General features: G+C 72.2%; 102 protein-coding genes, 2 pseudogenes and 1 riboswitch (1 of these 105 cut by a window edge). Of the genes and pseudogenes, 62 read left to right on the forward strand and 42 right to left on the reverse strand.

All coding sequences use genetic code 11. From position 1 onward, the window contains the following. Window positions 1-13: 13 nt before the first annotated feature. Entirely contained in the window at window positions 14-163 is a 150-nt protein-coding gene (locus tag N5I75_RS31510) for a hypothetical protein (protein ID WP_476683157.1), read from the reverse strand. A gap of 30 nt (window positions 164-193) precedes the next feature. Here N5I75_RS31510 and hemC point away from each other — a divergent pair, with 30 nt between their 5' ends. After that, window positions 194-1,126, forward strand: a complete 933-nt coding sequence (gene hemC, locus N5I75_RS31515; RefSeq protein WP_476683159.1) for a hydroxymethylbilane synthase — start codon at window positions 194-196, stop codon at window positions 1,124-1,126. Window positions 1,127-1,149: 23 nt separating this feature from the next. Here the strand turns inward: hemC and N5I75_RS31520 are convergent, their stop codons facing one another. Next, window positions 1,150-2,583: an MFS transporter gene (locus N5I75_RS31520; protein ID WP_476683161.1), complete on the reverse strand. Its 1,434-nt coding sequence runs from the start codon at window positions 2,581-2,583 to the stop codon at window positions 1,150-1,152. Beyond that, complete coding sequence (locus tag N5I75_RS31525) at window positions 2,580-3,167, reverse strand: TetR/AcrR family transcriptional regulator (protein ID WP_476683163.1); 588 nt, start codon at window positions 3,165-3,167, stop codon at window positions 2,580-2,582. Before N5I75_RS31525 ends, N5I75_RS31520 begins: the two co-directional genes overlap by 4 nt. A 53-nt stretch (window positions 3,168-3,220) precedes the next feature. Here N5I75_RS31525 and N5I75_RS31530 point away from each other — a divergent pair, with 53 nt between their 5' ends. Then, complete coding sequence (locus N5I75_RS31530; protein WP_476683165.1) at window positions 3,221-4,060, forward strand: enoyl-CoA hydratase/isomerase family protein; 840 nt, start codon at window positions 3,221-3,223, stop codon at window positions 4,058-4,060. Between the two features lie 96 nt (window positions 4,061-4,156). Further along, window positions 4,157-4,588 (forward strand): PPOX class F420-dependent oxidoreductase, encoded by a 432-nt coding sequence (locus tag N5I75_RS31535; RefSeq protein WP_476683167.1) that lies wholly within the window; start codon window positions 4,157-4,159, stop codon window positions 4,586-4,588. Between the two features lie 10 nt (window positions 4,589-4,598). On the opposite strand, the gene N5I75_RS31540 is transcribed toward N5I75_RS31535, so the two are convergent. After that, window positions 4,599-5,513 carry an SDR family oxidoreductase gene (locus N5I75_RS31540; protein WP_476683169.1) on the reverse strand — a complete coding sequence of 305 codons (915 nt, stop codon included), beginning with the start codon at window positions 5,511-5,513 and terminating at the stop codon, window positions 4,599-4,601. A 125-nt stretch (window positions 5,514-5,638) separates the two neighbouring features. Continuing rightward, window positions 5,639-6,661, reverse strand: a complete 1,023-nt coding sequence (locus tag N5I75_RS31545; protein WP_476683171.1) for an NAD(P)/FAD-dependent oxidoreductase — start codon at window positions 6,659-6,661, stop codon at window positions 5,639-5,641. A gap of 104 nt (window positions 6,662-6,765) precedes the next feature. Here N5I75_RS31545 and N5I75_RS31550 point away from each other — a divergent pair, with 104 nt between their 5' ends. The 8 genes from N5I75_RS31550 (at window position 6,766) to N5I75_RS31585 (ending at window position 14,374) form a co-directional block, all read left to right on the forward strand. Continuing rightward, on the forward strand, window positions 6,766-7,392 hold the full coding sequence (locus tag N5I75_RS31550; protein ID WP_476683173.1) for a helix-turn-helix domain-containing protein: 627 nt from the start codon (window positions 6,766-6,768) through the stop codon (window positions 7,390-7,392). A 211-nt stretch (window positions 7,393-7,603) separates the two neighbouring features. After that, entirely contained in the window at window positions 7,604-8,590 is a 987-nt protein-coding gene (locus N5I75_RS31555) for an NADPH:quinone oxidoreductase family protein (protein WP_476683175.1), read from the forward strand. Then, the gene (locus tag N5I75_RS31560) at window positions 8,587-9,771 is read left to right on the forward strand and encodes an acyl-CoA dehydrogenase family protein (protein ID WP_476683177.1); all 1,185 of its coding nucleotides are present in this window, start codon (window positions 8,587-8,589) and stop codon (window positions 9,769-9,771) included. The genes N5I75_RS31555 and N5I75_RS31560 overlap by 4 nt, the downstream gene beginning before the upstream one ends. Then, the gene (locus N5I75_RS31565) at window positions 9,768-10,883 is read left to right on the forward strand and encodes an acyl-CoA dehydrogenase family protein (protein ID WP_476683179.1); all 1,116 of its coding nucleotides are present in this window, start codon (window positions 9,768-9,770) and stop codon (window positions 10,881-10,883) included. The genes N5I75_RS31560 and N5I75_RS31565 overlap by 4 nt, the downstream gene beginning before the upstream one ends. Before the next feature lie 107 nt (window positions 10,884-10,990). Continuing rightward, window positions 10,991-11,365, forward strand: a complete 375-nt coding sequence (locus N5I75_RS31570) for a VOC family protein (protein WP_476683181.1) — start codon at window positions 10,991-10,993, stop codon at window positions 11,363-11,365. Between the two features lie 162 nt (window positions 11,366-11,527). Beyond that, entirely contained in the window at window positions 11,528-12,385 is an 858-nt protein-coding gene (locus N5I75_RS31575) for a phosphatidylinositol-specific phospholipase C/glycerophosphodiester phosphodiesterase family protein (RefSeq protein ID WP_476683183.1), read from the forward strand. A gap of 111 nt (window positions 12,386-12,496) precedes the next feature. Further along, window positions 12,497-12,691 (forward strand): hypothetical protein, encoded by a 195-nt coding sequence (locus tag N5I75_RS31580; RefSeq protein WP_398202042.1) that lies wholly within the window; start codon window positions 12,497-12,499, stop codon window positions 12,689-12,691. Between the two features lie 90 nt (window positions 12,692-12,781). Then, the gene (locus N5I75_RS31585; RefSeq protein ID WP_476683185.1) at window positions 12,782-14,374 is read left to right on the forward strand and encodes a hypothetical protein; all 1,593 of its coding nucleotides are present in this window, start codon (window positions 12,782-12,784) and stop codon (window positions 14,372-14,374) included. On the opposite strand, the gene N5I75_RS31590 is transcribed toward N5I75_RS31585, so the two are convergent. Together N5I75_RS31590 and N5I75_RS31595 are read right to left on the reverse strand one after the other, a co-directional pair. After that, window positions 14,371-15,615: a phosphodiester glycosidase family protein gene (locus N5I75_RS31590; protein WP_476683187.1), complete on the reverse strand. Its 1,245-nt coding sequence runs from the start codon at window positions 15,613-15,615 to the stop codon at window positions 14,371-14,373. The genes N5I75_RS31585 and N5I75_RS31590 overlap by 4 nt on opposite strands. A 38-nt stretch (window positions 15,616-15,653) precedes the next feature. Next, window positions 15,654-16,025 carry a DUF779 domain-containing protein gene (locus N5I75_RS31595; protein ID WP_476683189.1) on the reverse strand — a complete coding sequence of 124 codons (372 nt, stop codon included), beginning with the start codon at window positions 16,023-16,025 and terminating at the stop codon, window positions 15,654-15,656. A gap of 75 nt (window positions 16,026-16,100) precedes the next feature. Here N5I75_RS31595 and N5I75_RS31600 point away from each other — a divergent pair, with 75 nt between their 5' ends. Then, complete coding sequence (locus tag N5I75_RS31600) at window positions 16,101-16,466, forward strand: hypothetical protein (protein ID WP_398202033.1); 366 nt, start codon at window positions 16,101-16,103, stop codon at window positions 16,464-16,466. A 21-nt stretch (window positions 16,467-16,487) separates the two neighbouring features. Here N5I75_RS31600 and N5I75_RS31605 read toward each other — a convergent pair whose 3' ends face one another. Further along, on the reverse strand, window positions 16,488-17,594 hold the full coding sequence (locus N5I75_RS31605) for a hypothetical protein (protein WP_476683191.1): 1,107 nt from the start codon (window positions 17,592-17,594) through the stop codon (window positions 16,488-16,490). Window positions 17,595-17,797: 203 nt separating this feature from the next. Here N5I75_RS31605 and N5I75_RS31610 point away from each other — a divergent pair, with 203 nt between their 5' ends. Beyond that, on the forward strand, window positions 17,798-18,418 hold the full coding sequence (locus N5I75_RS31610; RefSeq protein WP_476683193.1) for an L-threonylcarbamoyladenylate synthase: 621 nt from the start codon (window positions 17,798-17,800) through the stop codon (window positions 18,416-18,418). 2 nt (window positions 18,419-18,420) lie between these two features. Here N5I75_RS31610 and N5I75_RS31615 read toward each other — a convergent pair whose 3' ends face one another. The 3 genes from N5I75_RS31615 to N5I75_RS31625 are packed head-to-tail and all read right to left on the reverse strand — an operon-like array spanning window position 18,421 to window position 21,313. Further along, window positions 18,421-19,197 carry an ABC transporter ATP-binding protein gene (locus N5I75_RS31615; RefSeq protein ID WP_476683195.1) on the reverse strand — a complete coding sequence of 259 codons (777 nt, stop codon included), beginning with the start codon at window positions 19,195-19,197 and terminating at the stop codon, window positions 18,421-18,423. After that, window positions 19,194-20,258 (reverse strand): FecCD family ABC transporter permease, encoded by a 1,065-nt coding sequence (locus tag N5I75_RS31620; RefSeq protein WP_476683197.1) that lies wholly within the window; start codon window positions 20,256-20,258, stop codon window positions 19,194-19,196. Before N5I75_RS31620 ends, N5I75_RS31615 begins: the two co-directional genes overlap by 4 nt. After that, on the reverse strand, window positions 20,255-21,313 hold the full coding sequence (locus N5I75_RS31625; RefSeq protein WP_476683199.1) for an ABC transporter substrate-binding protein: 1,059 nt from the start codon (window positions 21,311-21,313) through the stop codon (window positions 20,255-20,257). Before N5I75_RS31625 ends, N5I75_RS31620 begins: the two co-directional genes overlap by 4 nt. A 37-nt stretch (window positions 21,314-21,350) precedes the next feature. Continuing rightward, window positions 21,351-21,543, reverse strand: a riboswitch (cobalamin riboswitch). Between the two features lie 78 nt (window positions 21,544-21,621). On the opposite strand from N5I75_RS31625, the gene N5I75_RS31630 reads away from it, so the two are divergent. After that, window positions 21,622-22,113: a nucleotidyltransferase domain-containing protein gene (locus tag N5I75_RS31630; protein ID WP_476684840.1), complete on the forward strand. Its 492-nt coding sequence runs from the start codon at window positions 21,622-21,624 to the stop codon at window positions 22,111-22,113. A 12-nt stretch (window positions 22,114-22,125) separates the two neighbouring features. Here N5I75_RS31630 and N5I75_RS31635 read toward each other — a convergent pair whose 3' ends face one another. Next, window positions 22,126-23,388: an arginine deiminase gene (locus N5I75_RS31635; protein ID WP_476683201.1), complete on the reverse strand. Its 1,263-nt coding sequence runs from the start codon at window positions 23,386-23,388 to the stop codon at window positions 22,126-22,128. 37 nt (window positions 23,389-23,425) lie between these two features. Then, window positions 23,426-24,877 (reverse strand): basic amino acid/polyamine antiporter, encoded by a 1,452-nt coding sequence (locus N5I75_RS31640; RefSeq protein WP_476683203.1) that lies wholly within the window; start codon window positions 24,875-24,877, stop codon window positions 23,426-23,428. Between the two features lie 158 nt (window positions 24,878-25,035). Here N5I75_RS31640 and N5I75_RS31645 point away from each other — a divergent pair, with 158 nt between their 5' ends. The 10 genes and pseudogenes from N5I75_RS31645 (at window position 25,036) to N5I75_RS31690 (ending at window position 32,989) form a co-directional block, all read left to right on the forward strand. Beyond that, complete coding sequence (locus N5I75_RS31645) at window positions 25,036-26,130, forward strand: baeRF3 domain-containing protein (RefSeq protein ID WP_476683205.1); 1,095 nt, start codon at window positions 25,036-25,038, stop codon at window positions 26,128-26,130. 47 nt (window positions 26,131-26,177) lie between these two features. Then, the gene (locus N5I75_RS31650; protein WP_476683207.1) at window positions 26,178-26,774 is read left to right on the forward strand and encodes an FxLYD domain-containing protein; all 597 of its coding nucleotides are present in this window, start codon (window positions 26,178-26,180) and stop codon (window positions 26,772-26,774) included. Window positions 26,775-26,812: 38 nt separating this feature from the next. Then, the gene (locus tag N5I75_RS31655; protein WP_476683209.1) at window positions 26,813-27,208 is read left to right on the forward strand and encodes a TOBE domain-containing protein; all 396 of its coding nucleotides are present in this window, start codon (window positions 26,813-26,815) and stop codon (window positions 27,206-27,208) included. A 218-nt stretch (window positions 27,209-27,426) separates the two neighbouring features. After that, complete coding sequence (modA, locus tag N5I75_RS31660; protein WP_476684842.1) at window positions 27,427-28,221, forward strand: molybdate ABC transporter substrate-binding protein; 795 nt, start codon at window positions 27,427-27,429, stop codon at window positions 28,219-28,221. Beyond that, on the forward strand, window positions 28,218-29,066 hold the full coding sequence (gene modB / locus N5I75_RS31665; protein ID WP_476683211.1) for a molybdate ABC transporter permease subunit: 849 nt from the start codon (window positions 28,218-28,220) through the stop codon (window positions 29,064-29,066). The genes modA and modB overlap by 4 nt, the downstream gene beginning before the upstream one ends. Then, on the forward strand, window positions 29,063-30,151 hold the full coding sequence (locus N5I75_RS31670; RefSeq protein ID WP_476683213.1) for an ABC transporter ATP-binding protein: 1,089 nt from the start codon (window positions 29,063-29,065) through the stop codon (window positions 30,149-30,151). The genes modB and N5I75_RS31670 overlap by 4 nt, the downstream gene beginning before the upstream one ends. Window positions 30,152-30,244: 93 nt before the next feature. Beyond that, a pseudogene (locus N5I75_RS31675) lies at window positions 30,245-30,445 on the forward strand (TOBE domain-containing protein); the annotation flags it as partial. 104 nt (window positions 30,446-30,549) lie between these two features. After that, on the forward strand, window positions 30,550-31,623 hold the full coding sequence (locus N5I75_RS31680; RefSeq protein ID WP_476683215.1) for an enoyl-CoA hydratase/isomerase family protein: 1,074 nt from the start codon (window positions 30,550-30,552) through the stop codon (window positions 31,621-31,623). A 348-nt stretch (window positions 31,624-31,971) separates the two neighbouring features. Then, on the forward strand, window positions 31,972-32,196 hold the full coding sequence (locus N5I75_RS31685; protein WP_398202002.1) for a CbtB domain-containing protein: 225 nt from the start codon (window positions 31,972-31,974) through the stop codon (window positions 32,194-32,196). A 22-nt stretch (window positions 32,197-32,218) separates the two neighbouring features. Then, a complete protein-coding gene (locus N5I75_RS31690) occupies window positions 32,219-32,989 on the forward strand; it encodes a CbtA family protein (protein ID WP_476683217.1) in 771 nt (256 codons plus the stop codon). A 164-nt stretch (window positions 32,990-33,153) separates the two neighbouring features. On the opposite strand, the pseudogene N5I75_RS31695 reads toward N5I75_RS31690, so the two are convergent. Then, a pseudogene (locus tag N5I75_RS31695) lies at window positions 33,154-33,739 on the reverse strand (histidine phosphatase family protein). Between the two features lie 267 nt (window positions 33,740-34,006). Here N5I75_RS31695 and N5I75_RS31700 point away from each other — a divergent pair. From N5I75_RS31700 to N5I75_RS31715, 4 genes are all read left to right on the forward strand, one after another. Continuing rightward, window positions 34,007-35,092 carry a DUF1996 domain-containing protein gene (locus tag N5I75_RS31700; RefSeq protein ID WP_476683219.1) on the forward strand — a complete coding sequence of 362 codons (1,086 nt, stop codon included), beginning with the start codon at window positions 34,007-34,009 and terminating at the stop codon, window positions 35,090-35,092. A 106-nt stretch (window positions 35,093-35,198) separates the two neighbouring features. Then, window positions 35,199-36,959 (forward strand): discoidin domain-containing protein, encoded by a 1,761-nt coding sequence (locus N5I75_RS31705; protein ID WP_476683221.1) that lies wholly within the window; start codon window positions 35,199-35,201, stop codon window positions 36,957-36,959. A gap of 79 nt (window positions 36,960-37,038) precedes the next feature. After that, a complete protein-coding gene (locus N5I75_RS31710) occupies window positions 37,039-39,504 on the forward strand; it encodes a glycoside hydrolase family 3 C-terminal domain-containing protein (RefSeq protein WP_476683223.1) in 2,466 nt (821 codons plus the stop codon). A gap of 9 nt (window positions 39,505-39,513) precedes the next feature. Beyond that, complete coding sequence (locus tag N5I75_RS31715) at window positions 39,514-40,554, forward strand: LacI family DNA-binding transcriptional regulator (protein WP_476683225.1); 1,041 nt, start codon at window positions 39,514-39,516, stop codon at window positions 40,552-40,554. Between the two features lie 18 nt (window positions 40,555-40,572). Here the strand turns inward: N5I75_RS31715 and N5I75_RS31720 are convergent, their stop codons facing one another. After that, complete coding sequence (locus tag N5I75_RS31720; protein ID WP_476683227.1) at window positions 40,573-41,799, reverse strand: MFS transporter; 1,227 nt, start codon at window positions 41,797-41,799, stop codon at window positions 40,573-40,575. A 122-nt stretch (window positions 41,800-41,921) separates the two neighbouring features. On the opposite strand from N5I75_RS31720, the gene N5I75_RS31725 reads away from it, so the two are divergent. Beyond that, window positions 41,922-42,812: a LysR family transcriptional regulator gene (locus N5I75_RS31725; RefSeq protein WP_476683229.1), complete on the forward strand. Its 891-nt coding sequence runs from the start codon at window positions 41,922-41,924 to the stop codon at window positions 42,810-42,812. A 29-nt stretch (window positions 42,813-42,841) separates the two neighbouring features. Here the strand turns inward: N5I75_RS31725 and N5I75_RS31730 are convergent, their stop codons facing one another. Both N5I75_RS31730 and N5I75_RS31735 read right to left on the reverse strand, forming a co-directional pair. Continuing rightward, the gene (locus tag N5I75_RS31730) at window positions 42,842-43,210 is read right to left on the reverse strand and encodes a DoxX family protein (protein WP_476683232.1); all 369 of its coding nucleotides are present in this window, start codon (window positions 43,208-43,210) and stop codon (window positions 42,842-42,844) included. Window positions 43,211-43,319: 109 nt separating this feature from the next. Beyond that, window positions 43,320-44,147 (reverse strand): DUF1206 domain-containing protein, encoded by an 828-nt coding sequence (locus tag N5I75_RS31735; RefSeq protein WP_476683234.1) that lies wholly within the window; start codon window positions 44,145-44,147, stop codon window positions 43,320-43,322. A gap of 304 nt (window positions 44,148-44,451) precedes the next feature. Between N5I75_RS31735 and N5I75_RS31740 the strand changes: the two genes are divergently transcribed. The 3 genes from N5I75_RS31740 to N5I75_RS31750 all read left to right on the forward strand — a co-directional run bounded on the left by N5I75_RS31740 (window position 44,452) and on the right by N5I75_RS31750 (window position 49,692). After that, entirely contained in the window at window positions 44,452-47,463 is a 3,012-nt protein-coding gene (locus tag N5I75_RS31740; RefSeq protein WP_476683236.1) for a 3-keto-alpha-glucoside-1,2-lyase-like domain-containing protein, read from the forward strand. A 169-nt stretch (window positions 47,464-47,632) separates the two neighbouring features. Then, window positions 47,633-49,144 carry an MFS transporter gene (locus N5I75_RS31745; protein ID WP_476683238.1) on the forward strand — a complete coding sequence of 504 codons (1,512 nt, stop codon included), beginning with the start codon at window positions 47,633-47,635 and terminating at the stop codon, window positions 49,142-49,144. After that, window positions 49,141-49,692, forward strand: coding sequence for a TetR/AcrR family transcriptional regulator (locus N5I75_RS31750; RefSeq protein ID WP_476683240.1), 552 nt, complete (start codon window positions 49,141-49,143; stop codon window positions 49,690-49,692). The genes N5I75_RS31745 and N5I75_RS31750 overlap by 4 nt, the downstream gene beginning before the upstream one ends. A gap of 17 nt (window positions 49,693-49,709) precedes the next feature. Here the strand turns inward: N5I75_RS31750 and N5I75_RS31755 are convergent, their stop codons facing one another. Continuing rightward, window positions 49,710-50,990, reverse strand: coding sequence for a YeeE/YedE family protein (locus tag N5I75_RS31755; RefSeq protein WP_476683242.1), 1,281 nt, complete (start codon window positions 50,988-50,990; stop codon window positions 49,710-49,712). Between the two features lie 381 nt (window positions 50,991-51,371). Here N5I75_RS31755 and N5I75_RS31760 point away from each other — a divergent pair, with 381 nt between their 5' ends. Further along, window positions 51,372-52,235, forward strand: coding sequence for a SigB/SigF/SigG family RNA polymerase sigma factor (locus N5I75_RS31760; RefSeq protein WP_476683244.1), 864 nt, complete (start codon window positions 51,372-51,374; stop codon window positions 52,233-52,235). A gap of 257 nt (window positions 52,236-52,492) precedes the next feature. After that, window positions 52,493-53,569 carry an FUSC family protein gene (locus tag N5I75_RS31765; RefSeq protein WP_476683246.1) on the forward strand — a complete coding sequence of 359 codons (1,077 nt, stop codon included), beginning with the start codon at window positions 52,493-52,495 and terminating at the stop codon, window positions 53,567-53,569. 25 nt (window positions 53,570-53,594) lie between these two features. On the opposite strand, the gene N5I75_RS31770 is transcribed toward N5I75_RS31765, so the two are convergent. Then, window positions 53,595-53,981, reverse strand: coding sequence for a hypothetical protein (locus N5I75_RS31770; protein WP_476683247.1), 387 nt, complete (start codon window positions 53,979-53,981; stop codon window positions 53,595-53,597). A gap of 232 nt (window positions 53,982-54,213) precedes the next feature. Between N5I75_RS31770 and N5I75_RS31775 the strand changes: the two genes are divergently transcribed. From N5I75_RS31775 to N5I75_RS31840, 14 genes are all read left to right on the forward strand, one after another. Then, the gene (locus N5I75_RS31775) at window positions 54,214-55,398 is read left to right on the forward strand and encodes an alcohol dehydrogenase catalytic domain-containing protein (protein ID WP_476683249.1); all 1,185 of its coding nucleotides are present in this window, start codon (window positions 54,214-54,216) and stop codon (window positions 55,396-55,398) included. Window positions 55,399-55,600: 202 nt separating this feature from the next. Then, window positions 55,601-56,299 (forward strand): HemK2/MTQ2 family protein methyltransferase, encoded by a 699-nt coding sequence (locus N5I75_RS31780; RefSeq protein ID WP_476683251.1) that lies wholly within the window; start codon window positions 55,601-55,603, stop codon window positions 56,297-56,299. Continuing rightward, window positions 56,283-56,552 carry a CDGSH iron-sulfur domain-containing protein gene (locus tag N5I75_RS31785; protein ID WP_476683253.1) on the forward strand — a complete coding sequence of 90 codons (270 nt, stop codon included), beginning with the start codon at window positions 56,283-56,285 and terminating at the stop codon, window positions 56,550-56,552. The genes N5I75_RS31780 and N5I75_RS31785 overlap by 17 nt, the downstream gene beginning before the upstream one ends. Then, window positions 56,549-57,628, forward strand: a complete 1,080-nt coding sequence (locus N5I75_RS31790) for an iron-containing redox enzyme family protein (RefSeq protein WP_476683255.1) — start codon at window positions 56,549-56,551, stop codon at window positions 57,626-57,628. The genes N5I75_RS31785 and N5I75_RS31790 overlap by 4 nt, the downstream gene beginning before the upstream one ends. Before the next feature lie 65 nt (window positions 57,629-57,693). Next, a complete protein-coding gene (locus N5I75_RS31795; protein WP_476683257.1) occupies window positions 57,694-58,260 on the forward strand; it encodes a type 1 glutamine amidotransferase domain-containing protein in 567 nt (188 codons plus the stop codon). 94 nt (window positions 58,261-58,354) lie between these two features. Further along, entirely contained in the window at window positions 58,355-59,020 is a 666-nt protein-coding gene (locus N5I75_RS31800; RefSeq protein WP_476683259.1) for an HAD family hydrolase, read from the forward strand. Between the two features lie 163 nt (window positions 59,021-59,183). Then, the gene (locus tag N5I75_RS31805; protein ID WP_476683261.1) at window positions 59,184-59,897 is read left to right on the forward strand and encodes a GAF and ANTAR domain-containing protein; all 714 of its coding nucleotides are present in this window, start codon (window positions 59,184-59,186) and stop codon (window positions 59,895-59,897) included. Between the two features lie 120 nt (window positions 59,898-60,017). Then, window positions 60,018-61,433, forward strand: coding sequence for an NAD-dependent succinate-semialdehyde dehydrogenase (locus N5I75_RS31810; protein WP_476683263.1), 1,416 nt, complete (start codon window positions 60,018-60,020; stop codon window positions 61,431-61,433). 59 nt (window positions 61,434-61,492) lie between these two features. Next, on the forward strand, window positions 61,493-62,320 hold the full coding sequence (locus N5I75_RS31815; RefSeq protein ID WP_476683265.1) for an aldo/keto reductase: 828 nt from the start codon (window positions 61,493-61,495) through the stop codon (window positions 62,318-62,320). A 302-nt stretch (window positions 62,321-62,622) separates the two neighbouring features. Beyond that, window positions 62,623-63,207: a transglycosylase SLT domain-containing protein gene (locus tag N5I75_RS31820; RefSeq protein ID WP_476683267.1), complete on the forward strand. Its 585-nt coding sequence runs from the start codon at window positions 62,623-62,625 to the stop codon at window positions 63,205-63,207. 50 nt (window positions 63,208-63,257) lie between these two features. Beyond that, on the forward strand, window positions 63,258-64,322 hold the full coding sequence (locus tag N5I75_RS31825) for an LCP family protein (protein WP_476683269.1): 1,065 nt from the start codon (window positions 63,258-63,260) through the stop codon (window positions 64,320-64,322). Between the two features lie 81 nt (window positions 64,323-64,403). Next, complete coding sequence (locus N5I75_RS31830) at window positions 64,404-65,501, forward strand: glutamate--cysteine ligase 2 (protein WP_476683271.1); 1,098 nt, start codon at window positions 64,404-64,406, stop codon at window positions 65,499-65,501. Between the two features lie 295 nt (window positions 65,502-65,796). Then, a complete protein-coding gene (locus N5I75_RS31835; RefSeq protein ID WP_476683272.1) occupies window positions 65,797-67,383 on the forward strand; it encodes an MFS transporter in 1,587 nt (528 codons plus the stop codon). A 193-nt stretch (window positions 67,384-67,576) separates the two neighbouring features. Continuing rightward, window positions 67,577-69,253 (forward strand): glycoside hydrolase family 99 protein, encoded by a 1,677-nt coding sequence (locus tag N5I75_RS31840; RefSeq protein WP_476683275.1) that lies wholly within the window; start codon window positions 67,577-67,579, stop codon window positions 69,251-69,253. Window positions 69,254-69,257: 4 nt separating this feature from the next. Here the strand turns inward: N5I75_RS31840 and N5I75_RS31845 are convergent, their stop codons facing one another. The 3 genes from N5I75_RS31845 to N5I75_RS31855 are packed head-to-tail and all read right to left on the reverse strand — an operon-like array spanning window position 69,258 to window position 70,465. Then, window positions 69,258-69,656 carry an ATP-binding protein gene (locus tag N5I75_RS31845; protein ID WP_476683277.1) on the reverse strand — a complete coding sequence of 133 codons (399 nt, stop codon included), beginning with the start codon at window positions 69,654-69,656 and terminating at the stop codon, window positions 69,258-69,260. A gap of 16 nt (window positions 69,657-69,672) precedes the next feature. Beyond that, on the reverse strand, window positions 69,673-70,101 hold the full coding sequence (locus N5I75_RS31850; RefSeq protein WP_476683279.1) for a response regulator: 429 nt from the start codon (window positions 70,099-70,101) through the stop codon (window positions 69,673-69,675). Between the two features lies 1 nt (window position 70,102). Continuing rightward, window positions 70,103-70,465 carry a hypothetical protein gene (locus N5I75_RS31855; protein ID WP_476683282.1) on the reverse strand — a complete coding sequence of 121 codons (363 nt, stop codon included), beginning with the start codon at window positions 70,463-70,465 and terminating at the stop codon, window positions 70,103-70,105. A gap of 118 nt (window positions 70,466-70,583) precedes the next feature. On the opposite strand from N5I75_RS31855, the gene N5I75_RS31860 reads away from it, so the two are divergent. The 3 genes from N5I75_RS31860 (at window position 70,584) to N5I75_RS31870 (ending at window position 74,800) form a co-directional block, all read left to right on the forward strand. Next, a complete protein-coding gene (locus N5I75_RS31860) occupies window positions 70,584-72,212 on the forward strand; it encodes a sensor histidine kinase (RefSeq protein ID WP_476683284.1) in 1,629 nt (542 codons plus the stop codon). Next, entirely contained in the window at window positions 72,209-73,426 is a 1,218-nt protein-coding gene (locus N5I75_RS31865; RefSeq protein ID WP_476683286.1) for a PP2C family protein-serine/threonine phosphatase, read from the forward strand. The genes N5I75_RS31860 and N5I75_RS31865 overlap by 4 nt, the downstream gene beginning before the upstream one ends. A 174-nt stretch (window positions 73,427-73,600) precedes the next feature. Next, window positions 73,601-74,800: an oxygenase MpaB family protein gene (locus tag N5I75_RS31870; protein ID WP_476683288.1), complete on the forward strand. Its 1,200-nt coding sequence runs from the start codon at window positions 73,601-73,603 to the stop codon at window positions 74,798-74,800. Window position 74,801: 1 nt separating this feature from the next. Here N5I75_RS31870 and N5I75_RS31875 read toward each other — a convergent pair whose 3' ends face one another. The 4 genes from N5I75_RS31875 to N5I75_RS31890 form a co-directional block, all read right to left on the reverse strand. Continuing rightward, window positions 74,802-75,998: a TetR/AcrR family transcriptional regulator gene (locus N5I75_RS31875; protein ID WP_476683292.1), complete on the reverse strand. Its 1,197-nt coding sequence runs from the start codon at window positions 75,996-75,998 to the stop codon at window positions 74,802-74,804. 32 nt (window positions 75,999-76,030) lie between these two features. Then, window positions 76,031-77,131, reverse strand: a complete 1,101-nt coding sequence (locus tag N5I75_RS31880; protein WP_476683296.1) for an NAD(P)-dependent alcohol dehydrogenase — start codon at window positions 77,129-77,131, stop codon at window positions 76,031-76,033. Continuing rightward, window positions 77,128-77,643 (reverse strand): DUF4334 domain-containing protein, encoded by a 516-nt coding sequence (locus N5I75_RS31885; protein WP_476683300.1) that lies wholly within the window; start codon window positions 77,641-77,643, stop codon window positions 77,128-77,130. The genes N5I75_RS31880 and N5I75_RS31885 overlap by 4 nt, the downstream gene beginning before the upstream one ends. Window positions 77,644-77,725: 82 nt before the next feature. Then, window positions 77,726-78,346, reverse strand: coding sequence for a TetR/AcrR family transcriptional regulator (locus N5I75_RS31890; RefSeq protein ID WP_476683302.1), 621 nt, complete (start codon window positions 78,344-78,346; stop codon window positions 77,726-77,728). A gap of 157 nt (window positions 78,347-78,503) precedes the next feature. Here N5I75_RS31890 and N5I75_RS31895 point away from each other — a divergent pair, with 157 nt between their 5' ends. Together N5I75_RS31895 and N5I75_RS31900 are read left to right on the forward strand one after the other, a co-directional pair. Continuing rightward, window positions 78,504-79,529, forward strand: a complete 1,026-nt coding sequence (locus N5I75_RS31895) for an LLM class F420-dependent oxidoreductase (RefSeq protein WP_476683304.1) — start codon at window positions 78,504-78,506, stop codon at window positions 79,527-79,529. 16 nt (window positions 79,530-79,545) lie between these two features. Further along, on the forward strand, window positions 79,546-81,378 hold the full coding sequence (locus tag N5I75_RS31900) for an AMP-dependent synthetase/ligase (protein WP_476683306.1): 1,833 nt from the start codon (window positions 79,546-79,548) through the stop codon (window positions 81,376-81,378). Window positions 81,379-81,451: 73 nt separating this feature from the next. Here the strand turns inward: N5I75_RS31900 and N5I75_RS31905 are convergent, their stop codons facing one another. Then, complete coding sequence (locus N5I75_RS31905) at window positions 81,452-82,591, reverse strand: acyl-CoA dehydrogenase family protein (protein WP_476683308.1); 1,140 nt, start codon at window positions 82,589-82,591, stop codon at window positions 81,452-81,454. A 128-nt stretch (window positions 82,592-82,719) separates the two neighbouring features. Between N5I75_RS31905 and N5I75_RS31910 the strand changes: the two genes are divergently transcribed. Next, a complete protein-coding gene (locus tag N5I75_RS31910) occupies window positions 82,720-83,346 on the forward strand; it encodes a TetR/AcrR family transcriptional regulator (protein ID WP_476683310.1) in 627 nt (208 codons plus the stop codon). 39 nt (window positions 83,347-83,385) lie between these two features. On the opposite strand, the gene N5I75_RS31915 is transcribed toward N5I75_RS31910, so the two are convergent. Together N5I75_RS31915 and N5I75_RS31920 are read right to left on the reverse strand one after the other, a co-directional pair. Next, window positions 83,386-84,882: an aldehyde dehydrogenase family protein gene (locus tag N5I75_RS31915; protein ID WP_476683312.1), complete on the reverse strand. Its 1,497-nt coding sequence runs from the start codon at window positions 84,880-84,882 to the stop codon at window positions 83,386-83,388. After that, window positions 84,879-85,766, reverse strand: a complete 888-nt coding sequence (locus tag N5I75_RS31920; protein ID WP_476683314.1) for an oxygenase MpaB family protein — start codon at window positions 85,764-85,766, stop codon at window positions 84,879-84,881. Before N5I75_RS31920 ends, N5I75_RS31915 begins: the two co-directional genes overlap by 4 nt. Window positions 85,767-86,011: 245 nt before the next feature. Here N5I75_RS31920 and N5I75_RS31925 point away from each other — a divergent pair, with 245 nt between their 5' ends. The 4 genes from N5I75_RS31925 to N5I75_RS31940 all read left to right on the forward strand — a co-directional run bounded on the left by N5I75_RS31925 (window position 86,012) and on the right by N5I75_RS31940 (window position 90,736). Continuing rightward, window positions 86,012-87,661, forward strand: coding sequence for a PP2C family protein-serine/threonine phosphatase (locus N5I75_RS31925; protein WP_476683317.1), 1,650 nt, complete (start codon window positions 86,012-86,014; stop codon window positions 87,659-87,661). Window positions 87,662-87,752: 91 nt separating this feature from the next. Then, entirely contained in the window at window positions 87,753-88,877 is a 1,125-nt protein-coding gene (locus N5I75_RS31930) for a cobalamin B12-binding domain-containing protein (RefSeq protein WP_476683319.1), read from the forward strand. A gap of 104 nt (window positions 88,878-88,981) precedes the next feature. Beyond that, window positions 88,982-89,869, forward strand: coding sequence for a glycoside hydrolase family 19 protein (locus N5I75_RS31935; RefSeq protein ID WP_476683322.1), 888 nt, complete (start codon window positions 88,982-88,984; stop codon window positions 89,867-89,869). Window positions 89,870-89,944: 75 nt separating this feature from the next. Beyond that, entirely contained in the window at window positions 89,945-90,736 is a 792-nt protein-coding gene (locus tag N5I75_RS31940; RefSeq protein ID WP_476683326.1) for an SDR family NAD(P)-dependent oxidoreductase, read from the forward strand. Between the two features lie 155 nt (window positions 90,737-90,891). Here the strand turns inward: N5I75_RS31940 and N5I75_RS31945 are convergent, their stop codons facing one another. The 6 genes from N5I75_RS31945 to N5I75_RS31970 all read right to left on the reverse strand — a co-directional run bounded on the left by N5I75_RS31945 (window position 90,892) and on the right by N5I75_RS31970 (window position 99,877). Continuing rightward, on the reverse strand, window positions 90,892-92,826 hold the full coding sequence (locus tag N5I75_RS31945) for an ArnT family glycosyltransferase (RefSeq protein ID WP_476683329.1): 1,935 nt from the start codon (window positions 92,824-92,826) through the stop codon (window positions 90,892-90,894). Between the two features lie 116 nt (window positions 92,827-92,942). Beyond that, complete coding sequence (locus N5I75_RS31950) at window positions 92,943-94,013, reverse strand: NlpC/P60 family protein (RefSeq protein ID WP_476683331.1); 1,071 nt, start codon at window positions 94,011-94,013, stop codon at window positions 92,943-92,945. A 41-nt stretch (window positions 94,014-94,054) separates the two neighbouring features. Continuing rightward, the gene (locus N5I75_RS31955) at window positions 94,055-94,537 is read right to left on the reverse strand and encodes a poly-gamma-glutamate biosynthesis protein PgsC/CapC (protein WP_476683333.1); all 483 of its coding nucleotides are present in this window, start codon (window positions 94,535-94,537) and stop codon (window positions 94,055-94,057) included. After that, on the reverse strand, window positions 94,534-95,997 hold the full coding sequence (pgsB, locus tag N5I75_RS31960; protein WP_476683334.1) for a poly-gamma-glutamate synthase PgsB: 1,464 nt from the start codon (window positions 95,995-95,997) through the stop codon (window positions 94,534-94,536). The genes N5I75_RS31955 and pgsB overlap by 4 nt, the downstream gene beginning before the upstream one ends. 16 nt (window positions 95,998-96,013) lie before the next feature. Further along, window positions 96,014-98,242: a HAMP domain-containing protein gene (locus N5I75_RS31965; RefSeq protein ID WP_476683336.1), complete on the reverse strand. Its 2,229-nt coding sequence runs from the start codon at window positions 98,240-98,242 to the stop codon at window positions 96,014-96,016. Window positions 98,243-98,560: 318 nt separating this feature from the next. Further along, window positions 98,561-99,877 (reverse strand): alpha/beta hydrolase family protein, encoded by a 1,317-nt coding sequence (locus N5I75_RS31970; protein WP_476683338.1) that lies wholly within the window; start codon window positions 99,875-99,877, stop codon window positions 98,561-98,563. A 561-nt stretch (window positions 99,878-100,438) separates the two neighbouring features. On the opposite strand from N5I75_RS31970, the gene N5I75_RS31975 reads away from it, so the two are divergent. Next, complete coding sequence (locus N5I75_RS31975) at window positions 100,439-100,873, forward strand: hypothetical protein (protein ID WP_476684844.1); 435 nt, start codon at window positions 100,439-100,441, stop codon at window positions 100,871-100,873. Here the strand turns inward: N5I75_RS31975 and N5I75_RS31980 are convergent. Together N5I75_RS31980 and N5I75_RS31985 are read right to left on the reverse strand one after the other, a co-directional pair. Continuing rightward, window positions 100,851-101,435, reverse strand: a complete 585-nt coding sequence (locus tag N5I75_RS31980; RefSeq protein WP_476683340.1) for a transposase — start codon at window positions 101,433-101,435, stop codon at window positions 100,851-100,853. The two genes, N5I75_RS31975 and N5I75_RS31980, sit on opposite strands and share 23 nt — an antisense overlap. After that, window positions 101,351-101,953, reverse strand: coding sequence for an IS110 family transposase (locus tag N5I75_RS31985; RefSeq protein ID WP_476684846.1), 603 nt, complete (start codon window positions 101,951-101,953; stop codon window positions 101,351-101,353). Before N5I75_RS31985 ends, N5I75_RS31980 begins: the two co-directional genes overlap by 85 nt. A gap of 317 nt (window positions 101,954-102,270) precedes the next feature. On the opposite strand from N5I75_RS31985, the gene N5I75_RS31990 reads away from it, so the two are divergent. After that, window positions 102,271-105,069 (forward strand): AAA family ATPase, encoded by a 2,799-nt coding sequence (locus N5I75_RS31990; RefSeq protein ID WP_476683342.1) that lies wholly within the window; start codon window positions 102,271-102,273, stop codon window positions 105,067-105,069. A 105-nt stretch (window positions 105,070-105,174) separates the two neighbouring features. On the opposite strand, the gene N5I75_RS31995 is transcribed toward N5I75_RS31990, so the two are convergent. The 4 genes from N5I75_RS31995 to N5I75_RS32010 all read right to left on the reverse strand — a co-directional run bounded on the left by N5I75_RS31995 (window position 105,175) and on the right by N5I75_RS32010 (window position 109,915). Next, window positions 105,175-106,395 carry a globin domain-containing protein gene (locus N5I75_RS31995; RefSeq protein WP_476683344.1) on the reverse strand — a complete coding sequence of 407 codons (1,221 nt, stop codon included), beginning with the start codon at window positions 106,393-106,395 and terminating at the stop codon, window positions 105,175-105,177. A 163-nt stretch (window positions 106,396-106,558) separates the two neighbouring features. Beyond that, window positions 106,559-107,515, reverse strand: coding sequence for an alpha/beta fold hydrolase (locus N5I75_RS32000; protein WP_476683346.1), 957 nt, complete (start codon window positions 107,513-107,515; stop codon window positions 106,559-106,561). A gap of 808 nt (window positions 107,516-108,323) precedes the next feature. Beyond that, window positions 108,324-108,827, reverse strand: a complete 504-nt coding sequence (locus tag N5I75_RS32005) for a hypothetical protein (protein ID WP_476683348.1) — start codon at window positions 108,825-108,827, stop codon at window positions 108,324-108,326. A 182-nt stretch (window positions 108,828-109,009) separates the two neighbouring features. After that, window positions 109,010-109,915 carry a sigma-70 family RNA polymerase sigma factor family protein gene (locus N5I75_RS32010; RefSeq protein ID WP_476683350.1) on the reverse strand — a complete coding sequence of 302 codons (906 nt, stop codon included), beginning with the start codon at window positions 109,913-109,915 and terminating at the stop codon, window positions 109,010-109,012. A gap of 233 nt (window positions 109,916-110,148) precedes the next feature. Here N5I75_RS32010 and N5I75_RS32015 point away from each other — a divergent pair, with 233 nt between their 5' ends. After that, complete coding sequence (locus tag N5I75_RS32015) at window positions 110,149-110,883, forward strand: alpha/beta fold hydrolase (RefSeq protein WP_476683352.1); 735 nt, start codon at window positions 110,149-110,151, stop codon at window positions 110,881-110,883. 96 nt (window positions 110,884-110,979) lie between these two features. After that, window positions 110,980-112,329 carry an NAD(P)/FAD-dependent oxidoreductase gene (locus tag N5I75_RS32020; RefSeq protein ID WP_476683354.1) on the forward strand — a complete coding sequence of 450 codons (1,350 nt, stop codon included), beginning with the start codon at window positions 110,980-110,982 and terminating at the stop codon, window positions 112,327-112,329. Window positions 112,330-112,372: 43 nt separating this feature from the next. Here the strand turns inward: N5I75_RS32020 and N5I75_RS32025 are convergent, their stop codons facing one another. Further along, window positions 112,373-112,810, reverse strand: partial view of a hypothetical protein gene (locus N5I75_RS32025; protein ID WP_476683356.1) — the 3' portion only. 111 nt of this gene lie beyond the right edge of the window; 438 of the gene's 549 nt are visible here — the last part of the coding sequence; the start codon falls outside the window, past its right edge; its stop codon occupies window positions 112,373-112,375.

Raw genomic sequence — 112,810 nt, forward strand, 5'->3', positions numbered from 1 at the left:
TCGGCACCGCCGTCTAGGACCCGCGCCCGGTCCAGCCCGTCGCGGCCACCACCTCGCGCGCGATGTCGGTGACCGACCTGCCATCCGTCGCCCCCCGCACCGTCGCCGGACGGGACCCCCGCTCCAGGAGCCGCGCTTCCGCCTCGTCCGCGATCTCGTTCATGCGGGGCGGCGCAAGCACTATGGTGTCCGAATGGTTCCCGAGCTGATCCGTATCGTCTCCCGTTCCTCGCCGATGGCCCTCGCCCAGGTCGAGCGGGTCCGCGCCGAACTCGCCGCGCTGCACCCGGGCGTGCGCACGGAGGTCGTCCCCGTCACCACGAGCGGCGACAAGTGGATGGGCGATCTCGCCGCGCTCGGCGGCAAGGGCGCCTTCACCAAGGAGGTCGACCAGGCGCTGCTCGACCACCGCGCCGACCTCGCCGTGCACTGCCTCAAGGACATCCCGGCGGACCGGCCGCTGCCGGAGGGGTGCACGTTCGGCGCGTACCTGAAGCGCGACGACGTGCGCGACGCGCTGATCGACCCGCGGGGCCGCACCCTGGACGAGCTGCCCGAGGGCACCCGCATCGGCACGTCCTCGGTCCGCCGCGTCGCCCAACTGGCCGCCAGCCATCCGCACTTGACCTGCGTCCCGATGCGCGGCAACGCCAACCGCAGGCTGGAGAAGCTCGCCGCGGGCGACGCGGACGCGCTGCTCCTCGCCGTGTCGGGGCTCGAACGGATCGGCCGCCCTGACCTCATGACCGACATCCTGTCGCCGGAGACCATGTGTCCGCCGATCGGCGCCGGCATCCTCGCCCTGCAGTGCCGCGCCGACGACGAGGCGACCCTGGAGGCGGTGAGCGGGCTCGGCCACCGGGAGACCTGGCGGGAGGCGACCGCCGAGCGCATGTTCCTGCACGTCCTGCAGGGGCACTGCAACTCGCCGGTCGCCGGCTACGCGCGCGCGGAGCGCAGCGGCGACCTGTCCCTGCGCGCCTGCGTGTTCACACCGGACGGGAAGCGCGTGCTCAACGCCCAGGAGTGGGCCGGGCCGCTGGACCCCGCGACGCTGGGCATGTCCGTGGCGGTGGCGCTGCTGCGGCAGGGCGCGCGCGAGCTGATCGACTCCATCGCGCACTGATGTACCGGGCCCTTCATCGGCCCTCATCGGCCCTCATCGGGCTTCATTCGGGCCCCTGACTCGACGCGTAGGGGGCCCGCGCCGGGCAGTCGCACCGCGGCGATCGCGCCCGCGCAGGTCAGGACCGCGAGGACGGTGAGCGTCGGGCCCATCGACGCGGTCAGGTCCCGGCCGGACACGAGCAGCGTCGTGGCGACGGCCGTCCCGAGCGTCGGGCCGACGTTCATCGCCGTCTGCTGCAGCCCGCCCGCCACCCCGGCCTCGTCGGGCGCGGCCCGGCGGACGAGGACCTCCGTCGCGGTGACCATGACGGTGCCGAAACCCGTGCCCATGGCGACCGCGCAGGCCCCCACCGGCAGCGCCGTGGCCGTCGCGTCGAGGCGCCCGAAGACGAAGACGCCGACCGTCATCAGGGCCATCCCCGCCCCGGTCGTCGCCCGCGCCCCGAGACGCCGCAGCAGCACCGCGCTCAGCGGCGCCGCGAGCACCATGCACAGCGCGGCGGGCAGCATGAACAGGGCCGTGTCGAACGCGCCGAGCCCCAGCACGTCCTGGAGGAAGTACGAGGCCACGAACAAAGCCCCCATCAGCGCGGCCGACGCGGCGAGCAGGATGCCGAGCGCCGCCACGACCACGGGTGACGCGACGGCCGACGGCGGCAGCAGCGGGTCCGGGGCGCGGCGCTCGTGCCGGACGAGGCAGACGGTCGCGGCGATCGCCCCGGCCGTCGTCAGGACCGTGACCGCCGAGCGGCCCGCGTCGGGCAAGGTGACCAGCGCCGTGACGAGACACGCGAGCGCCACCCCGAGCAGCGCCGCCCCGGCCGGGTCCAGACCCACCGGCCGCGACGCCGCCGACGCCCCTGACACCGGCGGCGTCTCCGGCACCGAGGGCATCCCGGGTTCCCGTGCGCGCAGGACGAGGACCGCGATCACCACCGCGGGCAGCACCCCCAGGAAGAACACCGACCGCCAGCCGAACTGCGCCGTCAGGACGCCGCCGATCAGCGGGCCCGCGGCGGCCGAGACGCCGATCGCGCTCGTGCGCAGGGCGATGGGCATGCCCAGCTCGTCCGGCGGGTACGCCGCCCGCAACATGCCGAGGGTCGCGGGCTGGAGCAGCGCGCCGCACACACCCTGCACGACACGGAGCGCGACGACCGATCCGATGCCGGGCGCGCACCCGATCGCCGCCGACGTGGCGGCGAAGCCGAGCATGCCGAGGGCGAAGAGCCGCCGGTGCCCGTACCGGTCGCCGAGCCGCCCCGCGAGGACCAGGAGCGACGCGACCGCGATCAGATAGCCCGTACTCGTCCACTGGGCCTCGGCGAGCGACGCTCCCAGGTCGCGTTGGAGTTCGGGACGGGCGACCGTCAGGACCGTACCGTCGAGGGCGACGAGCACCGCCCCGACGACGCTGCCGGCGAGCGTGACACGGCGGTACGACAGCACGCTCACGGCGCCACCGCCCCGAGATGGGCGTCGAGCACCGAGGTGAGGAGGGGCTCGATCGAGTCGCCGCCCACCGCGAGCTGCAGGCTTCCCCAGCGCCAGAGCTGGGCGAGGCCGTGCAGGTTCGCCCACAACGCGCCCGCCACGACCGCCGGTTCGGCGTCCGGGCGGACCTGCGCCACCAGAGTGGCCCACATGCGGAAGAGCGGCAGGCTCGTGTCGCGCAGCCCAAGACCGCCGCTCTCCAGGATGTCGTGGCGGAACATCAGCTCGTACATGCCCTGGTGGTGGCGGGCGAAGTCCAGGTAGACGCGGGCGAGGTCGGCGAGCCGGGCGCGCGGGTCGTCCGCGTCGCCGGCGCGCACGGTCTCCGTCGCCCGCGCGCCCAGCTCCTCGAAACCGCGTCGCGCGATCGCCGACAGCAGCTCCAGGTGGGTGGGGAAGTGGCGGCGGGGCGCGCCGTGCGAGACGCCCGCCCTGCGGGCGATCTCGCGCAGGGACAGCGCCGCCGCGCCCTCGGCGTCGACGAGCGCCACGCCGGTGTCGATGAGGCGGTCCCGCAGGCTGCCGCCGCTGCTCTCCTGTTGCATAGACACTGTCTACCGGAGTTTAGTAGACGCTGTCTACCGAAGAGGGAGGCTCCATGATCGACACCACCGACACCCGGATCCCGGACGGTGCGGAGCGGCGGCTGCGCCTGGACGTGGGGGAGGGGGGCGTCGGCGTGCTCACGCTCTGCCGTCCCGCCAAGCTGAACGCGTGGAGCTGGGAGTCGACCCGGCAGCTCGGCGTCATGGCCGACCGGATCCGGTTCGACGACCGGATCCGCGTCGTGCTGCTGCGCGCCGAGGGCCGCGCCTTCTGCGCGGGCATCGACGTGGGCGCGCCCGGCGGCGCCATCGACGGCGCGAGCGGCTCCGCGCGCAGCCGCGCCTACTACGAGGGTGTCCGCTGGGCGCACGAGCGGTTCGCCGCGTTCGCCCGGCTGCCGCAGCCCGTCGTCGCGGCCGTGCAGGGGTACTGCCTGGGCTTCGGGTTCGAGCTGGCGCTCCTGGCCGACGTACGGATCGCGGCCGACGACGCCGTGTTCGCGCTGCCCGAGGCGGGGTTGGGGGTCGCCGTCGACGCGGGCGGGGACCTGCGGATCGCGCGGGAGGCGGGGGCGGGCTGGGCGAAGTTCCTGGCGCTGACCGGGCGCCGGATCGACGCGGAGACCGCGTACCGGCTGCACCTGCTGCAACAGGTGGTACCTGTCGCGGATCTGGAGGACGCCGCCTCCGCGGTGGCCGCCGAGATCGCCGCGAACGCGCCGCTCGCCGTGCAGTCCGTCAAACGGGACATCGACGCGTACGCCGACCAGGGCCTCGACGCTGCCCTGGACCGGGTGGCCGCCAGCGCCGCGCTCACGCTCACGTCCGACGACGCGGCGGAAGGCTTCGCCGCGAAGGCGGACCGCAGGCCACCGGAGTTCAGGGGCGCGTGAGTCCGCCCCGCACGGGGTTCCCGCGTGGGTCAGGATGGGCACAGCACATCGCGTCGTATCCGCGGGGCCCGCGCCCCGCCCGCTGGAGAGGTGACCATGACCACCGCACCCTTCGACCCGCGCTCCCTGCTCGCCGAGAGCCGTCTCGGCGTCCTCGCCACGATCAAGTCCGACGGCCGCCCGCAACTGTCGCCCGTCACCCCGTTCTACGACCGCGCGACCGAGACTTTGTACGTGTCCATGACCGAGGGCCGCGCCAAGACGGCCAATCTGCGCCGCGATCCGCGCGCCGCGCTGGAGGTCACCGCCCCCGACGCCGGGGCCTGGGCCACCGCCGAGGGCGCGGTGAAGCTCACCGGGCCCGGCACCGACCCGCACGGGCCCGAGGTCGAGGCGCTGGTCGCCTACTACCGCAAGGCCGCGGGCGAGCACCCGGACTGGGACGAGTACCGGGCGGTGATGGTCTCCGACCGCCGGGTGCTGATGGAGATGGCGGTGGACCGCGTGTACGGGCAGCGGATCCGCTGAACCCCGCGCCTCACCCGGCCTCGAACGGGCCGCGCCCCAATTGCTCGCGCACCGGCGTCACGGGCGGGTTCACGAGGGTGCGCCGCTGCCAGTTGGCGCCGTCCACCACCAGCGTGTGCCCGCTGATGAAGCGCGCGTAGGGGGAGGCGAGGAAGGTCGCGGCCCAGCCCAGCTCGCGCGGCGCGCCCGTCCGGAGCGCGGGCTGCCGGGCGCCGAGGTCCCCGGCGTGGCCGGAACCGGCGTCGAGACCGGCCCGGATGTCGGGTGTCATGTCCCCGTGCGGCATGAGACCCGGCACCAGGCCGTTGACCTGGATGCCGTACGGGCCCCACTCCACGGCCAGTGTCTCCACGAGGCTCTTGACGCCCGCCTTCGCCGCCGCGCTGTGCGCGAAGCCGGGCCCGCCCGTCCACGCGTAGGAGGCGCCGACGGCGAGCACCGAGCCCGGGGTGCCCGCGGCGAGGTGGCGGCGGCCGAACTCGCGCGTCATCAGGAACGTCCCCGTGAGCGTGGTGTCGACGACGGCGCGCCAGCCGTTCGGCGACAGGTCCTCGGCCGGGACGGGGAAGTTGGCGGCGGCGTTGTTCACCAGCACGTCCGGGACGCGGCCGTGAGCCGCCACAGCCGCGTCAAAGACCTCGGCGACGCGGTCCGCGTCCCGGATGTCGCAGACCGCCGAAGTGACCGGGCCCGCGCCCTCGATGCCCGCCAACTCCGTTCGCGCGGGCGCCAGATGATCCGTTTCCCGGCTCGCGATCAGGACGGCGGCGCCGAGCCGGGCGAACTCCGTGGCGATCGCCCGGCCGAGCCCCGTGCCGCCACCGGTCACCAGGACGAGCCGGCCGTCGTAGGTCCCGGGCGGCAGCGCGGCGGCGCCGAGCGGGGGAGGAGCGGGCAGACCGCGCGGTACGCCGGGAGTCGTCATGCGGGCATGAATAGCGCCCAGGGGCGCAACTAGCCATGCCGGCGGACGACTTGTGCTGCCCGGCGCTCGGCTCGGCGCCCAGGCCGCTCAAGGCACCGTGTCCGCACGCGAACCGCTCGGAGACCTCACGCCCCGCGTGCCTCGCGGGCCCGCGCCACCGCGCGTTCGCCCTCCGGGGAGAAGACGCCGCCGCGGCGGCGCTCCGCCACGCGCTCCAGGTCGGTGTGGAGGAGTTCGGCGTTGAGGGTGGCCCCGGCCCGGTAGCCGGCGCTCGCCGCGTTGACCACCTGTTCGGCGGCGCCCGCCGCGTTGCCGACCGCGTAGACGCCGGGGACGCTGGTCTGCCCCGCCGGGTCCACGTCGACGAACGGTCCCGCCGGGGTCTCCTTGGTGCGGGCGCCGAGTGCGCGGAGCAGGGCGTCGCGCGGGACCATGCGCGGTGCCACGACGAACACCGAGCGCGCGAACTCCCGCCCGTCGGCGAGCCGGACCCCGCTCAGCGCGCCGTCGGTCACCACGAGCCCGTCGAGCTTGCCGGTGACCACACTGACGCCCGCCGCCGCGAGGAGCTGCCAGTCGGCGTCGGGCAGCTCGTCCTCGTCGGCGCCGTCCAGGAACAGGGTCACGTCGTCCGAGAGGCGGCTGAACATGAGGGCCTGGTGGATGCCGGACGCCTGCGCGTACAGGACGCCGATCGCCTCGTCCCGCACCTCCCAGCCGTGGCAGTACGGGCAGTGGATCACGTCGGCGCCCCACCGCTCGGCGACGCCGGGAAGGTCCGGCAGCTCGTCGGCGAGGCCGGTGGCGATCACGAGCCGGCGGGCGTGCACCCGGCCGCCGTCCTCCAGGTCGGCGTCGAACTCACCGGACCCGTCCGGCTCGGCGGCCACCACCCGGTCCCGGACGAGCTCCACCCCGTACGCGGAGACCTCGCGCCGCACCTCGGCCAGGAACTCGGCGGGCGCCATGCCGTCGCGCGAGGGGTAGCCGTGCATGTGGGCGGCGGGCGCGTTGCGCGGCTCGCCCGCGTCGACGACGAGGACCGAGCGGCGCGAACGGCCCAGGATCAGCGCGGCCGCGAGGCCCGCCGTCCCTCCGCCGACGACCACGACGTCGTACGCGTCCCGTGCGTGCTGCCGATTGCCCATGATGACCACCTCGTGCTGATTGTGAGCGTTGCGTCCTCGTGCCCCGACGGTGCACCCGCACGTCCGGTATTGACAAACAGACTTGCCGAAACTGCAATGGAAGAATGAAGCGGAACCTTCCTCAGCCCACGGACGAGGCGTCCGAACCCGGTATGGACGCGGTGCTCAGCGGCGTCGGACCGCGCCTGCGCGCCCTGCGCAAGGAGCGCGGCGCCACGCTCTCCGGGCTCTCCGAGACCACCGGCATCTCGGTCAGCACGCTCTCCCGCCTGGAGGCGGGGCTGCGCAAGCCCAGCCTGGAGCTGCTCCTGCCGATCGCCCGCGCCCACCAGGTGCCGCTGGACGAGCTGGTCGGGGCCCCGCCCGTCGGGGACCCGCGGGTGCGGGCGAAGCCGATCGTGCGGCACGGGCGGACGATGATCCCGCTCACCCGTCAGCCCGGGGGGCTCCAGGCGTACAAGGTCATCGAGCCGCCGCGGACGGACGAGCCCGATCCGCGGACGCACGAGGGGTACGAGTGGATCTACATGCTCTCGGGCAAGCTGCGGCTCGTGCTCGGCGAGCACGACGTGATCCTCGGTCCCGGGGAGGCGGCCGAGTTCGACACGCGGGTGCCGCACTGGTTCGGGGCGACGCCGGACGGGCCCGCGGAATTCCTGAGCCTGTTCGGGCCGCAGGGGGAGCGGATGCATGTGCGGGCGCGGCCCTCGCGGGGCGGGGCGGGTGACTGATCGCCGGGGCGTGCGGGGGTGGCGCGGATGCGTCTGCCCTGGGCTGTCGGGGCGCGGCTGCGGCGCCGTCGGGGCTGGGCGCGCCGTTCCCCGCGCCCCTGAGGGGCGCACTTCGTGCCCCCTCCCTCCGCGATCGGCATTCCCAAGCGGCAAGCGACCGCTTAGTATGCGGCTGAACGTGAACCTGGTAGCCAGTCCGTGGAGGCCCCGCATGCAGGCATGGCAAGTGCACGAGAACGGTGAGCCGAGCGAGGTGATGCGGCTCGAGGAGATCGAGCGCCCCGTGCCCGGCGACGGGCAGGTCCTGCTCAAGGTGCGTGCCGCCAACATCAACTTCCCGGACGCGCTGCTCTGCAAGGGCCAGTACCAGGTCAGGCCCCCGCTGCCGTTCACGCCCGGCGTGGAGATCTGCGGCGAGACCGAGGACGGGCGCCGCGTCATCGCCACCCCGGCGCTGCCGCACGGCGGCCTCGCCGAGTACGTCGTCGCCGACGCGCGCGCCCTGCTGCCCGCGCCCGACGCGCTCGACGACGCCGAGACCGCCGCGCTGCACATCGGCTACCAGACCGGCTGGTTCGGCCTGCACCAGCGCGCGCACCTCCAGGAGGGCGAGACGCTGCTCGTGCACGCCGCCGCGGGCGGGGTCGGCAGCGCCGCCGTCCAGCTCGGCAAGGCCGCGGGCGCCAAGGTCATCGGCGTCGTCGGAGGCCCCGACAAGGCGAAGGTCGCGCGCGAGCTGGGCTGCGACGTCATCGTGGACCGGCGGAGCGAGGACGTGATCGCCGCCGTGAAGGAGGCCACCGGCGGGCGCGGCGCCGACGTGATCTACGACCCCGTGGGCGGCGAGGCGTACACGCAGTCGGCCAAGACGGTCGCCTTCGAGGGCCGGATCGTCGTCGTCGGCTTCGCCAGCGGCACCATCCCGAGCCCCGCGCTCAACCACGCCCTGGTCAAGAACTACTCGATCATGGGCCTGCACTGGGGCCTGTACGCCACCAAGAACCCGAAGCTGATCCCGCACTGCCACGGGCAGCTCACCGAGCTGGCCGCGCGCGGCGCCATCAAGCCGCTGGTCAGCGAGCGCGTCGACCTGACGGAGGCGGCGTCCGCCGTCCAGCGCGTCGCCGACGGCGTCACGACCGGCCGCGTCGTCGTCGTCCCGGGCCTCCACGCGCGTACGGAAGGAGCCGCCGCATGAGCACCGACGCCGCGCGCCTGCGCACCCTCACCCAGGAGTTCCTGGCCGCCCACCCGCCCGCCACGACGCCCCGCGCGGACTTCCTCAGCGCCCGCTTCGACGCCGGGCTCGCCTGGGTGCACTACCCGGAGGGGCTCGGCGGGCTCGGCGTGCCGCGCGCGCTCCAGGCCGTCGTCGACGCGGAGCTGGAGGCGGCGGGCGCCCCCGACAACGCGCCCCGGCGCAACGGCATCGGCCTCGGCATGGCCGCCCCGACCATCCTCCACTACGGCACCGACGACCAGAAACGGCGCTTCCTCAAGCCGCTCTGGGTCGGCGACGAGATCTGGTGCCAGCTGTTCAGCGAGCCCGGGGCCGGTTCGGACCTGGCCGCGCTCGGCACCCGGGCCGTCCGCGACGGCGACGACTGGATCGTCAACGGGCAGAAGGTGTGGACGTCCGGCGCGCACAACGCCCGGTTCGCCATCCTCATCGCCCGCACCGACCCGGACGTGCCCAAGCACCGGGGCATCACGTACTTCGTCTGCGACATGACCGACCCGGGTGTCGAGGTCCGGCCGCTGCGCCAGATCACCGGCGAGGCCGAGTTCAACGAGGTGTTCCTCACCGACGTCCGGATCCCCGACGCCCACCGGCTCGGCGCGGTCGGCGACGGCTGGAAGGTCGCCCAGACCACCCTCAACAACGAGCGCGTCGCCATCGGCGGCATGCGCATCCCCCGCGAGGGCGGGCTCATCGGCATCGTCGCCAGGACGTGGCGCGAGCGCCCCGAGCTGCGCACGCCCGACCTGCACCAGCGCCTGGTGAAGCTGTGGGTCGACGCCGAGGTGGCGAGGCTCACCGGTGAGCGGTTGCGCCAGCAGCTCGTCGCGGGCCATCCCGGGCCCGAGGGTGCCGGGATGAAGCTCGGCTTCGCCCGCCTCAACCAGGAGATCAGCGGCCTGGAGGTCGAACTCCTGGGCGAGGAGGGCCTGTTGTACGACGACTGGACGCTGCGGCGCCCCGAGATCGTCGACTTCGCGGGCCGCGAGGCCGGATACCGCTACCTCCGCGCCAAGGGCAACAGCATCGAGGGCGGGACGAGCGAGGTCCTGCTGAACATCGTCGCCGAGCGCGTCCTGGGCCTGCCGCCCGAGCCGCGCACCGACAAGGACGTCGCCTGGAAGGACCTCGCCCGATGAGTACCCGGAGCACCCAGCCCGATCTGCTGTACTCCGAGGAGGAGGAGGCGCTGCGCTCGGCCGTCCGCGACCTCCTCGCCGACCACAGCGACGCCGCCACCGTCCTCGCCCGCGTCGAGACGGACGAGCCGCACGACCGCGCCCTGTGGAAGAACCTCGCCGAGTCCATGGGCCTCGCCGGCCTCCTCGTCCCCGAGGAGAACGGCGGCCAGGGCGCCACGCACCGCGAGGCCGCCGTCGTCCTGGAGGAGCTGGGCCGGGCCGTCACGCCCGTCCCGTACCTGACCAGCGCCGTCATCGCGACGGAGGCGCTGCTCGGCTGCGACACGGACGAAGCGCGGACGCTGCTCGCCTCCCTCGCGTCCGGCCGCACGGTGGGCGCCCTCGCGGTGCCCCTGTCGGCGGCGCCGGGCGCGGAGTTCAGTGACGTACGGGTGTCGGACGGGGCGCTCGCCGGACGCGTCACGGCGGTGGCGGACGCCACGGCCGCCGATGTGTTCCTGGTCCCGACGCCGGACGGGCTGTACGCGGTGGACGCCACGGCCGCCGGCGTCACGGTCGAGCCCCAGATCTCCTTCGACCGCACGCGTCCGCTCGCGGCGGTGACGTTCGAGGCCGTGCCGGGCCGCCTCCTCACCACGGACGCCGCCCCCGCCGTCCACCGGGCCCTGCGCGCCGGTGCCGGTCTGCTCGTCTCGGAACAACTCGGCCTCGCCGACTGGCTGCTGACGGAGACGGTGCGCTACACGCGGGACCGCAACCAGTTCAACCGGCCCGTCGGCTCCTTCCAGGCGCTCAAGCACCGGCTCGCGCAGCTCTGGCTGGAGGTCGTCAACACCCGCGCCGCCGCCCGCAACGCGGCCGACGCGCTGGCCACCGGCGCCGACGACGCCGATCTCGCGGTCGCCGTCGCCCAGGCGTACGCGGCGCCGGTCGCGGTCCGCGCCGCCGAGGAGGCGCTCCAGCTGCACGGCGGCATCGGCATGACCTGGGAGCACCCGATCCACCTGTACCTGAAGCGCGCCAAGGCGGATTCGATCGCCCTGGGCACGTCGGGCCACCACCGGGAGAACCTGGCCGAGCTGGTCGACCTCCGGCCCCGCGGAGCCTGAGGCGGCCGGGCACCGGCAGGGACAGCGGCCGCCGCTCCGGCGCCGGCCGCTGTCCGCTGTGCCCGCACCCTGGACAGCGGGTCGGGCCGCGTGATCCATTGGCCCGCATGACGTCCCTGATCAGACATGTGACCATCGACTGCGCCGACCCCTACGCCCTGGGCCGGTTCTGGGCCGAGGCGCTGGGCGGCAGCCTCGCCGACGACGACCACCCGGGCGACCCGGAGGCGCTGGTGGCGAGCCCCGCCGCCCACCTGCTGTTCATCCGGGTCGACGACCCCCGGACGGTCAAGAACCGCGTGCACCTGGACCTCCAGCCCCAGGACGTCACCCGCGACGAGGAGGTCGAGCGCCTGCTCGCCACTCGGCGCCACCCTGCACGAGGACCACCGCCGCCCGATGGCCGGGGCTGCGGCCACCTCCGCGACCCGGAGGGCAATGAATTCTGCGTCGAACGCAGCGCCGCCGAACGCACCGACTGAACCCGGCCCGGGCGCTCCGCAGCCCCACGCGCCGCATGTCCCGCCGATGAACCAAGGGCGGCAGTCCGGCCAACTCCCGCCTCAGCCCTGCCCCTTGGCGACACCCGCCCCCCATACTCGCCGTGTCCGCTCTTCCCCAGCCGATCGACATGGGAGGCACACATGGCCCCGACCACCCGTCGCAGAGCCCTCGGTACGTTCGTCGCCGCGCTTGCCGCAGGTGCTGCCACGCCGCAGCTTGCTCATGCCGGGGAGGGGAAGCGGGGGCCGCGGCCGTTGCTGCGGGCCCACGCGCACAACGACTACGACCACCCGCGGCCCCTCTTCGACGCGCTCGACCACCGGTTCAACAGCGTCGAGGCCGACATCTACCTCGTCGACGGCGATCTGCTGGTCGCGCACGACCCCGTCGACCTCGACCCGGGCCGCACGCTCGAATCGCTGTACCTCGCCCCGCTGGCCGCCCGTGTCAGGGCCCAGCACGGCTCGGTGTACCGCGGCTGGCGGATACCGTTCCAGCTGCTGATCGACATCAAGACCGAGGGCGCCGCCACCTACCTCGAACTCGATCGACAACTGCGGCGCCATCGCGGTCTCTTCACGACGTACGCCCACGGCCGCGTCCGCACCGGGCCCGTCACCGCCGTCGTCTCCGGGGACCGCGCCGCCCGCGCCCCGATGGAGGCCCAGCGCGCCCGCAGCGCCTTCTACGACGGCCGCCTCACCGACCTGGGCACGTCGGCCCCGGCGTCCCTCATTCCGCTCATCAGCGACAACTGGTCCACGAACTTCACCTGGCAGGGCGTCGGCCCGGTCCCCGCCGCCGAGCGCACCAAGCTGCGCTCCATCGTCGCCGCGGCCCACAAGCGCGGACAGCGCGTACGGTTCTGGGCCACGCCCGATCTGCCGGGCCCCGCGCGCGACGCCGTCTGGACCGAGCTGCTCGCCGCGCGCGTCGACCACCTGAACACCGACGACCTCGCGGGACTGGAGCGTTTCCTCGACGCCCATAACGGGTGAGCCAGATACAACACCCGATCGGGGGACAGGTCAGACACCGCCGAACGGCCTCCGCTGCGCCACACTTGCGGCCGCAAGCCACGGTGCCGGCGTGGCGGAGGAGGTTCGACGGTGTCTCTGTCCATTTCCATCGTGCTGCTGCTCCTGATCGTCGCGGTGATCTTCCTGCGCAACGGAGCCATGAAGTTCTCGCACGCCCTCGTGTGCGTCCTGCTCGGGTTCCTGCTCGCGGGCACGAACGTCGCGCCGACCATCAACGACGGCCTCAACGCCACCGCCGGACTGGTCAGCAGCCTCCAGCCATGACGCGCGGCACGGGCACGTGATCGTTTCGGGTTCGTGAACAACCACCGTGCGAGCATGGACACTTCAAGCGGCTGAACCTAGCTTCGGGCCATGCCGCAGCGAAGAAGCCTCGCCCGCGCCGCCCTGGCCGCGCCTGTGTTCCTTGCGACCCTCGTGGCCCTCGGCGCCGTCCAGTCGCCCGACGCCCGGGCCGACGAGATCCCCAAGGCGCCGGGCCACCGGCTCGTCACGCAGTACGAGGGCGCCCCCGCCACCCCGCAGCCGGTGCCGGGCAGAGCCCCCGCCCAGCACCCCTTCCTCGCCGCCAACGGGCGCAGCGGCATGCACGCCGACGCCGGAGGCAGCGGCACCTACCCCTGGGCCGGGCCCGCCGGGCGGGACCCCGCCGTCACCAGCGAGCAGATGGCCGCGCTCGGCGGCGAATGCGCCAACGTCACCTTCGACAAGGCGGGCCGCATCGTCACCGTCTGCGGCACCTTCACCGGCTTCCTCGTCAAACTCCTCGACCCGCACACCCTGGCCACCCTCGCCGAGTACAAGCTGCCGCAGCGCCCCTCCACCGTCGAGGCCCTCACCCGCCTCGACTTCTCCCGGATCTTCAAGGACACCTCGGGCGGCGCCTACTCCTACCTCGACGAACAGGACCGCCTCGTCCTCGCCGACTCCCGCCAGCACATCGTGCGCCTCGCCCACGAGCAAGCCGCGGACGGCACCTGGCGCTTCGTCGTCACCGACGACTGGGACCTGACGGCCCACGTCCCCCACGACTGCGTGAGCTGGACGAACCTGTACCCCAGCGGCACATGCGACCCCGTCACCTCCGTGGTGCCGGACTGGTCGGGCCGGATCTGGTGGGTGACCCGCCAGGGCCGCGTCGGCACGGTCGACCCCGCCACCCAGGACATCAAGTCGGTCCGGCTCGACGGCGAGGAGATCCAGAACTCGTTCTCCGTCGCCGAGGACGGCGTCTCCATCGTCACCGACCACGCCCTCTACAGCTTCGGCACCACCGCCGACGGCACCCCGCGCACCGTCTGGCGCCAGACCTACGACCGCGGCACCGGCACCAAACCCGGCTCGGTCAACCAGGGTTCGGGCACCACCCCCGACCTGTTCGGCACCGAGGACGACTACGTCGCCATCACCGACAACGCCGACGACCGCATGAACGTCCTCGTCTACCGGCGCGGCGCCGACGTCCCCGCCGACCGGCGCCTCGTCTGCAAGGTCCCGGTCTTCGGCTCGGGCGCCTCCACCACCGACAACAGCCTCATCTCGTACGGCGACAGCCTGATCGTCGAGAACAACTACGGCTACGAGAACATCACCTCGCTCACCTTCGGCCGCAGCGTCGTCGGAGGCGTCACCCGGATCGACGTACGCCCCGACGGCAGCGGCTGCGACACGGTCTGGGAGAGCGGCGTGCGCTCCCCGTCCACCGTGCCGAAGCTCTCGACCGCCAACGGGCTGCTGTACTTCTACACCAAGGAGCCCAACGCCCTCGGCATCGACGCCTGGTACCTCACCGCCGTCGACTTCCGCACCGGCGCGACCCGCTGGAAGCGCCTCGCCGGGACCGGTGTCGCCTACGACAACAACTGGGCGCCCGTCACCCTCGGCCCCGACGGCACGGCCTACGTCGGCGTCTTCAACGGCCTCCTGGCCGTACGGGACCAGGGCTAGCCGCGAGCCCACACCCCGATGCCGTTGGCGACCGCGCGCTCGGGGGCGTCCGTCGGGTGGTTGAGGATCGCCACGGACGCCGCCCCCGGCTCCCGGGCCACCAGCGTCGACGAACCGCCGCCGTCGAGCGAGAACGCGTCGTCCGCGCCGAGCGCACGCATCGCCTCGGCGACCTCCGCGATCGACAGGCCCGTGCGGTACGCGGGCGCCCCGTCCAGGGCGAGGAGGTAGAGCGTGCGGCCGTGGTCGCCGATGCCCGCCGCCGTACGGACCGCCGACGTGGTCGCGTCCAGACCGGGCAGCGGGGCACCGCCGCGCAGCACCGGATAGCCGCCGACCGCGAACCGGTACGGGACCCGTGACCGCGCGGCGACCAGGCGGTGGCGCACCTGGACGGGGTCGCCCGCCGACAGCTTGCGCAGCCACTGCGCGCCCGCCTCCCGGCCCACCAGGACGGTCGTGCCCTCCGCGATCGGCCCGGCGCCCGGCGTGTCCGCCGCCGCGACGACCCGGCCCCGCTCCACCGTCACCTCGTACGTGTCCGTGGAGCACGGCGCCGCCCGCTGGGTGTCCGTGCCGCACGTCGCCCGCACCCGCGAGACGCTGCCCCACTCCGGGGTGAACGCGCCGACCGAGCCGACGGGGAGCGCGTACTGGTTGAGCCCGCCGAGCGGCAGCCGGTCCGCGCCCGAGCGCACCGAGCCGTCCAGGGCCATGCTGTCGAGCCGCGCCCGCCGGTCGGTCCCGACGCCGAGCACGTCGCGGGTGGAGGTGCCGGGCGGCAGGGCCGGGCCGAACCGCTGCCCGTCCGGGACGGCCGCCTTCAGGGTGCGGCCGCTCGCGATCGCCGGGCCGACCGCGGCGCCCGTCGCCTCGACGCCGGGGTGCTGGGCCTCGCTGATGTTGAAGAAGTCCCCGTTGACGCCGCCGACGGCGCCGGTCGCGTCCGCCATCGCGGAGACGGTGGCGCGCGCCCCGACCGCGCCCGGGTGCAGCAGGTCGACGCGGACCCGCGGGTTGCGCAGATCGACGGTGAGGACGTGGGCGTGGGCCGTGCCCCTGGCGGCGGGCACGTCGAACTCGGCGTACGACACGCCCGGCGCGACCCGCCCGGCGGCAGCGGTGGCCGCGCCCGCCGGTGCCGCCCCCGTCAGACCGGCACCGGTCAGCGCGCCGACGAGCGCGAGGCTCGCCAAGGCCTTTCCGAAAGACGTGCGTCTCTTGTCAACTCTCGTCTGCATCAGGGGAGTTCAGCAGACGACAGGGGTCCCGTCGATGGCTACGCGCCGACAAGGCGGGAACGGATCAGGAAACGTACTCCTTCCGGCGCCTCCAGGGAGAACCCGCTGCCGCGCCCCTCGACGACGTCCACGATGAGGCGGGTGTGGCTCCACACCTCGTACTGGCTCTTGGAGATCCAGAACGGCACGGTCTCCGCCACCCCGTCGACGGCCAGCTCCCCGAGGAGCACGTCGGCGGCGCCGGTGCGGAACTCGCCCGCCGGGTAGCACATGGGCGCGCTGCCGTCGCAGCAGCCGCCGGACTGGTGGAACATCAGCGGCCCATGGTCCTCGCGCAGCCGCCGCAGCAGCTCCGCGGCGGCCGGGGACAGCTCCACACGGGGTGCGTCGTCACGGGCGTCGTCGCTCATAGGACAGAAGTGAAGGCGACAGGACGTTGCGACCACGTTGCACGCGCGGGCGGCTCGCCCGCATAGGCTCCGCACATGGAACAGAGGGAGATCGTTCTGCGGGCCATCGGTGTACTGACCGAGACGCAGGAGATGGTGCGCAGAATCAATGACGGGGCCGAGCTCGACAACGACCTCACCCAGCTCGGGCGGCTCGTGTCGGAGGTGTTCCCGACCATCGAGATCCCGGCCGGGGCCGACCCGGAGGAGGCCGCCGAGCTGGCCATCGCCGCGCTCATGCCGGCCAGCGTGTCGCTCGTCGAGGCGTTCGCGTTCCTCTTCACGCAGCTCGCGAAAGTGCACGACGAGGGAAGGACCGACGTCAACTCCACCGAGCTGCTGCGGGAGATCGCGCTGCGGATGTCCGACCCGGGCGGCCTGGAGGCGGAAGAGGAGGAGTGAGCCCCCGCACGGGCCCCGCGGCTACTTGTGCGGGTCGCGGAAGCGGCCGAACGCCTTCGTGAGCGCGCTCAGCGGCGAACCGTCCGCCCTGGTCTGGCCGGCCCCGGCCGGACCGGGCGGCGGAGCGGCCGCGCCGACCTCGGCGAGCGCCGCCTGAGCCGCCTCGGCCGCCTCCCGGTACAGGTCACGCGACTTCGTCATCGCGTCGAGCGCCTCCGCGTACCGGCCGACCATCGACTGGGCGTGGGCCAGCTCCTCCTCGGGCGTCAGCAGGTGCCAGCCGTGCCGCAGGCGGGTCAGGGCCCGCTCGGCGTCCGGGGTCAGCGGCTGCGGCAGCGCCGCGTACTCGTTGATCCGCTGGAGCAGCTCGACCGGCTCGGAGCCGTCCAGGAAGACATTGCGGACGGCGAAGCGCTCGGCGTCGTACCCCGGCTCCTGCGGGGCCGTCGGCAGGAGCACGGCGCCGCCGCGCGGCATCCTGAGCTTCAGCTCCCGCTTCATCGCGAAATCGGCGATCTGCGCCTGCTCGGGGGTGGCCCGGTGCTCTATCACCCGGTGGCGCAGGCTCGGCGGCAGGAAATCGATCACCGGCCGCTGCCCCCGCGCGTCCGGCGTCATCGCCTCGTGCACCACGACGTGCACGTACCAGCTCTCGCGGGTGCAGTCGCGCAGCCGGTGGCGCAGCTCGTCGTCGTCCTTGGGGAGATGGTTGACCGCGCGCAGGCGCACGCCCGGGATCATCGCGTGGTCCCACGGGATGATGTCGCTGTCCGGCCAGAACATCGTGGCCGGCGAGGGCCAGTTCGGCTCCCACGCCCGCTCGGCCTCGGCCGCCAGGACCCAGATCACGCCGTCGCCGTCCTTGCGGCGCCCCTCGGGCTCGTACGTCGTCAGCTGCGCGCGCACCGTGACGTCGTCGGCGACCCGCCAGCGCGCCTCGAACAGGCGCCGGGCGGTGGGCCCCGGGTCGGCGGACTCGTCGCGCGGGTGCAGGACGGTGGAGCGGGCCGCCTCGACGGGGTCGAGGTCCTGGAAGTCGTCGAGCACCCCGGCCGCCCTGAGGGCGATCAGGTTGCGCCGCACGTCCTGCTCGGGCTCGGGCCGAGGTGGCGTCCGTGACCGAGCCACGCGGTGTCGGGGACGGTGATCGGGGAGCTGCTGTTTTTGGCCATGGGGTTTTCTGTGAGTGGTCGGGGCAGGACCAGTATGGTCCGTGCCGCGCCCGTCGGAAGAGGGCAGGGTGGGCGGGTGTCGGGATTGTCGCGCGTGTACGCGGAATCCGCCGCCCCGCAACGCCGTGGCGTTCGCCACTGATCCCGTAGGGTCGACGGATGGCCCGCTACTTCGATGTGCACCCCGAGAACCCGCAGACGCGCACCATCGGCGCGATCGCCGACTCCGTCCGCGACAGCGCGCTGATCGCCTACCCCACGGACTCCTGCTACGCGCTCGGCTGCCGCCTCGGCAACCGCGAGGGCGTCGAGCGGATCCGCGCGATCCGGCATCTCGACGACAAACACCACTTCACCCTCATGTGCCAGGACTTCGCGCAGCTCGGCAGGTTCGTGCACATCGACAACGACGTGTTCCGCGCCATCAAGGCGGCGACGCCCGGCAGCTACACGTTCATCCTGCCCGCGACGCGCGAGGTGCCGCGCCAGTTGCAGCACCCGAAGAAGAAGACGGTCGGCGTCCGCATCCCCGACCACGTCGTGACCCAGGCGCTCCTCGCCGAGCTGGGCGAGCCGCTGCTCTCCAGCACCCTGCTGCTGCCCGGCGAGGACGAGCCGCTGACGCAGGGCTGGGAGATCAAGGAGCGGCTCGACCACGTCGTGGACGCCGTCCTCGACTCCGGCGACTGCGGCACCGAGCCGACGACCGTCGTCGACTTCTCCGACGGTGAGGCGACCGTCGTACGGCGCGGCGCGGGGGACCCCGACCGTTTCGAGTGAGTTCAGCGCAGAGTGCCGAGGAAGCGGATGTGCGGGCGCTCGCCCGGCCCCGGCCTGGTGATGTGCGCGCGGACGCCGTAGACGCCGGCGATCAGCTCCTCGGTGAGGACGGCGCCGGGCTCGCCCGCCGCGACGACCCGGCCTCCGCGCAGGACCACGACCTGGTCGCAGTAGGCGGCGGCCAGGTTGAGGTCGTGCAGGGCGACGACGCTGGTCAGCTCAAGACCTGAGATCAGGTCGAGCAGCTCCAACTGGTGCTGGATGTCCAGGTGGTTCGTCGGCTCGTCGAGCAGCAGCTCGCGGGGCTCCTGCGCGAGGGCGCGCGCGATCTGCGCCCGCTGCCGCTCGCCGCCCGACAGGGTGTGCCACAGGCGGTCCGCGTGGCCGGCGAGGCCGGTGCGCTCCAGCGCGTCGCGGACCGTCGCCTCGTCCGCCGCCGACGCGGGCGACCAGGCCCTGCGGTGCGGGGTGCGGCCGAGCCGGACGACGTCCGCGACCGTCAACTCGACCTGGGTGTCCGCCTGTTGGTGGACGAGCGCGATGCGCCGGGCGGCCGTCCTGCGCGGGACGGCACCGAGCGCGTCGCCGTCGAGCGTGACGACACCGGACGCCGGGGCGAGCACCCCGGCGAGCAGGCGCAGGAGCGTCGACTTGCCCGAGCCGTTCGGGCCGAGGACGCCGGTGACGGCGCCGGGCCGCGGCGTCAGGCTCACCCCGTCGAGCACGAGCGTGCCGCCCGCCGACCAGGAGACGCGGTCCGCCGCGAGGCCCGCGCTCACCGGGCGCCCCGGGCGCTGCGACCGCCCCGGCCGGCCCGGCCGCCCCGGCCGCTTCCGCGGAAGAGGACGAGCACGAACGCGGGCACGCCGATCAGCGACGTCACCACCCCCACCGGAACCTCCTGCGGTTCGAGGACCGTACGGGCCAGGGTGTCGACCCAGACCAGGAACACCGCCCCGGCGACCGCCGTGACCGGGAGCAGCCGGGTGTGCCCGGGGCCGACCAGGGCGCGCGCCGCGTGCGGGAGGACGAGCCCGACGAAGCCGATCGCCCCGGCCGCGCTGACCAGGGCCGCCGTGAGCAGCGCCGTCACGCAGAGCAGGACGATCCGGGTCCGCGCGACGTGGACGCCGAGCGCGGCGGCGGCCTCCTGCCCGAAGGCGAACGCGTCCAGGGTCCGCCCGTACCCGAGACACACCGCGAGCGCCACGATCAGCACGGCGAGGCACAGCCACACTTCGGTCCAGCCGACGCCGCCGAGCGAGCCGAGCAGCCAGAACAGGACGCCGCGGGTGGTCTCCGCGTCGGCGGCGGTCAGGATCACGAACGAGGTCAGCGCCGAGAAGAGCTGCATCGCGGCGACCCCGCACAGCACCACCCGGTCCGTCGAGCCGCCCAGCAGGTGGCTGAGCACGAGGACGAGCGCGAACGAGCAGAGCGCGCCGAGGAAGGCGCCGCCGGAGACGGAGAGCGCGCCGCCGCCGAGGCCCAGGACCACGACGAGGACCGCGCCGGTCGAGGCGCCCGAGGAGACGCCGAGCACGAACGGGTCGGCGAGGGGGTTGCGCAGCAGCGCCTGCAGCACCGTGCCGCAGACGGCGAGGCCCGCGCCGCAGACCGCCGCGAGCAGGGTGCGCGGAAGGCGCAGGTTCCACACGATGCCGTCGCGGATCGGGGAGAGGTCCGAGGTGCCCCAGCCGATCCTGGCGCCGACCGTCGACCACACGTCGGCGACGCGGATGTGCGCGGGCCCGATCGTGATGGCGACGGCGACCGATACGCAGAGCGCCGCGAGGGCCGCGGCCCAGTAGAGGGCGGGGCGGACCACCGTGGTCGTCACTTGTCGAGGCCGAACTCGCGCAGCGCGGCGGCCACCTTCTCCACGCCCTCGACGGTGCGGATGGTGGGGTTGAGGGCCTGCCCGCTGAGCAGCACGTACCGCTTCTCGCGCACGGCCGTCATGTTCTTGGTGACCGGGTCGGACTCCAGGAACCTGATCTTCTGCGCGGCGGACTCGGCGGACTGGGAGCGGCGGGTGAGGTCGCCGATGACGAGGACGTCCGGGTCGCGGTCCGCGACCGTCTCCCAGTTGATCTGCGGCCACTCCTCGTGGGTGTCGTCGAAGACGTTGCGCACGCCGAGTTCCTTGGTGACGATGCCGGGCGCGCCGCAACAGCCCGCCATGTAGGGCGAGTCGGAGTTGGCGAACCAGTACAGGACGCTCACGCCGTCGGCGTCGATCCCGGTCGTCGCCTTGTCGACCCGGGACGTGAGCTGAGCGACGAGCTTCTCGCCGCGCTCCTCGACGTCGAAGATCCGCGCCAGGTCACGTATCTCGCCGTAGACCGTGTCCATCGTCAGCGCGCTGGTGCGGACGCCGTCGCCGTCCCCGCTGTTGTCCTTGCCCGCGCAGTCGCTGGGGGAGAGGTAGGTGGGCACGCCGAGCTTCTCGAACTTGTCGCGCGGTGCCACGCCGCCCTTGCCGATCGTGTACTGGAAGGAGGCGGCGGCGAAGTCCGGTTCGGTGTCGAGGACCTTCTCGAAGGAGGGGTAGCGGTCGGCGAGGCGCGGCACCTTCGCGTTCGCCTTCTCCAGGCCCTTGAGGACAGGGTCGGTCCATGTCGCGGTGCCGACCATCCGGTCCGCGAGCCCGAGCGAGAGCAGGATCTCCGCCGAGCCCTGGTCGAGGGCGACGGCCCGGCGCGGGGTGTGCGCGACGCGGACCGTCGCGCCGCAGTTGTCGAGGGTGACGGCGGCGCCTGCACCCTGGGCGGCGTCGGCGGAGCCGTCGCCACCGCCGCACGCGGTCAGGAGAAGGGCGCCCGCCCACAGCGGTGCGAAGTGGCGGAGTCGACGTGCGAAGGGCACGGGGGTTCCTCTGCGTCCAGGGCCCATACGCGGAGCCGGCCTACGGTTCACCCCCGGCCGGGTCTCGGTCCGGAGGCCGCCAGCAGGTCTTCGGACTCGGGATCGTCCAGGCGGAGCGCCTTCCCGAACCGTCGACCGGCTCAGTGGCAGTGGCCCCGCCCGTCCCCCTCACCGCTGCGCGTCAGCTCCGGACTCTCACCGGATTCCCTGACCCGTACGCGCTCCCTACAGAACGCACAAAGGTACGACTGGCTCACGGAACGTATCACGGGCCCACCCACGCCCCCGAAATCCGTTCGCCGCCCGCGCCCCGCCCGCCTAGCCTGCCTCGCGTGATGACAGCGGACGACGTACGAGGCGTCCTCGCCCTGCTGCGGGAGGCCGGGGCGGACGTGTGGATCGGCGGCGGCTGGGGCATCGACGCCCTCGTCGGCGAAGAGACCAGGGACCACCGCGACCTCGATCTCATGCACCGGCACGAGCAGGAGCCCGCCGTGCTCGCCGCCCTCACCGGCGCAGGGTTCGCCGAGACCCTCGACTGGCGCCCCGCGCGCTTCGTCCTCGCCCACCCCGACGGCCGCGAACTCGACCTGCACCCCTTGCGCTTCGCCGCCGACGGGTCGGCCGAGCAGTCCTCGCTCGACCCGGAGCGGCCGTTCCGTTACCCGGCGGAGGTCTTCGTCACCGGCACGATCGCGGGGGAGCCGGTCCCGTGCCTCTCGGCCGAGCAGCAGGTGCGCTTCCACCAGGGCTACGAGCCCGCCGACCGCGACCGGCACGACATGGCGCAGCTGCGCCGGGTCTTCGGCATCGCCACGCACTTCTGACCGGGCGGCGCCTCAGTAGGAGACGGGGTCGCGGACGATCGGGCATGTCATGCAGTGGCCGCCGCCCCGGCCGCGGCCGAGTTCCGCGCCGACGATCGTGACGACCTCGACGCCCGCCTTGCGCAGCAGCGTGTTGGTCTGGGTGTTGCGGTCGTAGGTGACGACGACCCCGGGCTCCAGGGCGACCGCGTTGTTGCCGCTGTCCCACTGCTGGCGCTCGGAGGCGTACACGTCGCCGCCGGTCTCGATGACCCGTAGCCCCGGCAGGCCGAGCCCCCGCGCGACGACGTCGACGAACGGGGTCGTCCCCTCGTCGGTGATGTCGAGCCCCGGCGCCTTGTCGCTGGGGCGCAGCGAGAACGTGTGCACCGAGTCCATGATCCGCGGGTAGAGCGTGACGATGTCCCGGTCGGCGAAGGTGAAGACGGTGTCCAGATGCATCGCCGCGCGCAGCTTCGGCATCCCGGCGACGATGACGTGCTCGGCCGCGCCCTTCTCGAACAGGGCGGTCGCGACCTGCGTGATCGCCTGCCGCGAGGTGCGCTCGCTCATGCCCATCAGGACGACGCCGTTGCCGACCGGCATGATGTCGCCGCCCTCGAACGTGGCCTGACCCCAGCCCTGTTCGGGGTCGCCCCACCAGACGGTCGAGCCCGCGAACTCCGGGTGGAAGCGGTAGACCGCCTTCATCAGGAGGGTCTCGTCGTGGCGTGCGGGCCAGAACAGCGGGTTCAGCGTCAGGCCGCCGTAGAGCCAGCAGGTGGTGTCGCGCGTGTAGAGCGTGTTGGGCAGCGGCGGCATCAGGTACTCGCGCACTCCGCTGGACTCGCGCGCCATCGACACGTACGCGGAGCGGTACTCGTCCGGCAGATCGGTGGTGGCGAGCCCGCCGATGAGGAACTCGGCGAGCTTCTCCGGCCGCAGCGTCTCCAGGAAGGCGCGGGTGTCGTCGATGAGCCCGACCCCCACCTGATTGGCGACGATCTTGCGGTCGAGCAGCCAGTCCTTCGCCTCGGGCAGCGCCATCGTCTGCGCGAGCACCTCGTGCAGCTCGACGACCTCGATGCCGCGCTGCCGCATCTTGTTGACGAAGTCGGCGTGGTCGCGCTGCGCGTTCTCCACCCACATCACGTCGTCGAAGAGGAGGTCGTCGGAGTTGGTCGGGGTCAGCCTGCGGTGGGCGAGCCCCGGCGCGCAGACGAGGACCTTGCGGAGCCGGCCCACCTCGGAGTGGACGCCGTAGGCGGCGGACGCGGGTGTCTCGTGGTCGGTCACGGTGTGCCTCCGGGCTTCGGGAAGGGGGTCACGGGTCTCACAGGCTGATCCAGCCCGCCGCCAGGGCGACGACGCCGAGCACGGCACCGGCGACGGAGACGGCGATGACGACCAGCTCGCCCGGCGAGAACAGGCGCCGGCCCTGCTCCCTGCGGGCCATGACGAACAGGATCGTGGCCGGGGCGTAGAAGACGAAGGAGACCAGAAGGAACTTCAGCCCGGCGGCGTACAGCAGGAACGCCGTGTAGAGCGTGGCGACCGCCGCGATCACCAGTTCGCGCGACGAGGTGCGTCCGCCCTCGGTGAGCGGGTCCTCCCGCGCCCCGATCCGGACGGCGAAGGCGGCCGCGAAGAGGTACGGGATCAGGGACAGCGCGCTGGTCAGGTTGAGCGCGAAGTTGAACGCGTCGTCCGAGAACGCGGTGACGATCAGCACCAGCTGGGTGAGGACCGTCGTCATGAGCAGCGCGGGCACCGGCACGTCGGCCGGGGTCGAGCGGCGCAGGAAACGCGGCATGTCGTCGTCCTTGGCCGCCACGAAGAGCACCTCGGCGGCCATCAGCGTCCAGGCGAGATAGGCGCCGAGGACGGAGACGATCAGGCCGACGCTGATGAAGACCTTGCCCCAGGTGCCGACGGCGTCCTCGAGCACGCCCGCCATCGACGGCTGGCGCAGCTCCGCGATCTCACCCATCGGCAGGATCCCGTACGACACGATGACGACGGAGGCGAAGACGGCGAAGACGCTGAGGAAGCCGAGGACGGTGGCCCGGCCGACGTCCGAGCGCTTCTTCGCGTGCCGGGAGTACACGCTCGCGCCCTCGACGCCGAGGAAGACGAAGACGGTGGCCAGCATCGTGCCCCTGACCTGCCCGAAGAGGGAACCCGCGTAGTCCGCGCCGCCCCAGTTGTCCGCGAAGACCGACGGGTCGAAGTAGACCAGGGCGAGGACGATGAAGACGAGGATCGGCACGATCTTCGCCACGGTCACGATCCTGTTGATCGCCGCGGCCTCCTTCACACCGCGCCTGATCATCAGGTAGAACGCCCAGAGCCCGGCCGACGAGAGCAGGATCGCGAGCGCCGTGTCGCCCTCGCCGAGCGCGGGCCAGATCGCGCCCACCGTCGACATGATCAGCACCCAGTACGTCACATTGCCGACGCAGGCGCTGGCCCAGTAGCCGAACGCCGAGAAGAAGCCCAGGTACTCGCCGAAACCGGCCTTGGCGTACGCGTACACGCCCGCGTCCAGATCGGGCCTGCGCACGGCGAGGGACTGGAAGACGAAGGCGAGCATCAGCATGCCGGTCCCCGCGATGGCCCAGGCGATCAGCGCGCCCGCGACACCCGTCTCCTCGGCGAAGCGGCTGGGCAGCGAGAAGACCCCGGCACCGACCATCGAGCCGATGACCATGGTGGTCAGGGTGAAGAGAGGCAGCTTGGCGGCGGCCGCGTTCCGCTCGGCGGTCTGCTCCGCGGTCTGCTCCATGGGGCCCCCTGGGTCGGCTGCGGGTCGGGCACCAGTCTCGTACCGCTATGCCAGGTAGCGCACTTTTTGTCGCGTCAAAGGTGGCGGATATGTCCTCCTGTGCACAGCATGGAGGGGTTGCGGCATCCGTAGGCGTTGCGTCAGAAGGGCACTCAGGCATGCACTCCTCGTTGAACCCGGCGATCCTGCGAGACCTCCGCGCGCCGCGGCCCTACCCCGCCGTCTCGCTGGCGATGCCGACCCACCGGACGCAGCCGGCCAACGCGCAGGACCCCGTACGCCTCGACAACCTCGTCCGCGAGGCCGTGCGCCAGCTCGACGCCGACCCCGCCGTGACCAGGGAGCGCCGCGACGCCGTGGTCGCCGAGGTGGAGGCGGCGGTGGCCGAGCTCGACCTCGCCCACGTCAGGGACGGACTGGTGATCTTCGCCGCGCCCGGTGAGCACCAGGCGTGGGCCGTCGACCGGACCGTGCCCGAACGCGTCGTGCTCGCGGACACCTTCCTCACCCGCAACCTCGTCGCCGCCGACGCCGCGCAGCGCCCGTACTGGGTCCTGGCCGTCGCCGCCGACCGGGTCACCCTCTGGGACGGCCGGGGCGAGCGCGTCACGGAGCACACCGCGCACGGCTTCCCGCAGAGCCGCAGCCTGGAGCGCCCGGACTCCGAACGCAAGGAGCGCGTCGGGGACCTGCCCAGCACCTTCCACAGCGAGGAGACCCGGCAGTTCTTCCGCGACGCCGACACCGCCCTGGCCGCCGTCCTGCGCGCCGCACCGCGCGCGCTGTACCTCACCGGCGACCCGGCCGCGCTCGCCCTGTTCACCGACGCGGGGAGCACCGCCCGCGACGCCGTGCAGGTCCCTGTCGGCGGCCTCGCCCAGGCCACCCCGGAGACGGTCGCGCGAGCCATCGGCCCGGCCCGCACCGAGGAGGCCGAACGGAGGAACGCCGACGCGCTCGCCGCGCTCGACCGGGCGCGCGGCGGCAACACCTACGCCGCCGGTGTGGACGAGGTCTGGGAGAAGGCCTCGGACGGCCGGATCCACCGGCTCGTCGTGGAGGAGAACTGGCGCACCACCGTACGGGCCGGGGACGGGCACCTCCAGCCCGCGGCGGACGGCGACGTGGACGCCGTCCACGACATCGTCGACGAGATCGTGGAGTCCGCCCTGGAAACCGGCGCGCAGGTCGACTTCGTCCCGGACGGGACGCTGGCGGACGCGGGGCACGTGGCCGCCGTGCTCCGCTTCTGACCTTGTCGTCCGTGCCCCGTAGTCGTCACAGGAAAGGAACCCCTCCCATGCGTGCAGCCTCCCTCCTCGCCGCCTGCGCGGTCGCCGGTGCGCTCGCGCTCACCGCGTGCGGCGGTGACGACGGCAACGACAGCGGCGCGAGCGCCAGCCCCAGACCGTCGGCCCCCGAGTCGTCGCGGTTCTCCGGTGAACCGCCGTCCTCGATGGCCTCCAGCGCCGAGTCGAAGAAGGCCGAGGCGAAGAAGTCCGCGTCCGCCGCGGCCGAGTCGGCGTCCGAGAAGGCCCACGACTTCGAGGCGTCCGTCGCCGCCGACGTGGAGCGCAACCGGCAGGAGTACACGAAGCAGCTCGACGCCGTCGACGGCCGTGGCAACGCCGTCGACGACGTGTCGCTGACCGGCAAGCCGCTCGCCGAGACCGACAACGTGCGCGCCCTCGTCGTCACCATCACCAACAAGACCGACAAGACGGCGTCCTTCGCGGTCCAGGTCGATTTCAGCGATGCCGACGGCAAGGTCGTCGAGTCCAAGGTCGTCGGGGCGAAGGACCTGAAGGCGGGGGAGCGGGCCCAGCCGCTCGCCATCAGCTCCAAGCCGCCGGAGCCGCACCTCACCGCGAAGATCGCGAAGGCGCAGCGGTACTGAGGGAGGACGGCCCGCGGCCGCTCGCTATCTTGTGATCCATGCAGTCCTACACCATCGGCCAGGCAGCGCGGCTGCTCGGAGTCAGCCCGGACACCGCGCGGCGCTGGGCCGACGCGGGCCGGATCACCACGCACCGGGACGAGGCTGGGCGCCGGCTCGTCGAGGGCAAGGACCTGGCCGCGTTCTCCGTGGAACTGGCCAAGGGCGCGGGCGGCGACGAGGACGCCTCCTACACCTCGGTGCGCAACGCGTTCCCCGGCATCGTCACCGCCGTCAAACTCGGCGATGTGGCCGCGCAGGTCGAGATCCAGGCCGGACCGCACCGCCTCGTCTCCCTGCTGACCCGGGAGGCCGTGGAGGAACTGGGCCTGGAGGTCGGCATGGAGGCGACGGCCCGCGTGAAGTCGACGAACGTACATATCGACCGGGCCTGAGCCACTGCCCTCCGTCGGGCCCCGCCGGCCAGGTCCGCCGAGCCCGGGAGTCCCAGGGCGCACATGCGTAGGTCCAAGCCTCAAGTGACCGGCTCATGCGATGCGACAGGAGACCTACGGTTCGCAGATGCGGCAGTATGGTCCACGCAACCCGCTGGAGATGAGGGAGTGGACCAGTGACAACCCGTTCCGTGCGCAGGACCCGCCGGACCCGCCGCATGCTGTCCGCCGCGGGGCTCGGCACCGCCGCGCTGCTGACCCTGAGCGCCTGCGGCTCCGGCTCCGGCTCCGGCTCGGGCGGCGCCTCCTCCTCCGCGTCGGCGGACCAGAAGGTGTCCGGCACGGTCACCGTCTTCGCGGCCGCCTCGCTCAAGGAGAGCTTCACCACGCTCGGCGAGCGGTTCGAGAAGGCCCACCCCGGCACCAAGGTCACCTTCAACTTCGGCGGCAGCGACAGCCTCGCCGCCGGGATCACCGGCGGCGCCCCCGCCGACGTGTTCGCCGCCGCGAGCCCCAAGACGATGAAGACCGTCACCGACGCGGGCGACGCCTCCGGCGACCCGGTCACCTTCGTCCGCAACCAGCTGGAGATAGCCACCCTCCCGGGCAACCCGGACAAGGTGGCCTCCCTCAAGGACCTCACCACCAAGTCCGACCTCAAGGTCGTACTGTGCGACAAGACCGTGCCGTGCGGCGCCGCCGCCCAGAAGGCCCTCGACGCCAGCAAGCTCAAGCTGACCCCGGTCTCCTACGAGCAGGACGTCAAGAGCGCCCTGACCAAGGTCGAGCTGAAGGAGGCCGACGCGGCCGTCGTCTACAAGACCGATGTGCAGGCCGCGGGTGACAAGGTGGAGGGCGTGGACTTCCCCGAATCGGCCGACGCCATCAACGACTACCCGATCGCCCTGCTCAAGGACGCGCCCAACGGGGCCGCCGCGAAGGCGTTCATCGACCTCGTGCGCTCCGACGACGGCCAGAAGGTGCTGACCACCGCGGGCTTCCGCAAGCCGTGACCCAGCTCGACAAGCGCGCCGCGGCCGACACCCTCCAGGGCGGGCCGCGGCGGCGCCGCACCCGCGGCCGCGCGGCCCCGCTGCCGCTGCTCCTGCCCGCGCTCGTGGGCCTCGCGTTCCTCGTGGTGCCGCTGCTCGCCCTGCTGGTCCGCGCCCCGTGGCAGGACCTGCCGTCCCAGCTGACCAGCACCGAGGTCTGGCAGGCGCTGCAACTGTCCCTGCTCTGCGCCACGTTGGCGACGCTGGTCAGCCTCGTGCTCGGCGTGCCGCTCGCCTGGCTGCTCGCCCGCACGGAGTTCCGCGGGCGTGGTCTCGTACGGGCCCTGGTGACGCTGCCGCTCGTGCTGCCGCCGGTCGTCGGCGGTGTCGCCCTGCTGACCGCGCTCGGCCGCAACGGCATCGTCGGCCAGTACCTGGACCAGTGGTTCGGCCTGACCCTGCCCTTCACGACGACCGGTGTGGTCATCGCGGAGGCGTTCGTCGCCATGCCGTTCCTCGTCATCAGCGTCGAGGGCACGCTGCGCGCCGCCGACCCGCGCTACGAGGAGGCCGCCATGACGCTCGGCGCCTCCCGCTTCACCGCGTTCCGCCGCGTGACGCTGCCGCTCATCGCCCCCGGCATCGCCGCCGGATCGGTCCTCGCCTGGGCCCGCGCCCTCGGTGAGTTCGGCGCGACCATCACCTTCGCCGGCAACTTCCCCGGCCGCACCCAGACCATGCCGCTCGCCGTCTACCTCGCCATGCAGAGCGACCCGGCGGCGGCGATCGCCCTCAGCCTGGTCCTGCTCGCCGTGTCCATCACGGTGCTGGCGGGCCTGCGCGACCGATGGATGACCGCCTCATGACCACCTCCCTCACCGCACCGAGCAGGGACGACGGCGCCGGGCTCGACGCGCGGCTCGTCGTCGATCGCGGCGCCTTCCGCCTCGACGTCGCCCTCGCCGCCGCCCCCGGCGACGTCGTCGCCCTGCTCGGGCCGAACGGGGCCGGGAAGACCACCGCCCTGCGCGCCCTCGCCGGGCTCGTACCGCTGGACGACGGGCATCTGCGCCTCGACGGGGCCGAACTGGACGGCACACCGCCCGAGTCGCGCCCCGTCGGCGTCGTCTTCCAGGACTACCTCCTCTTCCCGCACCTGAGCGCCCTGGACAACGTCGCGTTCGGGCCGCGCTGCCAGGGCCGGACCAAGGCGGAGGCCCGCGCCGAGGCCGCCGCGTGGCTCGACCGGATGGGCCTCGCCCAGCACGCCGGGGCCAAGCCGCGCCGCCTCTCCGGCGGCCAGGCGCAGCGCGTCGCGCTCGCCCGCGCCCTGGCCACCCGCCCGCGCCTGCTCCTGCTCGACGAACCGCTCGCCGCGCTCGACGCCCGTACACGACTCGACGTACGGGCCCAACTCCGGCGCCACCTGGCGGAGTTCGAGGCCGTCGCCGTCCTGGTCACGCACGACCCGCTGGACGCCATGGTCCTCGCCGACCGGCTCGTGGTCGTGGAGAACGGGCACCTCGTGCAGGAGGGGGCGCCCGGCGACATCGCCCGCCGCCCGCGCACCGACTACATCGCCCAGCTCGTCGGCCTCAACCTCTACCGGGGCCGCGCCGAGGGCCACACCGTCCGCGTCCAGGCCGGCGCCGGCGACGGCCCCGCGATCACCACCACCGAGGAGTTGGCCGGACCGGTCTTCGTCGCCTTCCCGCCGAGCGCGGTGACCCTGCACGGCGAACGCCCCACCGGCTCCAGCGCCCGCAATCTGTGGCGCTGCGAGGTCACCGGCATGGAGACGCACGGCGACCAGATCCGCGCGGCCCTGACCGGCGAACTCCCGCTCGCCGCCGACCTCACGACCGTCGCCGCCGCCGAGCTGGATCTGCACCCCGGCGCCACGGTCTGGGCCACGGTCAAGGCGGCCCAGACCCACGCCTACCCCGCCTGAACCGGCCGGAGGAGACCCGGCGCGACTACGGTGAGCCGCAACAGGCCCCGTAACGGGCGAAACCACCTATGCGTGAGGCAGGCCGCCATGACCCTGTCCGTCCGCAACCAACTGCCCGGCACCGTCCCCGACGTCGTCACCGGCGGCGCCATGGCCTGCGTACGGATCTCCGTCGACGGCGGCGAGCTGACGGCCGCCGTCACCAAGGAGGCGGTCACCGACCTCGGACTCGGCGCGGGGTCCGCCGTCGTCGCGCTCATGAAGGCGACGGAGGTGTCGCTGGCCACGGTCTGACGGGCCGCCGCACGCCCCGCGGGGCCATCGGAGAGGATGGCAGCGAGCAGCAGGAAGATCGTCCGGACCCCGCGGGTCCGTGCCCCGAAAGGAACGACGAGAACATGCGCGTCCCCGTCCCCGCCCCCGGCGAAGTCCCCGTCCTCGTACGCAGGGAAGGGCGCGCCGCCCACCTCGTCCTCAACCGGCCGCGCGCCCTGAACGCGATCAACCACGAGATGGTGGGCCTCGTCGACCGCGCGCTGGCGGAGTGGGAGCACGACGCCACCGTGGAGACCGTCGTCATCAGCGGCGCGGGGGAGCGCGGCCTGTGCGCGGGCGGCGACATCCGCGCCGTGCACGACGACGCCCGCGACGGCGACGGCACCGCCTCCACCGCGTTCTGGCGCGACGAGTACCACCTCAACGCCCGCATCGCCCGCTACCCCAAGCCCTACGTCGCCCTGATGGACGGCATCGTGATGGGCGGCGGCGTCGGCATCTCCGCGCACGGCGACATCCGGATCGTCACCGAACGCTCCAAGGTCGCCATGCCGGAGACCGGTATCGGCTTCGTCCCCGACGTCGGCGGCACCCACCTCCTCGCGCACGCGCCCGGCGAACTCGGCACCCGCCTCGCCCTCACCGGGGAGCACATCGGCGCCGGTGACGCCCTGCTGTGCGGACTCGCCGACCACTACGTCCCCTCGGACGCCCTGCCCGCGCTCGTCGCCGACCTGGCGGAGCGGCCCGCGCGGGACGCCGTCGCACGCCACGCGCGGCCCGCGCCCGAAGGAGTGCTCGCGGCTCAACGCCCGTGGGTCGACGCCTGTTTCGCCGCCGACACCGTCGAGGAGATCGTCGACCGGCTCCTCGGCCACGGCGATCCCGCCGCCAAGGAGACGGCCGAGACGCTGCTCGCCAAGTCGCCGACCTCCGTGAAGGTCACGTTCGCCGCCGTGCGCCGGGCCCGCGCCCTCGCCTCCCTGGAAGAGGTGCTCGACCAGGAGTACCGCGTGTCCTGCGTCGCTTTGCACAACCCCGACTTCGTCGAGGGGGTCCGCGCCCAGGTCATCGACAAGGACCGCAGGCCCCGCTGGTCCCCGCGCACCCTCGCCGAGGTCACCGGCGCCGATGTGGAGCGGCACTTCGCGCCGCTGGGCGAGCGTGAACTGGGGCTCGGCGGCGCCCTTGGGTGATCCGGAGTCCGTGCGCCGGCGCCCTCCGAGCAAGATCACATCGCCGAGGGCTTCTTGGCCATGCACGCGACAGGCGGTACCTTCAGTGCGTATCGACGACAGCACGACGGAAGCCGGTGTGATCCCGGCACGGTCGCGCCACTGTGTGCGAAACGGCCCCCCTTCCCTCACGAGTTCCACGAGTTCTCAGGGTTCTACGAGTTCTAGGGTTCTACGAGTCCTACGACTTCTACGAGTTCTACGAGTTCTACGAGGGTGGGGCGGGCCCGTTCGTGAGTCAGACCCGTGGTTGTCGTCCTGTGCACCACCGAGTGGGGACGCGAACACATCCCCGAGGAGGCTCCTGCCATGGCACAGCACGTCGCCCAGCCGACTGCCACCACCCCTGTCACCGCCCCGGTCAAACTGCCGTTGAAGGCGATCGCCCCCTGGGCTGTCTTCTTCGGCGTCCTGATGCTGGTCCTGCTGTACTTCGTCGGCGCGGAACAGGGCGCCACGTCCGTGTTCAGCGGCGCCGGAGTCCATGAGTGGGTGCACGACGCCCGCCACCTGCTCGGCTTCCCCTGCCACTGACCAGAGGGACACCGCAGCGCTCATGAACTCGAGCACCGTACGCAATCTGCTCGTCCGGGGCATGCTCGCCGGTCTCGCCGCCGGCGTGCTCGCGCTGATCGTCGCCTACTTCCTCGGCGAGCCCGGCGTCGACAGCGCCATCGGCTTCGAGGAGTCCTCCCACGCCGGTCACGGCCACGGCGGTGAAGAGGCCGAACTGGTCTCCCGCTCCCTGCAGTCCACGGCAGGACTCGCCACCGGCGTCCTCGTCTACGGGGTCGCCTTCGGCGGTATCGCGGCGCTCGCCTACTGCTTCGCGCTCGGCCGGGTGGGCCGTCTCGGCCCGCGCCCGACGGCGCTGCTGCTCTCCGGCTGCGCCCTGCTCGCCGTCTACGTCGTCCCGTTCCTGAAGTACCCGGCGAACCCGCCCGCCGTCGGCAACCCCGACACCATCGGCAAGCGGACCACCCTGTACTTCCTGATGATCGTGCTGAGCGTGCTCCTCGCGGTCGGCGCGACGGTCCTGGGCAAGCGCCTCGCTTCCAGGACCGGCACCTGGTACGCCACCGTCCTGGCGGTGCTCGCCTACGTCGTCGTCACGGGCGTCGCGTTCGCGCTGCTGCCCGTCGTCAACGACGTGCCGGACCACTTCCCGGCCGCACTGCTCTGGCGCTTCCGGCTCTCCGCCCTGGCCATGCAGGTCGTGCTCTGGGGCGGGTTCGGCCTGCTCTTCGGCGAACTGGCCGACCGCCTGCTCCGCCCCAGGCCCGCCGCACCACCGACCCCGACCGGGGCGGTACAAGCCGGCCGATGACCGCCCCTCGAACGCGTCGCCGACCACAGCGGGAGTGCGGTCGGCGACGCAGGCCGCTCCGCGCTCCGAACGGCATCGGCCCCCTGGGTCACTGGGCCGCCGTATGACGGGGCCGTAGTGCGACCGGCCAGCCCTGCGACCGGCCCGCCCCGCGACCGCCAGGCTCAAGTCGCCGCCAGTGGGCGGCCGATACCCGCGTTCCAGCGGCCCAGGCGCCCCGTGAGCTCCGTGACGGTCAAGGGCGGTACGTCCAGTCGCCAGAAGGCCGTCGCGGGGGCCCCGAGCGCGTGGACGACCGCGGCCCGTACGGCATCGGGCTCGACGACGGCGACGAGGCGACCCGCGCCCGGCTCCGGCCCGTCCAGCCAGCGCCCGACCCGCGCGCACACCTGCGCCACCGACTCGCCCCCCGCCGGGCGCGGGCACGTCCGGGTCGGTGAGCCAGCGGCCCAGGGCCTCGGGCTCGGCCGCGCCCACCTCGTCCAGCGTCCTGCCGCGCCAGCTCCCCGCGCCAACTCCGGCCAGCGATGCGCTGGTTGATGTGGCCGTGAGGCCCAGCGCCTTCGCCGTCTCCGCGCAGCGGGCACTCGGCGACACCACGACGCGGGCGCCCGCGGGCAGCGCGCCCGCAGCCGCGCGGGCCTGCGCGACACCCGCCGGGTCGAGCGGGCCGTCGTCGTCGAAGGCGGCGCGGCGCTGCGCCACGCTGAGCGCGGGCGTCACGAAGAGAACGCGGCTGGTCTGCTGCACAGGGCGAGCCTAGCCGCCGCACAGCTGGGAGCGCTCTCTCGGGCCTCCCAACTGCCGCCCCAAATGCGGCACTTGTGGACTCGCGCGCTCGCCCGAGCGGAACATCCGCTCGCAACAAGCCGTTCACCCACCCTTGACACTGTCACGTCAGAGCGAGAACACTCCCCGGCGAGAGAGCGCTCTCTCAGCGTTCTCTCAGCTCTCCCAACTCTCTCAGCACTCCCAGCACGCCCCCACACGTCGTACCGACATGGCAGGAGGTCTCCCATGCCACGGAGATCGAAACTCGTCTCAGGGCTGCTCATATCCGGCGCACTCGTGCTGACCACGATGGGTGTCGGCGGCGTCGCCCTCACCGCGGGCGCCGCCGAGTCCCCCGCGCAGCAGCGGACGTCGCAGCACCAGGGCCACACGATGGCCGCGTCCACCAAGGCCGCCGCCGAGGACGCGGACGCCGACGGCTACATTCCGGCGAACCCGCCGGTCACCGGCGTGGAACCGTCCACGAAGGTGCCGCCGCACGCCTACTTCCACGAGTTCCAGGCGCACTGTTACGTCACCCACACCAAGCCCGACGACCCGATCGTCTACCCGGGCCAGCCGGGCAAGTCCCACGACCACACGTTCATGGGCAACACCACGACCGACGCGAACAGCACCACCGCCTCGCTCGACAAGGGTTCCACCCGGTGCCTCGCCCCCGGCGACAGGTCCGGCTACTGGATGCCGACCATGCTCAACGGCGACAAGCCGGTCCTCCCGGTCGGCGAGCAGACCATCTACTACAAGGCCGGGGTCACCGACTACACCAGCGTGCGGCCCTTCCCGAAGGGCCTGCGGTTCGTGGTCGGCAACCCGATGCAGACCGCCCAGGAGTTCCGCAACCACCGCGGCTTCGTGGAGGGCTGGGAGTGCGGCAACAGCTACTTCAACGTCGATTTCCCGGCGAGCTGCCCGACCTCTCAGGACACCCAGGTCAATATCCGTATGCAGGCGCCCAGTTGCTGGGACGGCAAGTACCTGGACACCCCGGACCACAAGAGCCACATGTCCTACCCGGTGGTGAAGCCGGGCACGAACGACAACATGTGCCCGGCCTCCCACCCCGTCGCGCTGCCGATGATCGAGTTCAAGATGGCGTTCCCGATCAACGGTGACATGTCGAAGGTCCGGCTCTCCAGCGGCCGCGGCTACTCGTTCCACTACGACTTCTTCAACGCCTGGGACGACCGGACGCTGAAGGCGATGGTGGACCACTGCGTCGTCGGCGGCCTGCAGTGCGACACCCGCGGCTACGACCAGAACCACCCGGAGAAGGGCGCGGTCCTGAACGACCGCTACGAACTGCCCTGATCCGCGTACCGCCGCACCCGGGGCGGCGGCCCTCCTGACCGGCCGCCGCCCCGTCCCCCCTCACCCCTCGCCCCCTCCTACCCCCGACCCCGCCGGAGGCACCCGCATGCGCCCCACCCGCACCGCCCACCGCAGAACGCACCGCCTCGCGACCCCCCTCACCGCCGGCGTGCTCGCGGCCGGTTTTCTCGCCCTGCCCTCGCAGGCCGCGCACGCCGCCGCCGACGTCGTCAAGGTGACCGGCTCGCAGGGCAACTGGCAGCTCCAGGTCAACGGTTCGCCGTACCAGATCAAGGGCCTGACCTGGGGACCCTCCGTCGCCGACGCCGACCGGTACCTGCCCGACCTGAAGTCCATGGGCGTCAACACCATCCGCACCTGGGGCACCGACGCCTCCAGCAAGCCCCTCCTCGACTCCGCCGCCGCGCACGGCGTCAAGGTCATCGCGGGGTTCTGGCTCCAGCCCGGCGGCGGCCCCGGCAGCGGCGGCTGCGTGAACTACCTGACGGACACCGCGTACAAGAACCAGATGCTCGCGGAGTTCCCCAAGTGGGCGCAGACCTACAAGGACAACCCGGGCGTCCTGATGTGGAACGTCGGCAACGAGTCCGTCCTCGGTCTGCAGAACTGCTACAGCGGCGACGAGCTGGAGAGGCAGCGCAACGCCTACACCACCTTCGTCAACGACATCACGAAGAAGATCCACGCGGTCGACCCGAACCACCCGGTCACCTCGACCGACGCCTGGGTCGGCGCCTGGCCCTACTACAAGCGCAACGCCCCCGACCTCGACCTGTACGCCGTGAACTCCTACAACGCCGTGTGCGACGTCAAGGCGGCCTGGCAGCAGGGGGGTTACACCAAGCCCTACATCGTCACCGAGACCGGACCCGCGGGGGAGTGGGAGGTGACCGACGACGCCAACGGCGTGCCGCAGGAACCCACCGACCAGGCCAAGGCCGAGGGCTACACCAAGGCGTGGGGCTGCATCACCGGCCACAAGGGCGTCGCGCTCGGCGCCACCATGTTCCACTACGGCACCGAGTACGACTTCGGCGGCATCTGGTTCAACCTGCTGCCCGCGGGCGAGAAGCGGCTCTCCTACTACGCCGTGAAGCGCGCCTACGGAGGCGACACCTCCCGCGACAACACCCCGCCGGTGATCTCGCGCATGGACATCGAGGGCGGCGCGACCAGCGTCCCCGCCGGGCGCGACCTCACCATCGCCACCACGGTGACCGACCCGAACGGCGACCCGCTCTCCTACCAGGTCCTCAGCAACAGCAACTACATCGACCAGAGCAAGCAGCTCACCCCGCTGCAGGTCACGAACCTCGGCTCCGGCCAGCTCAAGGTGACCGCCCCCGACAAGCCCGGTGTCTGGAAGATCTACGTCAAGGCCACCGACGGCCACGGCAACGTCGGCGTCGAGACCCGCTCCGTGCGCGTCGTCCCGCCGCCCGTCAGCGGCACCAACATTGCCCTGAACCGGCCCACCACCGCCTCCTCCCAGCAGACCAGCGACTACGGCGACTGCCCGTGCACCGCGTCGCAGGCCGTCGACGGCAAGAACGACACCCGCTGGGCCAGTGACTGGAGCGACCCGCAGTGGCTCCAGGTCGACCTCGGCTCGCGCCGCTCGTTCCGGCACGTGCAGCTCAACTGGGAGACCTCGTACGCGAAGGCGTACACGATCCAGACCTCGGACGACGGCCAGAACTGGACCACCGTCCGCCAGGTCACGGACGGCAACGGCGGCGTCGACGACTTCGACGTGAACGGCACCGGCCGCTACGTCCGTGTCAACGGCACCGCCCGCGGCACCGGATACGGCTACTCGCTCTACGAGTTCGGCGTCTACAGCTGACCGGAATCGGATGGAACGGCACGGTGAGAGAGCGCTCCACGACATGAGCGCTCCGGGGGCGGAACGAAGGGTGGGGACCATGGCCGACGAGGAGCCGGACCGGCTGACCGAAAAGCTGAGTCCGCGGCAGAAGGTACGGCTGCTCACGGGCGGGACCACCTGGCGCACCCGTGCCGAACCCGCCGTGGGTCTGGCCGAGGTCGTCACCTCGGACGGGCCCGCGGGGGTGCGGGGCGAGGCGTGGGACGAGCGCCTCACCTCGGTCCTGCTGCCCTCCGCGTCCGCCCTCGCGGCGAGCTGGGACGAGCAACTCGTCGAGCGGGTCGGCGGGTTGCTCGCCCAGGAGGCGCGCGGAAAGGGCGTGCACGTCGTTCTCGCCCCCAACCTCAACCTCCACCGCTCGCCCCTGGCGGGCCGCCACTTCGAGTGCTTCTCGGAGGACCCCTGGCTCGTGGGCCGGATCGGCGCCGCGCTGATCCGCGGCCTCCAGGCCGAAGGTGTCGCGGCGACGGCGAAGCACCTCGTCGCCAACGACTCGGAGACCGGCCGGCTGACGGTGGACGTCCGCGTCGACGAACGCACCCTGCGCGAGGTCTGCCTCGCCCCGTTCGAGGCCGCCGTCGACGCCGGGGTCTGGGCGGTGATGGCCGGGTACAACCGCGTCAACGGCATAACCATGACGGCCAGTTCGCTCCTCGACCGCCCGCTCAAGGGCGAGTGGGGCTTCGACGGCGTCGTGATGTCCGACTGGGGCGCCCTGCGCACGGCGGTCGACACGGCCAACGCGGCTCTCGACCTCGCGATGCCGGGTCCCGGCGGCCCCTGGGACGAGACACTCGCCGACGCCCTGGCCGCGGGCCACGTCCCGCAGGCCGTCATCGACGACAAGGTGCGCCGGCTGATCCTGCTCGCGCAACGGGTCGGCGCGCTGGACGGAGCGCCCGCTCCCCGACGCCGTACGGCCACGGACGCCCGCCGACTGCTCCGCCGCGCCGCCGCGTCCGGCACGGTCCTGCTGAGCAACAACGGCGTACTTCCGCTGGCCGAGCGGGACTTGAAGACGCTCGCCGTCATCGGAACGCACGCCGTGGCGCCCCGCGTCCAGGGCGGCGGCAGCGCGGGCGTCTTCCCCGAGCGGGTCGTCACCCCGCTGGACGGGATACGGGAGCGGCTGGGCGAGCGGACCCGCGTCGTCCACGTACCAGGACCGGATCTCGGCGCCCCGCCCGCACCGCTCGGTCCCCGCGACTGCGCCGACCCGCGCACCGGCGCCCCCGGCGTGCTCCTGCGCATGCTCGACGCGGACGGCGGCGAGCTGTACGCGGAGCACCGCGGCTCGGGCCGGCTGCTCGAACCCGACGTGCCCGACGGCGCGCACACGGTGGAGATCAGCGCCCTCCTGACACCGGGGACCGGCGGCAGGTGGGAGTTCGGGCTCGGCGGATTCGGCCGGATGTCCCTGACCGTGGACGGACGGTCACTGATCGACGGCACGTACCCGCGCCGCACCGACGACCCGGCCGTCGTCCACGTCACCCCGCCGGGGCCCACGGCCCGCCACACCCTCGCAGAAGGCGTGCCCGTCCTCGTCGTGGCGCGGCGCGAACTCGCCCCCGACACCGGCCGCGCCACCGTCCTGACCGCGGCCCCGCCCGCCCCGTCCGACGCGGACGCGCTCGCCGAGGCCGTCGCCGCGGCCCGGACCGCCGACGCCGCGATCGTCGTCGTCGGCACCACGGACGGCAGCGAGTCCGAAGGACACGACCGCACCACCCTCGCCCTGCCCGGCCGCCAGGACGACCTCGTACGCGCCGTCGCCGCCGCCAACCCGCGCACGGTCGTGGTGGTCAACTCCGGCGGCCCGGTCGAACTCCCCTGGCGCGACGAGGCGGGTGCCGTCCTGCTCACCTGGCTGCCGGGGCAGGAGGCGGGCGGCGCGCTCGCCGGCATCCTGTGCGGCGACACCGAGCCCGGCGGCAGACTCCCGACCACCTGGCCCGCGCGCCTCACCGACGCCCCGGTCACGACGGTCCGGCCCGTCGAGGGGAGGCTCCGTTACGACGAGGGCATCCACGTCGGGCACCGCGGCTGGCTGCGCACCGGGCGCGCCCCCGCCTACTGGTTCGGGCACGGGCTCGGCTACACGACGTGGGCGTACGAGCGTGTCGTCGCACCCCGAGTCGTGGACGGCGACGCCGGGTTCACCGTGACGGCGCTGGTGCGGAACACCGGTGCGCGGCACGGGCGCGAGGTCGTGCAGGTCTATCTGTCGCGGCCGGAGCCGGCGGTCGAGCGGCCCGTGCGCTGGCTCGCCGGGTACGCGGCCGTGCACGCCGGGCCCGGGGAGTCGGTGCGGGTCGACATCGCCGTGGCGGCGCGCTCGCTGCGGTACTGGGACGTCGGCCGGCAGGAGTGGGCGGGGGAGCCGGGGCCGTTCACCGTGCACGTGGGCCGCTCGGCGGGCGACCTGCCGCTCACCGCCAGGGTGCGGGTCGGAGGGCACCCGCGAGAGAGCGCTCTATGCGCGGTGCGTCGGCCCGATTAAGCTGCGCGCATGCAACGACAGTCCCTGACGCTCGAGGACGTCGCGCGGGAGGCGGGGGTCTCACGGGCCACCGTGTCCCGGGTGATCAACGAGGTCCCCAGCGTGGACCCCGCCATCCGGGAGACGGTGCGCGAGGCGATCAGGCGCACCGGCTACACCCCCAACAGGGCGGCGCGTTCCCTGGTCACCCGGCGGGCGGAGACCATCGCGCTCGTGGTGTCCGGGGCGGGCGAGGAGGACGAGGGCGCGCAGAACGCGTTCACGGCGCGGGTCTTCGCCGACCCCTTCTTCGGCCGCATCGTCAGCGGCGTCGTGGCCTTCCTGCGCACGCGGTCCATGCACCCGGTGCTGATGTTCGCCGAGTCGGCGACGGCCCGCGACGAGGTGATGGCCTACCTGCGCCAGGGCCGGGCCGACGGCGCGCTCGTCGTCTCCACGCACGCGGAGGACCCGCTGCCGCCCCTGCTGGCCCGCGAGCGGCTGCCCGCCGTGTGCTTCGCGCGGCCCGCCCTGCCCGCGCCCGTCAGTTACGTCGATCTGGCGCACGGGGAGGGCGGCAGGATGGCGGCGCGGCATCTGCTCGAACGCGGCCGGCGCCGCCTCGCGACGGTGTCGGGCCCGCTCGACCTCCCCGCCGGGCAGCAGCGGCTCGCCGGGTTCCGGGAGGCGGTGGAGCGGGCCGGGATGCCGTACGTGCCGATCGCCGAGGGCGGGTTCACGCTGGACAGCGGCGCGGCGGCGATGGCGCGGCTGCTCGACGACCATCCGCACCTGGACGGGGTGTTCGCCGCCAACGACCTGATGGCGCAGGGCGTCTGCCAGGTCCTGCGGGAGCGGGGGCGCCGCATCCCGCAGGACGTCGCGGTCGTCGGGTTCGACGACTCCAGCATCGCCATCACCTGCACGCCGCCGCTGACGACGGTGCGCCAGCCGGTGGAGGAGATGGCGATGGCCATGGCCCGCATCCTCCAGGAGCACATCGAGGGCGAACGCACGGAGCCGACGTCGCTGATCTTCGAGCCCGAGCTGGTGGTCCGCGCGTCGACCTGAGCTTCCCCCAGCGCGGGCTCAGCGGCGGTCGAGCACCGCGACCAGGGTGAGCAGCGCCAGGAGCACTCCGGCGAACCAGGTCATCGCGGCCGTGGCGCTGAGTGCCAGGGTGGCCACGCCGATGGCGACCGCCGGGACGCTCAGGCCCAGGTAGGCGACGAGGAACAGGCTCGCGAGGGCCTCGCTGCGCCGGGCGGGCGCGGCCATCGCCACGACTCTGCCGACCGCCGCCTTGAACAGCAGGCCCGCGCCGACACCCGCCACGACGCCGCCGGTCAGGAACGCGGCGAGGTGCGTGGTGTGCATCCCGACGACCAGCGTCAGGAACCCGGCGCCCTCGGCGAGCACGCCCGCCGTCATCTTGGTACGGGGTGCCAGGCGTTGGGTCAGGGTCTGGGCGAGGGCGGCGCCGCCGAACACGGCGAAGACGATGCCGCCCGCGAGGGCCCGTGACGGGTGGCCGAGCGTGTGCCCGACGAACCCGGCGGCGATGGACGTGAACAGGCCGAACACCGCGAAGGAGGCGAATCCGGCGGCGGCCGCGGCAAGGTATCCGGCGCGGTCCCCGTGGTCGGCGCTCACCCGCTGCGGCCGGTACTTGGGCCGCACCGGCTGTACGGAGACCGTCTCGGGGGCCAGCGCCAGGGCGGCCATGACCAGGACGAGCAGGACGACGAAGACGGCGTACGGCACGCGCAGCGGCGCCCCCGCGTACTGGGCGAGGAACCCGGCGACCAGCGGGCCGAGGCCGAGGCCGCCGATGTTGGCGGCGGTGGAGACCGTCTCGAACCGCTGCGCGGAGGCGCCGGGCCGGTGCGCGGAGTGCAGTTCGTGCAGGTGCGCGGTGGCCGTGGCGGTCAGCATGCCGACGCCGAGGCCGGTGACGAACCGGGCGACGAGCAGCATGGGCAGCGCCGCCGTCGACAGGAAGAGCAGGGCCGCGACCAGTTCCAGGGAGAGCGCGGCCAGCAGGATCTTGCGGCGCCCCACCCAGTCCGAGACGTGCCCGGCCAGGACGAGGCTGACCATCACGCCCACCGAGTAGACGGCGAAGACGACGGTGACCATGAACGTGGAGAAACCGTCGCGGACCTCGTACAGCGGGTACAGCGGCGTCGGCACGGTGGAGAACGCCATGGCGACGAGGAACGCAGTGGCGACCGCCCAGAAACCGACCCCGTGACGGGGGGAACCGACGGGCGTGGCCGCGACGCGGGTGCGCGGGACGGTCGGCATGAGAGTCATGGCACTGCTCCGATCGAAAGACGGTCCGTGATCCGGACGTGTCTCAATGTGCGCCCGCACCCACCATCGCGTCCAACGAATCTTCGAGCTGGCAGTGATCTCGATGTGCGATAGTTCGAGGCGTGGAGCTACGTCATCTCGAGTACTTCGTCGCCGTCGCCGAGGAGCAGAACTTCACGCGCGCCGCGGCCCGGCTGCACATCGTCCAGTCCGCCGTCTCGGCCGCGGTGAAGGCGCTGGAGCGCGAACTCGACGCCCGCCTCCTGGACCGCAACTCCAAGCGGGTGCTGCTCACCGACGCGGGCCGGGCCCTGCTGCCCAGGGCCCGCATCGCCCTGGACGCCGCACGGGACGCGGCGGACGCCGTCGCCGAGGTGCGGGGCGGGCTGCGCGGCACCCTGCGCCTGGGCACGCTGACCTCGATCCGGCTGATCGACCTGCCCGCCCTGCTCGGCGAGTTCCACCGCCGCCACCCGGGCGTGCAGGTGCTGATCAGCGTCGCGCCGACCGGTTCGCGGGGGCACCTGGAGGCGCTCGTCGAAGGCCGTCTCGACCTGGCCTTCGTCTCCTCGCCGGGCCCGCGCCCGCCGGGCGTCGAACTGCTGCCGCTGACCGGGTCGACGCTGCACCTGGTCGTGCCGCCGGACCACCCGCTCGCCGGGCGCGAGGAGGCGGAGATCGGTGAGCTGGCGGGGCTGCGGTTCATCGACTGCCCCGTCGGCTACGGGAACCGGGCCGTCGCCGACCGGGCGTTCGCGGCGGCCGGGGTGCCGCGCCACGTCACCATCGAGATCACGGACATCGCCACCAGCGCGGACTATGTGCGCGCGGGCCTCGGTATCGCGCTGCTCCCGCGCTTCCTCGCCGACACCGCGCACGGCCTGTCGGTGATCCCGGTGACGGGCGCCGATCTGTACTGGCCGCTGTCGCTCGCGGCCCCGGCCGACCGGACGCGGAGCGCCGCGGCCCGCGCGCTGACCGCGCTGCTGCGGGAGTTCGTGCCGTCGGAGTGACCCCGGACCGTCGGACTGTCGGACCCGCCTCAGGCCGCGTCGCGCGCCACCTTCCGCGCCCACAGCACGAGCGGCACCTGCAGCGGGACCCGGGCGGCGGCCGTGCGCCGCAGCGGCGCCGGGCGGTCGCGCCAGTCCCAGGCCATCTTCACGTTGGCGGGCGCGACGGCGACGAAGAAGGCGGCCGCGGCGTTCGCCGTCCGCTCCCGGGTGCGCGGCAGCGCGATCCCGGCCGCGAGCGCCAGCTCGACCGCGCCGCTGGCGTAGGTCCAGGCGCGGGGCGAGCCCGGCAGCGTACGCGGCACGATCGAGTCGAAGGGCTTCGGCAGCAGGAAGTGGGTGACCCCGGCACCGGCCAGGAGACCGGCGAGGAGCTGGGGGGAACGGACGCGGCGCAAAGGGGCCTCCGGGAGGAGCGGGCGGGCTGCGGACGGGTGCTGCCCGCAGTCCGCATGATCCCACTGACCGGTAAGTAAGAGTGCAGCCCCGTGCCGTGCGTCCCTCCGCTCAGACCCTGCGGTACCGCGCCAGCGCGAACGAGAACAGCCCGAACAGCAGCAGCCCGAACGCGACCAGCGCCAGGAGCCACGGGCCCGCCGGGGTTCCGGCGAAGGAGCGCAGGGTGCCGTCGACGCCCTTGGCCTCGTCCGGGTCGTACTGCGCGGCGGCGATCAGGACGAAGACGCCCGCGCCCGCGTAGATCAGGCCGCGCGCCACACCGCCGCTGACCCCGAGCACGTCGATGCCCCGGCGCACCTGGCGCGACATCTGCGCCTTCTTCAGGTGCTTGTGGTACTTGCGCAGCGCCGCCCGCACCCCGACGCCGATCCCGATGCCTATGATCACGAGCCCGGCGATGCCGACCAGCCAGCGCCCGGCCGGGAGGTCGAGCGCGCGGGCCGTGAAGTCGTGCGACTTGGCGTCACTGCCCTTGTTCTTGCGGGCGGACGCCGCGAACGACAGCACGGAATAGGCCATGAACCCGTAGAAGACGAACCGCGCGGCGGACAGCGCGCGCTTGCCGGGCTTGTCGCCCTTCGGGCCCGCCGAGCCGAACAGCGCCTCGCTGAGCCGCCACAGCGCCATGCCCACCAGGCCGATCCCGACGGCCCAGACGAGCACCTTGCCGAACGGCTGCTGGGCCAGTTCGCGGATGGCGCCGCTGCTGTCGGCCTCCTGGTTCTCGCCGCCGAACGCCACACGCAGCGCCAGTACGCCGATCAGTACGTACAGCACTCCGCGCGCGACCAGGCCGACGCGCGCCCCGGTGTCGACGACCGAACTGTTCGCCGCCTGACGGGCCTTGGCCTTGCCCGTGCCCTTGGTGGTTCTCACATGCCCTCCTCATGCCGCCGTCGCCGCGGTGCGACGCAGGGACGACAACTTCCCCGGTCCGCGCCGCACATGCGGTGACGGCCGACACGCGGGGGAGGGCGGGGCCGAAGGGGCCACGGAGGCCGGTGGAAACATCTCGGCCGGACTTTGAACTCACTGAGTACAAAGTATGGACGAGCTGAGCAGAAGTCCCCTAGCGTGACGGCGCAACCGTCGTAGGAGCCCCGGCTTCCGCACCCCCGCGGGGCCGTTCAGCACGACCGGAGTGCGATCCGGCGGCCTCCGGTCCCGTCCTGGAGGACCGATGCATCCACGGCTGTTCCGCCGCGCCCGAAGACACCTCACCACGCTGCTCGTCGGCGGCTTCCTGGCCGGAGGCGTCTGGGCGGCGCCCCCGTCCGGCGCCGCCGCCGACGACATCCCGCCGCAGGAACCCGGTGTCACGCTGCGCGTGTTCGACACCCAGGTCCCGCTCAGCAAGCTGTGCACGCTGAAGCCCGGCCAGACGCCCAACCACGACAAGCTGATGAAGACCGTGGACTGGTCCACGACCGAGGACTTCGGCGGGTTCGCCGACAACTTCACGGCGCAGGCGTCCGGTTACCTCGTCGTCCCGAGCGACGGGACGTACGGCTTCCGGCTCACCAGCGACGACGGTTCGCGGCTCACCATCGACGACCGCGAGGTCATCGACCACGACGGACTGCACGGCGCCGAACCCAAGGACGGGGCCGTCCAGCTCACCGCGGGCTCGCACCCGTTCCGGATCGACTACTTCGAGGCGGGCGGCGGCCAGCAGCTCACCCTCGCCTGGAAGCCGCCGGGCGCCGCCGACTTCACCGTCGTACCGAACGAATCGCTCACCACCGACGCGGGCGTCGTCCGCGTCACCGCCCCGGGCCGCAAGGAGTGCGAGGCGGGCGCGGACAGCCCCGGCGACGGGCTCCCGCTGACCGGCGTGCGCCCCGACCTCGACCTCACCGACCTGCGCCCCGACGGGTTCGAGCCGCAGGTCACCGGCATGGACTGGCTGCCCGACGGCCGCCTCGCCCTCAGCACCTGGGGCGGCACGGACAACGTGGCGGGGGAGGTGTACCTCCTCGACCACGTCACCGGGAACACCGACCGCACCAAGGTCGGTGTCACGAAGATCGCCAGCGGGCTGCGTGAGCCCATGGGCCTCAAGTACGTCGACGGTTCCCTGTACGTCTCGCAGAAGCACGAGCTGACGCAGCTCGTCGACACGGACAAGGACTGGGTCACCGACGAGTACCGGACCGTCGCGACCTTCCCGTGGGGCAAGAACTTCCACGAGTTCGCCTTCGGCCTGCTCTACCGCGACGGCTACTTCTACGTGAACCTCTCCGTCGCCATCAACTACGGCGGTGCCACCACCACCCCGCAGCCCGTGGAAGGGCGCGGCACCACGTACAGGATCAGCAGGAAGACGGGGAAGCTGCACGCGATCGCGGGCGGTCTGCGGACCCCGAACGGGATCGGCTGGGGGCCCGAGGGCTCGATCTTCACCGCCGACAACCAGGGCGGCTGGCTGCCCGCCTCCAAGCTCGTCCAGATCAAGCAGGACCGCTTCTTCAACCACTACACGGAGCCGTCGGGCCGCTTCGACGACCAGCCCGTCACGCAGCCGGTGCTCTGGCTGCCGCAGAACGAGATAGCCAACTCGCCCAGCACGCCGCTGTACCTGACCAAGGGGCGGTTCGCCGGGCAGATGCTCTTCGGTGACGTCACCTACGGCGGGCTCCAGCGCGGCTACCTGGAGAAGGTGAAGGGGCAGTACCAGGGCGCCGTCTTCCGCTACACGCAAGGGCTCGAAGCCGGGGTCAACCGCATCACCATGGGCCCCGACGGCGCGATCTACGCGGGCGGGCTCGGCGCCGACGGCAACTGGGGCCAGGAGGGCAAGCTCCGCTTCGGCCTGCAGAAGCTGACCCCGAACGGCGGCAACACCTTCGACATCAAGGAGATGCGCGCCGTCCCCGGCGGCTTCGACCTGGAGTACACCCAGCCCGTCTCGCAGGAGACGGCCGACAAGCTCGCCGAGCGCTACACCGCCGAGCAGTGGCGCTACACCCCGACCAGCGACTACGGCGGCCCGAAGATCGCCGAGGAGCAGCTGACCGTGCGCTCGGCGACCCTCGCCGACAAGGGCCGCACGGTGAAACTGCGGCTCGACGGCCTCAAGCCGGGCCGCGTCGTGCACGTCCGCTCGCCGCGCCCCTTCGCCTCCACGTCCGGCGAGACCCTGTGGTCCACGGAGGCCTGGTACACGCTCAACGAGATGCCGGGCAAGCAGCCGCCGCCCGCCGTCCAGTACGAGGCCGAGGAGGCACGCCTCACCGGTACGGCCGGGATCAACCGCGACCACACCGGCTTCTCCGGCAGCGGCTTCGTCGACCGCTACAACACCGAAGGTAAGACCGCCACGACCTTCGACGTGACGGTCCCCAAGGCCGGCGAGTACGACGTCAACCTGCGCTACTCCAACGGCCCCAACCCCTACCAGGGCACCAAGTCCCTCTCCCTGTACGCCAACGGGCAGAAGCTGCGCCAGAGTTCGCTGCCCTCGACCGGCACCTGGGACATCTGGTCGACGAAGACCGAACGCGTCACCTTGCGTGCGGGCAAGAACACCATCGCCTATCGCTTCGACACCGGCGACGCGGGCCACGTCAATCTCGACCTGATCACCGTGCGCCCGCACGGCGCCCCGGTCGCCCTCTTCGACGGCACCGGTGCCTCGCAGGCCCAGTGGCAGCACCCGGACGGCCGGAACGCCGAATGGCCGCTCGCCGCCGAGCGGTCGATGGAGGTGTGCTGCGGCGACCTGCGCACCAAGGACGCCTACCAGGACTTCCGCCTGCACGCCGAGTTCCGCGTCCCGCTCCTGCCGGACGACGTCACCGGACAGGACCGCGGCAACAGCGGCATCTACCTCCAGGACCGCTACGAACTCCAGATCCTGGACTCGTACGGCGACACCACCCTCGACACCAACGAGGCGGGAGCGATCTATCTGAAGAAGGCGCCGGACCTCAACGCGGCGACGGCGCCCGAGACTTGGCAGACCTACGACATCACGTTCCGCGCGGCCCGCTTCGACGACCAGGGGAACAAGACCGCCGACGCCCGGGTGACCGTGGTGTGGAACGGCAAGAAGGTCCACGACGACATCACCCTCGACGGGGCGACCGCCGGTGCGGGCGCGCCGGAAGGCCCGGCGGCCGGGGCGATCCGGCTCCAGGACCACGGCAACAAGGTGCGCTTCCGCGACATCCGGGTGACGCCACTCGGGTGACGCACCGATCCATGGTGTACGTGAGCGCGTCGCGTTCCGGGTCCGCCCGGGGCGCGGCGCGTCTTCCTGTCGCGTGACTTAGGTCACCGACACCGCTCTGGACGGTGAAGTACATGTACCCGCCTGTCATCATGCGATGACATCACTCGATGACAGGAACGGGAAGACCTTGCCCCCCTCCATACCGGTGCCCACGCCGCCCCCGTCCTCGACCACCGTCGAGCTGCGCCATCCGCGTGCCCTTGTGCCCGTCCTCGTCTCGCTCGGCATGCTCGTCGCCGTCGTCAGCAGCCTCGGCGCGCCCCTGATCCCCACCATCGCCGCCGAGGACCACGTCGCCCTCTCCAGCGCGCAGTGGGCGCTGACCGTGACGATGCTGGTCGGCGCCGTCGCCACCCCCGTCATGGGGCGCCTCGGCGACGGGCCGCACCGCAAGCGCGTCATCCTCACCGGCCTCGCCGCCGTCATGGCCGGCAGCCTCCTCGCGGCGCTCCCGCTCGGCTTCCCCTGCCTGCTCGTCGGGCGCGCGCTGCAAGGCGTCGGCATGGGGCTCGTCCCGCTCGCCATCGCCACCGCGCGCGACGCGCTGCCTCCGCACCAGGCGCGCTCGGCGGTGGCGACGCTCTCCCTCACCACCGCCGCGGGCATCGGCCTGGGCTATCCGATCATCGGGCTCTTCGCCGAGTACCTCGGCATGTACGCGGGGTTCTGGTTCGCGCTGGCCACGGCCGTCGCCGCGTTCGCCGCCACCTGGATCGTCGTGCCCGCGCCCCCGCACCGCCCCACCACCCCGATGGACTTCCCCGGCGCGCTGCTCCTCGCGGGCGGCATGGCGGCGCTCCTCCTCGCCCTGGCCGAGGGCGAGCGCTGGGGCTGGACATCGCCGGGGCTGCTCGCGCTCGCCGCCGCGGCCGTCCTCCTCCTGGCCGGATGGGTGGCGCACTCGCTGCGCGCGACGCACCCGCTGGTCCGGGTGAGCCTCGTCAAGGACCGGGGCGTCCTCGTCGCCAACCTGACCACCATGGTCGGCGGCGTCGGCACCTACCTGCTCATCGCGCTGGTGACCCGGTACGTGCAGACGCCGGAGTCCGCCGGGTACGGCTTCGGCGCGTCCATCGTCGTCACCGGGCTCCTGCTCGTCCCGTTCTCCGCCGCCAGCCTGGTCACGGGCCGGCTGGTCCGCGCGATGGGCGCCGCCGCCACCCCCGCCCGGATGCTGCCGCTCGGCTGCCTGCTCTCCTTCGCCGGGCTCGTCTGCTTCCTGCTCGCCCGCTCCAGCCTGTGGGGCATCGGCGTGATGATGGCCCTGGCCGGGCTCGGCGTCGGCGTGACGTTCGCCGTCACCCCGGGCCTGATCGTCGGCGGGGTGCCCGCGGCGGAGACGGGCAGCGCCATGAGCTTCAACCAGGTCGTGAAGTACATCGGCTACTCGACGGGCAGCGCGCTCAGCGCGGTCGTCCTCCAGGCGCACACCGCGCCGGGCGCGGCGCTCCCCGCCAACGCCGGGTACCGCAGCGCGGGCCTCGTCGGCTGCGCCGCGTTCCTGGTCACCGGGGTCATCGCCGTCGTCCTGACGCGCTTCGGGGTGCCCGCGCGGCCGTCCGTCGTCGCGGCGGGGCAGAGCGCGGGAACGGCGCCGGAGCCGAGCGCGGTGCGCGGTCCGAAGACGAGCCGTCCGTGACCGGCTCCCCGGCCCGCAGGAGTGCGCCCAGCCGTGACGCCCTGCTGCGCGCCGCGACGGACCTGTTCTCCGAGCGCGGCTACGACCGCACCACCATCCGCGAGATCGGCGAACGCGCCGGGGTCGACGCCGCCCTCATCGCCCGCCACTTCGGCTCCAAGGCGCTGCTCTACGTGGAGGTGCTGAGGGCCGAGCACGGCGACGCCGCCCCGCTCGACCTGCTCACCGAGGACCGCCTGCGCGAGATCGCCGGACGGGCCGAGCGGCGCGGGCCCGTGCCGCTGTTGCGGGTCGCGGTCCAGCCGCTCGGCGAGGAGGGCGCACAGGAGGCGACGCGCGCGGCCCTGCACGCCCGGCTCGTGGAGCCCCTGCGCGAGCGCTTCGCGCGCGAGGGCCGCGACCGGCCGGGCCTGCGCGCCGACGTCATGGTCGCGGCGGTCGCCGGGGTCCTGCTCGCCCGCCACTCCGGGGCCTTCGACGACCTGGCGCGGGCCACGGTGGACGAGGTCGTCGACACCTTGCTGGAGATGTACGGCAGCGGTTTCTGAGGCCTTCGGCCCGAGGGTCAGCAGACGCTGTCGGTCGGCTTGGGGTTGCCCAGACCGAACAGCGGACGCAGCCGCAGGCCCGCCCACGTACCGAGGATCGCGACGGCGCCCCAGATCCAGCCGTGCAGGGAGCCGGAGGCGATGCCCGCGAGGTAGGCGCCGATGTTGCAGCCGCCGGCGAGCCGGGCCCCGACGCCCATCAGGATGCCGCCCAGCACCGCGGCGAGCGCCGTACGGGCCGGGATGCCCCGGTGCAGCTTCCACACGCCGCCCGCGGCGGCGGCCACGGCGGCGCCGACCATGATGCCGATGTCGGTCAGGCTGTTCTTGTCGGCGAGGACGGGCCCCGACAGCTGCGCGGCGCTGCCCGGCTGCTGCCAGTACGTCCACGCCTCGGGGGAGCCGCCGAGGGCGCCCACGATCTTGGAGCCCCACAGCGAGAACGCGCTCGTGATGCCCCACGGACCGCCCGAGACGAGCAGCACACCGGCGCCGAGCACGGCGAGGACGACGGCGCCGACGGCCAGCGGCCAGGAGCCGCGCACCGTACGGGCCAGCGCGCCGCGCGCGGACGGCGGCGTGCCGATCGGCGGCGGGTTGCGGCGGGCCTGCACGGCGCGCGCCACGCACCAGATGGCGGCGAGCGCCACGATGGTCACCGCCCAGGAGCCGAACCAGCCGACGTGGTCGGAGAGCAGGAACGGGTCGAGCGCGGGCAGGTCGTTCCAGAGGCCGAACTGCCAGGCGGCGAGCGTCGAACCGGTGATGAACCCGAAGAGGGTCAGCACGATCGTGGACTGCCCCGAGCCGACCGCGAACAGGGTGCCGGAGGCGCAGGCGCCGCCGAGCTGCATGCCGATGGCGAAGAGGAACGCCCCGACGAGGAGGCCCACGCCGATCGGGCCCGCGCTCGCCGTCGGCACCGAGCCGAACAGGCCGCTGCCGGTGCCGATGACCAGCGCGAAGAGGGTCGCGGTGGTACCGAGGAGGAGGGTGTGGGCGCGGAGCCCGGTCCCGTTGCCGACGGCGACGAGCTGGCGCCAGGCCGACGTGAAGCCGAACCGGGAGTGGAACAGGGCGAAGCCGAGCCCGATGCCGAGGAGCAGCAGGGTGCCGGGCTTGGCGCCGTGCTCGGCGAAGACGTACGCGGCGAGGGCCGCACCGATGACGCCCGCGCCGATCAGCGGTGCGCGGCGGACCTCGGGCGCCGGTGCGGCGGCGGGGGCGGGGGCCGAAGTGGGGGAGGGCGGCAGCAGGGTGGCACGGGGCGGCGCCCCTGCGGGGGGAGCGGTGGTCAAGAGGGGTCTCCGAGGCGGGGAGGGAGAGGGTCGGACGGGCGGTGCCGGCGCCGGGAAGAGCCCCGGGCGGCGTGCGTCAGCGGCGACAGAGCGCGTCGTCGACGCTCCACGCGGTGGCCGCGAAGAGCGCGAGAGCCAGCTGGCGAGCGGGTCCGGACATGTGGACCACCATAGGGAGCGGGGCGGGCGGAACCCCAATGCGTCTCACATAGCGGGCATATACATGGACACTGTGGCCGCCGCCTGTGGGGCGATGTGTCCCGATTCGAACCCGCGCCCGATCTCGTGCTAAAACCGCAGGTGTGTGACGTCGCGAACGGGGTATCCGGCGCGCGACGGGGGACGTCAGGCCAAGCTCGATTTCACAAGGAGCGGGACTCAATGATCACCGTGACGGCTCAGGAACAGGCCCGGTCCGACCGGGTTACGGAGGACCTGGTCGAGCGCGCATACACGGATCCGTCGTCCATCGCGCCCAAGGACGCGCGAGAGATCGGCAAGCGGTTCTTCGACCGCCTGGGTCAGCTCGAGGAAGGCACGCACGAGTACAGCTACGTGCGCAACTGCCTCATCGAGATGAACCTCTCCCTGGTGCAGTACGCCGCGTCCAGGTTCAAGCACCGCGGTCAGCAGGAGATGGAGGACATCGTCCAGGTCGGCACCATCGGCCTGATCAAGGCGATCGACCGGTTCGAGCTGACCCGCGAGGTGGAGTTCACCTCGTTCGCCGTGCCCTACATCACCGGTGAGATCAAGCGGTTCTTCCGCGACACGTCGTGGGCCGTGCACGTGCCGCGCCGCCTCCAGGAGGCCCGGCTCGAACTCTCCCGCGCCACCGAGGAGCTGCGCTCCCGGCTCGGCCGCTCGCCGTCGACGGCCGAACTCGCCGAGCTGATGCAGCTGGAGCCCGCCGAGGTGGCGCAGGCCCAGATGGCGTCCAACGGCTACAACGCCGTCTCCCTCGACGCGGCGGTCAACGGCCAGGACGACGAGTCGGACACGATGCTGGCCGACTTCATCGGCGTCGACGAGCACTCCTTCGAGCTCGTCGAGAACTTCCACTCGCTCGCCCCGCTCGTCGCGGACCTCGACGAGCGGGACCGCAAGCTGCTGCACCTGCGCTTCGTCGAGGAGCGCACCCAGCAGCAGATCGCCGACGAGCTGGGCTGCTCGCAGATGCACGTCTCCCGGCTCATCACCCGCGTGGTCAACAAGCTCCGCGCCGGGCTGCTGGCCACCGACTAGCCCGACCCGCTTCTTTTCAGAAGGCGCTGCCGCGCGAGGCCCGCGGCGGCGCCTTCGTCCTGTTTCAGCGCACTTGTTGTGGGTTACCTGTCATGTCCGGTTCCCGGCGCGACGCGCGGGAGCCGCCCGGACCAGGGGCACGGAAGACCACGGAGAGGACGACAAGGCGCGCGATGGGTCGGTTGAAGAATGCCTGGGCTTGGCTCACACGTGCGGCGCGCTCGTCCGGGCACGAACGGCAGACGGTTCTCATAGTCGTGAAGAGTGTGGTCGCCGCCACCCTCGCCTGGTGGGTCGCGTACGACCTCGTGAACGCGACCTCACCGGCGTTCGCGCCGTTCTCCGCGGTGCTGACCATGTCCGTCACCATCCACCGCTCGGTCTGGCAGACGCTGCGCTACGTGGCCGCCGTCGTCGTCGGCGTGGCGGTGCAGGCGGCGATCGGCTTCAGCGCGGGACCCGACCTGTTCGCCTTCGTCATCGTCGCCGTCATCGCGCTGATGCTGAGCCAGGCGCGCACGCTGGGGGAGCAGGGGCCGCAGGTCGCCACGGCCGCGTTCTTCGCCTTCTCGGTCTATTCGCAGTCCACCTCGAACAGCGACCGGGTGCAGCAGCTCAGCCAGATCGTCCTGCTCGTCCTCATCGGCTGCGGCATCGGCCTCATCGTGAACCTCACCATCGCGCCGCCACTGCGCTACCGCAGCGCCGAACAGGGCCTGCACGTCCTCGCCGCCGAGATGGAGACCCTGCTCGACGACATGGCGGACGGGCTGAGCAGCGGCGACGTGAGCGAGGACCGCGCCGAGCAGTGGCGGGCGGCCGGCGAACGCGCCCAGACGGCCGTCGGCCAGGCCCGCGCCGGCCTGAGCACGGCGGAGAACAGCCTGCCGTTCAACCCCAGGCGCCTGCTCCCCGCCCACCGCCCCCACCTGTCCTTCACCCGCTACCGCCAGGTCCTGGCCGCCATGGAGCGGGCGGTCTACCAGCTCGCGTCACTGACCCGCAGCCTCGGGCGCTGGCAGGAGGCCGAGCAGACGTACACCTTCACACCGGTCCTTGAGGCCTACGGCGAGTTCACCGCGCGCCTGCGCGACCTCGCGCACGTCATCGCGGAGCTCGACAGCGACAACCTCACCGAGCAGGCCGAGGAGATGAAAGAGGTCGCGGATCGGGCGCAGAAAGCGCTCCAGGACGTCCTCGACATGGCTTCGGAGCACCGGCTGCCGCTGGCCGACGCGACCCGCCCGTACGGCGTCCTCGTCGTCGAGGCCACCCGGTTGATGGAGGAGTTCCAGCACACCTGCGACGTCCTGCGGGACACCGCCGACGTGTGAAGCCTGTTCCTGCGCCGGGCCGGGGTCAGTGCGCGGAGGTGAGCTCGTACTGGCACTCGCGCTCCTGGTCCCCGGAGACCGAGCCCGCGTCCCGCACGGTGTACGCCTCCGCGAGCGACGTCCGCACCGTCGTCACGTCGTGCGGGGCGCCCTGCGCGGTCAGGCAGACGGACCCGTCGAGACCGTCCGCGCGCGCCGTCGCCGCCCTGGCCGAACCGGTGGGGGTCACGTCCAGCTCGGCGGTCCAGACCGTGGCCTTGGTGTGCTCCCCGCCCGGTGCCTCCTGGCCGGGGGAGCGGTCGGTGAACTCCGTGGCGAGATGGGAGAGGACGCGGCGGGCGTCGTCGTCCGAGCAGTCGCTGAGGGTCACGGTGACCGGATGGTCGTTGGCGGTCGGGGCGGTCGCGTTCATGCGGGTCTCCTGGATCGGCGGTCTGTCCTCAGCGTGACCCACCGGGGCGCCCCGCGCACCCAGTGACATCCGCCGGCGCGCTTCAAGGTCCCGGGCAGGGGTACGCGGGACGCCGTTCGCAAAGGCTCGTATGGCGAGGCGCCGCACAGTGTGAGCCCCTGGGAGGGGGCCGCACCCACGCCGTGGTCCGCTGAGCTCCACCCGCAGGCAACTCATCGCTGGGAGGCGCAGCATGCGCGCTCTGACTTGGCAAGGAAAGCGCGACGTGAGGGTCGAGGAGGTCCCCGACCCCCGCATCGAGAAGCCCGACGACATCGTCGTCCAGGTGACGTCCACCGGGATCTGCGGTTCCGACCTGCACCTGTACGAGGTGCTCGGGCCGTACCTGGACCCGGGCGACATCCTCGGGCACGAGGCGATGGGCGTCGTCGCCGAGGTCGGCCCCGAGGTCACCGAGCTGGCCGTCGGCGACCGGGTCGTCATCCCGTTCAACGTCTCCTGCAACGACTGCTGGATGTGCGACCAGGGCCTGCAGTCCCAGTGCGAGACCACCCAGGTGAAATCGATGGGCAGCGGCGCCGCCCTGTTCGGCTACACCAAGCTGTACGGGCAGGTGCCCGGCGGCCAGGCCGAGTTCCTGCGCGTCCCCTTCGGCAACAAGCTGCCCATCAAGGTCCCGCACGGTCCCTCCGACGACCGGTACGTCTACCTCTCCGACGTGCTGCCCACCGCCTGGCAGGCCGTCGCGTACGCCGACATCCCGCCGGGCGGCAGCGTCACCGTCCTCGGCCAGGGCCCCATCGGCGACATGGCGGCCCGCATCGCGCGGCTGCGCGGCGCGGAGCAGGTCATCGGCGTCGACCTGGTCGACACCCGCCTCGAACGGGCGCGCCGCAACGGCTTCACCACCCTCGACGTGCGCGAGCACGAGAAGGACCTCGGCGACGCCGTGCGCGACCTGACCGGCGGCCGGGGCACGGACGCCGTCATCGACGCCGTCGGCATCGAGGCGCACGGCGCCCCCGTCGCGCAGGCGGCGCAGTGGATCAACGGGCTGCTGCCCGACAAGCTGGCCCGGCCCATGATGGAGAAGGTCGGCATCGACCGCATGGGCGCCCTGCTCGCGGGCATCGACGCGGTGCGCCGCGGCGGCACGCTCTCCATCAGCGGCGTCTACGGCGGCGCGGCGAGCCCCATGCCGCTGCTCACCATGTTCGACAAGCAGATCCAGATCCGGATGGGCCAGGCCAACGTCTGGCGCTGGGTCGAGGACATCCTGCCGCACCTCACCGACGAGGACCCGCTCGGCGTCGACGGTTTCGCCACGCACCACCTGCCGCTCGCCCAGGGCCCGGAGGCGTACGCGACCTTCCAGGCCAAGGAGGACGGCATGGTCAAGACGCTCCTGACGCCCTGACCGCACGCCCGGCGCCACCGCGCCCCGGGTGTACGCGCAGCTGAAAGGGGCACTCCGTCCCGGTAGCGAACACCTGCCCCTCAAGCCGCCCCGGTCACTCACGGTGCGTAGTTCCCCGACTGGTCACCGGGAGCGGACCGGCGGAGGCTTGAGGGGCAGGTGTTTCGGTCCGAGAACCGGAATGAAGCAGGGTGAGGTGCTGATGACCACACATGCCCGGCCGAGGCAGCCCCGTGAACCACTGGGGGCGCCGCGCCTGCTGGCCCCGCGCGGTGTGTACGCCCCGCAGTACGACACCGACCTGCTCCTGCGGGCCCTGCACGAGGAGCGGGTGGACGCGCGGACGGACGTCCTCGACCTCGGCACCGGCACAGGAGCGCTCGCGGTGTCCGCCGCCCGGCTCGGCGCGCGCGTGACGGCGGTCGACCGGTCCTGGCGGGCGGTGTGGACCGCGCGCCTCAACGCCCGCCTGAACCGCGCGCCGGTCACGGTCCGCCACGGCGACCTGGCCACGGCGTTCCCGCCCGCCTCCTTCGACCTCATCCTCAGCAACCCGCCCTACGTGCCGTCGCCCTCGGCGGCCCTGCCCTCACGCGGCCCCGCCCGCGCCTGGGACGGCGGGCTCGACGGCCGCTCCGTCGTCGACCGCGTCTGCGACGCCGCGCCGCGTGCGCTGCGCCCCGGCGGCACCCTCCTGATGGTCCACTCCCAGCTGTGCGACGCCGACGCCAGCCTCATGCGCCTCGCGGGGCACGGCATGAGCGCGGCCGTCATCGACAAGACGCACGTGCCGTTCGGCCCCGTCACCCTCGAACGCCGCTCCTGGCTGTGCGCCCAGGGGCTGCTCGACGACGCGGCGACGCACGAGGAACTGGTGGTGATCCGTGCCGAACTCCTCTGACCGCCCGCGCCGGATCACCGTCGACCGCGCCGAGGGCCCCCTCCTCGTCGAGGGCCCCGTCGAGGTGGTCGACGCCGACGGCACCACCCACGTCTCCCGGCGGTTCCAGGCCGCGATCTGCACCTGCCGCCGCAGCAAGACCTACCCCTGGTGCGACACCAGCCACCGCAGACGCCGCCGCGCCGACGACAGCGCCGAGGGCGCTGACTCCGCGGCGGACCACGACACCACGACGGAGAGGAGCGAGCAGTGACCACGACGACCACGCTGCCGGAGTCCCGGCGCGCACAGCCCGAACTCCCCGCCCCCATAGGCGCGTTGTCCGGCGCGGTCGTCGCCGCGCTCCGCGCGGGAGAGCCCCCGGCCGACGCCCTCGCCGCCGCACAGGAGAGCGCCGCGGCCGCGGACCCGTACGGCCTCGACCTCCAGCTCGCGCTCTACGTGCTCTACGAACTGCACTACCAGGGCTTCGACGGCGTCGACGCGGACCTGGAGTGGGAGCCGGGCCTGCTCGGCCTGCGCCGCGCCCTGGAGCGCCGCTTCCTCGGCGCGCTGCGCATCGACGCCGCGCCCGAGGCCGACGCCGAGCGGACGCTCGCCGCGCTGCAGATCGAGCCCGCCGGGTTCGACGACAGCAGCGTCAGCCACCACCTGCGGCGCGACGGCGAGCTGGGGCAGTTCCGCGAGTACGCCGCCCTGCGCTCGCTCTACCACCTCAAGGAGGCCGACCCGCACGCCTGGGTCATACCCCGGCTGCACGGCCGGGCGAAGGCGGCCATGGTGGCGATCGAGTACGACGAGTTCGGCGCGGGCCGCGCGGACGAGATCCACGCGGGTCTCTTCGCCGCTCTGATGGCCGACCTCGGCCTGGACACGGCGTACGGGCACTACCTCGACGCGGCCCCGGCGCAGGCGCTCGCCACGGTCAACCTGATGTCCCTCCTCGGTCTGCACCGCAGCTTGCGCGGCGCCCTGGTCGGCCACTTCGCCACCGTCGAGATCACCTCCTCGCCCGGCTCGCGCCGCCTCGCGGAGGCGCTGCGCCGCATGGGCGCGGGCCCGGCCGCCCAGCGGTTCTACGACGAGCACGTCGAGGCGGACGCCGTGCACGAGCAGATCGTGCGGCGCGAGGTGGTCGGCGGGCTGCTCGCCGCCGAGCCGGAACTCGACGAGGACGTGGCCTTCGGCGTCACCGCCACCGGCTTCCTGGAGGACCGGCTCGGCGCCCACCTGCTGGGGCAGTGGCGCCAGGGCGAGAGCGCGCTGCGCATCCCGCTGCCGTCACCCGAGACCCATTGGGGCAAAACGGGGGAAAATCGGGAGGAATGACCGGAGCCACAGCGAGCACTCCATAAAGAGACCCGCACACAGCATCCAGAGAAAGGCGCATCATCATGGCTGACACCCAGCTGAACGGCCGTCGTGTCCTCGTACTCGTCACCAACTACGGCGTCGAGCAGGACGAGCTGGTCGTCCCGGTGAAGAAGCTGAAGGAGCAGGGCGCGGACGTCACCATCGCCGCCCAGTCCTCGGACGCCGTGCAGACCCTCGTCGGGGACAAGGACCCGGGCCAGAACGTGGACCCGGACACCACCATCGAGGCGGTCGACGCCGACGGGTACGACCTGCTCCTGCTCCCCGGCGGCACGCTCAACGCCGACACCCTGCGGCTCGACGAGAAGGCGGTCGCCACGGCCAAGGCGTTCGCCGCCTCCGGGCGCCCGATCGCCGCGATCTGCCACGGCCCCTGGCTCGTGGTGGAGGCGGGCATCCTCGACGGCAAGACGCTCACGTCCTACCCGTCGCTCCAGACGGACATCAAGAACGCGGGCGCCAAGGCCTGGGTGGACGAGTCCGTCGTGCGGTGCACCGCGTCCGGCTACACGCTGGTCACCTCGCGCACGCCGAAGGACCTCGACGACTTCGTGGGCGCGATCGGCGAGACCCTCACGGCGGCCTGAGCACACCTCTCTCGGAGCTGCCTCTCTCGCCACGACCCCTCTCGCAACGACCCCTCTCGCAACAACTGTCTCGCAACGACCCGGAAGGAGCCCCATGAGCGCACGCGCGGCCGTCTTCGACGTGGACGGCACCCTCGCCGACACCACTCCTCTGCACACCGTGTGCTGGTGGGAGGCGCTGCGGCAGGCCGGGCACCAGGTGTCGATGGTCGCGGTGCAGGGCGCCATCGGCCTCGGCTCCTCCGACCTCCTCGACCACCTGCTCGGCGAGGAGCGCGACCGCGACGAGGACGCCTCGCTCAGTGCCGCGCACAAGACGCTCTACGCCACCTGGTTCGAGCGCCTCGCCCCCGTCCGGGGCGCCGCCGACCTGATGCGGCGGCTGCACGCCGACGGCTGGTCGGTGGTGCTCGCCACCTCGGCCGAGGGCTCCGAGCTGGAGGCGCTGCGCGCGGCCATCGACGCCGACGACGCGATCGACGCGACCGCCAGCTCCGACGACGTCGAGGAGGGCAAACCCGCCCCCGAACCGGTGCGGCACGCCCTCGACCTGGTCGGCGCGAAGGCGCAGGACAGCGTCTTCGTCGGTGACTCCGTGTGGGACATGCGGGCGGCACGGCGCGCGGGCGTCGTCCCCCTCGGCGTCCTCAGCGGCGGGATCAGCCGCGCGGAGCTGGAGGAGGCAGGCGCGGAGGCCGTCTACGCGGACACCGCGGAACTCCTGCGCGAGCTGGACGGCAGCGCCTTCGGCCGAGGCTGACAGCGGCCGGACGGACAGAGCGAGCGCGAGCGGCAGTCCCGGGCCCGGCAGCACGCCGGACCCGGGACTTTCGCGTGTGCGCGGATGTCGTGCCCTGTTTGCCCGGAGTTCAGTGGGACACCCGGCCTCAGCAAGGCAGCACGAACGAGGCAGGAGGGACGCCATGGTGGACCGCTTCGCTGTGGAGCAGTCGGTACGGGAGGCTGCCGAGGGTGACCCGGCCCGCCTGCCCCGGCGCCTCTGCGAGGCCATAAGGGAGAGCGTCTCGATGGAGGCGGGCACGCTGTCGCTGTTCACGGACACCCCGCACCGCCAGCTGCTCTGTGCGACCAGCGACGCGGCGCTGCGCCTGGAGAAGCTCCAGTTCGGCGTGGGTGAGGGCCCGTGCGTCACGGCCGCGCGGACCGGCGACAAGGTCGTGGTCGGCGATCTGCACGCGGAGGTGACGGGCTGGCCCGTGTTCGGCTCCTGCGCCCAGGAACAGCTCCGTGACGTCGGCGCCATCTACGCGTTCCCGCTGCGCCTCGACGCCCGCCGCACCCTGGGCGCGGTCGACGTCCTGTGCCGCGACCCGGTCGAGCCGGACCCGGACGTCGTGCAGGCCGGGGTCATCGCCGCCCGCGCGGCGAGCCAGGCGCTCGTCCACTCCTACCAGGAGACCGTGGACAGGGGCGGCCTGCCGATGTGGGAGCCCGAGGACATCATGGACTCGTACTGGGGCCCGACCCACGCCGCCGTCGGCGTCCTCGTCGTCCAGCTGGACATCACGGCCGAGGAGGCGCTGACCCGGATGCGTGCCCGCGCCTTCGGCACCGGCCGCTCCCTGCCGGACCTCGCCGAGGACATCCTCGCGAACCCCGACTGTGCGCTGTCGTAGAGCCCAATCGGGTCGTTTGTCCTGTTTCCGGGCTGGGCTGCCGGGTACCCCGATCCCTGTGAAAGGAGACGGAACGCCACGTTCCGTCGCATACCTCAGCAGTCGTTCTGGAGATGTCTCATGTCGGACCAGCGCAAGAGCTCGTTCGCGACCGTCAACCCCTTCACCGGGGAGACCCTCGCGGAGTTTCCCGCCATCGAGGGGGCCCAGGTCGATGCCGCGCTGGAGACCGCGGGGCGCGCCTTCGACGCCTGGCGCGAGCGGCCGATCAAGGACCGTGCCGCCGTCGTCGGACGCGCGGCCGAGCTGATGCGAGAGCGCAAAGAAGACCTGGCGCGGACCATCACCACGGAGATGGGCAAGCTCATCGGGGAAGCACGCGGCGAGGTGGACCTCGCCGCGTCCATCCTCGACTACTACGCCCAGCACGGCCCCGATTTCGCGGCTCCCGAGCCCCTCGACGTGCAGGACGGCGAGGCGTACCTGGTCAACGAGCCGCTCGGCGCCCTCCTCGGCGTCATGCCGTGGAACTTCCCGCTCTACCAGGTCGTCCGCTTCGCGGGCCCCAACCTGGTGCTCGGCAACACCGTCCTCGTCAAGCACGCGGGCATCTGCGCCCAGTCCGCGCTCGCCCTGGAGACGCTGTTCCGCGACGCCGGAGCCCCCGAGGGCGTCTACACGAACCTCTTCGTCAGCCACGAGGAGATCGAGCGCATCATCGACAGCCCCGTGGTGCGCGGCGCCTCCCTCACCGGCAGCGAGCGGGCCGGCGCCCAGGTCGCCGAGCGCGCCGGGCGCAACATGAAGCCCAGCCTCCTGGAGCTCGGCGGCAGCGACGTCTTCATCGTCCTCGACGGCGAGAACCTGGAGCGCACCATCGGTGCCGCGGTGGCGGGCCGGATGGCGAACACCGGTCAGAGCTGCGTCGCCTCCAAGCGGTTCATCGTCCTCGACGAGGTCTACGACGACTTCGTCGAAGGGCTGCGCCGCAAGTTCGAGGAGCTGCGCCCCGGCGACCCGGCCGACGAGTCGACCACCCTCGGCCCGCTCTCCTCGGAGAAGGCCGCCGCCGACCTGGCCGACCAGATCCGCGAGACCGTCGAACAGGGCGCGGAGCTGGTCACCGGCGGCCACCGCATCGACAGGCCCGGGGCCTTCGTCGAGCCGACGATCCTCACCGGCGTCAAGCCGGGGATGCGCGCCTACAGCGAGGAACTGTTCGGCCCGGCCGCCGTGGTCTACCGCGTCGCCGACGAGGACGAGGCCGTGGCGCTCGCCAATGACAGCCAGTACGGCCTCGGCGGCTCCGTGTTCTGCGCCGACGTGGAGCGCGGGCGCAAGGTGGCCGAGCGGGTGGAGACCGGCATGATCTGGGTCAACCACCCGACCTCCACCCAGCCCGACCTGCCGTTCGGCGGCATCAAGCGCTCGGGCTACGGCCGTGAGCTGTCCAAGCTCGGCATGCAGGAGTTCGTCAACCGCAAGCTGGTCCGCGTCCTGCCGCCGGACGCGAAGCTGAGCGGCATCGCGGGCTGAGCCCGGCCTCGTCTACACCACCACTTACTTGCACGGACACACGCGTCAGGAGAACGACAGTGACCTCAGTTCCCACCCTCACGCTCAACAACGGCGTCCAGATCCCGCAGCTCGGCTTCGGCACCTTCCAGATCCCGCCGGAGGACACCCGGGAGACGACGCTGGCCGCGCTGGAGGCCGGCTACCGGCACATCGACACGGCGGAGATGTACGGCAACGAGAAGGGCGTCGGCGAGGCCGTCCGCGACTCGGGGATCGACCGCTCCGAGATCTTCGTGACCAGCAAGCTGAACAACGGCGCCCACGCCCGCGACGACGCCCTCAAGGCGTTCGACACCACCATGGACGAGCTGGGCCTGGACCACCTGGACCTCTTCCTCATCCACTGGCCGCTGCCCGGCAAGGGCGACTTCGTCGAGACGTGGAAGGCGCTGGAGGAGATCTACCGCGACGGCCGCGCCAAGGCCATCGGCGTCTCGAACTTCCAGCCCCACCACCTGCGCCGCCTCCTCGAAGGCAGTGACGTGGTGCCGGCGGTCAACCAGATCGAGGTCCACCCCTACCTCACCAATGACACGGCCAGGGCGTTCGGCGCCGAGCACGGCATCGCCACCGAGGCCTGGTCGCCCATCGCGCAGGGCAAGGTCCTCGACGACCCCGCCATCAACCGCATCGCGCAGGCGGCGGGCAAGACGCCCGCCCAGGTGACGCTGCGCTGGCACCTCCAGCGCGGGGACATCGTGTTCCCGAAGTCCTCGACCCACAAGCGGATCGCGGAGAACTTCGACCTCTTCGACTTCGAGCTGAGCGAGGGCGACATGGGCGAGATCTCCGCCCTGAACCGCGACGAGCGCACGGGCCCCGACCCGGACACGTTCAACGGCTGACAGCACCCCTTCCTCGAGAGGCCCGGTCCGCGGACCGGGCCTTTTCATGCCCGTTTTCAGTGACCCCACCCATAGGAGCCAGATCACATACGAAAGAGGGCCGTAGTGCCGTAGATGTCCGATTCGTGGTCCTTGGGCGCCCAGGGATGCCCGCAGGCGGTCGAACCGGACCTTTCTCCGTAATGGGGTAGTACGTCACATTCTTGCATCAATCTCCAGGCGTCCCTAAACCTGGTGAACGTTCCGGTCGCCGAGACCGCGCCGGGCCCCTCACCGCATCACGCATTGGAGAGCACCCCCGCATGTCGATCGCCCTGACGCAGACCAGCACCGACCGCGCCACCGCCGACCGCACCGACAGCGCCGTGCGCCTGCGCAAGATCTCCTTCACCGGGATAGCCGCCGCCGGTGCCGTCGCCGCCGCCCTCACGCTGGTCCCCTCGACCGCGAGCGCCTCCGCCCCGGCGGCCGTCGCGGCGAGCGCCAAGACGTCGCAGGCCCCGGCCCAGGCCGCCGCGAAGCCCGCCACCAAGGCCGCCGCCAAGCCCGCGGCCGCCAAGACCTACGCCAACAACCTCGACGGCTGGATCCGCGAGTCCCTCGACATCATGAAGGCCAAGGGCATCCCCGGCACCTACGAGGGCCTGCACCGCAACATCATGCGCGAGTCCTCCGGCAACCCGAACGCCGTGAACGACTGGGACATCAACGCCATCAACGGCATCCCCTCGAAGGGTCTGCTCCAGGTCATCCAGCCCACCTTCGACCGCTTCCACGTCGCGGGCACCAAGGACAGCCTGACCGACCCGGTCGCCAACATCACCGCGGCCGCCAACTACGCCGCCCACCGCTACGGCTCCATCGACAACGTGAACTCGGCCTACTGAGCAGCAAACCGACGAAACCGGGTACACGGCCCGACGACGAAGGGGAGCGCATGCCGCAGCACGACAGCACGAGGACGAGGCGGAAGAAGGCCCTGCGCTACACCGCATGGGGTGCCCTGGGCCTGGTCCTGGCCGGAGCGGGCGGCACCGCGTACGCCTGGCAGCATCTCGACGGCAACATCAAGGGCACGGACGTGGACGCCGTCCTCGGCGACGACCGGCCCGGCGCGCAGCACAACGGCGCGATGAACATCCTCCTGCTCGGGTCCGACTCCCGGGCGGGAACCCACGGCGAGTACGGCCGCGGCGTCGCCGGGGCCCGCGCCGACACGGCGATGGTGCTGCACGTGGACAAGACCCACAAGAAGGCGTCGGTCGTCAGCATCCCGCGCGACACGATGGTCGAGCGGCCGCGCTGCGCGACCGAGGACGGCGGCAGCGCACCCGCCGCCCACGAGGCCATGTTCAACTCGTCCTACGAGGTCGGCGGCCCGGCCTGCACCGTCGAGACGGTCGAGAAGATGTCCGGGCTGCGCATGGACCACTACCTCGAGGTCGACTTCAAGGGCTTCCAGAAGCTCATCGACGAACTCGGCGGCGTGGACATCACCACCCATCAGGCCATCCACGACGCGGGCAGCGGCCTCGACCTGAGCGCCGGCCGGCACACCCTTGAAGGCAAGCAGGCGCTCCAGCTCGTCCGCACCCGGCACGGCGTCGCCGACGGCAGTGACCTGGGCCGCATCCAGCTCCAGCAGGCGTTCGTCAAGGCGCTGATCCACCGCGCGAACACCGTCGACCCGCTGAGCCACCCGGCCAAGGCCTACGACCTCGCCGACACCGCCACGAAGACCATCAGCGCCGACTCCGGCCTCGCCTCCACGGACAAACTCCTCGGTCTGGGCAAGGACTTGAAGGGCATCAGCCCCGAGCACACAAACATGGTCACGCTGCCGGTCACCTTCGACGCGCAGGACTCGGGCCGGGTGCTGCCGCTCGACAAGGCGTCGCGCAAGGTCTGGGACGCGCTCCGCCACGACCGGCCCATACCCGAGTCGGCGACGCGGGGCTCGGTCGCCGACCGGACCGACTCGCCGGTGTCGGCGGACTCCTGAGTCCGGGTCCGTTTGCTAGAACGGACCCGCATTCGGTGGCTTTGCACCATTTCACTCACTTCCACATAGGGGACGGTACGGATGCGCAGTGTCGGGGTCGAAGAGGAGCTGCTGCTCGTCGACGGCGAGAGCGGTGAGGCACGCGCCCTGTCGCACGCGGTCCTGGCGCGGGCCGCACGCGGCGGGCAGGGCGACAGTGAGGCGTTCGAGGCCGAACTCCACCGCCAGCAACTGGAGTTCGCCACCAGCCCGCAGGAAAAGATGGCCGACCTCGCCCAGGAGATCGTCCGCTGGCGCGAGCAGGCCGCCCGGCACGCGGAGACCCTCGGCGCCACCATCGCCGCGCTCGCCACGTCACCGCTGCCGGTCAGCCCGACCGTGGGCAGCGGGGAGCGCTACCAGTGGCTGGAGGACCAGTTCGGCCTCACCACCCAGGAGCAGCTCACCTGCGGCTGCCACGTCCACGTCCACGTGGAGTCCGACGAGGAGGGCGTGGCGGTGCTCAACCGCATCAGGCCCTGGCTGTCCGTCCTGGTCGCCCTGAGCGGCAACTCCCCGTTCTGGCAGGGCAAGGACTCCCGCTACAGCAGCTACCGCAGCCGCGTGTGGGGCCGCTGGCCCTCCGCCGGACCCGTCGAGATCTTCGAGGACGCCGCCGCGTACCACCGGCAGGTCGACGCCATGGTCGCCACCGGGGCCCTGCTCGACGACGGCATGATCTACTTCGACGCCCGGCTCTCCGCCAACCACCCGACCGTCGAGGTGCGGGTCGCCGACGTCTGCCTGGAGCCGTCGATGACGGTGCTGCACGCCATGCTCGTACGCGGCCTCGTCGAGACGGCGGCCCGCGAGTGGCGGGAGGGGAAGCCTCCGCCCGCGCACCCGGTGACCCTGCTCCGCCTCGCCAACTGGCGCGCGAGCCGCTCCGGCCTCGACGACCAGCTCGTCAGCCCCGTCGACATGCGCCCCGTACCGGCGGTCGCCGCGGTGGAGTCGCTGTTCGAGCACGTGCGGCCCGCGCTGGAGGAGGCCGGCGACCACGACGAGGCGCGCTCCCGCCTCGACCGGGTCCTGCGCGACGGCAACGGCACCCGTGTCCAGCGCGAGGTGTTCGCCCGTACGGGGAGCCTGCGGGACGTGGTCGACGAGTGCGTACGGCGCACCGCTCGACCGGCGTGAGAAGCGGGGCCGCAAGGCCCCTGCCCGGTCGCGGCGCCCTGCCGCCCGCCGCCGCTCTCGGTTGCCCGGTTCGCCGACCGGAGCGACGATGATCCCACGGCCGAAGCCCTGACCTGCATGAAAAGACGATCAGTGGGCAAGCGGGTCGCCTGAGGGCGATTGCCCTCCTGCTCGGACGATGATGCGTCTCCCCACCAGGAGGCGCTTCGCCGTTCGAGGAGAGTCGACGGCGCGGGCCGGGTGAGACCGGACGCGCCCCCCGTCCGGCGGGTGGCCGGAGGAAGGACTACCGTCCGTGAGCGCAGAGACGACGCAGGCGGCGAGCGAGAGCGAGTCGGAGTGGGATCCGGAGGCGGTACGCCGCCACCGCGGCCTCTTCCGGGTGATCGAGCGACGGCGCAACCCCAAGCTCCGGCAGAGCGACATCACCGTCACCGAGGAGCCGACGGTACGGCGCGCGGTGAAGGCCGCGATGCTCGGCAACGCCATGGAGTGGTTCGACTTCGGCATCTACTCCTACATGGCCGTCACCCTCGGCAAGGTCTTCTTCCCGACCGGCAACCCGACGGCGCAGACCCTCGCCTCCTTCGGCGCCTTCGCCGCGGCCTTCCTGCTGCGGCCCATCGGCGGGTTCGTGTTCGGCCCCCTCGGCGACCGCATCGGCCGCAAGAAGGTGCTGTCCCTCACCATGATCATGATGGCGCTCGGCACGTTCGGCATCGGCCTGGTGCCCAGTTACGCCGCCATCGGGATCTGGGCCCCGGCCCTGCTGCTGCTCTTCCGCGTCATCCAGGGCTTCTCGACCGGCGGTGAGTACGGCGGCGCCGCCACCTTCATCGCCGAGTACGCGCCCGACAAGAAGCGCGGCTTCTTCGGCAGCTACCTGGAGTTCGGCACGCTCGCCGGATACGTGGGCGCCGCCGGCCTCGTCACCATCCTGACGACGTTCCTGGACGACGCGGCCATGACCTCCTGGGGCTGGCGCGTGCCGTTCCTCGTCGCCGGACCGCTCGGCCTGATCGGCCTGTACATGCGGCTCAAGCTGGAGGACACCCCGGCCTACCAGGAGCTGGAGCGCGAGCAGGAGATGGGCGCCGACCGCCCGAAGTTTCGCTTCGGCCCGTTCTTCCGCGACCACTGGCGCGCGCTGATGCTCTGCATGATCCTCGTCGCCGCCTACGACATCGCCGACTACGGTCTCCTGTCGTACATGCCGACCTACCTGACCGACGAGCTGAACTACGGCTCCACCGCGGGGCTCGTCGCCCTGGTCATCGTGATGGTCGTGCTGATGTGCCTGGTGCACCCGCTCGGCACCCTCTCCGACAAGGTCGGCCGCAAGCCGATCCTGCTCGCGGGCATGGCCGGTTTCGTCGTCCTGACCGTCCCGGCGTTCCTGCTGCTTCGCAGCGGCGGCCACGTCGCGATCTACGCGGGACTGCTGCTGCTCGGGCTGTGCCTGCTGACGTTCCTGGCGACGATGTCGGCGGTCCTGCCCGCGCTGTTCCCGACGGAGGTGCGCTACTCGGCGCTCGCGATCTCCTTCAACGTGGCCGGGTCCCTCTTCGGCGGTACCACGCCGCTGGTCATGGAGGGTCTGACCAGCGCCACCGGCAACAACCTGATGCCGGCCTTCTACATCATGTTCGCGGCCGTGGTCGGCGCGGTGGCCGTCCTGTTCATCAAGGAGACCGCCCGCCAGCCCCTGGAGGGCTCCCCGCCCTCGGTCGGCACCAAGGAGGAGGCGGCCGCCCTGGTCGCCGCCCAGTACACGCGCGGCCCGCTCTCCCAGCTCCCGTCCGACACCCCCGGGGTCGCGCAGTCCGGGTCCACGGAGGACGACGCGGAGAGCCGCGGACCGCGGGAGGTCACTCCGGTCTGACCGAGCCCTGCTCCACCCGCCCTGCCCCGGCGCCGCACCGGCGCCGGGGCGGGGCGGTCGCCTTTCGGCCGGGTGCTGAGGCTGTGCGCTTTTTGAGGCAGTCGGTCGATATTTTGCGTGCAGCCATCTTGAACCCTTCACGCCAGCCCCGCAAAGTTGTCATGCTCCCGCCCCCACCGAAGGTGAGACCCCCATGACCTTTTCGCGGCGCACCCTCCTCAGATCCGCCCTCGCGACCGGCGCCGTCGCCGCCGTCGGACTCCCCTTCGCCGGCCGCGCCGCGGCCGCGTCCCCGCCGGGGGACGTCGTCGGGAAGATCACCGTCGGCTACCAGGGCTGGTTCGCCTGCCAGGGCGACGGGGCGCCGATCAACGGGTGGTGGCACTGGAGCGGCAACTGGGGCCAGCCGCCCTCACCGGGCAACAACGCCATCCGCAGCTGGCCCGACATGCGCGACTACACCTCCGGGTACCGCACCGCCTACGCGAACCTCGGCAACGGCTCGCCCGCCACGCTCTTCTCCTCGTACGACCAGCAGACGGTCGACACCCACTTCCGGTGGATGCGGGAGAACGCCATCGACACGGCCGCGCTCCAGCGCTTCAACCCCAACAGCTCCGAGGGGGCGACGCGCGACGCCATGGCCGGCAAGGTCCGTGCCGCAGCCGAGGGTTCGGGCCGCAAGTTCTACGTCATGTACGACGCCACCGGCTGGACGGACATGCGCACCGAGATGCCGGCCGACTGGACCGCGAAGATGCGCGCCCACACCGCGTCGCCCGCCTACGCGCGGCAGAACGGCAAGCCCGTCGTCGGCATCTGGGGCTTCGGCTTCAACGAGCCGAACAAGGCGTGGCCCGCCGCCGACTGCCTGGAGGTCGTCAACTGGTTCAGGGCGCAGGGCTGTTACGTGATGGGCGGCGTCCCCACCCACTGGCGCACCGGCCGGGAGGACTCGCGCCCCGGCTACCTCGACGTCTACCACGCCTTCGACATGCTCTCGCCGTGGATGGTCGGCAGGATCGGCACCGTCGCCGACACGGACCGCTTCCTCACCGACGTCAACACCCCGGACCAGGCCGACTGCAATGCGCACGGCATCGACTATCAGCCCTGCGTCCTGCCCGGCGACGTCCAGTCGCGCCAGAGGGCCCACGGCGACTTCATGTGGCGGCAGTTCTACAACATGGTCCGCCTCGGCGCGCAGGGCATCTACATCTCGATGTTCGACGAGTACAACGAGGGCAACCAGATCGCGAAGACCGCCGAGAGCGCGGCCTTCGTCCCCGCGGACTCCGGCTTCCTCGGCCTCGACGAGGACGGCACCGCCTGCTCCGCCGACTACTACCTGCGGCTCACCGGCGACGGCGGCCGGATGCTGAAGGGGCAGATCCCGCTCACCGCCGTCCGCCCGACGCCCCCGATGCCCGGCGGGACCACACCGCCGCGCGGCGACCTCGCCCTGCGCAGACCCGCGACCGCCTCGGGCCACACCCAGGTCTACGCGCCGGGCAACGCGGTGGACGGGGACGCGCGGACGTACTGGGAGAGCCCGAACAACGCCTTCCCGCAATGGATCCAGGTCGACCTCGGCGCCGCGACCACGGTCCGCCGCCTCGTCCTGTCCCTGCCGCCCGACCCGGCCTGGGCCAGGCGCACCCAGACCCTGGAGGTGCTCGGCAGCACCGACGGCAGCGACTTCACGACGCTGCTCGCGCCCGCGGCCCGCACCTTCGACCCGGCGACGGGCAACACCGTGACGCTGACGGTCGCGGCCGCCGCCGTCCGCCACGTACGCGTGCGGTTCACCGCCAACACGGGCTGGCCCGCGGGCCAGCTGTCCGCCCTGCAGGTCCACGCCGACGCGTGACGGTTCAGCGGTAGGAGGCGGGGTCGAGGACGGCGCGGACCGTCTTGCCGCCGCCGTGCGGCTCGACGGTGACGGAGTGCGCCAGGTTGTTCACCATCATCCAGCCGAAACCGCCGGGGACGGCGGGGTCGTGCGGACGCAGCAACGGCACCTCGGGGCTGCCGTCCTCCACCTCGATCACCAGCGCGCCGTCGTGCGCGCGGGCGGCGAAGCGGACGAGGCCACCGCCGTGCCGCAGCGCGTTCGAGGCGAGCTCGCTGGCGATCAGGAGCGCGTCCTCGCGCATGCGGCGGGCCTGCGGCGCGGGCAGGCCTGCGCAGAGCGGGGACACGGCCTCACCGGTGTCGGTCCGCGCCTGCGCGCACGTGAAGCGCTCCGTGTCGGATGCGTCCGGAGCACCCACGGGATTCCTCCAAGCTTCAGGAACGGGGGAGCTGGGTCGTCGTGTCCAGGTAGAACGCGTCGATGCTCTGGACCGCCTGCTCGAAGTCGTCGAGGTTGACCGGCTTCGTGACGTAGGCGTTGGCGTACTGGCGGTACGCGCCCGTCACATCGTCCGGAGCCGCCGACGTCGTGAGGACCACGACCGGGATCGTGCGCAGGTCGTCGTCGCCCTTGAGTACGGCGAGCAGCTCCCGCCCGTTCATCCGCGGCATGTTGAGGTCGAGGACGATGAGGTCGGGGCGGGTGGACTGCGGGGAGCGCAGATACTCCAGAGCGGCGATGCCGTCCTCGACCTGGTGCAGATTACGGGCGCCGCGCGCGGTCAGGGCGTCCTGGACCAGCATCGCGTCGGCGAGGTCGTCCTCGACGAGGAGGACGTCGTAGGGACGGGCTGGCGTGGTCATCTCATGAGCTCCGGGGCGGGGTGGAAGGGGCTGCGGTCTGGGACGGATGCGTGATCAGGTCGGGCCAGCGGTTCCTGGCCCCCTGCCGGGTGATGTTGAGCACCCCGCCGAGCTGCGGGTACCCGGCGCCTGCCGCGACCGCGTCCTGTGCCGCCCGGTACTCGAGGCGGTCGAGGGCGCCGCGCAGCTGCAGGATCATGTACAGCCGGGACAGCGCCTGCGACTGCGCCGTGACGGTGCCGTCGGCGGGCCGGGGGTCGAGGGCGTGGGTGGTGAGCCGGCGGACGAGGTCGTCGAGCGCGCCGCTGGTCAGCTCGGCGATCTCCTCCTCGGTCACGCGTAGCGAGAAATGCTTGCCAGGCATCCGCCCACCTTAGGGAAACTGCCGTCGGTACGACAACATGACTTGTCGGATTGCGGTTACAGTATGCACGCCGCGCGCAAAAAGGCGGCCCTGACTGATTCCCGAGGAGCGCCCCGGAATGGCGACCGACGTCCAGAGCCGACGTTCCGACACCGCTCGGGCGACCACGCCCCCCGCGGCGCCCCCTGTGCCGCGCCGCGCGTCGTGGACGACGCACCGCTGGCTGCTTGTGAGCACCACCCTGGCCCTCGTCGTGCTCGCCGTCCTCGGCGGGCTCGGCCTGTGGGCCCTGAACCGGACCTCCGCCCTCACCGACGAACTGGTCGACAAGCGCAGCCCCGCCCTGTCCTGGTCGGTGCGCCTGGAAGCGGCCCTGGTCAACCAGGAGACCGGCGTACGCGGCTACGGCCTCACCGGCGAGCGCTCGTTCCTGGCCCCCTACGAGGAGGGCCTGGACGACCAGCGCGCCGCGGTGAAGGAGCTGCGCACGCTGGTCGCGGACGACCGCCAGGGCCGCGTCGACCTCGACGACGTGCTCGCCAGGGCGGGCGCGTGGCAGCGCTCCTTCGCCGAGCCCATCGCCGAGGCCCCTGCGGGCGAGCCGGTGGAGTCCGCCACGCGGCGCACCAACGAGGGCAAGTCCTCGTTCGACGCGCTGCGCAAGGCGATGGTCGTGCAACAGGAGCACCAGCGCGCCGCCCGTGAGGCGGCCCTGGACGACCTGAACGGCGCGACCCGGCTGCGCGACTCCATCCTCGTCAGCATCGCCGCCGTCATCCTGCTGCTCACCGTCCTGATCTTCGAGGGTCTGCGGCGGGGCGTCACCAACCCCCTCGCCCAGCTCGGCGCCGACGCCCGCGCGGTCGCCGGCGGCAACTTCGAGCACCCCGTCGTCGCCACCGGCCCCGCGGACCTGCGCCGTCTCGGCGCGGACATGGACGCCATGCGCCGCCGCCTCCTGGACGAACTGGCGTTCACCGAGGAGGCCCGCCACCGCCTCGACGAACAGGCGGCGGAGCTGCGCCGCTCCAACTCCGAACTGGAGCAGTTCGCCTACGTCGCCTCGCACGACCTGCAGGAACCCCTGCGCAAGGTCTCCAGCTTCAGCCAGCTCCTGCAGCGCCGCTACGCCGGACAGCTCGACGAGCGGGCCGACCAGTACATCGCGTTCGCGGTGGACGGCGCGAACCGCATGCAGAAGCTCATCAACGACCTCCTGGAGTTCTCGCGCGTCGGCCGCGTCCACAACGACCACCGCGAGGTCGACCTGGAGGAGGTCGTCGGCCAGACGCTCGACGCGCTCAGCGTCTCCATCGAGGAGTCCGGCGCCCGGATCGTCCACGACCCGCTGCCCACCGTGACCGGCGACGCCACCCAGCTCGGCATCCTGTGGCAGAACCTCATCGCCAACGCCGTGAAGTTCCGCCACGCGGACCGCACGCCCGAGATCAGGATCGAGGCCGAGCGCGACGGCGCCCTGTGGCACTTCGCCGTCAGCGACAACGGCATCGGGATCGCCCCGGAGTTCGCGGAGAAGGTGTTCGTCATCTTCCAGCGCCTGCACACCAAGGACGCCTATCCAGGAAGCGGCATCGGCCTCGCCATGTGCAAGAAGATCACGGAGTTCCACGGCGGCACCATCGGCATCGACCCGGACCACACGCCGGGCACCCGGATCGTCTTCACGCTCGCCGCGACCGACCCCGCCCCGCAGGACGACGCCGTCGAGGGCGCGGCCGCGCGATGAACGCCTTCGTACCCGAGCAGCACGTACGGATCATCCTCGTCGAGGACGACGACGGTGACGCCCTCCTCGTCGAGGAGCTGCTGATCGACACCGGACTGCGGTACTCCCTGGTCCGGTGCACCACGCTCGCCGCCGTCCGCACGGAACCGGCCGTGCACTCCGCCGACTGCATCCTTCTCGACCTGCACCTGCCCGACGCCAGCGGCATCGGCGCGGTCGCCTCCGTGCAGGAGATCGCGCCCGACGCGGCGATCATCGTCCTGACCGGGCTCGCCGAGTCCAAGGCGGGCGGCGAGGCCGTCGCCGCCGGCGCGCAGGACTACCTCGTCAAGGGCCAGGTCGCCCCGGACCTGCTGCACCGCGCCGTGCGCTACGCCGTCCACCGCAAGCAGGCCGAGCGCACCAGCGCCGACATCCGCGCCGGACAGCTGCGCGCCGAGGAGAACGCCCGCCTGGAGCGGGGCCTGCTGCCGCAGCCGATGATCTCCGCCTCCAGCATCCGCGCCACGAGCCGCTATTTGCCGGGCCGCGAGCGGGCCTTACTGGGCGGTGACTTCCTCGACGTCGTCCAGACCCCGGACGGACAGCTGCACGCCATCGTCGGCGACGTCAGCGGGCACGGCCCCGACGCCGCCGCCCTCGGCGTGTGCCTGCGCATAGCCTGGCGCTCCCTCACGCTCGGCGGGCACCGCGCCGAGGAGTTGCTGCTCCTCCTGGAGCGGATGCTGGTCGCCGAGCGCACGCAGAGCGACCTGTTCGCGACCGTCACCCTGGCCTGCCTCGACCCGGCCGAGGCCCGCGCGACCCTGTACCTCGCAGGCCACCACGCCCCGCTGCTGACCACGAACGGCACGACGCGCGAGGTGCCCGCCCGGCACGGCATCGCCCTGGGCATCGCTCCCGGTTATGCCAACTGGCACGCCAGTGAGCTCCTCATGCCCGAGCGCGGCGCGCTGATGATCTACACCGACGGCCTGGTCGAGGGCCACGAGGGGCAGGAGCCGCAGCGCCTGGGCGTCGAGGGACTCATCCGCCTGATGGACCGCATCCCGGCGGACGACACCGACACACACCTGGACGAGCTGATCACCCAGGTCCGCGAGCTCAACGCCAACCGGCACACCGACGACCTCGCCATCCTCCGCCTGGAGTGGGACGGCGTCGGCCCGGGAACGGCGCTGCTCGGGGCGCGGCGGCTCGAACACCGCCGCTGAGGCCACACCCCGCCGTTTCGCCCCGTCACCCCCATTGCCGAACCGCGACACGCCTCGCTATGTTAATCGAAAATCACATCGGCACGGCGGTGGAACACACCGCCCCGGTCGCACAACAAGCAGGTCTGCACAGGTAGTTGCACCATCTGTCCCTTCCGGGAAGAAGGTAAGTCAATGGAGAACCTCAGCAGGCGAAAGGCTCTGTCGCTGGGCGTCGCGCTCGGCCTCGTGGGCGCGGTCAACCCCCTCCAGGCATGGGCGACGACGGGCTCGGCGGCCAAGGCGGCCGCGGGGACCGGGCCGGAGTGGATCTGGGACGACGCGGCGGACCCCCTCATGGCGTCGATGCTGGAGAACGGGCACGTACCGGCGATCAACTCCGCGTGGGCGTCCTGGGTGAACAACAACGACCCGCTGCCCGGCGGTCTGCCCGCCGACTTCACCGCGTACCTGCGCCAGGTCAACCAGCTGCCCACCTGGGCCGACCAGGCCAAACTGGCCCGCGCCGCCGACTTCAACCGGCGCCGGGACACGTATCTGTTCATGCTGTACGGCCTCGGCAGCGGCATCATGTCCACCGTCATCCCGCGCGAGGCCAAGAGCGTCTACTGGTCGGCGGGCGGCGCCGACATGCAGGACCGCGCCGCGAAGACCTTCACGTTCGGCTACGACCTGTCCCAGCTCGGCGCGTTCAAGCCGACGGGCCAGTTCGTCGTGACCGCGAACAAGACGCGCGTCGTGCACGCCGCCGTACGCCATCTGCTGCCGCAGTCGCCGCACTGGCGGGCCGTCGCCGACGAGACCGTGCCGATCAGCGCCGCCGACATCCTCGTCACGTTCCACAGCCTCGGCACCTACGTGCACCGCAAACTGCTCGACTGGAAGATCCCCTACCCGGCCGCCGACCAGGAGGCGTTCCTGCACTCCTGGCAGGTCGCCGTCCATCTGCTCGGCGTGCCCGACGCGCACATCCCCAAGACGTGGGCGGAGGCCGAGAAGCAGTCGGCGCAGGTGCTCACCCCGATCCTCACCCCCTCCACCGAGGGCATCGCCCTGGCCGAGGAGCTGCTCGGGCTCACCGCGCAGATCGACCTCGGTGTCACGCGCGGCTTCCTCAACGAGTTCGTGCGCTACGTCCTCAGCGACCAGGTCGGCGACTGGCTCGGCCTGAAACGCGACTACGCGGCAGCGGCCCTGGTCCGTACCGTCTGGCCCGCGTTCATCCTGTTCCGCGAGGGCCTGTCGCCCGTCATGCCCGGCGCCTTCTACATGTTCGACCAGTTCATCCGCGCCCTGGCCATGCTCTTCCTGAACAAGGGCGGCTCCGGATCCACCACCCCGATCACGATTCCGACCGGCAACAGGGCGGGCTGACTCAGAGCCCCAGGGCGCTGACGGCCAGCGCGGTCACCGCCGCGCGGTGGGCGGGGGTGTCCCGCCAGCGCAGCCGGCGCCCCGCCTCGACCACGACACCGAAACCGGCGTGCACCAGGACCCGGGCCTGGCGCGGCGCCAGCTCCGGGCGTGCCCGCCACAACTGCCGCTCCCAGACGGCGATGTGCCGGCGCTGCGCGAGGACGAGGGGCCGCCGCAGATCGTCGGGCAGCCCGGCGACCTCGGCCTCCGCGACGCTGTTCAGCTCCGTGTACTCGAAGCAGTAGGCCACCTGCGTCGCGGCGAGCGCGGCGACGGCCTCGCGCGGCCCCGTCACGTCCCGCAGGCTCTCCGCCACTCCCTGGGCGAGGAGTTCGGCCGCCTGGAGGCAGGCGGCGGCCAGGATGTCGATCTTCCCGGGGTAGTGGCGGTAGAGCGCGGACGGTGCGAGCCCCACGGCGCGGGCGATCTGCCCGTTGGTCACATTGGCGAAGCCGTCGCGGGCGAACAGCGGGACCGACGCCGCGAGGATCTCCGCGCGCCGGGTGCCGGGTACAGGGCGGGCGGGCAGCTCGACGGGGCGGGTGCCCGGCACGGCCGCCGCCGGATCGGTCGCGGCGACCCGCAGCGCGGCCCCGACGAGGAGTTCCTCCGCGCGGCGCGGGCCGATGGACGTGTGGTGCATCGTGATGGACCCGATGGCGCCGAGCGCGGCCATGGCCCGCAACCGCTCGTCGGGCAACGGGAGTTCGCGCTGCACCGCCTCGTCGACCCGCGCGACGAGGCGCCCGAACTGCACACCGAGCCGCCGCCGGTCCTCCCGTTCGAGGTAGCGGGCCTCCCACCGGTATACGCCGCCCGACGCGCGGTGGGCGACGGTGACCCGGGCGGCGGCGGTGAGCACGTCCGCGAGCGGCGCCCCGGGCGCCACCTCGTCGAGCGCGGCGACCAGACCGTCCACCATGACGTGGGCGCACTCGGCGAACAGCGCGTACTTGTTGGGGAAGTGCCGGTACAGCGCCGCCGCCGTGATCCCGACCTCGGCGGCGACCCTCTCCATGGACGCCTTGTGGTAGCCGCGCTCGCTGAAGACCGGCCCGGCCGCGTCGACGATGAGCTGCTTGCGGTTGCGGGGCCGGCCGGACGCCGCCGCACCGGCGGTCGCGGCGGACCGCGCGGACGGGGAACCGGGAGCCATGCGCGTCAGTCAACCACACGCGCCTGCCCTGCTCAGGGCCTCGTGGGGAAGGTGAGGACGGGCTTGACCACACGGGCGTCCCGCATGGCGGCCACGGCCGCGCCGATCTCCTCGAACGGAAACGTGGTGACCAGCCGGTCGACCGGGAACAGGCCCCGCCTGTGCAGGCCGATCAGCTCGGGCAGGAAGCGGCCGGGGTCGGAGTCGCCCTCGATCACTCCGTGCACGCGCACCCCCTTGGCCAGCAACCCCATGACGTCGAAGGTCACTTCACCGCCCAGGCCGACGAGGGCCAGGTCCCCGCGCGGGCGCAGCGCGCCCACCGCCCGCCGCGCCATCTCCGGCCGGCCCGTGGTCTCGACGACGTAGTGGGCGCCGCCGCCGGTGAGGTCACGCAGCGCGGCGGTGAGACCCTCCCCGGGCGGGAGCGCCGCCTCGGCGCCGAGTGCGGAGGCCAGGGCGCGCCGGGCGGCGACCGGGTCGACGGCCACCACCGGAGCGCAGCCCACGGCCACCGCGGCCATCAGCGCGCTGAGCCCGACCGGCCCCGCGCCGAGGACGACCAGCGACGCCCCCGGCTCGGGCCGCAGCCGGTTGAGCACGGTGCCCGCGCCCGTCTGAGCCCCGCAGCCCAACGGCGCGACGACCTCGGCGGGCAGATCGGCGTCCACCCTGACGACGCCGCGCTCCTGGACGACGGCATACGTGGCGAAGCTCGACTGTCCGAAGAACGCGCCGTGCAGCGGGGCCCCGTCGAGGGACAGGGGAGTGGTGCCGTCGGGCCGGGCCCCGGAGAGGTTGAGGGCCTGCGCGGAGCGGCAGTAGGCCGGATGCCCCGCCGCGCACTGCTCGCAGGCGCCGCAGCTGGCGAAGGTGAGACACACCCGGTCGCCCGGGACGAGACCGGTCACCTCCGCGCCCACCGCCTCGACGACCCCCGCCCCCTCGTGCCCGAGGACCATCGGGGTGCGCCGCCGGGGCCAGGTGTCGCGCATCGCGAGATCGGTGTGGCAGATGCCGACCGCGGCCATCCGCACCAGCACCTCGCGGGGCCGGGGGTCCTCGATGCCGGCGTCGCGGACGACGAACGGTGCTCCCGGCGCCTCGACGACCGCCGCGTGCATCCGCCTCACGCGCCCTCGCCGGGTCCCGCGTCCTCGCCGAGTCCCGCGTCCTCGGGTGCGCGCTCCAGGAAGAAGTAGTAGAACGGGCCCTCCGCCGGGGTCCCCTTGGCGTTCATGACGCCCATCAGCGTGGCGCCGTCCACCCGCTTGAAGTGGTCGAACACCGGCTGGCCGTCGTAGACCATCGTGGCCGTCACCTCACCGCGGAACTCGACGCTCCACAGACTGGCCTCGCCTTTGCCGAGCTCGATGTTGGAGTACAGCGCGCCCGTGGCGTCCCGGCACATCAACGGCTTGACATCGTGCACGGAGACGAACGTCTTGCCGTACCAGCCGGCCTTCTCCAGCATCCCGTTGAGCGGATGCCCCGTCGCGAACTCGCCGCCCTTCCACGCGCCGAGGATCTCCTCGGGCCGGACGGTGTCGAGCACCGCCCAGACGGCGTCGAGTTCGGCGGGGTCGACCGGGCCGTCCTTCTCCCGGAGCGCGTGGAACCGGGCGCGGCCTTCGGACACGTCCATACGAGGTCCTCTCGTCATCGGTGAGTCGGTGAGTCGGTGAGTCGGTGAGTCGGCGATGGGTGAGTCGGTGAGGGGTGAACGGTCAGCCGCGGTGTCCCACGGTGCCGAGGCCGAGCAGCACATGGCGCCGCGCGACCTCCTCCGCGCTGAGCGGGCCGTCCTCGCGGAACCAGTTGGCGACGCCCTGGCACATGACGAGCACCGCCCGCACCGCGTCGGCCGGGATCGGCGTGGTGAACACGCCCCGCGCGCGGCCCGCCTCGACGGTGTCGAGCAGCATGTGCTCCAGGTAGTCGCGCAGGGCGACGTAGCGCGCCCGGTTCTCGGGCTCCAGGCTGCGGATCTCCGTGTCGAGAAAGGCGAGCCGGCGGCGGTGCGCCATGGACAGCACGATCGACTCGACCATGCCGCGGAACCGCGCGAGCGGATCGTCCCCGGCCTCCTCGGCCGCCGCGCGGCAGCGGTCGAGCACGTCCTTGATGGACGTCTCCAGGAGGGTGGCGAGCAGCGCCTGCTTGTTCTCGAAGTGGTAGTACAGCGCGGGCACGGTGACGCCGACCCGCGCCGCTATGGCCCGTACCGAGGTGCCGTGGTAGCCGTGCTCGTTGAACGCCTCCATGGCGTGGACCAGGATCGGATGCAGGTCGAGCGGTCCGTAGGCGCGCCATTGCCGCACCTCGACCTCGTCGGTCCGTGTACCCACGAACCCTCCTTCACCGCTGCTTAGCGTGCGTTCAGTTCCGCTGTCACTTTCTCAGGCCCGTCCCGCAAAATCCATACCTGCACGAGGAGTTGACCGCCCGGCGCTCTCCTCCTACGTTCTTAGCGAACGCTCAGTATCCGCCGAAGGGCCCCTGCTGATGCATCTGTCCACACCCCTGGCGTACGCCGACGACCCGCGCGCCGCCGCGGACCGGGCCGCCGCTCTGGAGTCCGCCGGCCTCGACGCCGTATGGGTGGCCGAGGCGTACGAATTCGACTCCCCGACCGTGCTCGGCTACCTCGCCGCGAGGACCGAGCGCCTGCGGATCGGCTCGGCCGTCCTCAACGTCTACTCGCGCACCCCCGCCCTGATCGCCCAGACCGCTGCCGGGCTCGACGCCGTCAGCGGCGGCCGCGCGCTCCTCGGCATCGGCGCCTCCGGGCCGCAGGTCGTCGAGGGCTGGCACGGCCGCCGCTACGACCGCCCGCTCGGCCGCGCCCGCGAGGTGATCGAGCTGTCCCGGCGGATCTGGCGGCGCGAGGTCGTCGAGCACCACGGCATCACCGACATGCCCCTGCCGCCGGAGAAGGGCGGCACGCTCGGCAAGCCGCTCAAGCTCCTCAACCACCCCGTCCGCGACACCATCCCCGTCTACCTCGCGGCGCTCGGCCCGGCCAACGTCCGCCTCGCCGCCGAGACCGCCGACGGCTGGCTGCCCTTCCTCTACGTCCCCGAGCGCGCCGCCGACGTGTGGGGCGCGTCGCTCGCCGAGGGCGCCGCCAAGCGCGACCCCGCGCTCGGCCCGCTCTCCGTCGTGGCGGGCGGCCCGCTCGCCATCGGCGACGACGCCGAGGCCGTCCGCGACCTGATGCGCCCCACCGTCGCCCTGTACGTCGGCGGCATGGGCGCGCCCGGCCGCAACTTCTACCACGACCTGATCTGCTCCTACGGGTACGAGTCCGCCGCGGCCGCCATCCAGGAGCACTACCTCGCGGGCCGAAAGAAGGACGCCGAGGCCGCCGTGCCGGCCGAGCTGTGCGAACGGCTCTGCCTCGCCGGGCCCGAGGGCTATGTCCGCGACCGCGTCGAGGTCTTCAGGGCCGCGGGCGTGACGATGCTCAACGTCACCCCGGTCGGCCCCGATCCCGCGCGGCTGATCGAGCGCGTCCGGAGTTGGCTGTGACCCCTCAAGGAGACCCATGACGTCAGCACCCCGCACCACCGGCGACCTGCCCGGCGACCCGGCCGGGCGGACCCTGCCGCAGCTGCTGGCCCGCAACGCGGCCTCGTACCCCGAACTCCCGGCCCTGTCCTGGCAGTCGGCGGACGGGGACGGCGAATGGGCGACTCTCACCTGGGCGGAGGCGGACGAGCACACCCGCCGTCTTGCCGCCGGATACCGGGCCCTCGGGGTCGGCGGCGGCGACCACGTGCTCCTGATGATGGCGAACCGGCCCGAACACTGGCTCTCCGACCTCGCCCTCGTCCGCCTCGGCGCCGTCCCGGTCAGCGTCTACGGCACCGCCGCGCCCGAGCAGATCACGCACATCGCCCGCAACTGCCGTGCCCGCCTCGCCGTCGTGGAGGGCGCGGCCCAGGTCGCTGTGTGGGAACCGCTGCTCACCGACGCCGGCACACCGCTGGAGGACCTCGTCGTGGTCGAGGCGGGAGCGGAGGGCGGCCACCACCCGTACGCGGCGCTGCTGAGCGCACAGGCGCCGGACGAGTTCGCCAAGGAGCTGGACACCGCGCGCCCCGGGGACCCGCTGACCGTCGTCTACACCTCCGGCACGACCGGCGAGCCCAAGGGCGTCGTGCTCACCCATCGCGAGGTGCTCGCCAACGCCCTGGCGCTCGACGCCGTGGTGGAGCTGCCGCCGCACGTCGAGCACATTTGTTACCTGCCGTTCGCGCACATCGCCGAGCGGATGCTGGGCCTCTACCTGCCCTGCCACCGCGCCTCGCACGTGTACCTCTGCGCCGATCCCACGCGCGTGGGCGAGGTGGTGCGCAAGGTGCGCCCCGCGCAGTTCTTCGGCGTACCGAGGATCTGGGAGAAGCTCTGCGCCGCCGTACGCGGTGTCCTTTCGCTGATGCCCGCCGAGCAACAGGGCGTCATCGAGGCGGCGTTCGAGGTGGCCCGCGAGCACGTCGCGCACCGCGAGCGGGGTGAGACGCCGCCCGCCGCACTGGAGGAGCGCTACCTCCGAGCGCGGAGGGACGTGCTGCTGCCGCTCCTGGTCGCGGGCGGCCTGGACCGGGTGACGTGGGCGGCGAGCGCGTCGGCGCCGATGCCGGTCGACGTGGTCAGGTTCTGGGCGGGGTTCGGCATCGTCGTCATGGACGCCTGGGGGCTGACCGAGACGACCGGCGTGGCCACCAGCAACAGCCCGAAGACGGGCTTCCGGATCGGCTCGGTGGGGCGGCCGGTGGAATCCGTGGAGATCCGCGTCGCCGAGGACGGCGAGATCCTGGTCCGGGGCACGTCCGTCTTCACCGGCTATCTGCAGCCCGACGGTTCGGTGCGCTCCGCGCTCGACGCCGACGGCTGGCTGCCGACGGGCGACATCGGCCGCGTCGACGAGGACGGCTACCTCTGGCTCACCGACCGCAAGAAGGAGATGATCATCACCTCCACCGGCAAGAACGTCTCACCCGCCCTGGTGGAGAACGCGCTGAAGGAGCACCCCCTGATCGGCCAGGCGATGGTGCACGGCGACCACCGCTCCTACCTGGTCGCCCTGTTGGTGCTCGACGCGGAGGCGGCCCCCGCCTGGGCCGCCGCGCACGGCGTGCGGACCGACGACGGACCGGCCGGACTCGTCCGGCACCCGGAGATCCGGGCCGAGGTCGACCGCGCGGTCGCCGCCGCCAACACCCGCCTCAACCGCACCGAACAGGTCAAACGCTACGAGCTGCTCGCCGAGGAGTGGGGCCCGGCGACCGGCGAACTGACACCGTCCCTGAAGATGCGGCGGCGCGTCATCCGGGACAAGTACGCCGAGGAACTGTCGGGCCTGTACGAGGGCTGAATCGCCCGGCGCGGAGACCGGCGCCGCCCCGCCCGCTCGTCGGGGGAGGGCGGCGCCGGCTTTCGCGGGCCCGTCAGAGGCCGTAGGTCTTGCCGATGACGTCCCGCTGGATCTCGCTCGTCCCGCCGTAGACCGTCGAGACGACCGCCGCCCGCAGATGGCGCTCCATGTCGAACTCGGTGGTGTAGCCGTAGCCGCCCATCATCTGCATGCCCTCCAGGGCGGCCCGCTTGGCGAGCTCGGTGGCCTTCAGCTTGGCCATCGACGCCTCGCGCGGGAACAGCGTGTCCGGCCGCGCGTCGCAGTCGAGGGCCACCTCGCGCACGAGCAGCCGGGTGCACTCGATCTCCGTGGCGAGGTCGGCGATGCGGTGCCGCAGCGCCTGGAAGGAACCGACCGGCCGCCCGAACTGCTCGCGTCCGCGCACATAGGTGACGGCGTCGTCGAAGGCGCGGCGCGCCAGGCCCAGCATGTTCGCGGCCAGGAAGAGCCGTTCGTGGTTGAGCCCTGCCATCAACTGCCGCCAGCCGTCGTCCACTGCGCCGACGACCGCGTCGGCGGGCAGCCGTACGCCGTCGAGGAAGACGTCGTTGACCTCCCGGCCGCGCATCGTCCCGATGCCCCGCACCTGCACGCCCGGGGTGTCGGCCGGCAGGTGGAACATGGTCAGACCGCCGTGCTTGTCCTCGCCGGTGCGGGCCACGAGCAGGATGTTCCTCGCCAGGTGCGCGTTGGAGATCCAGGTCTTCTGGCCGTCGATCAGCCAGGTGCCGTCGGCCTGCCGCCGGGCGCGGCAGCGCAGCGCCCCGACGTCCGACCCGGCCTCCGGCTCCGACATGGCGATGGCCAGGACATCGCCCCGCGCGGCGCCCGGCAGCACCTCCTGCCGCTGCCGCGCGGTGCCGAACCGCTCGTACGCCTTCGCGGTGATGACCGTGGTGATGAAGCCGCCGCAGGGGACCATGCCGTACGAGGTCTCCTCCAGGAACAGGCAGGCGTCGGCGAGGCCGCCGCCGGAGCCGTCGTACTCCTCGGGGAGGCACACGCCGAGCCAGCCCAGGTCGGCGAGTTTCCGGTACACCTCCGGGTGGTGGGCCTCGTGGCCGCCCGCCGACAGGGCGTCGCGCTGCTCGCGGGTGCCGCACTCGCGCTTGGCGAAATCACGGACGGCCGCGACGAACGCGGCCTGTTCCTGGTTGAGTCGACTGCCCATCAGGACCTCCGGGTCGGTGGGAGCGCGGTGGGGAACAGCGGGCACCGCCTCGCTTGCCGCGTTACAAAGATATGCTAGATGTAACAACGGATCTGGGGGAGTGGTTCGCCGGTATCGTGAGGGGCACCATGAGAACTGACACGAACGACGCATGGCTCGCCCGCGCCCTGGACCGCCCGGAGCCCGAGGACCACACGGCGCGGCGCATCCTCGACGCGGCCCTCGAGCAGTTCACGCTGCTCGGCCTGCGCCGCTCCTCCGTGGACGACGTCGCCAAGCGGGCGAAGGTCTCCCGGGTCACCGTCTACCGGCGCTTCCAGAACAAGGACACGCTGGTCGAAGAGGTCCTGCTGCGCGAACTCGGCCGGTTCTTCCAGCGCCTCGACGCCGCGGTCGCCGAACTGCCGGACATGCGGGCGCGGGTCGTCGAGGGCTTCGTGGCCGCCCTGCGCCACACCCGTGCCCACCCCCTCTTCGGCGGCCTCCTGCGCGTCGAGCCCGAACTGGTGCTGCCCTTCTTCACCGTGCAGGGCGGCCCGTCCCTCTCCGTCACCGTCGAGTACCTGACGGACCGTCTGCGCCGCGCGCAGCAGGCGGAGGGCCGCCCGGAGGACGATCTGCGCCCCGTCGCCGAGCTGATGGTGCGGGTCGCCGTGTCCTTCCTGCTCAACCCGGTCAGCTGCATCGAGCTGGAGGACGAGGACCAGGCGCGCGCCTTCGCCCGCCGCTACCTGGCCCCGCTCCTCGACGCCTGACGCCTGACGCCTGACGCCTGACGCCTGACGCCCCGGACCTCAGCGGCGCCGGTGCAGCGCCCGCGCGAGCCGTATCGCGCGCTCCCGTGTGGCCGCCGGCACGTCGAAGGAGGTCAGCGCGATCGGCGGGGCGAACCGCTGCACCGTCGTGGACTGCACGGAGGTGAAGGCGCGCAGCCCCTCCGCCCCGTGGATCCGCCCGAACCCGGAGTCGCCGGATCCGCCGAACGGCAGGGCGGGCACCGCCGCGAACCCGAGCACCGAGTTGACCGAGACCGCGCCCGCGCGCAGTCGCGCCGCGACGGCCGCACCGGCGCGCCCGCCGCGGGAGAACACGGCGGCCCCGAGCGCGTACCGGGACGCGTTGGCGCGTTCGACCGCCTCGTCCACGTCGCGCACCGCGTTGATCGCGACGACCGGTCCGAAGGTCTCCTCCGTCATCACCGCCGCGCTCTCGGGGACGTCGGCCAGGACCACGGGCGTCGCGTACGGGGCGTGCACGGACTCGGGCCCGCCGAGGAGCGCCCGCGCGCCCGCGTCGAGCGCGCCGGAGACGTGCCGTTCGACGACCGCCAGTTGCGCGGGCAGCGTCATCGGTCCGTAGGCGGCGTCCGCCTCGGCGCCCGGGTGGACCGCGCGGGCCCGCTCGGCGACCTTCTCGCACAGCGCCGCGTGGACGTCCCGCACGGCGTAGACGCGCTCCACGCCCGCGCAGGTCTGTCCCGCGTTGCTCAACGCGCCCCACACGATCGCGTCGGCGGCCGCGTCCAGGTCGGCGTCCCCGGTGACGATCACCGCGTCCTTGCCGCCGCACTCGGCGAGGAACGGGGTCAGCGTCTCGGCGCACACCGCCATCACCTTGCGGGCCGTCCCGGGCGACCCGGTGAACGCCAGTTTGTCGACACCGGACCTGGCCAGCGCGTCGCCGGTGCCGGCCGCGCCGGTGACGGTGGTGAGCAGCCCCGCGTGCGCGGGCACGGCGGCGTCGAAGAGATCCGCGAGCAGGACGCCGGTGCCCGGCGTCAGCTCGGACGGCTTGAAGACGACGGCGTTCCCGGCGGCCAGGGCGTACCCGATGGACCCCATCGGCGTGTACAGCGGGTAGTTCCAGGGCCCGATGACCCCGACCACGCCGACCGGCCGGTGCACGAGCGAGGCCCGCTGGTGGACGGTGAAGAGCCCGGTGCCCACGCTCCGCCTGCGCAGGACGCGTCCGGCGTTGCGGGCGGCCCAGCTCAGGTGCTCAAGGGTGAGGACGACCTCGAGCGCGGCGTCCCCGGCGGGTTTCCCGGTCTCCTCGGCGATGGCCCGGGCCACGTCGTCCAGGCGATGCGCCAGCGCCTTCTTCCACCGCAGCAGGTGGTCGCGGCGGCGCGCGGCGGGCAGCGCCGCCCAGCCGCTCTGCGCGACCCGGGCGCGGGACACGGCACGGGACACCTCCTCGGGCCCGTGCGCGGGGTGCTCGGCGAGCGGCTTCCCGGTCGAGGGGGAGTAGGTGAGGAAGGTCCCGGCCGCGGTCTCTGCGGTGTCGGTCATCGGGTCTCCTGGGGGTCGGGGTGAGGCGGAGCGGCGGGCCGGGAGTGCGCCCAGTGCGGACCGAGATCGTCCAGCGTCCAGCCGAAGGGGTACGTACGGGCTCTGGGCCGGCGCGGGAAGCGCTCGGGCCGGCCGGGCAGCAGGCGGATGACCGCGGCCCTGGCCCGCAGCCCGCGCTTCGTGGCTTCTCGCAGCCACCGCGGTTCGGGCCGGAAGCCGAGCGCCGCCAGCAGCGGTTCGTCCAGGACGGCGAGCGCGATCCGGGACGCGATCCCGCGCACCGGGGCCGGGTACCAGGAGGCCATGATCCGCAACGTGGCGGCGGCGACCCTGCGGTTGGCCGGGTCGTAGGCGAACTCCGCCCGCTCGTACTCGTCGTGGAGCTTCTCGAACGCGGCGTAGGTGCCGGGTACGCCGGAGATCCCCATCATCTCGCCCATCCGCCGCCCGACGAGCGCCAGGCTCTCGGTCTCCTGCGGGGCGAGCCGCCGCCACCCGTACGCATCGATCCACCGCTTGGGCCCGACGACGGTGGTGGCCAGGACGTAGAGGAAGTCCTCGTTGGCTATCCGGTACCGCCCGTGGATGCGGTTCAGTCGCTCGGCCGCGGCCCGCCCGCGCTCCGACTCCGTCCCGTCGCGCACCATCTCGTACATGATCAGAACCGTGTCGTCGTAGCGCTTCTGTCCGGCCCGCTCGAACTCCTGCGTGCGGTCGAGGAGTCGGGAGATCCGCGGGACGCCGTAGTCCCGCAGGAACGCGATCGACGTGCCGTGGAGGTAGTCGCGGGGGAACTCGTACTGCGTGATCCACCGGTAGATCTGCTCGAAGTCCCGCTGCGGATCCATGCGTCGGATGCGGCGGAGGCGGCTGTGACGGCCCATGCGCGGTCCCTTCGGGGGGAGGCGCGACCCAAGTGAGTCGATGTTACTGAAGCTATTGACTTGTTTCATCGGGCGTCAAGAGGCCCGCCCGGAGCGAGCGCTCGGGCGGATTATGCAGCAGACGGGGCAAAGATGCCTGAGTATCGCAAAGCGCAGTCACTCGTCATATGCCATCGGTAACGTGTGCGCTGCTTGCCGTCGAGTAGATGGGGTGGTGGGGATCCGCGCCAGTGGGATCCATATCGATGGTGTCCTTGCCGAAGCAGGAAAGTGCTCGTGGTCTAGGACCTGATACGCGGAACCCGGAGCCGTACCCGGTGGTGACAGCGGACGCGGAGGGCACCGTGCTGTCCTGCAACGAGCAGGCCCGTGCGCTGCTGACGCGGCTCGGTCCCGGTGTCGCGCTGGACGACGTCGCGCCCGCCTGGCTGGCCGAGGCCCATCGCGACCGGGTCAGCGGAGAGGAGGAGCGTGAGGGTGAGGAGGGGACGGCCTGGGCGAGTGGCCGGATCGGCGGTCGCCGTGTGACGGCGCTGGCCGGGCCGGGCACGGACGGCGCGGTGACCTGGTGGCTGGTCGGCGACGGCGCTCCGGCGCGCGCCGCACGGGAGTTGACGCGCGAACGGGCGAGAGAGGGTCTGCTGCAGGAACTCTCCTCCGAGCTGCTCGCCTCGCTCGACGTCGAGGACTGCACGGCGATGATCGTGCGACGGGCGGCCCGGCACCTGGCCGACGCGGCGGTCGTCGTCGGGCCCGGCGGCAGAGACGGCTTCCCGGTGACGCGGTGCTCCGCCGGCGCAGCGGTGGAGTGCTCCGCCGGCGGAGCGGTGGAGCAGGAGCGGATTCCCCTCGACCCCGCGCAACTGCCGGGTCTGGCCGAGGCGTTGCAGGGGATGCCCGCGGTCGCCTCACCCTGGATCGACCCGCATCAAGTACCGTCCTGGGCCCTGCCCGAGGGCTTCGTGGGCGACGCGGGCGAGCTGGGTTCGGTCATCGTGCTGCCGTTGCCGGGACACGGTGCGCCGGCCGGATGCCTCGTCCTGCTGCGCCACCGCGCGGAGGCCGCGTTCACCTCCGCCGAGGAGTCCTTCGCCCAGCTCTTCGCCGCACGCGCGGGTGCCGCCCTGTCCGTGGCCCGCAGCCACGCCCGCCAGGCGCACACCACCGAGGTGCTGACACGCGACCTGCTGCCGCCCGCACTCGGCCGGGTGCACGGCATCACCTTCTCCGGCCACTACCGCGCCTCGGTGGCGGGCGAACGCGTCGGCGGCGACTTCTACGACGTCCACCCCGGCCGCACACCGGAGGACGAGACCGTCGCGGTGCTCGGCGACGTGTGCGGCAAGGGGCTCGAAGCCGCGGTCACGGGCGGGCGGATCCGCAGCGCGCTCGAGGCGCTGGTCCCGTTCGCCGCCGACCACACCCGCCTGCTCACCCTCCTCAACAGCGCGCTCCTGGCCTCCCACCGGACCCCCTTCGTGACCCTGGTCCTGGTCACCGCCGTGTGCCGGGGCGCGCAGGTGCGCCTGCGGGTCTCCAGCGCGGGCCATCCCGCCCCGTTCGTCGTGCGCGCCACCGGAGAGGTGGTGGAGGTTCCGGCCCGAGGCACGCTGCTCGGCGCGGTCCCCGACCTCGACTGCGCGACCGCCGAAGTCGTCCTGCGGCCGGGCGAGACCTGCCTGCTGTACTCCGACGGGATCACCGAGGCGCGCGGCGGGCCGCTGGGCGACGTGATGTTCGGTGAGGAGAGACTGCGCGCCGTGCTGGCCCAGTGCGCCGGAATGCCCGCCGAGGCGGTCGCCGAACGCGTGCAGATGATCGCCGCCCAATGGGTGGGGGAGGGTCCGCACGACGACATGGCCGTCCTGGCGATCGGCGCGCCTCGCCAACCGTGAACGAAGCGGCCGTGAACGAACCGGCCGTGAACGAAGCGGCCGTGTGCCGTGTACGAACCGACCATGAACCAGCACGGAGAAGGTGGAACGCGTGAGTGTTCTCAAGGACCCCCGCTCCCTCGACGAGCCGCGGGAGCGGCTGTGGCAGGCGCTCGGCGAAGGTGATGAGCGGCGGGCTGTCGCCGTCGTGCGTGGCGCGCTCGGCACGGTCGGCGCGGTCGAGCCCGGGCGGAGGAGCGGCGGGCATCCGTCGGCAGCCGAACGGAAGCGTGCCGCCGGTGAGCGGGTCCTGCTCGACATGATCGCGCCGAGCCAGGAGCGGGTCGGGCGGGCCTGGGCCGCCGCCGACTTCACCGTGGCGCAGGAACACGCCGCGACGGTGATCAGTGAGCGGTGCGTCGCCGTGGTCGCCGACACCACCGCTCCCGCCCTCACCGGCCCGTACGTGGGCCGGGTCCTGGTGTCGTGCGTCGAAGGGGAGTGGCACGGCCTGCCCGCCCGTCTGGTCAGCGAGGTGCTGCGGCTGCGGGGCTGGCGGGTCGACCACCTCGGGGCGCACGTCCCCACCGAGCACCTCGTCGCCCACGCGCGCCGCACCGGGGCGCAGGCGGTGCTGCTGTCCTCGTCCATCCCGACGCTCCTGCCCGGCGCCCACAACGCGATCAGCTCATGCCAGGGGGCCGGGTTCCCGGTGGTCGCCGGAGGAGCCGCGTTCGGTCCGCGGGGCCGCTACGCCCGGCTCATGCGGGCCGACTGGGCGGCGGACGCGCCCGGCGCCGCCGAGTTGCTCGCCCGGCATCTGACGCCGCCCGGCACGGAGGCGGCCCGTCCGCCCGCGCTGGACCTGCCGCACCTGGGCGACCAGGAGTACACCATGGTCCGGCGGACCAAGCCGCGGTTGGTCGAACAGGCCCTCGCGGACGTCGAGGCGGGGTTCCCCGAGATGCGCCGGTACACCGCCTCCCAGCGCGAACGCACCGTCGAGGACATCGACTTCGTCGTCAGCTACCTCGCCACCGCCCTCTACGTCGACGACCCGGGCCTGTTCACGCGGTTCATCACATGGACCGCGGACATTCTGGCGGCCCGCGACGTCCCGCCCCGGTGCCTGCTCCCGGCCCTGGACTCGCTGCTGAGGCAGCTCACGGACTTCCCCCGCGTGGTCGGCATCCTCACCGCGGCCCGGGGCCTCCTCGCGGCCCCGCCGCCCGCCTGATCGCACCGAGTCCTGGTCCAGACCTTGACAGGTCCAGACCAATTCGCTTGAGTCTGTCCTGGCCCCACTCAGCTCCACTCACCCCCCTCTCAAGGAGTGGTCTCGTGTCCGGACAACGGTTCCTCGCCCTGCTCTCCGCGCTCGTGACGGCGATCGGCCTCGCGGTACTCGTCCCGCTGGCCTCCACCGCCTCCGCCGCCACCTGCGCCACCGCCTGGAGTGCGTCCTCGGTCTACACCGGTGGCATGACCGCGTCGTACAACAGCCACAACTGGCAGGCCAAGTGGTGGACGCAAGGGGAGACCCCGGGCGCCGCCGACGTGTGGACCGACCAGGGCGCCTGCGGCGGCGGCACGACCCCGCCGGGCAACGGCTCCTTCGTCGTGAGCGAGGCGCAGTTCAACCAGATGTTCCCGGGCCGGAACTCGTTCTACACCTACAGCGGCCTGACCGCGGCGCTCAGCGCCTACCCCGGCTTCGCCAAGACCGGCAGCGACACGGTGCAGAAGCAGGAGGCCGCCGCCTTCCTCGCCAACGTCGGCCACGAGACCGGCGGCCTCGTGTACGTCGTCGAGCAGAACACCGCCAACTACCCGCACTACTGCGACACGAGCAAGTCCTACGGCTGCCCGGCGGGCCAGGCCGCCTACTACGGCCGCGGCCCCATCCAGCTGAGCTGGAACTACAACTACAAGGCCGCGGGCGACGCGCTCGGCATCAACCTGCTGAACAACCCGAACCTCGTGCAGACCGACTCGGCGGTCGCCTGGAAGACCGGCCTCTGGTACTGGAACACCCAGACCGGCCCCGGCACGATGACGCCGCACAACGCGATGGTCAACGGCTCCGGGTTCGGTGAGACCATCCGCAGCATCAACGGCAGCATCGAGTGCAACGGCGGCAACCCCGGCCAGGTCCAGAGCCGGATCAGCTCCTACCAGAAGTTCGCCGCGATCCTCGGCGTACCGACGGGCGGAAACCTGAGCTGCTGAACGAGCGGTGCGGGCACCGCCCCGGGGGAGAAATTGGCCCGGGGCGGTGCCCGCCCGGATGCTTTACTCGGACCCATGACCGATCGAATACAACAGAGCGCCGAAGCCGGGCAGTTGGCGGGCCGGACCGTCATGATCACGGGGGCGTCCAGCGGCATCGGTGAGGCCGCCGCGCGGCTGTTCGTCGCCGAGGGCGCGGCCGTCGTCCTGATGGCCCGCCGTGCGGACCGCCTCGCCCAACTCGTCGCGGAGATCGAGAAGTCCGGCGGACGGGCCGCGGCGAGCGCGGGTGACGTGGCGCGGCCCGAGGACGTCGAGCGAGCCGTCACCACGGCGGTGCAGCGCTTCGGCGGACTCGACGCGGCGTTCAACAACGCCGGTTACCCCGGCAGCGTCATCGGCCCGCTGCACGAGCAGCCGCAGGACGACTTCGACCGCATCATGGACGTCAACGTGCGGGGCACCTGGAACTGCCTGCGCCACCAGATCCCCGTCATGCTGACCGCCGGCCGGGGCGCGATCGTCAACACGGCCAGCTCGGCCGGGCTCATCGCCACCGGTGCGCCGGCCCCCTACGTGGCGGCCAAGCACGCCGTCCTGGGCCTGACGAAGGCGGCCGCCGCCGAGTACGGGGCCCAGGGCATCCGCGTCAACTCCCTGGTCGTGGGCACGACCCGGACGGAGATGATCAGCTCCGTCGTCGAGGGCAAACCGGAGCTGGAGGAGGCGTTCGTCGCCCGGCAGATCCAGAAGCGCATGGCCGAGCCGCGCGAGGTCGCGGAGGCCGCACTCTGGCTCCTCAGCGACCGCGCCTCCTTCGCCACCGGCAGCCACGTCGCGGTGGACGGCGGAATCCTGGCGATCTGAGGCGCGACCGCTGAGCCGGTCCCCGCTGTGCCGGGTCCCCGACGAGACGTGTCCTGTACCCGTTCGGACGCCCCGTCCTCTGCTGCGGGGTCTGTCCGAAAGGGGTCACCGAGAGCGGTGGAAAGGGCCGTGGATCCGACCGGCCGGGCGTTGCCTCACCTCGGGGACGCGCAGTCGTAGAGGGTGAAGCTGCCGTCGGTGCGGACCCCGTAGGCGGTGGGCCGGACACGGGAGCAGTGGGACTTCACCCAGGTGGTGGCGGGCGTGGTGGCGCGCCGGGAGGTGAGCATCGCGTAACGCAGTTGGTGGGTGGAGACGAGTTCGCCGAGCTGCTGCGCGGTCGGGAAAGGGGTGAGGCCGGTGAAGCCGCCCATGACGAGGACGGGTTCGGACTGGGCGCGCAGCAGGGGCGCGGCGGTGTAGGCGGCCTGGGTGGCCAGCAGGTACTTCTCGCCGTGACGGTGCGCGGTGAGGTAGTCGAGCAGGGCGGTGTCGCGGGGGCTGGGCCGGTCGAGCCCTTTCCTGCGCGGAGCGCGATGGGGGTGCTGGGCGTACGACTTGCCGACCGGACCGGCCATCGGCGAGGTGGCGGCGCCCGCGTAGAGCGGGTCGAGGCTGGAGACGGCCCAGCCCGCCGGTACGACCAGGAGGGCCGCGACCCCGGCGGCGAGGGCGGCTTGGATCCTCCGTGGGGAGGTGCGCGGTCCGCGGCTGCACAGGCCCACCACGCCGCACACCGCGAGCATCACGGCGACCGGCAGCAGCCAGGGGAGGAACCGGGTCGGCCAGTCAAGGACCAGCGCCCACGCCGCCGTCAGCGCGATCACCGCCGGCAGCACCAGGTGGCGCCGGCCCACCGCGGTGTGCTGCGCCTGCTGCTCCGTGTCGTACCTCGCCTCGTACTCCGACCGGAAGAGCGCGAGCCCGCCACCGGTCAGCGCGGCGATCGCCGGGGCGATGACGGCCGTGTAGTAGGCGTGGTTGCCGTTGGAGACGCTGAACACCACGATGTGCACGCCCAGCCAGCCACCCCACAGCAGGAACCCCGCGCGCGACAGGTCGGTCCGCGGTTGTCCGGCGCGCCGCATGACGCCCAGGACCGCGGCGGTCACTGCGAGCGGCAGCAACCAGGCGACCTGCGGTCCGATCGTATGATTGATGATCATGTCCCAGCCGGTGTTGCCGCTGGTGCGGCTCGCGGCGGTGCCCGGGACGGCGCCGAACGCGGTGGGATCGCTGCCGAACCGGCTCAGGCCGTTGTAGCCGAAGACCAGGGCGAACGGATCGTTGCCGGACGTTCCGTCGAAGTACGGGTGGTCGGCCGCCGGGGTCACCCAGGCGATCAGCATCCAGGAGCAGGAGACCGCGGCCGCGACCGCACCGGCCAGCAGGACGCGCACCGCCCGCTTCGACGCCGTGCCGGGCGCGACGACTTGGTACACGACGGCGAAGACCGGCAGCACCACCCACGCCTGCAGCATCTTCGCCTGGAAGGCGAGACCCACCCAGACCCCGCAGGTGATCAGTGGCAGCAGCCGCTCGGTGCGCACCGCCTTCTGGAGCGCACCGGCGGCCGCCACCAGGAGCAGAGTGAGCGCGGTGTCCGGAATGGTGGCGCGGTTGAGAGCCACGGTGACCGGAGTGAGGGTGAGCGCCAGCGCGGCGATCAGGGCGGCGAACGGACCGGCCCAGGCCCGCACGATCCGGTGCAGCAGCCATACGGTGAGCACGCCCTCGACGACCTGCGGAAGCGCCGCCGCCCAGGTGTGCGGGCCGAATATCCAGACGGAGACGGCGTCGGGCCAGAAGGCGCCGGGCAGCTTGTCGAGGCTGATCGAACCGGAGGAGTCGAGCCCACCGAAGAAGAACGCTCGCGGGCTGCCCGCCATCGAGCGTATCGCCGCGCCGTAGAAGGGGTGGAGCGCGGCATGCCCCATGCCCCAGGAGTACAGCGCCGTGGCGACGGCCAGTACCGCGGCGAGCGCCGGGCGCTCCCAGCGCGGGGCGTCCACCGGGCGTCCGGGGCGGTGGGCCGCCGCCCGACGGCCGCGCCGGGCTCCGGTGGGCTGGACGGCGGGTATGGCGGTCATGGCAGTGGTCCTCGGTCAGCGGGTCGGGTCGGTTGAGGTGGTGGCATCACAGGTGCCGTCGGGTCACACGCGCGGTCGGGGCACCGCGGCGGCGGCGTCGGACGAACGCGCCGGAGTCACAGGCGGCGCGCCGCCCGGAACCCGCGGGCGTAGAAGTCGGTGCCGTCGAGCAGTGAGTGGCCCGACAGGTCACCCAGGGTCGGACCGTTGGCGGCGGAGCGACTGGAGTAGAAGCGGTGCCGGCCCTGGTCGTCCAGGCCCATGTAGATGCCGCAGTGGTCGATGAAGTCGGGGCGGTCCTTGATGATGGCGAAGAAGACCAGGTCACCTGGTTGCAGGACACCGAGGTCGGTGGCCTGTTCCCGTCCTGTGTGGGGAATCACCAGACGGCCGGGGCCATGGGCGGCGATGGCGAAGGCGCGGCGCGGCAGGCCGGCGCCCCGGGTGTTGGTGTTGTGCAGGGGGATGCCCATGCGGTAGCCCCACACCAGACGCTGGAAGCCGGAGCAGTCGACGCAGCCGTAGCGTGCCTTCTCCGGCTGCACACGTGTGCCGTCCGGGAAGGTCCACGCCGTTCCCAGATAGTCGTAGAAGTCGGATTTCTCGTCGTGGTAGGCGAAGTCCAGCGGGTTGTCGACCTCGGCATTGCGCGGGCCGAAGTGCGCGGTGCCGGCCATACGCAGGCCGTCGGCGTTGCGCTTGGCGGGCGCTCCGGCGCTGCTGTACTGGAACGCCACGGCGAAGACGTCCGGGCTGCTGTCGCCGAGTGCCTTGCGGAACCAGCTCTTGAACCAGGCGGACTTCTCCGTGCCCCGCTGCCACGCGTGCGGCAGCACCCGGACCCAGGCGTCGGTGGTCACCGTGGCCTCGGTGGTGCGCGGCTCGCTGAAGGTGCGGCTGGGGCCGGTGAGTACGGCGGTACGGGCGCCGTCGGTGAACGTGGCGAGCGTGCCGCCGTCGCCGGCGCGGACCACGGTGCGGCCGGGGGCGGACAGCCGCTCGAAGGTGCGGGTCCCGGCGGACCCGGCGCTCGGGCCGGAGTTCGCGCCTGCCGAACCGTCGCTGTCGGGCCCGAGGCGTTCCCAGGCATATCCGCCCGCCGCTCCGGCGGCCGCCACGCCCGCGATCGTCCGGATGACGGTACGGCGAGTGGGGCCGGTTCGCCTGCCGTCTGGTGCGGAATGCATGGCCGATCCTCCTGGACTGTGGGGTGAGAGGGGTGAACAGGTCAGCCGGTGGGCAGGGCGCCGGTCAACAGACCGGCGACGAGCACCACGTAGGTGGCCAGGGTCACCGCCGTGGTCGAAATGACGGTGGCCGCCAGCGGCTGGCGGGCCATCTGGTAGGAGACCAGGCCCGGGACGATGAAGCCAAGGGTCTGTGACGTGTACAGCAGCGGGAACTCATGGTTGAGGGCGAGCATCACGGTGGTCTGCATCAGCACCGCGCACAGCACGACCGCGGCGAACAGCCGTTTGCCGTAGAGGATCACGGTGCGCTGCACCAGCTTCATCAGGAAGTACGTTCCTACCGCCACGACGACCATCAGCCCCGCCATCCGCACATCGGTGACGAGTGTGAGGGCGATCCAGCCCGGGGTGATCATGCCCCCCGGGCTGAGGTTGGTGGTCAGGTAGCAGACGAGCGAGAAGACCAGCCCGAGGGCGATCCCCAGTGCGGCGGTCTGTGCGGTGAGATTGGCGGGGATCACGGGTTCCTCGTGAACTGGGAAGGATCGTAGGACTGATGAGCGTTGTCCGCGGTGTTTCGGTCGTCCGGCCGGTCCCGGCGGGCGGCGGCCCGGCGGGCGAGGTCGCGCTGCTCCGGGATGCGGAGGGTGAATGTCGGTGTCTCCAGCGGCGCCACCCAGCTGTACGGCTCCGGCTCGGGCGGCCGGGCCACCGAGGGCCGCTGCCGGGGCAGGGCGATCTGCATGGTCTCCTGGTCCAGACCGTCGCCGTCGGGAACGACGTCGATCAGGTCCTCGGATTCGTCCACGGGCAGTTCGGCGAGGCGCTCCAGGAACAGCTCGCCCTGGCCGTGGATGTTGCCGATCGCCACCAGTGAGGAGTCCGGGCCGAGTTCCGCGAGGATCGCCGCGGTCACCTCCCCGGGGTCCCGGCGGTCGCCACCGAGATCCACCACTCGCCCGGTGAAGGCGGCCGGGATCGCGTCGCGGGCGCTCTTGGTCGGGTGACCGATCAGGAACACCGTCCGGGCGCCGAGGTCAGGGACGATCGCGCCCATCTGGCCGTTGCGCTCCACCCGGTCCGGGCGGCAGTTGATGAGGACGCCGATCGGCTGCCTGATCGCGCCCAGGTCCTCCAGCTGCTTGACGTTCATGAGCGTCGACTCGGGGTCGTTGGCCGCGAAGACGTTGGCGAACCGCAGCCGCTTGCCCTCGGGGGTGAGATAGCGCTCCACGGACAGTACGCCCGGATCGGGCGGCGCGTCCCACATGCCCTGCATCGCCGTCTGCCGGTCCACGCCGAGCAGTTCGGCGATGGCGAGCGCGATCGCCACGTTCTCCTTGAACGTGTACCAACTGAAGCCGCGCAGTTCGGCGTCGGTCACCGACTCCGGATCGACCGCGATCAGCCGGCAGTTCCGCTTGTCGGCCTCCTCCTGGAGGATGTGCAGCCGGTCCTTCTCCGCCGTCACACACACCCCGCCCACCGGCATCGAGCGGGAGAGTGAGCGGGCGACGTCGTCCAGCGTCGGCCCCATCTCCTCGAGGTGGTCCTCGCGGACGTTGCACAGCACGCCGATCGTGGAGCGGATCAGTTTCTCCTGGTTGATCTCCTGCAAGGCGGGCATCACCGCCATGCACTCGATCACCAGCGCGTCCGGCCGATAGGTCGCCGCCCGCCGTACGATGCCGATCTGCTCGACGACGTTGGCGATGCCGAACTTGCGGTACACCGGCTCCTCGGTGGCGTCCGGATGGATGAACCGCGCCGCGGTGCCGGTGGTCTTGGCCACCGTGACCAGGCCGCCGCCGCGCAGCGCGCCCGCGCACAGCCGAGTGATCGAACTCTTGCCGCGGATGCCGTTGACCAGCACCCGCGTGGGTATCTGCTCCAGCGAGGCGAAGTGCCGCCGCTGCTCCAGGATCCCGGCCGTCCACAGAGCGGCGGAACAGAGCAGGACGATGACATAGAGGAAGAGCACGCCGATTTCCGTTCTTCTACCGCTGGAAGGTGTTCTCGCGCAGGGGCAGGGCGGGCCCCGCGGCCCGGCCGGCTCTGGCCGCCCGGTCCTGTTCCGCCAGGACCTGGCGCACCAGCTCCAGGTTGCGGGTGACCGAGCCGATCTCGTCGTGGTTGACCGGGTGAAGCACCGTGCGGCGGTCTCCGCCGGCGAGCCGCTCGGCGAGCACGGCGACCGCGCGCAGCGGCCGGACCACCACGACGTGCAGCCAGCCCAGTCCTGCCGCGCTCACGGCGAGGCCGAGTATGCCCGCGAGCATGGTGCGCTGCTCGGCCTCCACTGCGGGGATCTGCAGTGCCGCCGCGGGCTCCGCGGTCACCACGTGCCAGCCGAGGGCGGCCGTCGGGCCCTTCTGCGCCAGCGGCGCGGCGGCGTCGACCGATGGCCCTGAGGACGTGCTGTGCACCGCCGAGGTGGCGGTGCCCGTGGTCCCCGGGGCGCCCTTGGTGGCGCGCGCGAGACGGGTCAGGTCGGACTCGGGCAGGGACTGGAAGGCGCGGTAACCCACGCTCGCCGCGAGGACCCTGTCGTCGCGGTCCGTCACCCAGACGCTGCCCAGCTTGGGCCTGGGCAGCAGGGAGTTGAGCGCCTCCACATCGATCTCGCCGAACAGCACCACCCCGGCCGCCGGAGCCTGGCCCTTGCCGGCCCGGACCTGCGCGTAGGCGGCGATCGCCGGAATCCGGCCGGAGGCGTTGACCGTGGTGATCCCGCCGCCGCCGGGCACATGGACGAGGGTGCGCAGCGGCGTGCCGCCCACCCTCAGCGTGATGCCCCCCGAGCGGTCCAGGAGATACAGCGAGCGGTACTGCTTGTGGCCGGCGAGGGAGGTGCGCAGGATCTCGGCCTGGGCGTCCCGGCTGCGTCCCGGCAGACTCGCGGCGGCCTCCTTCAGGTCGGTGTACGACCGGTCGAGGGACTGCCGGACGCGGTTCGCCGCTATCTCGGTGCGCGCCTGCTGGGCGGCGAGGACCGGAGCCGGAACCGCGGTCGCGGTGTCCGCCCGGTTCAGCATGAAGATCATGGGCACGGACCAGCAGGCCACCACCACGACGCCGGCCGCGGCCAGCGCCCGGTAACCCGGTCCGCGCCGGGCCGGGACCTCCTGCGGGCCGCTCTCGCCGAGCAGTTGCCCGCGCAGCGACTCCAGCGCCCGCCCGATCCGAGCCAGTTCTCCGAAACCGTGCACCGGCACCGGCCGGGACAGCTCCGCTTGAGCGGCCGGCCCGGCACCGGTCGCGCCCCGGGCCAGCCGGCCGGCGGACAGGTACACCCGCAGCAGGGGCCGTTGAAAGGAGAAGTGCAACGCCAGACCGAGCACCAGCGCGACCAGGGCCAGCGCCCCGGCCGCCCGGAGCGCGAAGTCCGAATAGTCGGCGGCGGTCGTCGTGGCGGGCGCCGCGCGGGACGTGAGCACCACAAGACCGAGGCCGTCGGTCTCGCCCGGGCCGGTCGCCGATGCGACCTGGGCCCAGCCGGCCACGGTGCGCCGGTCGCCGGTGGCGGCGCCCAGCAGGCTTCCCGAGGCGTCGGTGCCGCGCCCCGACCTGTGCGCCGCGCGCGCCGCCTCCGCGGACAGAGCGCTGCGTGCGGAGGCCGGAGAAGCCGCGCCGCGGCCCGCGGCCGGAGAGGCCGTGCCACGGACCGCGGTGGCGAGCGACGTGCCGCTCGCGTCAAGCACCTCGGCGGTGCGCCCGTCGCCGTACGCCGTGAGGGCGGGGAGCGGCTCGCAGACCACGAGCAGCCACTGCCGGTCGGGCCCGTCCGGGTCCTGGTCGGGTTCGTCCTGCCGTGCGGGCAGGGTGATCTCGGCGAAGTACAGCAGTTGCCGTGTGCCGGCCGATGTCACAAGGCGCGGTGGGATCTTCCCGTGCCCGGACGCCGTCTTGACGATGTCCACCCCGGCCAGCGGTACGGTCTTGCCGCCGGTCGCCAGCAGTCTCCCGGTGCGTGCGTCGAGCAGCGCACGGCCGAAGGGGCCCTCGGTGGCAGAGGTCAGGGCCTTGAGCGCGGTCGCGGACGTCGAGGTGCTCGTGGCCGGGTACGCCTCGGCCTTGCGGCGCACCGCACCCGCCTCGGCATCGATCGCGGTGCGCAGGGACAGCGCGGTGTCCGCGGCGATCCGCTGCTCCCCGTTCAGAACGGCCTGCGGGACACCCGCGGTATGAATCCCTTCCAGGCCGATCACGGTCAGGGCTGCGACCATCAGCAGGAGTACGACGACTGAGGCGACCGGCGGGCGTATCCCGCCGAGCATCGGCATGTCGGCGCGGCGGCGGGTGCGGTGCCGGCGCGGCGCCCGGGGTGCGGAGGACAGAGCAGCGGTCCTTCCTTGAACAGGCGCCGAGCGCTCAGTTGTTCGACAAAGCCATCACCTTAGCGCCCCACGATCACGTGATCATCACATTTGCGCCCCGAGTGGCGTACGTGACACAAACCGCTGCGCGGCGACGGCTCGCCGGAACCGCCGCCGCACGTGCCGAAAGGCCGGACCCGCGTGCGGTCCGGCCCTTCGGACAACCGATCACCGGACGAAGGAGATCTCCGGATACGCGGCGTTGGGCTTGTCGAGCAGAGTGCTGTGCTTCTTGCGCAACTGCTGGTCGAAGAAGGCGGCGAGGTAGTCACGCTGGACCTTCGCCGCCCGGTTCGGGGCGATCGTGCCGTACTGCTTCTGGACCTGCGCCTTGGAGAGCCCGAGCAGGGGCGCCCACTGCGGCACCAGGTACTCGTTGTCGCTGAACGACAGGTGTGCCGCGCCGGCGAGCTTGATGTCGACCCGGTAGCCCTTCAGGTGCGACCACATGGTGCGCCACGTGCTGTCGTTGTTGCGGTTGTGGTTGGCGGAGCTGAACAGCATGTAGGGGCGGTCCAGGTCCTTGCTCTGCGCGGTCCCGAAGTACTGGCCGTCCAGGTTGGCACCGGCGTCGATCCGCTTGTCGAGCTGCATGGCGTTGGTGACCGCGGCGCCGCCCAGCGACCAGCCGAACATTCCGATACGGGAGGTGTCCACCGACTTCGACAGTCCCGAGGGAAGCTTCGCGCGACCGGCGTCCGGGTTGCCCCCGCCGCTGATCGTGGACAGGGCGTTGATGACGAACTTGATGTCCGCCGCGCGCACCTTGAGCGTGTCGGCGGAGCGGGCGCCCGACGGCATCCTGTTCAGCTCAAGACGCTGACCGGGGAACTGCACCTCGTTGGCGTCGTGGGTGTGGTCGACGGTGACGACGAGGTAGCCGCGGCTGGCGAGATCCTGGGCGAGCGTGGTGCCCATCGCGCGGTCCGAGTGCAGCCCGGTCGAGTACAGCAGGACGGGCAGCTTGCCGAGGCTGGTCTTCACCGGGGCGAGGACGTGACCCGCGGTCGTCGGCACGGTCACCTGCCGCGTCGACAGCCCGCGCGTGCCGAGGAAGTGGGCGGCGGCCAGCGACGACTGCCACGGCGCCTTGTAGTGCCCGGACGTGGCGGTGGCCGGATACCAGAGCGTGACCATCAGCTCGCGCGCCTTGTTGCCCGGTATGTACGGATCCGTACGGGATTTGTCGACGAGGTGCAAGCCGACCATGCCCACGCTGTGCTGTCCGCTCGGCGCGGGAATGGTGAGCCGCTGCGGGGACGCGGCCGCGCGGGCGGCCCCGAACGCCTCAGGCTGTACGGGCTTGTGGTGCTGCGGCGCCTCGTCGTTCTCGGGCGCCCAGGGCGTGGCCGGGTCGGGCTGGTCGGCCGGGGGACCGGTGGGCGCGGGCTTGTCGGACGTCTTCCCGGCGGCCATCACCGGCGTCGTCCCCATGGCCAGCGCGATGGCCAGCGCACCCGCCGGACCAACCGCTCTGGCGATCACTCTGTGACGGTGGCGCGGGCGGCGGTGCTTCATGAAACCCCCTTGTAGGTCAGCGATTACGGAACACGCAATCGGCTGCCGTTCACCGTACCGCCGCGACGGCGGACGGATTCGACCGCCATGGCGATGCCCCCGTCACGTGCCGGGCACCTCATCCGGCACCGCCTCGCCCGCAAGGGCATCGATCAGTCCCGGCATGCACCGCCGCCACGAGGCCAACGCGGAGAATCCGCCACCGTACATCGGGTAGCCCTCGCGTCGGGTCGCCTGAAGCGCAGATGCCCTTGCGCACCCGACTTGAGGCTCTAGAAGAACCCGAGCTTCTGCGGGCTGTACGACACCAGCAAGTTCTTGGTCTGCTGTTGGTGCAGCAGTAGCACCCATGCTGAACAGGGAAAACGGTAGTTGGAGCAGCCTTCGGGCGGCGACTGGTCCGGAAGTGGCCCGGATCTTGGCCTGGAGGCGCCGGTCGAGGGCCTGGTTGCGGCTGCAGTGCGAGCGATCCAACTCGGGAACTACCCCCGCGGGCGCGGGGGGTGCCCCTACCTCGATCCGGGCTTGATGGGCTCGTTGCCGGACGTGCGCGTCCCGAATGCCTCGGTTGAGGACTGGCAGGCGGTCCTCGACCTGGTCGCGGAGAAGAGTTGGAAGCGCCAGTACTTTGAAGGAGAGACGGTGCTTCCGGTGCCTCGGGCGGAGGTTGTGCTGTCCCGCCCGGCGGATGCAGAATGCCCGGACCTGCGGGTCTGGCCGACAGTCGATGTGTCGGCGATTTTCCGGTTCCGTCCCAATGATGGAATCGACTTCGACGTCGACCTGCGGGAGTTGCAGGGTCAGGGCCGACTTGATGCGTTCTGCGGCTTCTTCCGGGAGATCGGGCGGCAGCTGGGCAAGCCCGTGCTGATGGACCCGGAAGGCGACGAGGGCCATCCGGTGCTCGGCTTCGATGTCGAGGCCGATCGAGTCGTTCTCCTCACAGACCCGCAGGTCGGGTAAATGCGGCCGACGGCTGCGGTTCGTAGAAGGCGCCGTCGCGGAGCATCACGAACAACACGTCGGCCCGGCGTCTGGGGAGGCAGAGCAGGGCCTGGGTGTGGTGCTTGCCCTGAGCCGTCTTTTTGTCGTAGTAGGCCCGCGATGCCGGGTCGCTCAGGGCGGCGAACGCGGAGAGGAAGAAGGCCCGTTCGAGCTGCTTGTTTCCTCGCCGGGAAGGCTGTTCGCCGCGGAGCGATGAGCCCGAGCTGCGGGTCGCCGGGGCTAGGCCGGCGTATGCGGCGACGTGGCCGGCGGTCGGGAAGGTGCTGCCGTCGCCGACCTCGATCAGGATGCGGGCTCCGGTCCTGACGCCGATGCCCGGCACCGACGTCAGGACCTTCGAAAGAGGGTGGTCCTCCAGGAGTTCCTCGATCCGATTTGCCAACAGTTTGCGCTGGTCAAGGACGGCCTTGTATGAGGCGGCCAGGCTCGGGACGATCAGTGTCGCCGCCTCGGTTCCCGGAACGGTGACGGTCTGCTCGTCCAACGCGGCGCAGATCTCCCCGGCCGGCCGCTCGCCCATCCTCGGGCCTTTGGCTGCAGCAGGGTGACCAGCCGCCGCCGCCCGGTCTTGCGGATCTGGGCCGGTGCCCCTAACCGTCCCAGCAACGTGAGGACAGCCGGGTGCTGCAACCGCGGCCCCAGGACCCGTTCCAGCGACGGATGGATCTGTGTCAGCAGACCGTGCAGCCGGTTGGCGACCCTGGTGGCCTCGCCGGCCAGGTCGTCGTCGAAGCCAGCGATCATCTCCCGCTCAGCGATCGTCTCGTCCTCGCCATCAATCGCTCGCAGCGTGTGGGGCATCGCGCGGGCCGCGTCCGCGATGATGAACGCGTCCTTCGCGTCGGTCTTGGCCTCGCCCGGGTAGAGGTCGGCGATCCGCCGCATCGTTGATCCGGGCAGGTAGGCGACCGGACAACTCATGTCCCTGGCGACCGCCAGCGGCAGGGCGCCGATCGAGGCCGGCTGATCGAATACGACCAGCACTGTTCCATGCTTGTTGGAGTTTTGCGAACAGTTCGCGGAGCTTGGGTTCGGTATTGGGTAGCCGTTTGTCGAACGCTTTCTTCCCGGCCGGGTGACGGCGGTGGCGTGGTATTCGCCCTGACGACGGCGCTCCGTTCGAGCTGTTCTTTGACCGCCTGGAACGTGAGCAGTGGGTTTCCTCTGTTGGCACGGTGTAGCTCTTCAGTACGGTGACCGAGCCGTCGGCACCAGTCTTCGATTCCAGGAATTGAGTCATGCTCTCCTCTCCGGTGACATTCCGCCGCTGAGACGGACGGTCGATGCTCGTCGCGCACGGCACCACGACGCCCGGGGTCAGGTCGACGCTCCGATAGAATGCGGGGACGAAGGACATGACGGAGCAAATCTTCCCGGCGAAGGCGGACATGATGCCTGACATCGCGCCCTTGCGGGGACGACAGGGCGAGTTGGCGGAACTGGAAGAGCTGGTGAGCCGTGCCCGAGGCGGCCGCGCCGGTGCACTGGTCGTCTCCGGTGAGGCTGGTGTCGGCAAAACCGCGCTCCTGGACCACCTCACGGCACGGGCCGCGGCACACGTCCGCATCGAGCGCGTCGTCGCATCCCAATCCGAGATGGAACTTGCCTACGCGGGCCTCCAGCAGCTCTGCAGACACATGATGGGTTCGGCCGCCCGGTTGCCGGTCCCGCAGCAGGAAGCGATCGAGGTGGCGTTCGGCCTGCGCAGCGCGGCCGCGCCGAGCCCGTTCCTCGTGGGGCTGGCCCTGCTGGGGCTGCTGACCGAGGCCGCCGAGGAGCAGGCACTGCTGTGCGTCGTCGACGACGCACAGTGGCTCGACCAGGCGTCCGCGCGTGCCCTCGCCTTCGCGGCCCGGCGTCTGGACGCGGAAGGCATCGCCCTGGTGGTCGCCATGCGGCAGGCCGACCCGGTGTTCGCGGGACTGCCCCACATGCTTGTCGAAGGGCTCGGTCACGAGGATGCGTGTGAACTGCTGCGCCTGGCCGTACCCGGTGGTCTCGACCTGCGGGTACGCGACCAGTTGATCGCGGAGGCCCGCGGCAATCCCCTCGCCCTGCGCGAACTGCCCCGGGCCCTTAGCCCGGCCCAGATCGCCGGCGGTTTCACCCTGACGGGTTCCCTGCCGCTGGAACGCCGCATCGAGCAGAGCCTGGTCGTCCAGCTCGCCCCGCTGCCCGCTCCGGCGCGCCTCCTGCTGCTGCTGGCGGCCGCCGAACCCACCGGCGACTTGGGGCTGCTGTGGCGTGCCAGCACGGTGCTGGGACTGGGGCCGGAAGCCTTCGACGCGGCCAAGGACGCCGAGGCGTTCGTCGTCGGCACCCGTGTCGGCTTCCGCCATCCGCTGGTGCGGTCGGCCGTGTACCGGGCGGCGTCACCGGGGGACCGGCGCCGCGTCCACGCGGCTCTCGCGGACGTGACCAGCCGCGAGCACGACCCGGACCGCAGGGCCTGGCACCGGGCCAGCGCGACACTGCAACCGGACGAGGAGGTCGCCGCAGATCTGGAGAAGTCCGCCGTGCGTGCGCGAACCCGCGGCGGAGCGGCGGCCGCCGGAGCGTTTCTGGAGCGGGCGGCGGAGCTCACGCCCTCGCCGTTCCGCCGCGGGCAGCGACTCATCGCGGCCGCCGAGGCCAAGCACGACGCGGGCGCGTCGGACGCGGCCCTGCGCCTGCTCGGGTCCGCCCGGGTCCTGCCCCTCACAGCGCTGCAGGAGGCGCTCGTGGTGCGGCTGCGCGCGCGGGCCGGCTACGCGCTACGGCGTGACCGCGGCGGGGCGCAGCACCTGCTCGACGCGGCACGGGGGCTCGAAGGGCTCGACCCGGTCCTCGCCCGTGACACCTACATCGAAGCGCTCGCGGCGGCGACCTACGGTGGCAGGCTCGGCGACGCCCAGCAGGTGACCGCCGTCGCGCACGCGATCCTCGGCGCCACGTCCGCCGCCGACGAGACCGACCGGGCGCGGGACCTGATCCTGCGCGGGCAGGCACTGCTCGCCACCGAAGGGCAGACGGCGGCGCTCCCCACCCTGCGACGGGCGCAGCGTGCCTTCCTCGAGCAGGCACCGGACTCGCTCGAACTGCACTGGATGTGGTTCGCCTCCCGCGCCGCCCAGGACCTGTGGGACCCCGCCGGTCTGCGTGCGCTCGCCGACCGGCAGGTCGAACTCGCCCGTGCCGAAGGCGTCGTCACCGTACTGCCGATCGCGCTGAGCCTGCTGATGCTCGTGCAGATGACCGACGGCGACCTGAACGGGGCGGAAGCCTCCTGCGACGAGATCGACGCCATCAAGGAGGTCACCGGCAATCCGCTGCCGCCGTACGGACGGCTCCTTCTCGCCGCGTACCGGGGGCAGGCCGACCAGGCGGAGCGCTTGGCCGAGCGGGTCCGGGCCGACGGGCTCGCCCGCGGCGAAGGACACGCGCTGAGCGCGGCCAACTTCTCCGAGGCGGTCCTCTACAACGGCCTGGGCCGATTCTCCGAGGCGGTGGCCAGCGGCCGGCGTGAACTGCCGTACACTCGCGAACTCAACCTCGCTATGCGCACACTGCTCGAACTGGTGGAAGCGGCCGCGCACACCGGTGAGCGCGCGCTCGCCGAGCAGGCACTGGAACAGTTGGCCGACGTCACACGGCCGGTGGGCACCAGCTACGCGCTGGCCGTCCTGGCCATGGCCGAGGCGCAACTGCGGGCGGGGGACGACGCCGAGCGGCTCTTCCTCGACGCGATCCAGCGCTTCGAGCACGAGCGGATCCCGATCTGGGTGGGTCGTTGCCGCCTGCTGTACGGCGAGGCACTCAACCGCCAGGGGCGGTCCGCCGCGGCGCGCGAACAGCTCCGCGCCGCGCACCGGGTGCTGTCGGCCCGTGGATTGAACGGATTCGCCCAACGCGCCGCGGACGAACTGCGTGCGAGCGGCGAGACTCTGCGCGTCCAGACACGGGGGTCGGCGGCGCGGCTCACCGAACAAGAACTGAACGTGGCGCGCCTGGCCCGCGAGGGGCTGACGAACCGGGAGATCGGCGCCCGCCTGTTCATCAGCGCGCACACCGTGGAGTACCACTTGCGCAAGGTTTTCGTGAAGCTCGGCATCAAGCGGCGCACCGAGCTGAAGACCGCCCTCGCGGGCCTCACCGCGACCCCGTCGAGCGCTTGAACTCCCAGGCGCCGTATTCCACTCCCGCTTCCGTACGCGGGCGTCGGCCGGCGCCCCGAGCAGCCGACCGACGCCCGCCCGCTCACTGCCGGGCGGCCGGCGCTGCTACTTGCTGAGCCACAGATCGGGGCCGAACACTTCGTAGTGGATGGCCTTGGGGCTCAGCCCATGAGCGAGCAGGTCGGCGCGGACGGCCTTCATGAAGGACAGCGGCCCGCACAGGAACGCGGTGGTGCCGGGGATCGGGGACAGGCCCGTGAGGTCGGCCCAGCCCTCGTTGACGTGGTCCGCCGAGGCGTCCGGGTGGTTCGCGGTGTCCTCGTACCACAGGTGCAGCGAGGCGTGGGGCAGCCGCTCGACGAGCGCGGTGAGTTCAAGCCGGTGCGCGTGGAGAGCGGGGGAGCGATCGGCGTGGACGACGGTCACCGGACGGTCGGGCGCCGCGGTGGCCAGGTGCTCCAGCATGGCGAGCATCGGTGTGACACCGATGCCCGCGGAGGCCAGCAGGAGCGGACCGTCGCCCTCGGACAGCAGGAGGTCACCGAAGGGCAGGGACACCCGCAGGACGTCACCGGGGTAGGCGTGGGTGTGCAGCCACGTGGAGACCTCCCCGTCCGGCACCTGCCCGTCCAGCCCGTCCAGGGAGCGCTCGCGCTTCACAGTGAAGCGCCAGGTCCCGCCGCCGGGAGCGCTGGAAAGGCTGTATTGCCGTATCTGGTGTGCTCCGTCCGGCAGTTCGGCCCGCACGCTGACGTACTGGCCGGGGACGAAGGGACGGGTGAGTGAGCCGTCGGCGGGACGCAGGACGAAGGAGGCCGTGTCCGGGGTCTCCTCGTGGCGTTCGACGATCTCCATGCTCTGCCACACGGAGCCGTCCTCGACGTCGGCCTGGGCGTACAGACGCGCCTCCATGGCGATGAGGGCGTTCGCCATGAGCCAGTACACCTCGTCCCAGGCGGCCGCCACCGCCGGGGTCACGGCGTCGCCCAAAACCTCCGCGACGGCCGCGAGGAGGTGGCGGCCGACGAGGGTGTACTGGTCGGACGTGATGCCCAGTGACGCGTGCTTGTTCGCGATGCGGCCGAGTATGGCGTCGGGGCGCTCGTCCGGGTGCTTCACGAGAGCGGTCGCGAAGGCGGCGACGGCACCGGCCAGCGCCTCGCGCTGGACGCCGCTGGCCTGGTTCGCGCGGTTGAACAGGTCGCGCAGGAGCTCAGGACGCTCCTCGAACATGCGGCGGTAGAACAGGTCGGTGATCGTGCCGAGAGAGGCTCCGACGGCGGGGAGCGTGTCGCGGACGATCAGGGCCGACTGACTGGAGAGCATGCCTACTCCAAACTGGGATCTGAGATGCGTATTATCTGACGTGCCACGGTCCTTCTGGGCGGCCCGTCTTCTCAGTGAGACAGGACAGCGGCCGGACTTGTGACGTCACAACAGGAACCGGCCGCTGACGGACGACGGGTAAGCCGGAGACCGGGCGCCGGAGCTAGGGGATCCGAGGGCTGCGGACGACTCCCTGGGCTTGGAGGAACGCGCGGACGGAGGCGTCGAACCGGGCGGGCTGTTCGAGGTGTGCGAGATGCCCGGCCTCCTCCAGGATCATCAACTCGGCCTTGAACAGGCCCTCGCGCAGCAGCGCGGCCCATCGTGGCCCGCAGATGAAGTCGTGACGGCCCGCCAGGACCAGGGCCGGTGCGGTGAGGAGGGGCAGTTCGTCGCGGAGGTCGAAGGGAGATTCCTCCCCGAGGGACGGTTCCGCGTACATGCGCAGCGTCCGACGAGCGGGCGCAAACTCGGCTTCTCTGCCCCAGTAGTCGTGGAGATAGGCCGGCATCAGTCTGCGCAGGACGGCGGTGGCGCCGTCGTCGTCCAGCAGACCGAGACGCGTGGTGAGAGTGGCGGCGTAGTCCGCGACCTCCGGATGGTCCTCGACGTGGTCCTTCACGAACCGTTCCATGGCGGTGACTGCCGCCGACCAGAACTCCTCGTCCGCGACCGGTGAGGTGTCGTAGAGAACGAGGGCAGTGATCTGTGCGGGATGGTCGAGGGCGTACCGTTGGGCCACGAAACCACCGTGGGAGTGACCCAGCAGGGCGAACCGTGGCACGTTCAGGTGCTGGACCACGGCGTGCAGGAAGTGCGCGTACGTGGCCACGGTGTAGTCGCGAGGATCCGGGAGCCGACCGGAGTCACCCGTGCCGACCGGTTCGACGTAGACCATGGTCAGGAAGTCCTCGAGACCGGGCATGCGCAGGTACTCCCAGCCGATGCCCGGTCCGCCCGAATGGGCGAGGCACACGGGGCCCGAGCCTGCGACGTGGTAGCGCAGTGCGACGCGTGCTGGACCGTGTGGAACGGTGATCGTGTGCGTGCCGGGAGACAGAGGGGCGGAAGGATCTTCGGGTGTGCGCGGGAGAGTTTCCGGCCGATGCGTGTGCTTCACGTCGTCCCATGATCCGCGAGGGGCGGAATCATCGCAAGGAGAAACACACCGAGTGATCACACTGTTATGCACTGCGTCTTGGCCGAGTGGCGCCTCCCCGGCCAGGCGCCACCTCGGTGGCCCCCCGCAAGGCGGTGGCCGCGGCGTCGTGGGCATGAGGCGGCACACCTATAGCTGGAGCCCACCGTGGATGCGAAGGACGAGGCCCGGGGTCAGGGCGTGCCCGGGAGCTGCCCGGCGCAGGGGCTGCAGCAGGCCGAAGCCCCCAACGTCGGTTATGTCCTGCCCTGCCGGGCGGAAGGCGCGGCCGCTCCTCGGACTGTTCCTGGCCAGGCGAGCGCGCGCAGCGGTCGCGCGAGTACCTGGCTGGAGGAGACGTCCACGCCCGGTCAACTTTTCCACTGACGCAGCATGACATCCACACTGTCCCCACGATCCAGGCACGGTTGGCCCGCGGGCCGCGATGCGCGTTCCACTGCTGAGGGGGAGAGGTTCGGAAGCGCGCACGGGTCGTTCACGATTACCAGTATGAAGCGGTGGAAGCGCCCTTCCGTCCAGCCGGTGAGCCACTCGCACCACACTGTATGGAGGACGAAGGAGACGGCTACGGCGGTGTCTTCGGAGCGTGTGAATGTGAGGTAGAATCTTCACAGTGTTCACGACGTTGGGTTGGACACCCCACACATGGCGCCGGGAACACTCCCCTGCCACTTCAAGCCTGGCGGGGGTACTGTGCCCCGGACGCCCACCGATCCCCCGCGCGTCGGCGTCCGGGGCCAGTCTCGTTGGCCGGCGGGAACTGCTGGGATCATCCGGCGCGGTAGAGGCCTCGGCCGCTGCGCCGGACACGCGAGGTGCCGACGAGCCGGTCGAGCGTGCTGCGGACGGCGTTGATGCTGCCGCTGTCGGTGGCCCGCCCCAAGGCCACCGCCACGTCCCGGGCACGCACGTCGGCGTCGCCGACCTCCGCGAAGTACTCCAGGATCTGTTCGGTCAGCCTGCCGTACGTGCGCTCCGCCGTGCCGGCTCTCGGCCGGGTCGCGGCCCGCGCGGGACCTGTGACGCGGCGCCGGGCAGCGCCGCCGGTGGTCTCGGGAGCGGTCGCGGGCCCGGCCTCCGCCGGGCCCGCCGCAGGGGACGCCATGATGACTTCCAGAGCGCCCAGTGCCCGTTGAACGGTGTCGAGATGGGCGACGACGGCGGCCAGTTCCCTCTCCAACGCCCGCCTCTGCAGCTCCAGACGGCCGAGATCGACCTGGAGGCTCTCAGCCGTCACTTCGATGTCGCGTGTCGAGCGAGATGCCGGAACCATGTTTTCCTTCAAGGAGTGCTGGAACGTCGTCATCGAATGGGCCCCAAGGTCACCGTGATGAAGATCTGGTGGCGATGTGATGGAAGTCCACCTGACAATTGTTGCCACTGACACATGGAAAGCGCAACGGGTGAGCGCACAGTGGGCACCGAGCCGCCGACCGGTGGCGCCTTCCGGCTACCTCACACGTGGCGGACCACGCCGTGTCCGTCGGCGGGCGGGTGGGGGCGATTCCACCCGCGCAGCTTGTCGGGGTTCAGCACGGCCCACACGTGTGTGACGCGCTGGTCGGTGATGTCGAAACTGATCACGGCGGCGACCTGGTCGTGGTGGCGCACGACGATCGCGGTGCGACCGCTGGCCGCCTGGAGGTGGAGGACGGTGCGGGGGCGCGGAGCGAGGAGCGTGAGGAGGGTTCGGGCGACGTGCTGGTCGCCGTGCACCGGCCTGGTCAGAGCACGGATCTTGCCTCCGCCGTCGAAGAACGCGATGGCGTGCCGAGACAGCAGGGACACCAGATGCCTCGCGTCGTTGAGCACGCAGGCCTGCCGGACGGCGCGGACGATCCCTTCATGCTGGTCTGACGGGGTGGGACGCACGCCGTCGGCACGCAGGCTGCGACGAGCGCTCTCGGCCAGCTCGGCGCACTCGTACGGGGTCCGCCCGACGATGTCGGCGACTGTCCGAGGGGGCATGGCGAAGACGTCGTTGAGTACGAAGACCGCCCGTTCGGACGGGGAGAGGGCGTCCAGGGCGTTGAGCAGAACGTCGCTGACCTCCTTCGACAGTGCCCGGTCGGGCTCGATGTCGATGCCGTCGTCGCCCGCTTCGCCGGATCCCGACAAACGGCCTGCGGGTGCGGACAGGCGCGCCAGACAGATGGCGCCCGTGTTCTTGGTCAGCCAGACACGCGGATCGCTGATGCCCGACCGCTCGGCGTCGGTCAGGCCGTACCACCGCCGATAGGTCTCGGTGACGGCCTCCTCCGCCGTCATCCCGGCGCCCAGCATCCAGCGAGCGACGTCGATCAGATGCTGTCGCTCGTCCAGCAGCTCCGCGAGTGGTGTCGTGTCACCGGTTCCACCCATGAGGTGTCCTTCCTCTACCGGCACCACAACGCCACCACAGCGGTCGGCTGGCCGTGCCCTCGGCAGAGCAGACCGCACAAGCGCGGATCATGTGACAACAGGAGGCCACGACAGAGGCGGAACGGAGTTCGAGGCGGAGAGTGCGGCGGAGACGAAAGGACGATACAACCGTGTGACACCATGAGGTGTCGCCGACCGCACGCGACCTCGTACCACCGACAAAGGGGTTCACCATGCCCGCGATCCTGATCCACGGCGTTCCCGACACCCACCATGTGTGGGACGGCGTGCGCCGTCATCTGACCAGATCCGACGTGGAAGCCTGGGACCTGCCCGGCTTCGGCGCCGAGCGCCCCGCCGGCTTCGGTTCCACCAAGGAGGAGTACGTCGACTGGCTCGTGCGGCGACTGGAGCGGGTCGGTGAGCCGGTGGACCTGGTCGGGCACGACTGGGGCTGCATCCTCACCCTCCGCGTCGCCTCCCTGCGCCCCGACCTCGTCCGCACCTGGGCCGGAGGCAACGGGCCGGTCAACGCCGGGTATGTCTGGCATCCGCTGGCCAAGATCTGGCAGGACCAGGTCCAGGGCGACCGGTACATGGCCGAACTGCGTGCCGAGCCCTTCGCCGAGGAGGTGGCGGCCGGCTTCGACGTACCCCTCCACCTGGCCAGGGAGATGGCGAGCCGCGTGGACGAGCCGATGAAGGACGCGGTGCTCAGGCTGTACAGGTCGGCGCTCACCATGGGAGCGGAGTGGGAGCCGGAGCTGTCCGCGGTGTCCGCGCCGTGCGTCGTCTTCTGGGGAGCCCGGGACCCCGCCTGCCAGATCGAGTTCGGGCGCCGGCTGGGTGACTCCCTGCACTCCAGTGAGGTGGTCGAGATGGACTGCAACCACTGGCCGGTGCTCCAGCGCCCGGCGGAGGTCGCGGAGATCCTGGAGAAGCACTGGAGCGCGCACGCCGCCGCGTGAGGGCCCAGCGGGGACGCCGGGACCGGGCCCGGTGCTGTCACACGGGGCGCTGCCGGCCGGTCTTGAAGGGTGAAACCAAGAGAAACTGAGGACACCGTGCGTGAGATCCTGATCGTGGGCGGCGGTTACGCGGGCTTCTACACCGCGTGGGGCCTGGAGAAGAAGTTGCGGCGGGACGAGGCCCGGGTCACCGTCGTCGACCCGCGCCCCTACATGACGTACCAGCCGTTCCTGCCCGAAGTGCTCGCCGGATCGGTGGAGGCCCGTCATGCCGCGGTCTCGCTCCGGCGGCACCTGCACCGCACCCGCGTGATCGCGGGTTCGGTCACCGAGATCCGCGACAGCGCGCACACGGTGACGGTCCGGCCGCAGTCCGGGCCGGAGTTCGACCTCCACTACGACATACTGGTGATGACCGCGGGGGCCGTCACACGCACCTTCCCGATCCCGGGACTGAGTGACCAGGCGTTCGGGCTCAAGCACGTCGAGGAGGCCGTGGCGATCCGCGACCGGCTGCTCACCTCCTTCGACCGCGCGGCGACCCTGCCCCATGGGCCCGAGCGCCGTCGGCTGCTCACCGCCACCGTCGTCGGTGGCGGCTTCTCCGGGGTCGAGGGTTTCGGTGAACTGCTGAGCCTGGCCTCCGCGTTGCTCAAGCACTATCCCGAGATCGGGGCGGAGGAACTCGACTTCCACCTGGTCGAGGCACGGGGGCGCATCCTGCCCGAGGTCACCGACGGGCCGGGGGAGTGGGTGGTGCGCTCGCTGGAGAAGCGGGGTGCGCGGGTGCACCTGAACACCCAGCTCGTGTCCGCGAAGGATGGTCGCGTGGTGCTGTCGGACGGAACGGAGTACGACTCGGAGCTGCTCGTGTGGACGGCGGGCAACGCCGCCAACCCGATCGTGCACAACCACACCGACCTCCCCGTCGACGCCCGAGGTCTGCTGATGGTGCGCGCGGATCTCCGCGTCGGGACGGAGAGCGAGGTCGTGGCGAACGTGTGGGCGGCCGGTGACGACGCCTCCGTGCCCGATCTCGCCGCCGGCCGGCCGGACGCCCTGACGGTGCCCAACGCCCAGCACGCCGTCCGTCAGGGCAAGTTGCTGGCGAAGAACATCCTGGCGTCACTGCGCGGTCGGCCCGCCAAGGACTACGTGCACCACAGTCTCGGCGTGGTGGCCACTCTCGGGCTGGGACGTGGCATCTTCCAGTACCGGCGGCTGGTCATCAAGGGATTCCCGGCGTGGCTGATGCACCGTGGCTACCACGTGCTGGCCGTACCGAGCTGGGAGCGCAAGGCACGGGTGTTCGCCGTCTGGGTGACCGCCGCCTTCTTCGGCCGCGACGTCATCTCTCTCGCCTCGGTCCAGCACCCGAGGGAGGCCTTCGTCTCCAGCGGTGACCCACGGCGAGGCGAGCGGTCCGCGGACGCCGTCGCCGGATGACTTTCCAGGGGCTCCGTGGACCCCGGGGACACCGCAGGGCGGCTCAGCGCTTGGCGGCGCGGTACAGACCGCGGCCCACCCGGCGGACACGGGACTGGCCGACCAGACGGTCGAGCGTGCTCCGGACCGCGTTGATGCTGCCGCTGTCGGTGTCGCGGCCCAGTGCGGACGCCACATCTCTGGCACGGACATCGGTGTTCCCGGCGTCCGCGAAGTAGGCCAGGATCTGTTCGGTCAGCTTGCCGTACGACTTCGAGCCGTCGGTGTCATCGGCGCCGGAGGCTTCCTCCGCGCGATCCTCGTCACCGGCACCGTCCTCCGCCTCGTCGGCGGACGGTGCCAGTGCGGGTGCCATCGTCGCCGGCGCCTCCGCGACCACGTCCGCCGGACGGGTTGCGGGAGCCGGGGGAACGGACTCCGGCATGAGGGCCTGCAGGGCACTGAGGGCCCGCTGCACGGAGCCGAAGTGAGCGGTGACCGC

The sequence above is a fragment of the Streptomyces sp. R818 genome (genome assembly GCF_056172735.1).

Coding starts and splice junctions, on each gene's coding strand:
- N5I75_RS31510 (WP_476683157.1), bottom strand. CDS start 163: ATGAACGAGATCGCGGACGAGGCGGAAGCGCGGCTCCTGGAGCGGGGG.
- hemC (WP_476683159.1), top strand. CDS start 194: ATGGTTCCCGAGCTGATCCGTATCGTCTCCCGTTCCTCGCCGATGGCC.
- N5I75_RS31525 (WP_476683163.1), bottom strand. CDS start 3,167: ATGCAACAGGAGAGCAGCGGCGGCAGCCTGCGGGACCGCCTCATCGAC.
- N5I75_RS31530 (WP_476683165.1), top strand. CDS start 3,221: ATGATCGACACCACCGACACCCGGATCCCGGACGGTGCGGAGCGGCGG.
- N5I75_RS31535 (WP_476683167.1), top strand. CDS start 4,157: ATGACCACCGCACCCTTCGACCCGCGCTCCCTGCTCGCCGAGAGCCGT.
- N5I75_RS31540 (WP_476683169.1), bottom strand. CDS start 5,513: ATGACGACTCCCGGCGTACCGCGCGGTCTGCCCGCTCCTCCCCCGCTC.
- N5I75_RS31545 (WP_476683171.1), bottom strand. CDS start 6,661: ATGGGCAATCGGCAGCACGCACGGGACGCGTACGACGTCGTGGTCGTC.
- N5I75_RS31550 (WP_476683173.1), top strand. CDS start 6,766: ATGAAGCGGAACCTTCCTCAGCCCACGGACGAGGCGTCCGAACCCGGT.
- N5I75_RS31555 (WP_476683175.1), top strand. CDS start 7,604: ATGCAGGCATGGCAAGTGCACGAGAACGGTGAGCCGAGCGAGGTGATG.
- N5I75_RS31560 (WP_476683177.1), top strand. CDS start 8,587: ATGAGCACCGACGCCGCGCGCCTGCGCACCCTCACCCAGGAGTTCCTG.
- N5I75_RS31565 (WP_476683179.1), top strand. CDS start 9,768: ATGAGTACCCGGAGCACCCAGCCCGATCTGCTGTACTCCGAGGAGGAG.
- N5I75_RS31570 (WP_476683181.1), top strand. CDS start 10,991: ATGACGTCCCTGATCAGACATGTGACCATCGACTGCGCCGACCCCTAC.
- N5I75_RS31575 (WP_476683183.1), top strand. CDS start 11,528: ATGGCCCCGACCACCCGTCGCAGAGCCCTCGGTACGTTCGTCGCCGCG.
- N5I75_RS31585 (WP_476683185.1), top strand. CDS start 12,782: ATGCCGCAGCGAAGAAGCCTCGCCCGCGCCGCCCTGGCCGCGCCTGTG.
- N5I75_RS31590 (WP_476683187.1), bottom strand. CDS start 15,615: ATGCAGACGAGAGTTGACAAGAGACGCACGTCTTTCGGAAAGGCCTTG.
- N5I75_RS31595 (WP_476683189.1), bottom strand. CDS start 16,025: ATGAGCGACGACGCCCGTGACGACGCACCCCGTGTGGAGCTGTCCCCG.
- N5I75_RS31600 (WP_398202033.1), top strand. CDS start 16,101: ATGGAACAGAGGGAGATCGTTCTGCGGGCCATCGGTGTACTGACCGAG.
- N5I75_RS31610 (WP_476683193.1), top strand. CDS start 17,798: ATGGCCCGCTACTTCGATGTGCACCCCGAGAACCCGCAGACGCGCACC.
- N5I75_RS31625 (WP_476683199.1), bottom strand. CDS start 21,313: ATGGGCCCTGGACGCAGAGGAACCCCCGTGCCCTTCGCACGTCGACTC.
- N5I75_RS31630 (WP_476684840.1), top strand. CDS start 21,622: ATGACAGCGGACGACGTACGAGGCGTCCTCGCCCTGCTGCGGGAGGCC.
- N5I75_RS31640 (WP_476683203.1), bottom strand. CDS start 24,877: ATGGAGCAGACCGCGGAGCAGACCGCCGAGCGGAACGCGGCCGCCGCC.
- N5I75_RS31645 (WP_476683205.1), top strand. CDS start 25,036: ATGCACTCCTCGTTGAACCCGGCGATCCTGCGAGACCTCCGCGCGCCG.
- N5I75_RS31650 (WP_476683207.1), top strand. CDS start 26,178: ATGCGTGCAGCCTCCCTCCTCGCCGCCTGCGCGGTCGCCGGTGCGCTC.
- N5I75_RS31655 (WP_476683209.1), top strand. CDS start 26,813: ATGCAGTCCTACACCATCGGCCAGGCAGCGCGGCTGCTCGGAGTCAGC.
- modA (WP_476684842.1), top strand. CDS start 27,427: ATGCTGTCCGCCGCGGGGCTCGGCACCGCCGCGCTGCTGACCCTGAGC.
- N5I75_RS31670 (WP_476683213.1), top strand. CDS start 29,063: ATGACCACCTCCCTCACCGCACCGAGCAGGGACGACGGCGCCGGGCTC.
- N5I75_RS31680 (WP_476683215.1), top strand. CDS start 30,550: ATGCGCGTCCCCGTCCCCGCCCCCGGCGAAGTCCCCGTCCTCGTACGC.
- N5I75_RS31685 (WP_398202002.1), top strand. CDS start 31,972: ATGGCACAGCACGTCGCCCAGCCGACTGCCACCACCCCTGTCACCGCC.
- N5I75_RS31690 (WP_476683217.1), top strand. CDS start 32,219: ATGAACTCGAGCACCGTACGCAATCTGCTCGTCCGGGGCATGCTCGCC.
- N5I75_RS31700 (WP_476683219.1), top strand. CDS start 34,007: ATGCCACGGAGATCGAAACTCGTCTCAGGGCTGCTCATATCCGGCGCA.
- N5I75_RS31705 (WP_476683221.1), top strand. CDS start 35,199: ATGCGCCCCACCCGCACCGCCCACCGCAGAACGCACCGCCTCGCGACC.
- N5I75_RS31710 (WP_476683223.1), top strand. CDS start 37,039: ATGGCCGACGAGGAGCCGGACCGGCTGACCGAAAAGCTGAGTCCGCGG.
- N5I75_RS31715 (WP_476683225.1), top strand. CDS start 39,514: ATGCAACGACAGTCCCTGACGCTCGAGGACGTCGCGCGGGAGGCGGGG.
- N5I75_RS31720 (WP_476683227.1), bottom strand. CDS start 41,799: ATGACTCTCATGCCGACCGTCCCGCGCACCCGCGTCGCGGCCACGCCC.
- N5I75_RS31740 (WP_476683236.1), top strand. CDS start 44,452: ATGCATCCACGGCTGTTCCGCCGCGCCCGAAGACACCTCACCACGCTG.
- N5I75_RS31760 (WP_476683244.1), top strand. CDS start 51,372: ATGATCACCGTGACGGCTCAGGAACAGGCCCGGTCCGACCGGGTTACG.
- N5I75_RS31770 (WP_476683247.1), bottom strand. CDS start 53,981: ATGAACGCGACCGCCCCGACCGCCAACGACCATCCGGTCACCGTGACC.
- N5I75_RS31775 (WP_476683249.1), top strand. CDS start 54,214: ATGCGCGCTCTGACTTGGCAAGGAAAGCGCGACGTGAGGGTCGAGGAG.
- N5I75_RS31780 (WP_476683251.1), top strand. CDS start 55,601: ATGACCACACATGCCCGGCCGAGGCAGCCCCGTGAACCACTGGGGGCG.
- N5I75_RS31795 (WP_476683257.1), top strand. CDS start 57,694: ATGGCTGACACCCAGCTGAACGGCCGTCGTGTCCTCGTACTCGTCACC.
- N5I75_RS31800 (WP_476683259.1), top strand. CDS start 58,355: ATGAGCGCACGCGCGGCCGTCTTCGACGTGGACGGCACCCTCGCCGAC.
- N5I75_RS31805 (WP_476683261.1), top strand. CDS start 59,184: ATGGTGGACCGCTTCGCTGTGGAGCAGTCGGTACGGGAGGCTGCCGAG.
- N5I75_RS31810 (WP_476683263.1), top strand. CDS start 60,018: ATGTCGGACCAGCGCAAGAGCTCGTTCGCGACCGTCAACCCCTTCACC.
- N5I75_RS31820 (WP_476683267.1), top strand. CDS start 62,623: ATGTCGATCGCCCTGACGCAGACCAGCACCGACCGCGCCACCGCCGAC.
- N5I75_RS31825 (WP_476683269.1), top strand. CDS start 63,258: ATGCCGCAGCACGACAGCACGAGGACGAGGCGGAAGAAGGCCCTGCGC.
- N5I75_RS31830 (WP_476683271.1), top strand. CDS start 64,404: ATGCGCAGTGTCGGGGTCGAAGAGGAGCTGCTGCTCGTCGACGGCGAG.
- N5I75_RS31840 (WP_476683275.1), top strand. CDS start 67,577: ATGACCTTTTCGCGGCGCACCCTCCTCAGATCCGCCCTCGCGACCGGC.
- N5I75_RS31850 (WP_476683279.1), bottom strand. CDS start 70,101: ATGACCACGCCAGCCCGTCCCTACGACGTCCTCCTCGTCGAGGACGAC.
- N5I75_RS31855 (WP_476683282.1), bottom strand. CDS start 70,465: ATGCCTGGCAAGCATTTCTCGCTACGCGTGACCGAGGAGGAGATCGCC.
- N5I75_RS31860 (WP_476683284.1), top strand. CDS start 70,584: ATGGCGACCGACGTCCAGAGCCGACGTTCCGACACCGCTCGGGCGACC.
- N5I75_RS31865 (WP_476683286.1), top strand. CDS start 72,209: ATGAACGCCTTCGTACCCGAGCAGCACGTACGGATCATCCTCGTCGAG.
- N5I75_RS31870 (WP_476683288.1), top strand. CDS start 73,601: ATGGAGAACCTCAGCAGGCGAAAGGCTCTGTCGCTGGGCGTCGCGCTC.
- N5I75_RS31875 (WP_476683292.1), bottom strand. CDS start 75,998: ATGGCTCCCGGTTCCCCGTCCGCGCGGTCCGCCGCGACCGCCGGTGCG.
- N5I75_RS31885 (WP_476683300.1), bottom strand. CDS start 77,643: ATGGACGTGTCCGAAGGCCGCGCCCGGTTCCACGCGCTCCGGGAGAAG.
- N5I75_RS31895 (WP_476683304.1), top strand. CDS start 78,504: ATGCATCTGTCCACACCCCTGGCGTACGCCGACGACCCGCGCGCCGCC.
- N5I75_RS31900 (WP_476683306.1), top strand. CDS start 79,546: ATGACGTCAGCACCCCGCACCACCGGCGACCTGCCCGGCGACCCGGCC.
- N5I75_RS31905 (WP_476683308.1), bottom strand. CDS start 82,591: ATGGGCAGTCGACTCAACCAGGAACAGGCCGCGTTCGTCGCGGCCGTC.
- N5I75_RS31910 (WP_476683310.1), top strand. CDS start 82,720: ATGAGAACTGACACGAACGACGCATGGCTCGCCCGCGCCCTGGACCGC.
- N5I75_RS31915 (WP_476683312.1), bottom strand. CDS start 84,882: ATGACCGACACCGCAGAGACCGCGGCCGGGACCTTCCTCACCTACTCC.
- N5I75_RS31920 (WP_476683314.1), bottom strand. CDS start 85,766: ATGGGCCGTCACAGCCGCCTCCGCCGCATCCGACGCATGGATCCGCAG.
- N5I75_RS31925 (WP_476683317.1), top strand. CDS start 86,012: ATGGTGTCCTTGCCGAAGCAGGAAAGTGCTCGTGGTCTAGGACCTGAT.
- N5I75_RS31940 (WP_476683326.1), top strand. CDS start 89,945: ATGACCGATCGAATACAACAGAGCGCCGAAGCCGGGCAGTTGGCGGGC.
- N5I75_RS31945 (WP_476683329.1), bottom strand. CDS start 92,826: ATGACCGCCATACCCGCCGTCCAGCCCACCGGAGCCCGGCGCGGCCGT.
- N5I75_RS31950 (WP_476683331.1), bottom strand. CDS start 94,013: ATGCATTCCGCACCAGACGGCAGGCGAACCGGCCCCACTCGCCGTACC.
- N5I75_RS31965 (WP_476683336.1), bottom strand. CDS start 98,242: ATGGTCGCAGCCCTGACCGTGATCGGCCTGGAAGGGATTCATACCGCG.
- N5I75_RS31975 (WP_476684844.1), top strand. CDS start 100,439: ATGGGCTCGTTGCCGGACGTGCGCGTCCCGAATGCCTCGGTTGAGGAC.
- N5I75_RS31980 (WP_476683340.1), bottom strand. CDS start 101,435: ATGGGCGAGCGGCCGGCCGGGGAGATCTGCGCCGCGTTGGACGAGCAG.
- N5I75_RS31990 (WP_476683342.1), top strand. CDS start 102,271: ATGACGGAGCAAATCTTCCCGGCGAAGGCGGACATGATGCCTGACATC.
- N5I75_RS31995 (WP_476683344.1), bottom strand. CDS start 106,395: ATGCTCTCCAGTCAGTCGGCCCTGATCGTCCGCGACACGCTCCCCGCC.
- N5I75_RS32005 (WP_476683348.1), bottom strand. CDS start 108,827: ATGGTTCCGGCATCTCGCTCGACACGCGACATCGAAGTGACGGCTGAG.
- N5I75_RS32010 (WP_476683350.1), bottom strand. CDS start 109,915: ATGGGTGGAACCGGTGACACGACACCACTCGCGGAGCTGCTGGACGAG.
- N5I75_RS32015 (WP_476683352.1), top strand. CDS start 110,149: ATGCCCGCGATCCTGATCCACGGCGTTCCCGACACCCACCATGTGTGG.